At 58.1% G+C, this 114,219-nt stretch carries 104 protein-coding genes, 1 tRNA gene and 3 pseudogenes (1 of these 108 only partly in view); 67 read left to right on the forward strand and 41 right to left on the reverse strand.

What is annotated here, in order from left to right; genetic code table 11:
- The first annotated feature begins 289 nt into the window (after positions 1-289).
- Both AAGW23_RS10810 and AAGW23_RS10815 read left to right on the forward strand, forming a co-directional pair.
- Positions 290-1,480, forward strand: coding sequence for a protein-disulfide reductase DsbD family protein (locus AAGW23_RS10810; RefSeq protein ID WP_017246246.1), 1,191 nt, complete (start codon positions 290-292; stop codon positions 1,478-1,480).
- Between the two features lie 17 nt (positions 1,481-1,497).
- Entirely contained in the window at positions 1,498-2,082 is a 585-nt protein-coding gene (locus AAGW23_RS10815) for a protein-disulfide reductase DsbD domain-containing protein (RefSeq protein ID WP_017246245.1), read from the forward strand.
- Between the two features lie 157 nt (positions 2,083-2,239).
- On the opposite strand, the gene AAGW23_RS10820 is transcribed toward AAGW23_RS10815, so the two are convergent.
- The 7 genes from AAGW23_RS10820 to merR form a co-directional block, all read right to left on the reverse strand.
- Positions 2,240-3,487, reverse strand: coding sequence for a cytochrome P450 (locus AAGW23_RS10820; RefSeq protein ID WP_023083086.1), 1,248 nt, complete (start codon positions 3,485-3,487; stop codon positions 2,240-2,242).
- 21 nt (positions 3,488-3,508) lie between these two features.
- Positions 3,509-4,417 carry a sterol desaturase family protein gene (locus AAGW23_RS10825; RefSeq protein WP_023083085.1) on the reverse strand — a complete coding sequence of 303 codons (909 nt, stop codon included), beginning with the start codon at positions 4,415-4,417 and terminating at the stop codon, positions 3,509-3,511.
- A 68-nt stretch (positions 4,418-4,485) separates the two neighbouring features.
- On the reverse strand, positions 4,486-5,232 hold the full coding sequence (locus tag AAGW23_RS10830; protein WP_023083084.1) for a helix-turn-helix transcriptional regulator: 747 nt from the start codon (positions 5,230-5,232) through the stop codon (positions 4,486-4,488).
- The gene (lspA, locus tag AAGW23_RS10835; protein WP_023083083.1) at positions 5,229-5,738 is read right to left on the reverse strand and encodes a signal peptidase II; all 510 of its coding nucleotides are present in this window, start codon (positions 5,736-5,738) and stop codon (positions 5,229-5,231) included. The genes AAGW23_RS10830 and lspA overlap by 4 nt, the downstream gene beginning before the upstream one ends.
- Entirely contained in the window at positions 5,735-6,082 is a 348-nt protein-coding gene (locus tag AAGW23_RS10840) for a DUF3703 domain-containing protein (RefSeq protein ID WP_044727165.1), read from the reverse strand. Before AAGW23_RS10840 ends, lspA begins: the two co-directional genes overlap by 4 nt.
- Before the next feature lie 163 nt (positions 6,083-6,245).
- Positions 6,246-6,488, reverse strand: coding sequence for a hypothetical protein (locus tag AAGW23_RS10845; RefSeq protein ID WP_023083082.1), 243 nt, complete (start codon positions 6,486-6,488; stop codon positions 6,246-6,248).
- 93 nt (positions 6,489-6,581) lie between these two features.
- Positions 6,582-7,016: an Hg(II)-responsive transcriptional regulator gene (gene merR, locus AAGW23_RS10850; RefSeq protein ID WP_000429838.1), complete on the reverse strand. Its 435-nt coding sequence runs from the start codon at positions 7,014-7,016 to the stop codon at positions 6,582-6,584.
- Between the two features lie 71 nt (positions 7,017-7,087).
- Here merR and merT point away from each other — a divergent pair, with 71 nt between their 5' ends.
- The 6 genes from merT to merE are packed head-to-tail and all read left to right on the forward strand — an operon-like array spanning position 7,088 to position 10,235.
- A complete protein-coding gene (gene merT / locus AAGW23_RS10855) occupies positions 7,088-7,438 on the forward strand; it encodes a mercuric ion transporter MerT (protein WP_001294667.1) in 351 nt (116 codons plus the stop codon).
- Between the two features lie 15 nt (positions 7,439-7,453).
- Positions 7,454-7,729: a mercury resistance system periplasmic binding protein MerP gene (gene merP, locus AAGW23_RS10860; protein WP_000735441.1), complete on the forward strand. Its 276-nt coding sequence runs from the start codon at positions 7,454-7,456 to the stop codon at positions 7,727-7,729.
- A 2-nt stretch (positions 7,730-7,731) separates the two neighbouring features.
- On the forward strand, positions 7,732-7,977 hold the full coding sequence (gene merF / locus AAGW23_RS10865) for a mercury resistance system transport protein MerF (protein WP_023083081.1): 246 nt from the start codon (positions 7,732-7,734) through the stop codon (positions 7,975-7,977).
- A complete protein-coding gene (merA, locus tag AAGW23_RS10870; protein ID WP_000136268.1) occupies positions 7,974-9,620 on the forward strand; it encodes a mercury(II) reductase in 1,647 nt (548 codons plus the stop codon). Before merF ends, merA begins: the two co-directional genes overlap by 4 nt.
- Before the next feature lie 16 nt (positions 9,621-9,636).
- On the forward strand, positions 9,637-10,002 hold the full coding sequence (gene merD, locus AAGW23_RS10875) for a mercury resistance co-regulator MerD (RefSeq protein WP_003465059.1): 366 nt from the start codon (positions 9,637-9,639) through the stop codon (positions 10,000-10,002).
- Entirely contained in the window at positions 9,999-10,235 is a 237-nt protein-coding gene (gene merE / locus AAGW23_RS10880) for a broad-spectrum mercury transporter MerE (RefSeq protein WP_001087809.1), read from the forward strand. Before merD ends, merE begins: the two co-directional genes overlap by 4 nt.
- A 52-nt stretch (positions 10,236-10,287) precedes the next feature.
- Here merE and AAGW23_RS10885 read toward each other — a convergent pair.
- Positions 10,288-10,722: pseudogene (locus AAGW23_RS10885) on the reverse strand (recombinase family protein); the annotation flags it as partial.
- Between the two features lie 458 nt (positions 10,723-11,180).
- Between AAGW23_RS10885 and AAGW23_RS10890 the strand changes: the two are divergent.
- From AAGW23_RS10890 to AAGW23_RS10900, 3 genes are all read left to right on the forward strand, one after another.
- Positions 11,181-11,918: a HupE/UreJ family protein gene (locus AAGW23_RS10890; RefSeq protein WP_342406555.1), complete on the forward strand. Its 738-nt coding sequence runs from the start codon at positions 11,181-11,183 to the stop codon at positions 11,916-11,918.
- Positions 11,919-11,930: 12 nt separating this feature from the next.
- Positions 11,931-12,593, forward strand: a complete 663-nt coding sequence (locus AAGW23_RS10895) for a hypothetical protein (RefSeq protein ID WP_020309260.1) — start codon at positions 11,931-11,933, stop codon at positions 12,591-12,593.
- Between the two features lie 68 nt (positions 12,594-12,661).
- On the forward strand, positions 12,662-12,790 hold the full coding sequence (locus tag AAGW23_RS10900) for a hypothetical protein (RefSeq protein WP_255342263.1): 129 nt from the start codon (positions 12,662-12,664) through the stop codon (positions 12,788-12,790).
- A gap of 423 nt (positions 12,791-13,213) precedes the next feature.
- Here AAGW23_RS10900 and AAGW23_RS10905 read toward each other — a convergent pair whose 3' ends face one another.
- Positions 13,214-13,681 (reverse strand): VOC family protein, encoded by a 468-nt coding sequence (locus AAGW23_RS10905; protein ID WP_319800904.1) that lies wholly within the window; start codon positions 13,679-13,681, stop codon positions 13,214-13,216.
- Positions 13,682-14,191: 510 nt separating this feature from the next.
- Here AAGW23_RS10905 and phnC point away from each other — a divergent pair.
- Genes phnC through AAGW23_RS10930 form a run of 5 tightly spaced genes read left to right on the forward strand, consistent with a single transcriptional unit; the run spans position 14,192 to position 18,594 of the window.
- Positions 14,192-15,019: a phosphonate ABC transporter ATP-binding protein gene (gene phnC / locus AAGW23_RS10910; protein ID WP_003117867.1), complete on the forward strand. Its 828-nt coding sequence runs from the start codon at positions 14,192-14,194 to the stop codon at positions 15,017-15,019.
- On the forward strand, positions 15,016-15,879 hold the full coding sequence (phnD, locus tag AAGW23_RS10915) for a phosphate/phosphite/phosphonate ABC transporter substrate-binding protein (protein ID WP_023083079.1): 864 nt from the start codon (positions 15,016-15,018) through the stop codon (positions 15,877-15,879). Before phnC ends, phnD begins: the two co-directional genes overlap by 4 nt.
- Before the next feature lie 8 nt (positions 15,880-15,887).
- On the forward strand, positions 15,888-16,715 hold the full coding sequence (phnE, locus tag AAGW23_RS10920; RefSeq protein WP_003298907.1) for a phosphonate ABC transporter, permease protein PhnE: 828 nt from the start codon (positions 15,888-15,890) through the stop codon (positions 16,713-16,715).
- A gap of 8 nt (positions 16,716-16,723) precedes the next feature.
- Complete coding sequence (ptxD, locus tag AAGW23_RS10925; protein ID WP_003152798.1) at positions 16,724-17,734, forward strand: phosphonate dehydrogenase PtxD; 1,011 nt, start codon at positions 16,724-16,726, stop codon at positions 17,732-17,734.
- Positions 17,728-18,594, forward strand: a complete 867-nt coding sequence (locus AAGW23_RS10930) for a LysR family transcriptional regulator (protein WP_023083078.1) — start codon at positions 17,728-17,730, stop codon at positions 18,592-18,594. The genes ptxD and AAGW23_RS10930 overlap by 7 nt, the downstream gene beginning before the upstream one ends.
- Before the next feature lie 130 nt (positions 18,595-18,724).
- Here AAGW23_RS10930 and AAGW23_RS10935 read toward each other — a convergent pair whose 3' ends face one another.
- Together AAGW23_RS10935 and AAGW23_RS10940 are read right to left on the reverse strand one after the other, a co-directional pair.
- Entirely contained in the window at positions 18,725-19,627 is a 903-nt protein-coding gene (locus tag AAGW23_RS10935) for a proline iminopeptidase-family hydrolase (RefSeq protein WP_023082610.1), read from the reverse strand.
- Positions 19,628-19,738: 111 nt separating this feature from the next.
- Entirely contained in the window at positions 19,739-20,500 is a 762-nt protein-coding gene (locus tag AAGW23_RS10940; protein ID WP_023082609.1) for a DeoR/GlpR family DNA-binding transcription regulator, read from the reverse strand.
- A 222-nt stretch (positions 20,501-20,722) separates the two neighbouring features.
- Here AAGW23_RS10940 and AAGW23_RS10945 point away from each other — a divergent pair, with 222 nt between their 5' ends.
- A complete protein-coding gene (locus AAGW23_RS10945) occupies positions 20,723-21,721 on the forward strand; it encodes a phosphotransferase enzyme family protein (RefSeq protein ID WP_023082608.1) in 999 nt (332 codons plus the stop codon).
- On the forward strand, positions 21,718-23,052 hold the full coding sequence (locus AAGW23_RS10950; RefSeq protein ID WP_023082607.1) for an aspartate aminotransferase family protein: 1,335 nt from the start codon (positions 21,718-21,720) through the stop codon (positions 23,050-23,052). The genes AAGW23_RS10945 and AAGW23_RS10950 overlap by 4 nt, the downstream gene beginning before the upstream one ends.
- 123 nt (positions 23,053-23,175) lie before the next feature.
- Here AAGW23_RS10950 and fabG read toward each other — a convergent pair whose 3' ends face one another.
- A complete protein-coding gene (gene fabG / locus AAGW23_RS10955; RefSeq protein WP_023082606.1) occupies positions 23,176-23,940 on the reverse strand; it encodes a 3-oxoacyl-ACP reductase FabG in 765 nt (254 codons plus the stop codon).
- Positions 23,941-24,186: 246 nt separating this feature from the next.
- Here fabG and AAGW23_RS10960 point away from each other — a divergent pair, with 246 nt between their 5' ends.
- Genes AAGW23_RS10960 through AAGW23_RS10975 form a run of 4 tightly spaced genes read left to right on the forward strand, consistent with a single transcriptional unit; the run spans position 24,187 to position 28,132 of the window.
- Positions 24,187-25,338: an ABC transporter substrate-binding protein gene (locus AAGW23_RS10960; RefSeq protein WP_023082605.1), complete on the forward strand. Its 1,152-nt coding sequence runs from the start codon at positions 24,187-24,189 to the stop codon at positions 25,336-25,338.
- 25 nt (positions 25,339-25,363) lie between these two features.
- The gene (locus tag AAGW23_RS10965; protein ID WP_023082604.1) at positions 25,364-26,464 is read left to right on the forward strand and encodes an ABC transporter ATP-binding protein; all 1,101 of its coding nucleotides are present in this window, start codon (positions 25,364-25,366) and stop codon (positions 26,462-26,464) included.
- A gap of 2 nt (positions 26,465-26,466) precedes the next feature.
- Positions 26,467-27,333 (forward strand): ABC transporter permease, encoded by an 867-nt coding sequence (locus AAGW23_RS10970; RefSeq protein ID WP_023082603.1) that lies wholly within the window; start codon positions 26,467-26,469, stop codon positions 27,331-27,333.
- Between the two features lies 1 nt (position 27,334).
- Positions 27,335-28,132 (forward strand): ABC transporter permease, encoded by a 798-nt coding sequence (locus AAGW23_RS10975; protein ID WP_023082602.1) that lies wholly within the window; start codon positions 27,335-27,337, stop codon positions 28,130-28,132.
- Between the two features lie 196 nt (positions 28,133-28,328).
- Here AAGW23_RS10975 and AAGW23_RS10980 read toward each other — a convergent pair whose 3' ends face one another.
- Entirely contained in the window at positions 28,329-28,949 is a 621-nt protein-coding gene (locus AAGW23_RS10980; RefSeq protein WP_031668117.1) for a tyrosine-type recombinase/integrase, read from the reverse strand.
- A gap of 165 nt (positions 28,950-29,114) precedes the next feature.
- Between AAGW23_RS10980 and AAGW23_RS10985 the strand changes: the two genes are divergently transcribed.
- The 5 genes and pseudogenes from AAGW23_RS10985 to ttcA (AAGW23_RS11005) form a co-directional block, all read left to right on the forward strand.
- The gene (locus AAGW23_RS10985) at positions 29,115-30,011 is read left to right on the forward strand and encodes a hypothetical protein (RefSeq protein WP_023082601.1); all 897 of its coding nucleotides are present in this window, start codon (positions 29,115-29,117) and stop codon (positions 30,009-30,011) included.
- Between the two features lie 450 nt (positions 30,012-30,461).
- Complete coding sequence (locus AAGW23_RS10990; protein WP_023083077.1) at positions 30,462-32,099, forward strand: hypothetical protein; 1,638 nt, start codon at positions 30,462-30,464, stop codon at positions 32,097-32,099.
- A gap of 185 nt (positions 32,100-32,284) precedes the next feature.
- Positions 32,285-32,756, forward strand: a pseudogene (locus tag AAGW23_RS10995) (VOC family protein).
- 436 nt (positions 32,757-33,192) lie between these two features.
- Positions 33,193-34,080 carry a tRNA 2-thiocytidine(32) synthetase TtcA gene (ttcA, locus tag AAGW23_RS11000; protein ID WP_161611938.1) on the forward strand — a complete coding sequence of 296 codons (888 nt, stop codon included), beginning with the start codon at positions 33,193-33,195 and terminating at the stop codon, positions 34,078-34,080.
- A gap of 168 nt (positions 34,081-34,248) precedes the next feature.
- A pseudogene (gene ttcA, locus AAGW23_RS11005) lies at positions 34,249-34,950 on the forward strand (tRNA 2-thiocytidine(32) synthetase TtcA); the annotation flags it as partial.
- 222 nt (positions 34,951-35,172) lie between these two features.
- Here the strand turns inward: ttcA (AAGW23_RS11005) and AAGW23_RS11010 are convergent.
- Positions 35,173-36,522: a class II 3-deoxy-7-phosphoheptulonate synthase gene (locus AAGW23_RS11010; protein WP_342406556.1), complete on the reverse strand. Its 1,350-nt coding sequence runs from the start codon at positions 36,520-36,522 to the stop codon at positions 35,173-35,175.
- A 118-nt stretch (positions 36,523-36,640) separates the two neighbouring features.
- Between AAGW23_RS11010 and AAGW23_RS11015 the strand changes: the two genes are divergently transcribed.
- Together AAGW23_RS11015 and AAGW23_RS11020 are read left to right on the forward strand one after the other, a co-directional pair.
- Entirely contained in the window at positions 36,641-37,390 is a 750-nt protein-coding gene (locus tag AAGW23_RS11015) for a spermidine synthase (RefSeq protein ID WP_342406557.1), read from the forward strand.
- 455 nt (positions 37,391-37,845) lie between these two features.
- The gene (locus tag AAGW23_RS11020; RefSeq protein ID WP_342406558.1) at positions 37,846-39,507 is read left to right on the forward strand and encodes a DEAD/DEAH box helicase; all 1,662 of its coding nucleotides are present in this window, start codon (positions 37,846-37,848) and stop codon (positions 39,505-39,507) included.
- A gap of 365 nt (positions 39,508-39,872) precedes the next feature.
- Here AAGW23_RS11020 and AAGW23_RS11025 read toward each other — a convergent pair whose 3' ends face one another.
- On the reverse strand, positions 39,873-40,319 hold the full coding sequence (locus tag AAGW23_RS11025; RefSeq protein ID WP_342406559.1) for an REP-associated tyrosine transposase: 447 nt from the start codon (positions 40,317-40,319) through the stop codon (positions 39,873-39,875).
- Positions 40,320-40,959: 640 nt separating this feature from the next.
- Between AAGW23_RS11025 and ihfB the strand changes: the two genes are divergently transcribed.
- The 14 genes from ihfB (at position 40,960) to AAGW23_RS11095 (ending at position 58,881) form a co-directional block, all read left to right on the forward strand.
- Positions 40,960-41,244 carry an integration host factor subunit beta gene (ihfB, locus tag AAGW23_RS11030; protein WP_019340642.1) on the forward strand — a complete coding sequence of 95 codons (285 nt, stop codon included), beginning with the start codon at positions 40,960-40,962 and terminating at the stop codon, positions 41,242-41,244.
- Positions 41,245-41,402: 158 nt separating this feature from the next.
- Positions 41,403-42,659: a Wzz/FepE/Etk N-terminal domain-containing protein gene (locus AAGW23_RS11035; RefSeq protein ID WP_342406560.1), complete on the forward strand. Its 1,257-nt coding sequence runs from the start codon at positions 41,403-41,405 to the stop codon at positions 42,657-42,659.
- 458 nt (positions 42,660-43,117) lie between these two features.
- On the forward strand, positions 43,118-44,398 hold the full coding sequence (locus tag AAGW23_RS11040; protein WP_342406561.1) for a Wzz/FepE/Etk N-terminal domain-containing protein: 1,281 nt from the start codon (positions 43,118-43,120) through the stop codon (positions 44,396-44,398).
- A gap of 129 nt (positions 44,399-44,527) precedes the next feature.
- Positions 44,528-46,009 (forward strand): MBL fold metallo-hydrolase, encoded by a 1,482-nt coding sequence (locus AAGW23_RS11045; protein ID WP_342406562.1) that lies wholly within the window; start codon positions 44,528-44,530, stop codon positions 46,007-46,009.
- A gap of 71 nt (positions 46,010-46,080) precedes the next feature.
- Complete coding sequence (gene tviB / locus AAGW23_RS11050) at positions 46,081-47,358, forward strand: Vi polysaccharide biosynthesis UDP-N-acetylglucosamine C-6 dehydrogenase TviB (RefSeq protein WP_148924838.1); 1,278 nt, start codon at positions 46,081-46,083, stop codon at positions 47,356-47,358.
- A 93-nt stretch (positions 47,359-47,451) separates the two neighbouring features.
- Positions 47,452-48,477: an NAD-dependent epimerase/dehydratase family protein gene (locus AAGW23_RS11055; protein WP_148924839.1), complete on the forward strand. Its 1,026-nt coding sequence runs from the start codon at positions 47,452-47,454 to the stop codon at positions 48,475-48,477.
- Positions 48,474-49,676: a lipopolysaccharide biosynthesis protein gene (locus AAGW23_RS11060; RefSeq protein WP_148924840.1), complete on the forward strand. Its 1,203-nt coding sequence runs from the start codon at positions 48,474-48,476 to the stop codon at positions 49,674-49,676. Before AAGW23_RS11055 ends, AAGW23_RS11060 begins: the two co-directional genes overlap by 4 nt.
- Before the next feature lie 172 nt (positions 49,677-49,848).
- Positions 49,849-51,000: a hypothetical protein gene (locus AAGW23_RS11065; RefSeq protein ID WP_342406563.1), complete on the forward strand. Its 1,152-nt coding sequence runs from the start codon at positions 49,849-49,851 to the stop codon at positions 50,998-51,000.
- The gene (locus AAGW23_RS11070) at positions 50,987-52,087 is read left to right on the forward strand and encodes a glycosyltransferase (RefSeq protein ID WP_148924842.1); all 1,101 of its coding nucleotides are present in this window, start codon (positions 50,987-50,989) and stop codon (positions 52,085-52,087) included. The genes AAGW23_RS11065 and AAGW23_RS11070 overlap by 14 nt, the downstream gene beginning before the upstream one ends.
- Positions 52,087-54,000: an asparagine synthase (glutamine-hydrolyzing) gene (gene asnB, locus AAGW23_RS11075; RefSeq protein WP_148924843.1), complete on the forward strand. Its 1,914-nt coding sequence runs from the start codon at positions 52,087-52,089 to the stop codon at positions 53,998-54,000. Before AAGW23_RS11070 ends, asnB begins: the two co-directional genes overlap by 1 nt.
- A 98-nt stretch (positions 54,001-54,098) precedes the next feature.
- On the forward strand, positions 54,099-55,247 hold the full coding sequence (locus AAGW23_RS11080; protein WP_148924844.1) for a glycosyltransferase family 4 protein: 1,149 nt from the start codon (positions 54,099-54,101) through the stop codon (positions 55,245-55,247).
- Positions 55,237-56,193 carry a UDP-glucose 4-epimerase family protein gene (locus AAGW23_RS11085; protein ID WP_262366638.1) on the forward strand — a complete coding sequence of 319 codons (957 nt, stop codon included), beginning with the start codon at positions 55,237-55,239 and terminating at the stop codon, positions 56,191-56,193. Before AAGW23_RS11080 ends, AAGW23_RS11085 begins: the two co-directional genes overlap by 11 nt.
- An 18-nt stretch (positions 56,194-56,211) precedes the next feature.
- Positions 56,212-56,760, forward strand: coding sequence for a sugar transferase (locus AAGW23_RS11090; protein ID WP_148924845.1), 549 nt, complete (start codon positions 56,212-56,214; stop codon positions 56,758-56,760).
- Positions 56,761-56,868: 108 nt separating this feature from the next.
- Positions 56,869-58,881, forward strand: coding sequence for a polysaccharide biosynthesis protein (locus AAGW23_RS11095; RefSeq protein WP_423835295.1), 2,013 nt, complete (start codon positions 56,869-56,871; stop codon positions 58,879-58,881).
- A 216-nt stretch (positions 58,882-59,097) separates the two neighbouring features.
- On the opposite strand, the gene AAGW23_RS11100 is transcribed toward AAGW23_RS11095, so the two are convergent.
- From AAGW23_RS11100 to AAGW23_RS11110, 3 genes are all read right to left on the reverse strand, one after another.
- Positions 59,098-59,415, reverse strand: coding sequence for a nucleotidyltransferase domain-containing protein (locus AAGW23_RS11100; protein WP_148924846.1), 318 nt, complete (start codon positions 59,413-59,415; stop codon positions 59,098-59,100).
- Positions 59,412-59,834 (reverse strand): nucleotidyltransferase substrate binding protein, encoded by a 423-nt coding sequence (locus tag AAGW23_RS11105; RefSeq protein ID WP_148924847.1) that lies wholly within the window; start codon positions 59,832-59,834, stop codon positions 59,412-59,414. The genes AAGW23_RS11100 and AAGW23_RS11105 overlap by 4 nt, the downstream gene beginning before the upstream one ends.
- Before the next feature lie 426 nt (positions 59,835-60,260).
- On the reverse strand, positions 60,261-61,463 hold the full coding sequence (locus tag AAGW23_RS11110) for a CaiB/BaiF CoA-transferase family protein (RefSeq protein WP_342406564.1): 1,203 nt from the start codon (positions 61,461-61,463) through the stop codon (positions 60,261-60,263).
- Positions 61,464-61,800: 337 nt separating this feature from the next.
- Here AAGW23_RS11110 and acs point away from each other — a divergent pair, with 337 nt between their 5' ends.
- Entirely contained in the window at positions 61,801-63,759 is a 1,959-nt protein-coding gene (gene acs, locus AAGW23_RS11115; protein WP_342406565.1) for an acetate--CoA ligase, read from the forward strand.
- 48 nt (positions 63,760-63,807) lie between these two features.
- Here acs and AAGW23_RS11120 read toward each other — a convergent pair whose 3' ends face one another.
- From AAGW23_RS11120 to AAGW23_RS11130, 3 genes are all read right to left on the reverse strand, one after another.
- A complete protein-coding gene (locus AAGW23_RS11120) occupies positions 63,808-64,929 on the reverse strand; it encodes a mechanosensitive ion channel family protein (protein WP_148925029.1) in 1,122 nt (373 codons plus the stop codon).
- Positions 64,930-65,064: 135 nt separating this feature from the next.
- On the reverse strand, positions 65,065-65,433 hold the full coding sequence (locus tag AAGW23_RS11125) for a rhodanese-like domain-containing protein (RefSeq protein ID WP_262366639.1): 369 nt from the start codon (positions 65,431-65,433) through the stop codon (positions 65,065-65,067).
- A 702-nt stretch (positions 65,434-66,135) separates the two neighbouring features.
- Positions 66,136-66,225 (reverse strand) — tRNA-Ser (locus AAGW23_RS11130).
- Between the two features lie 225 nt (positions 66,226-66,450).
- Between AAGW23_RS11130 and AAGW23_RS11135 the strand changes: the two genes are divergently transcribed.
- The 5 genes from AAGW23_RS11135 (at position 66,451) to AAGW23_RS11155 (ending at position 71,281) form a co-directional block, all read left to right on the forward strand.
- Complete coding sequence (locus AAGW23_RS11135) at positions 66,451-67,755, forward strand: HD-GYP domain-containing protein (protein WP_319297823.1); 1,305 nt, start codon at positions 66,451-66,453, stop codon at positions 67,753-67,755.
- 131 nt (positions 67,756-67,886) lie between these two features.
- Positions 67,887-68,582 (forward strand): crotonase/enoyl-CoA hydratase family protein, encoded by a 696-nt coding sequence (locus tag AAGW23_RS11140; RefSeq protein ID WP_148924852.1) that lies wholly within the window; start codon positions 67,887-67,889, stop codon positions 68,580-68,582.
- A 118-nt stretch (positions 68,583-68,700) separates the two neighbouring features.
- Positions 68,701-69,921 carry an aspartate aminotransferase family protein gene (locus tag AAGW23_RS11145; RefSeq protein ID WP_342406566.1) on the forward strand — a complete coding sequence of 407 codons (1,221 nt, stop codon included), beginning with the start codon at positions 68,701-68,703 and terminating at the stop codon, positions 69,919-69,921.
- A gap of 75 nt (positions 69,922-69,996) precedes the next feature.
- Complete coding sequence (locus tag AAGW23_RS11150) at positions 69,997-70,284, forward strand: topoisomerase II (protein WP_319297818.1); 288 nt, start codon at positions 69,997-69,999, stop codon at positions 70,282-70,284.
- A 10-nt stretch (positions 70,285-70,294) separates the two neighbouring features.
- Positions 70,295-71,281 (forward strand): succinylglutamate desuccinylase, encoded by a 987-nt coding sequence (locus AAGW23_RS11155; RefSeq protein WP_342406739.1) that lies wholly within the window; start codon positions 70,295-70,297, stop codon positions 71,279-71,281.
- 572 nt (positions 71,282-71,853) lie between these two features.
- Here AAGW23_RS11155 and AAGW23_RS11160 read toward each other — a convergent pair.
- Positions 71,854-72,216, reverse strand: coding sequence for a YgaP-like transmembrane domain (locus tag AAGW23_RS11160; RefSeq protein WP_342406567.1), 363 nt, complete (start codon positions 72,214-72,216; stop codon positions 71,854-71,856).
- Positions 72,217-72,342: 126 nt separating this feature from the next.
- Positions 72,343-74,376 carry a S9 family peptidase gene (locus tag AAGW23_RS11165; RefSeq protein ID WP_342406568.1) on the reverse strand — a complete coding sequence of 678 codons (2,034 nt, stop codon included), beginning with the start codon at positions 74,374-74,376 and terminating at the stop codon, positions 72,343-72,345.
- A 455-nt stretch (positions 74,377-74,831) separates the two neighbouring features.
- Between AAGW23_RS11165 and fadB the strand changes: the two genes are divergently transcribed.
- The 5 genes from fadB to AAGW23_RS11190 all read left to right on the forward strand — a co-directional run bounded on the left by fadB (position 74,832) and on the right by AAGW23_RS11190 (position 82,137).
- Positions 74,832-76,979 (forward strand): fatty acid oxidation complex subunit alpha FadB, encoded by a 2,148-nt coding sequence (gene fadB, locus AAGW23_RS11170; protein ID WP_342406569.1) that lies wholly within the window; start codon positions 74,832-74,834, stop codon positions 76,977-76,979.
- A gap of 159 nt (positions 76,980-77,138) precedes the next feature.
- Entirely contained in the window at positions 77,139-78,314 is a 1,176-nt protein-coding gene (gene fadA, locus AAGW23_RS11175; RefSeq protein ID WP_159968574.1) for an acetyl-CoA C-acyltransferase FadA, read from the forward strand.
- 79 nt (positions 78,315-78,393) lie between these two features.
- Positions 78,394-78,621, forward strand: coding sequence for a DUF1653 domain-containing protein (locus AAGW23_RS11180; RefSeq protein WP_019340656.1), 228 nt, complete (start codon positions 78,394-78,396; stop codon positions 78,619-78,621).
- 309 nt (positions 78,622-78,930) lie between these two features.
- A complete protein-coding gene (gene topA / locus AAGW23_RS11185; protein WP_342406570.1) occupies positions 78,931-81,543 on the forward strand; it encodes a type I DNA topoisomerase in 2,613 nt (870 codons plus the stop codon).
- Positions 81,544-81,618: 75 nt separating this feature from the next.
- Entirely contained in the window at positions 81,619-82,137 is a 519-nt protein-coding gene (locus AAGW23_RS11190; RefSeq protein WP_319297813.1) for a DUF6586 family protein, read from the forward strand.
- Positions 82,138-82,173: 36 nt separating this feature from the next.
- On the opposite strand, the gene AAGW23_RS11195 is transcribed toward AAGW23_RS11190, so the two are convergent.
- Complete coding sequence (locus AAGW23_RS11195; RefSeq protein WP_319297812.1) at positions 82,174-83,013, reverse strand: DMT family transporter; 840 nt, start codon at positions 83,011-83,013, stop codon at positions 82,174-82,176.
- A gap of 178 nt (positions 83,014-83,191) precedes the next feature.
- Between AAGW23_RS11195 and AAGW23_RS11200 the strand changes: the two genes are divergently transcribed.
- Positions 83,192-83,428 carry a hypothetical protein gene (locus AAGW23_RS11200; protein ID WP_102835015.1) on the forward strand — a complete coding sequence of 79 codons (237 nt, stop codon included), beginning with the start codon at positions 83,192-83,194 and terminating at the stop codon, positions 83,426-83,428.
- 75 nt (positions 83,429-83,503) lie between these two features.
- On the opposite strand, the gene sulA is transcribed toward AAGW23_RS11200, so the two are convergent.
- On the reverse strand, positions 83,504-83,983 hold the full coding sequence (gene sulA / locus AAGW23_RS11205; RefSeq protein WP_342406571.1) for an SOS-induced cell division inhibitor SulA: 480 nt from the start codon (positions 83,981-83,983) through the stop codon (positions 83,504-83,506).
- A 10-nt stretch (positions 83,984-83,993) separates the two neighbouring features.
- Entirely contained in the window at positions 83,994-84,602 is a 609-nt protein-coding gene (gene lexA, locus AAGW23_RS11210; RefSeq protein WP_200637973.1) for a transcriptional repressor LexA, read from the reverse strand.
- A gap of 195 nt (positions 84,603-84,797) precedes the next feature.
- Here lexA and AAGW23_RS11215 point away from each other — a divergent pair, with 195 nt between their 5' ends.
- From AAGW23_RS11215 to AAGW23_RS11250, 8 genes are all read left to right on the forward strand, one after another.
- The gene (locus tag AAGW23_RS11215) at positions 84,798-85,505 is read left to right on the forward strand and encodes a TetR/AcrR family transcriptional regulator (protein WP_342406572.1); all 708 of its coding nucleotides are present in this window, start codon (positions 84,798-84,800) and stop codon (positions 85,503-85,505) included.
- A 38-nt stretch (positions 85,506-85,543) separates the two neighbouring features.
- Positions 85,544-86,068 carry a L,D-transpeptidase gene (locus tag AAGW23_RS11220; protein ID WP_342406573.1) on the forward strand — a complete coding sequence of 175 codons (525 nt, stop codon included), beginning with the start codon at positions 85,544-85,546 and terminating at the stop codon, positions 86,066-86,068.
- 17 nt (positions 86,069-86,085) lie between these two features.
- Positions 86,086-87,084, forward strand: a complete 999-nt coding sequence (gene nagZ, locus AAGW23_RS11225) for a beta-N-acetylhexosaminidase (protein ID WP_342406740.1) — start codon at positions 86,086-86,088, stop codon at positions 87,082-87,084.
- Between the two features lie 13 nt (positions 87,085-87,097).
- The gene (locus tag AAGW23_RS11230) at positions 87,098-87,835 is read left to right on the forward strand and encodes an S-methyl-5'-thioinosine phosphorylase (RefSeq protein ID WP_342406574.1); all 738 of its coding nucleotides are present in this window, start codon (positions 87,098-87,100) and stop codon (positions 87,833-87,835) included.
- 180 nt (positions 87,836-88,015) lie between these two features.
- Positions 88,016-88,513, forward strand: a complete 498-nt coding sequence (locus AAGW23_RS11235) for an LEA type 2 family protein (protein WP_045428403.1) — start codon at positions 88,016-88,018, stop codon at positions 88,511-88,513.
- A gap of 8 nt (positions 88,514-88,521) precedes the next feature.
- The gene (locus tag AAGW23_RS11240) at positions 88,522-88,719 is read left to right on the forward strand and encodes an SEC-C metal-binding domain-containing protein (protein ID WP_102834641.1); all 198 of its coding nucleotides are present in this window, start codon (positions 88,522-88,524) and stop codon (positions 88,717-88,719) included.
- 7 nt (positions 88,720-88,726) lie between these two features.
- Positions 88,727-89,191: a DUF2489 domain-containing protein gene (locus AAGW23_RS11245; RefSeq protein ID WP_342406575.1), complete on the forward strand. Its 465-nt coding sequence runs from the start codon at positions 88,727-88,729 to the stop codon at positions 89,189-89,191.
- 61 nt (positions 89,192-89,252) lie between these two features.
- Positions 89,253-91,790 (forward strand): penicillin acylase family protein, encoded by a 2,538-nt coding sequence (locus AAGW23_RS11250; protein WP_342406576.1) that lies wholly within the window; start codon positions 89,253-89,255, stop codon positions 91,788-91,790.
- Positions 91,791-91,826: 36 nt separating this feature from the next.
- Here the strand turns inward: AAGW23_RS11250 and AAGW23_RS11255 are convergent, their stop codons facing one another.
- Both AAGW23_RS11255 and tsaA read right to left on the reverse strand, forming a co-directional pair.
- Complete coding sequence (locus AAGW23_RS11255) at positions 91,827-92,426, reverse strand: DJ-1/PfpI family protein (RefSeq protein WP_342406577.1); 600 nt, start codon at positions 92,424-92,426, stop codon at positions 91,827-91,829.
- A gap of 93 nt (positions 92,427-92,519) precedes the next feature.
- Positions 92,520-93,218, reverse strand: coding sequence for a tRNA (N6-threonylcarbamoyladenosine(37)-N6)-methyltransferase TrmO (gene tsaA / locus AAGW23_RS11260; RefSeq protein WP_342406578.1), 699 nt, complete (start codon positions 93,216-93,218; stop codon positions 92,520-92,522).
- 408 nt (positions 93,219-93,626) lie between these two features.
- On the opposite strand from tsaA, the gene betT reads away from it, so the two are divergent.
- The 3 genes from betT to betA all read left to right on the forward strand — a co-directional run bounded on the left by betT (position 93,627) and on the right by betA (position 98,994).
- Positions 93,627-95,693, forward strand: coding sequence for a choline BCCT transporter BetT (gene betT / locus AAGW23_RS11265; protein ID WP_342406579.1), 2,067 nt, complete (start codon positions 93,627-93,629; stop codon positions 95,691-95,693).
- 96 nt (positions 95,694-95,789) lie between these two features.
- Positions 95,790-97,262: a betaine-aldehyde dehydrogenase gene (betB, locus tag AAGW23_RS11270; RefSeq protein ID WP_342406580.1), complete on the forward strand. Its 1,473-nt coding sequence runs from the start codon at positions 95,790-95,792 to the stop codon at positions 97,260-97,262.
- Between the two features lie 55 nt (positions 97,263-97,317).
- Positions 97,318-98,994, forward strand: coding sequence for a choline dehydrogenase (betA, locus tag AAGW23_RS11275; RefSeq protein WP_342406581.1), 1,677 nt, complete (start codon positions 97,318-97,320; stop codon positions 98,992-98,994).
- A 123-nt stretch (positions 98,995-99,117) separates the two neighbouring features.
- On the opposite strand, the gene AAGW23_RS11280 is transcribed toward betA, so the two are convergent.
- The 3 genes from AAGW23_RS11280 to AAGW23_RS11290 form a co-directional block, all read right to left on the reverse strand.
- Positions 99,118-100,092 (reverse strand): 2-oxoglutarate and iron-dependent oxygenase domain-containing protein, encoded by a 975-nt coding sequence (locus AAGW23_RS11280; protein WP_342406582.1) that lies wholly within the window; start codon positions 100,090-100,092, stop codon positions 99,118-99,120.
- A gap of 152 nt (positions 100,093-100,244) precedes the next feature.
- Positions 100,245-101,336 carry a BMP family ABC transporter substrate-binding protein gene (locus AAGW23_RS11285; RefSeq protein WP_342406583.1) on the reverse strand — a complete coding sequence of 364 codons (1,092 nt, stop codon included), beginning with the start codon at positions 101,334-101,336 and terminating at the stop codon, positions 100,245-100,247.
- A 258-nt stretch (positions 101,337-101,594) separates the two neighbouring features.
- Entirely contained in the window at positions 101,595-102,275 is a 681-nt protein-coding gene (locus tag AAGW23_RS11290) for an SDR family oxidoreductase (RefSeq protein ID WP_342406584.1), read from the reverse strand.
- A gap of 200 nt (positions 102,276-102,475) precedes the next feature.
- Here AAGW23_RS11290 and AAGW23_RS11295 point away from each other — a divergent pair, with 200 nt between their 5' ends.
- Positions 102,476-105,190, forward strand: coding sequence for a cation-transporting P-type ATPase (locus tag AAGW23_RS11295; RefSeq protein WP_342406585.1), 2,715 nt, complete (start codon positions 102,476-102,478; stop codon positions 105,188-105,190).
- Between the two features lie 78 nt (positions 105,191-105,268).
- Here AAGW23_RS11295 and AAGW23_RS11300 read toward each other — a convergent pair whose 3' ends face one another.
- The 10 genes from AAGW23_RS11300 to AAGW23_RS11345 form a co-directional block, all read right to left on the reverse strand.
- On the reverse strand, positions 105,269-106,195 hold the full coding sequence (locus tag AAGW23_RS11300) for an ABC transporter permease (RefSeq protein WP_342406586.1): 927 nt from the start codon (positions 106,193-106,195) through the stop codon (positions 105,269-105,271).
- 55 nt (positions 106,196-106,250) lie between these two features.
- Positions 106,251-107,357, reverse strand: coding sequence for an ABC transporter permease (locus AAGW23_RS11305; RefSeq protein WP_342406587.1), 1,107 nt, complete (start codon positions 107,355-107,357; stop codon positions 106,251-106,253).
- Between the two features lie 10 nt (positions 107,358-107,367).
- Positions 107,368-108,912: an ABC transporter ATP-binding protein gene (locus AAGW23_RS11310; RefSeq protein WP_342406588.1), complete on the reverse strand. Its 1,545-nt coding sequence runs from the start codon at positions 108,910-108,912 to the stop codon at positions 107,368-107,370.
- A gap of 302 nt (positions 108,913-109,214) precedes the next feature.
- The gene (locus AAGW23_RS11315) at positions 109,215-109,952 is read right to left on the reverse strand and encodes an SDR family oxidoreductase (protein WP_342406589.1); all 738 of its coding nucleotides are present in this window, start codon (positions 109,950-109,952) and stop codon (positions 109,215-109,217) included.
- A 126-nt stretch (positions 109,953-110,078) separates the two neighbouring features.
- On the reverse strand, positions 110,079-110,549 hold the full coding sequence (locus tag AAGW23_RS11320; RefSeq protein ID WP_342406590.1) for a nucleoside deaminase: 471 nt from the start codon (positions 110,547-110,549) through the stop codon (positions 110,079-110,081).
- 44 nt (positions 110,550-110,593) lie between these two features.
- Positions 110,594-111,367: an ABC transporter permease gene (locus AAGW23_RS11325; protein ID WP_342406591.1), complete on the reverse strand. Its 774-nt coding sequence runs from the start codon at positions 111,365-111,367 to the stop codon at positions 110,594-110,596.
- On the reverse strand, positions 111,357-112,157 hold the full coding sequence (locus AAGW23_RS11330) for an ABC transporter ATP-binding protein (RefSeq protein WP_342406592.1): 801 nt from the start codon (positions 112,155-112,157) through the stop codon (positions 111,357-111,359). Before AAGW23_RS11330 ends, AAGW23_RS11325 begins: the two co-directional genes overlap by 11 nt.
- Before the next feature lie 4 nt (positions 112,158-112,161).
- Positions 112,162-113,142 carry an ABC transporter substrate-binding protein gene (locus AAGW23_RS11335; RefSeq protein ID WP_342406593.1) on the reverse strand — a complete coding sequence of 327 codons (981 nt, stop codon included), beginning with the start codon at positions 113,140-113,142 and terminating at the stop codon, positions 112,162-112,164.
- Positions 113,143-113,182: 40 nt separating this feature from the next.
- Positions 113,183-113,944, reverse strand: a complete 762-nt coding sequence (locus AAGW23_RS11340) for an alpha/beta hydrolase (protein ID WP_342406594.1) — start codon at positions 113,942-113,944, stop codon at positions 113,183-113,185.
- Positions 113,937-114,219, reverse strand: partial view of an isopenicillin N synthase family dioxygenase gene (locus tag AAGW23_RS11345; protein WP_342406595.1) — the final stretch only. The gene runs 698 nt beyond the window's last position; only the last 283 of its 981 coding nucleotides appear in the window; the start codon falls outside the window, past its right edge; its stop codon occupies positions 113,937-113,939. The genes AAGW23_RS11340 and AAGW23_RS11345 overlap by 8 nt, the downstream gene beginning before the upstream one ends.

Consider the following 114,219-nt stretch of genomic DNA (forward strand, 5'->3'; position numbering starts at 1 on the left):
ATAAGGCCGGTAGGTTGAAAAAACCGGGTTGAAAAAGGGGGACGGTGAGAATTGGCTAATTGTTCAGCGTCTCCTTAATGTCATCTCAGCTCTTCGCGATGCCTGAAGCCGATGCGATAATCGTTACCGATAGCTGACGTTTGCCAATAACTCAAAGGACGGGGTCTATATGGAGAAGAGATATGAGCACTCAAAAAATCTGCTGTTTAAGTATGCAAGCAGCCAATGGCGGGGTCAGACCGGACGTTCCGGCCAGGAAGGGTGGGAAGGGGCTGGGAATAGCTGAGTGATGGATCAAATTCCCTCTTTACTCATCGCCGGCCAGCTCTTAATGGCGATAGTGGCAGGTTTGCTGCTCAACCTGACGCCCTGCGTTTTGCCTGCAATTCCCATTAAGGTCCGGACCATCTTACGAGAGGCGGGCAGCCAACGATCGCACCGCGTGCTGGCGGCATTGGCGTTCACCGCAGGAACGCTCGCGTTTTTCCTGACGTTGGGCGGACTGACCGCACTTCTGCAGTGGAGCTGGGGCACTTTGTTTCAGTCTGCGGTGTTCGTTGGTGTCCTTGTTGCCTTGATGGTCGGGTTTGCGGTGGTCACCTGGCTGGATTTGCCCATCCCGATCCCGGCGTTCGCCGCCTCGGTCCATGGCCGGCGCTACTTTGAAGCATTCGTATCTGGGTTATTGAGTGCGGTTTTGGCCGCACCCTGCGCCGGTCCTTTCCTTGGTGGAGTCCTAGCCTTTGCCGTTACCCAGCCGACGCCGGTAAGTATGGGGATATTCGGCAGTATCGGGCTGGGGTTGTCGCTGCCCTACGCAGCATTGATGCTCAAACCCGATTGGCTGAGCCGGTTGCCCAAGGCGGGGCCCTGGACCCTGGTCATTAGAGAAGTGCTCGCGTTGGTCTTGCTGGCCGCAGCCGTCTTTTTCAGCGCGAGCCTGGTGCCCAAAGCGGTTTATACCTGGCTATGGTGGTCTTGGCTGGCCCTGGTGCTGGCCTGGGGTGCCCGCCGTTTCGTCCAGGGTAATGGTACCGTGCGTGTGATCACCACAACGGCGGCAGGCCTTGCCCTTGCGATGACTGTGGAATTCGCATCCCCGCTGGGCAACAGCGAAGACGAACTCGTCTGGCAACCCTACTCCGCAAAACTACTGACGGAGACAAAAGCCCAGGGCACACCCTATTTGCTGGAGTTCACCGCCGACTGGTGCATCAACTGCAAGATACTTGAGCGCACGGTCTACCAGGAGGCCGCTGTGGCCGAAGCCGTGCGGCGCACCAAGATGGTGCCCATACAAGTTGACGTGACAGCGAGCAACCCAGAAAAAGATGCGCTATTAACTGCGACCGGCGGGCAGGCCTTACCCTTCGCAGTGGTTGTTGACCGTGACGACACCGTTATCGCCCGTTTCACGGGGCTTTTTGACACCGACAGCTTGGTCGAAGCTATCAATCGCACCGGAAACCCACAACCTTAGATACTGGAGACCCAATCATGGTGATTCGACAAAAAGGATTGCTAGCTGGAGTAGTGGTTTTTGCGATCGCGATCGCTGCGTTCATGTTGATCGACACCAACGGAAACAACCTCGACGCTGCCCAGACTGAACGTGCCGGTCTTGAAGTCCCGGTGCCGACCCGAGCAGGGTTGGCAAATTCCGCTGATAAGGTCCGCCTCACTGTTGCGGGAGGCGCCGCAGCAATGGCGGGAAAGACGGGTGATTTCGTTTTAACACTGAACATTCAACCGGGCTGGCATGTGAATGCAAATCCGGCCTCCATGGAATTCCTGATTCCCACCGTCGTCAGCTCTTCAGTCAACGGCCAGGCGCTTATAATCCCGACGCAGTACCCGCGCGGCCGGGTCAGTGACATTGTGCTGAGTGACACCGCCCTAGAGGTGTATGACGACGGTGCAAGTATTCGGCTGCGGCCCGACGAAAAACAGACCGCCGTGCTGGAAAAGGTAGGCAGGCTCGAAATGATTGTACGGGTGCAGGCCTGCAGTGACGAGGGCATTTGTCTGGCACCGACTGACCTGCCCGTTGCGCTGAATCTGGACGATACCAAGCGACAATAAGTCAGAACGGCCCTCGGAAATGACTCAATTGGGGAATGACTGTGAACAGCTTATTCTGAGTATTCCCCGATTGCCGTGGTTGCGCTGGGCAGCTCAACGCCATGCCCCACCGTTCATATCTTGAGATGGGCGAGACTCGCTTCGTTAAACACCAAACTTACATTGTGATTCGCGCATTCCGCATGACGAAGTGGCTTCGGGGCAGTGCCGGCAATCGGTCCCAGGTGATTGATAGATCCTGTTCGGGAACCTCATATTGGAGCGAGCGAGCCAGGAAGCGAACAGCAACGCTCATCAATGCGACGGCGACGCCTTCACCTGGACAGCGATGGTTAACATGCGGGTCGCCTGGTCCTTGTGGGATGAAGCAGTATGGCGACGGAGAGTTGGATCGAAAGCGCTCAGGCTTGAAACGATCTGCCTCCTCCCAGAGCTGGGAATCGTGATTGGTTCCGTATAAGTCCAGCAGGACTAAGGTGCCCCTGCCAAAGGCAAATCCTTCCCATAGAAAATCTTCTTTCACGCGAGCGCTGATCGCTGGGAAGAAGGGGTAGAAACGCCGCACTTCCTGCACAAAGCAACCTATATCTCTTTCATCTCCCGACTGCAGGTTTCTCAGACAGAACGGGTGCTTGTGCAGCGCTAGCGCTGCAAAGGTTATGAATACAGAGACGGCTACCGTCGGCCGCAGCAGATTTAGTAGTTCCACTGATGCGGTATGTAGATCCAACGGCTGTCCGTGCTGGTCCTTGTAATGGGCGATGCGTTCGAGAGGCGATTGCTCGGGTGTAGGGGGAGCGGCGCGAGTGGACTCGACGAGCTCTGCCGCCCATTGCTCCAATCGGCGACGTGCCTTCCGTGCCTGCCAGTGCTGCAGACCGATCGCGCCGGCGTGCTCATAGAGAGCTGCAAGATCTTGAGTCCATTGTTGAACATCTCTTTCAGCGATTGGAGCACCGGCCCAGTCGCATACGGTGCGGCATAGAATTTCGCGAGCAATCTCGTAGAGGACGATTGACTCACCGGGACGCCAAGTTCGCGCATACTCCCTCCAACGAACCTCGCTCAACTCTGCTAGTTCCTGCACGTTCGCGGGTGTGAGCACTCCCATGAAGAGGGCCTTTCGGTGACGATGCGCATCACCGTCCAAACCTTGGACACCGTCTTGTCCGAATAAGGTTTTTTGCAGTCGCTTGGGCGCAGCGTTCTGGCGAACGAATCGGTCAGGGTCGCAAATCAAGCGAGCAGCTTCGGCACCTGTTAGGCACAGAGTTTTCTGTAATATCAAGCGAGTTTGAAACACAGGCGATTGATGAAACTTACTGCGCGTGGAGATAAATCGGTAGGGATCTCGCAAAAAGGCCCAAGTACTGTCCAATCCGGTGTCACGCGGTATGTTTGGCATTGCTGACTCCACCCGTTCTAGCTACGTGTTGCGGATTTCATCCTGCTCTGAAGAATTGTGACCGGCCGGGTAAGCAGATGTTGGATGAACAGGATCAATAAATTGCCCGAAATAATTTCTGGGGTAGTCCTTTTCATGCAATCCAACCTCAGCCTCGCCCAGCTTCCCGGCGCTGTCGTAGAAGGTTCCAAACATCTGATCCCACACAGTTGAAAACTCACCGAAGTTGACCTGAGCGTCTTCGAAGTCGCGCTTATGGTGCCAACGATGGACCTCAGCAACCCCTAGCACATGCCGCAGCCAACCCACGCTGTAGTCCAGGTTCGAATGCTGAAAGGCCAGATGGACGGTTAGGATCCCAAACCACGTTGCGACTACGGCAGACGGAGCTCCAGATATGAGCAAAACCACCAGCCCCGGCCCGGCCATCAACGCCGCATGCAGAGGATGTCGACGTTCTCCGTTCATCCAGTAGAGCCGCTCAGCGCTGTGATGGATCATGTGAAAGCGCCACAGCCAATGCACCCGGTGGCTGATGCGGTGCATCACATACAGGCTCAAGTCGAGCACGGCGGCGACTAGTAGCAATTGCAGCCACAATGGGCTCTCGATCGGAAAGAGCCGAACCGAAGCCGGTACCGCATCGCCTAACTTAGCCAGAAATTCTGCAGTAAATTGAATGACAGACAGGTTCACCAGCATGTGCAGCAGATCCGTCAGGGTGTCCTGATGATCTTCCAGCCAGGCTCGCCGAAAAGGCTGGATGCGCTCCAAGCCAGCAATGAGTAGCAGCCCCGCCGCGGCGACTATGGGTGTGGTGGGCCAATACGGTATACCTGCATACAGCGCCCAAATCATGAAGGAGGCACAGCCGCCAAACACAAGTGGATAGCTCAGCCACCGTATGGCGAATCGCAAGGGAATAGACATCGCTCAGCTCCTGAGTAGGGAGCCATGACTGTATGTGGGAAGGTCCGCTTTCGGCTTGAACGAAAGAGCTACGACCCCTGAAGATCGACTTCAGCCAGGGCGGAGGAAGGATCGATGCCCAGCAGTGCCCGGAATGTCCGGGAGAAATGTGCCGAGTCAGAAAAGCCCGCCTCATGGGCCGCTTCAGTGAGTAGACCCCCTTTGGCTAGGTGCTGTAGGGCTTGTGTGAGACGTAACCATTTCGCATAGCTGCGCAGCGGCAAGCCTGTCTGTTCCACGAACCAATGGGAAAACCGTGTAGGGGATAAATGCACCAACGCGGCCATTTCTTCGCGCCTCATTTGGCCTCTATGCAGCGCTTCAATCACCTTTGTCAAGCGAGGATCTGGAATCGGTGGATCGGGTAGCCGCAGTGCCTGGCGCACCCCCGTCCTAACCTGGAGAGCGGTATGTCCTGTCTCGCGCAGCATATCGATAATCGCTACTACGTCCGCCGGGGCGATCACGACTACCCTTGCTTCTTCGGTACCCCGCATAGTTGGGGCTTCATCGGATAGTGCATCCAGATAGATCGACAGCACTCGACCAGCACTGATCCGGTGTTTCAGGCCCGCGGCGATGAAGATGGCAGCCCCTGTTTGAATGCCCAACGGGGTTTCAACCGATACAGGTGAATCGAGGCCCACTGAAATCTGATGCGCCTGATGGTGGTGCCACTCCTGGTGGCCGGCACGGCCATGAAAGATGCCGATGCCGGGCCCTATCCAGGCCTGGCCTGCCCAGCGTACGGTATCCGTTGAGAGCGAGCCTTTCATTCGTTGACTCGGCCGGCTTCCGCATTTGGGCTTAGCAAACTGCTCAGGATCAACATGGCGGCGCCACCGACGATAGCAATATCCGCCAGGTTAAACGCAGGCCAATGCCAGGACAGCCAGTAAAAATCCAGGTAGTCGATTACATGGCCTCGAAATGCGCGATCAATCAGATTCCCAACTGCCCCGCCCAAGATAAGGCTATAGCCTAGGGCTTCGCTTTTGGCTCTGCGTTTACGCAATATCAGAGCCAGCACGATCGAAACGACCAAAGCTATGACAATGAAGAAGTAACGCTGCCAACCACCCGCGTCAGCCAGGAAGCTGAACGCTGCACCGGTATTCCAGAAGTGAACCAGGTTGAAGAACGGGGTGAGAGGAATCACGGTGCCGACCGGGAGCGAACCCGTAATTGCGCTTTTCAACGCTAGGTCGGCCGAGGCAATGGCTAGCGATAGCATCCACCAGAACCCAGGAGCAACAAGAGGTGATCTAGGAGACGACCTCATTGCATTTCTCCTTGAAGAAGTCGCTGCAGCTCCGGTGAAATAGGCATCGGCGCAAAAGCACTGACCCTGGCGCGCCCGCTGTTTCCGAGCGGCACCCAGATCTTCGAGAACAGCAGGGCCGCCATGATTCGCGGTACTTGGCTGAGCACCTTTCGTAAGTCGCGCAACTGCCAGCCGGCCCTCAGCATCAGCCAATGGCTCTGAGCATGAAGAATAGGCATTCGCTGGCTCAATATGTGGGCTCGCTCCAGCCAGGAGAAAGCCTCGGTTGGCGCCTCTTCATTAAGTGCTTTCCTAGCCTGGAAGAAGGCCTCATCAATGGCAATGCTGAGAGCGGTATTCATCTGGATCTCACTTACGCAGTAGATGCCCGAGTGAACACCCTATAGCTGCTATAGGGTCAAGCGCTATGGGCGATTCAAGACGACGCAAAAATGACTTTATGCCGGATTACGAAAGAGGTTTGTGGGGTTTGGGGAGCAATGGAACCAAAAACCAACGTAAGCCCTACCACCTGCGCTCGGTGCCTTCTTCCCAGGCATCCGCCTCGATGAAGCAGTTGCGCATGTCGGCTTCCTGGCTGATCTCGGTCAGCAGGTCGTGCACGGTCTTGTCCAGCTCGTCGTCGCTTCGATACGAAATGGCCAACTCGTAGTGGCCCGACTCCAGCCGTTTCATGCCGTAGGGTTCCAGGCAGTAGCGCTCGATGTTCTCCTTGGCCCGTTTGTCACTTTCAGAAGGCGACAGCACGAAATATCAAAAGTCGACCGCACGGTCTTTTCTGACGTTGGAGTCGCCTCAGAAAACGGAAAATAAAGCACGCTAAGGCGTAGTTCCCTCGGGCTACACCGCGTCCGCACTGCGCGGTTCTTTCTTCCCTTGCAGTGACGCAATCAGCGGGCAGGAAACGTTCCCCTTCCGCGCATGGCAGGCGCACACCAAATCAGACAGCACGGCCTCCATGCGCGCCAGGTCAGCCATCCTCTCGCGCACGTCCTTGAGCTTGTGCTCGGCCAGGCTGCTGGCTTCCTCGCAATGGGTGCCATCCTCCAGCCGCAGCAGCTCGGCGATCTCATCCAGGCTGAAGCCCAACCGCTGGGCTGATTTCACGAAGCGCACCCGCGTTACATCCGTCTCGCCATAGCGGCGAATGCTGCCGTAAGGCTTGTCCGGTTCCGGGAGCAAGCCCTTGCGCTGATAGAACCGGATGGTCTCCACATTGACCCCGGCCGTCCTGGCGAAAACGCCAATGGTCAGGTTCTCCAAATTGTTTTCCATATCGCTTGACTCCGTACATAACTACGGAAGTAAGCTTAAGCTATCCAATTCAGATTCGAAAGGACAAACGTATGTCTGAACCTCAAAACGGGCGCGGCGCGCTCTTCACTGGCGGGCTGGCCGCCATCCTCGCCTCGGCTTGCTGCCTCGGGCCGCTGGTTCTGATCGCCTTGGGGTTCAGCGGCGCTTGGATCGGCAACTTGACGGTGTTGGAACCCTATCGCCCCATCTTTATCGGCGTGGCGCTGGTGGCGTTGTTCTTCGCCTGGCGGCGCATCTACCGGCCGTCAGCCGCCTGCAAACCGGGTGAGGTTTGCGCGATTCCCCAAGTGCGAGCTACTTACAAGCTCATTTTCTGGGGCGTGGCCGTGCTGGTTTTGGTCGCGCTCGGATTTCCCTACGTCGTGCCATTTTTCTATTGATCACAGGAGTTCACCATGAAAAAGCTGCTTTCCGCCCTTGCCCTCGCTGCCGTTGTTGCCCCCGTGTGGGCCGCCACCCAGACCGTTACGCTGTCCGTACCGGGCATGACCTGCTCGGCCTGTCCGATCACTGTCAAGAAGGCGATTTCCAAGGTCGATGGCGTCAGTAAAGTTGACGTGACCTTCGAGACGCGCGAAGCGGTGGTCACCTTCGATGATGCCAAGACCAGCGTGCAGAAACTGACCAAGGCTACCGAGGATGCGGGCTACCCATCATCAGTCAAGAACTGATCATGAAAGACCCGAAGACACTGCTGCGGGTCAGCATCATTGGCACAACCCTCGTGGCGCTGTGTTGCTTCACCCCTGTTCTGGTCATTTTGCTCGGTGTGGTCAGCTTGTCCGCGCTGACCGGCTATCTGGACTATGTGCTGCTGCCTGCGCTGGCGATTTTCATCGGCTTGACCATCTACGCCATCCAACGAAAACGCCAAGCCGATGCCTGCTGCACCCCGAAATTCAATGGAGTAAAAAAATGACCGAAATCACCGTGAATGGCATGACCTGCACATCCTGCGCCACCCATGTCAAAGATGCTTTGGAAAAGATTCCCGGCGTGAATGCCGCTGTGGTGTCCTATCCAGAAAGCCGCGCGCAAGTCATGGCAGACACCGCCGTGAGCCACAACCAACTGCTGGCCGCCATCGCCGCATTGGGTTATCAAGGCTCGATCCGGGTTGGTGATTTCAAAGATGAACCAAAAATCCGTGATGCACTTGAGGGCGCCGGTTTGCATATCGCCATCATTGGCAGCGGCGGGGCCGCGATGGCGGCGGCGCTGAAGGCCGTCGAGCAAGGCGCGACGGTCACGCTGATCGAACGCGGCACCATCGGCGGCACCTGCGTCAATATCGGCTGTGTGCCGTCCAAGATCATGATCCGCGCTGCCCATATTGCCCATCTGCGCCGGGAAAGTCCGTTCGACGGCGGTATTGCGGCAACTGTGCCTGCGATTGACCGCAGCAAACTGCTGGCCCAGCAGCAGGCCCGTGTCGATGAACTGCGGCACGCCAAATACGAAGGCATCCTGGACGGCAATCCAGCCATCACCGTTTTGCACGGTGAAGCGCGTTTCAAGGACGACCAGAGCCTGGTCGTCCGTTTGAACGAGGGTGGCGAGCGCGAGGTAACGTTCGACCGCTGCCTGGTCGCCACCGGTGCCAGTCCGGCCGTGCCGCCGATTCCGGGCCTGAAAGAGTCACCCTACTGGACTTCCACCGAAGCGCTTGTCAGCGACACCATTCCCGCACGCCTGGCCGTGATCGGTTCGTCGGTGGTGGCGTTGGAACTGGCGCAAGCCTTTGCCCGGCTCGGCAGCCAGGTCACGATCCTGGCACGCAGCACCTTGTTCTTCCGGGAAGACCCGGCCATCGGCGAGGCCGTGACAGCCGCTTTCCGCGCCGAGGGCATCGAGGTGCTGGAGCACACGCAAGCCAGCCAGGTCGCCCATGTGAACGGCGAATTCGTGCTGACCACCGGACACGGTGAATTGCGCGCTGACAAGTTGCTGGTTGCCACCGGTCGGGCACCGAATACGCGCAGCCTCGCGCTGGACGCGGCGGGGGTCACTGTCAATGCGCAAGGGGCCATCGTTATCGACCAAGGCATGCGCACGAGCAACCCGAACATCTACGCGGCCGGCGACTGCACCGACCAGCCGCAGTTCGTCTACGTGGCAGCGGCCGCCGGCACCCGTGCCGCGATCAACATGACCGGCGGCGACGCAGCCCTCAATCTGACCGCGATGCCGGCAGTGGTGTTCACCGACCCGCAAGTCGCCACCGTGGGCTACAGCGAGGCGGAAGCGCACCACGATGGCATCGAGACCGACAGTCGCACGCTGACACTCGACAACGTTCCGCGAGCGCTTGCCAACTTCGACACACGCGGCTTCATCAAGCTGGTCATCGAGGAAGGTAGCGGACGGCTCATCGGCGTGCAGGCGGTGGCCCCGGAAGCGGGCGAACTGATCCAGACGGCGGTGCTCGCCATCCGCAACCGCATGACGGTGCAGGAACTGGCCGACCAGTTGTTCCCCTACCTGACAATGGTCGAGGGGTTGAAGCTTGCGGCGCAGACCTTCAACAAGGACGTGAAGCAGCTTTCCTGCTGCGCTGGATAAAAAAAGGAGGTTTTCAATGAGCGCCTACACCGTGTCCCGGCTGGCCCTTGATGCCGGGGTGAGCGTGCATATCGTGCGCGACTACCTGCTGCGCGGATTGCTGCGTCCGGTGGCGTGCACCCCGGGCGGCTATGGCCTGTTCGATGATGCCGCCTTGCAACGGCTGTGCTTCGTGCGGGCGGCCTTCGAGGCGGGCATCGGCCTGGACGCGCTGGCGCGGCTGTGCCGGGCGCTGGATGCTGCGGACGGCGATGAAGCGGCCGCGCAGCTTGCCGTTCTGCGCCAGTTCGTCGAGCGTCGGCGCGAAGCGTTGGCCGATCTGGAGGTGCAGTTGGCCACCATGCCGACCGAGCCGGCACAGCACGCGGAGAGTCTGCCATGAACAGCCCCGAGCGCTTGCCGTCCGAGACGCACAAACCGATCACCGGCTACCTGTGGGGCGCGCTGGCCGTGCTCACCTGTCCCTGCCATTTGCCGATTCTCGCCATTGTGCTGGCCGGCACGACGGCCGGCGCGTTCATCGGAGAGTACTGGGGTATCGCAGCCCTCACGCTGACCGGTTTGTTCGTCCTGTCTGTGACACGACTGCTGCGGGCCTTCAAAGATCGATCATGAGCGCTTCCCATTGAGACAAACCACGCTGTCGCTACGTTGCCTCATGCCGGCATCAAATTCGGCTGAGTAGCTTCTCGCCATCTGGACGTAGCTCACCCTTGGGTGAAACATGCCGATACAGGGTCTGCCGCGTGACGCCAAGTTCCTGGCACAGGTCGCCGACCTTGGTCTCTGGCTGACCCATTGCCGCCATCGCCAGCCGCAGCTTGGCGGCGGTCATCTTGAACGGCCGGCCGCCTTTCCGCCCGCGCGCGCGGGCCGAGGCTAGGCCGGCAATCGTGCGCTCCGCGATCAACTCGCGCTCGAACTCGGCCAGGGCGGCGAAGATGCCAAAGACCAGCTTGCCGGCGGCGGTCGTGGTGTCGATGGCCGCGCCGTGCCCGGTTAATACCTTCAAGCCGATGCCGCGCCCAGTCAGGTCGTGCACGGTGTTGATGAGATGTCGCAGGTCGCGTCCGAGCCGATCCAGTTTCCACACGACCAGTGTAAACCGGCCGTTGTCGTCGGGCGGCCAGCCGAATCTGCAATCGAAGACACATCATGCTCAGTAAACCGGTCAGCGCTCAGTTAACGTTTGTCCTTGCCCTCGTCATGCTAATGGCATGGGCCGGGCATAGCGCCGCACTTGGCCCTGGGGTGAGCCAAGGTGGGTGGAACGGCGGGGACCATGCTCATGCTCATTCCCAAAGCACGGGTATTTCGGTCTGTGCCAGATGCGCGGATCACTACCACTCCACGCTTACCGCCGACCACGTGCACGAAACGCCATACCTGAGTACGCTTCTCACCGTCAGTACGCTGCCAGAGCGTCCGCAGCCGATAGAAGCCACGCGCTACGCCATCCCTCCCAGTCCGATCTTCCTGATCGAGCGGCCACCACGCCCAAGATTTGCGCTCTGACACCGGCCGCTATGCGGCCAATCCACTGTCACGTAGGACTCAACCATGCATTCGCTATCCATGTGCGGTATGGGCGCATTTTCCGCGCGCCCAAACCGCTCGCTAATACTGCTGCTCTTGTTCACCGCATTGCTATTTCTCGGCATGCCTGACGCGCTGGCCCACGCTGTTGCCGAGGGCGACAAGGGCTTTATCCAGGAAAGCTCCGGGGTGATGGTGCTGCCGTTCATTTATATGGGCGCCAAGCACATGTTCACCGGGTACGACCATCTGCTGTTTCTGTTCGGGGTGATCTTCTTTCTCTACCGCCTGAAGGACGTCGGGCTCTACGTCACCCTGTTCGCCGTGGGCCACACGGTGACGCTGCTGCTCGGTGTATTGGCGGAAATCACCATCAGTTCCTATGTGATCGACGCCATCATCGGTTTTTCGGTGGTGTACAAGGCGCTGGATAACCTGGGCGCCTTCCAGCGCTGGTTCGGCCACCAGCCGAACACCAAAGCGGCCACGTTGATTTTCGGTTTGCTGCATGGCTTCGGCCTGGCAACCAAAATCCAGGAGTACGAGATCTCCGCGGATGGCCTGGTCGCCAACCTAATCGCCTTCAACGCCGGAGTCGAAATTGGCCAGCTACTGGCGCTGAGCGCCATTTTGATCGTCATGGGCTACTGGCGACGAACCGCCAGCTTCTGGCGCCATGCCTACACCGCTAACGTCGCCATGATGAGCGCCGGTTTCCTCTTGATGGGTTACCAGCTCACCGGCCTGATCGTCTCTCAGTAAGGAATTCTCAGCATGTTCAATACCAAGCTTCCAACCCAGTGTGAATTGCCAACCAGCCGCCAGCTGCTGCGCTCCACTGTGATCGCCGTGGGTGTTGCCGCAGCGTTACTGGTCACCGTAGTGATGCCTTCTGAATATGCCATCGACCCCACGGGCGTCGGCCGTGTACTTGGCCTGACTCAGATGGGTGAAATGAAAGAAATTCTCGCCGAAGAAGCGGCTGCGGATGCAGCTGTCCCGCCAGCAGCGGCCCCGGTCGTACAAGCCCCCGCGTCTAGTCAGGTGGCGCCTCAGGAGCAAGTTGCGGCAGCAACTGTGGCTGAGCCGGTTGCAGAGCCGCAGCCCGCCCTGAAGTCCGATGAAGTGACTGTCACGCTGAAGCCGGGCGAGGCCAGTGAAATTAAGCTGGAGATGCTGGACAAGGCCACGGTCAGCTACGAGTGGGCAACCGATGGCGTTCCGGTCAATCACGACACCCATGGCGAGCCCTATAACGGCCCGAAGGGCTATTACCACAGCTACAGCAAGGCCAAGCAGGTCAAAGGTGATAAAGGCGAATTCACTGCCATTTTCGACGGCACCCACGGCTGGTTCTGGCGAAACCGTAGCAACCGTGACGTGACGATTACGCTCAAGACCAAGGGTGAGTACCTGAGCGTCAAACGCGTTATCTAAGAGAAATAGCCCCAGCGTCATGGGCGCCGGGGCTTTTACATCCCTGATCGATATTGAAGGAATACATCATGACGAATTCAATTACGCTGAGCCGCTCCCTGCTGCTGGTTTGTTTACTAGGTCTGCTGTCGGCATGTGGCGGCAGCGAGCCGGAGACGCAAGCTGAAGTCGAAAGTCACGGTCATTCTCACGACTAAGAGGCGGAAAGTTGTCTTGTTACGTGCAATGACTCGCTAATCGCTTGCACGTAACAATTGGTAAGTTTTAGGCGCCGGCCACATCATATCTAAGATCTGTTAAGTGGCTGCTTTTGGCCGAAAGCGGTCGTCTAGTACTGTAACTCCTCGTACTGGCCGGTAGCGTATCAAGTGGCATCGTTCAGCTAACGAAGCGTTCCGAGTCGACCCCGAACCAGAAACGGCATGAGATTTACCGGGGTGACGCCAGCCGGGGCATGCCAGCGAATATCGCCGAAGGGGTCAAAAGGAGCTAAGACGATTTGGTCACTAAGTGCAGGATATATCGGATTGCTATCTTGAGTAGCTAATACATGTTTGTTTGGTCGCTTGTTCATATAAATGATTCATCTATATAGAGGCGACCAAGACTTAGTGGTAACGCTAACCGCCACACTGGTTATCGTCGAAATAGACAAAGGCCAACTTGTTGCCGTCAGGATCACGAACATAGGCTGCGTAGAATCCCGTTCCGTACTCAGGTCTGGGGCCAGGAGAGCCTTCGTCAGTACCTCCGTTCTCAAGCGCGAGTTCAAAGAGTCGCCCTATTAGCGCTGGGCTCTCCGTGAGTAACGCCGTCATGGTTCCATTGCCGGGGCATGCTTCCTCTTGGTTATAAGGAAGACAAGCGTGAAAGGTGGGGGTCCGGTTGCCCGGAACTCCCCAAGCAACCGATCGCTCGTCCCTCCACGAAATTTCCAACCCCATTGCTGAGAATATAGGTTCGTAGAAACGCGCTGAACGGTTCAGATCGGTCGTTCCGACCATTGTATATGCAATCATCCTTCCCTCCCAATCTCGCTGAAAAAAGGAGTAATAACCGAAGTGTAAAAAGCGCTGGTCATATGACATTTAGCCGAAGGCGTTCTCTTCAAGGCATCGAAGCAGATACCGCGCATGATCAGTCTACTGAGGAAACATCATTCAAGACTAGCGCGGCGTTGCTAGAAGAATAAGCGGCTTGCGCTAGCATTAAGCTGGGCGCGACAACAGACATCTAGTTGGGCGGCACCTGAAGGTTTCGACCAGCCACATAACGGCCTGGGTCAATCGACGGGCAAGAGTAGAATGTCTCCTATAGTCCGCTAGTGTGCGCTCTCTTGCTTGGATGGCATTACGTTCTGGCCCAACGTTACTGTAGCGAATCCGCAGCAGTATCAATCAAAGCCTCCTGTATCCCGCGTGAAGAAAGACGCTACGTTGCGCCCGTTCTTCCACGGCTTCGCTTGCCGCCCCGCTACGGCAGATTCGAAGCATTCATCGAAATGTCATCATTTAGAAGCAGTGCGTTAACAAGGAATTTCTACCCTTTGCATCGCGAACCGCAATTGTGCGGCCAGCAATATTGCGAAAGGTGATCAAATGACGCCCCATCCGATACAGGACGCCGTGCTGCGGGTCGACCGGTTGAGCGTCGTCTACCCAGGCGGCGTGACAGCCCTACGCGATACCTCGATTGCATTTCGGCGTGGTGAGTTCACCGTGCTGCTTGGTCTCTCGGGCGCAGGCAAGTCGACCTTGCTCCGTAGCCTCAATCGACTCGTCACGCCCACTCGCGGCAGTGTCACCAGCGAGCTCGGTGAGCTCGGCAGCGGCTCGGCCTTGCGTCAGCATCGTCGGCGTACCGCCATGATCTTTCAGCACCACCAGCTAATCGAACGTCAAAGCGCACTGGCTAATGTGCTTACCGGTCGGCTGGCCTTTCACAACACGCTCCGCTCGCTGTTTCCTCTGCCGCGTGCCGATCAGGAGATTGCGCTCAGTTGCCTCGCTCGGGTCGGTCTGGCAGACAAGGCGCTAAGCCGGGTGGACAAACTGTCCGGTGGCCAGCAGCAGCGGGTAGGCATCGCGCGTGCGCTAGCGCAACAGCCCGCGATCATTCTTGCCGATGAGCCGGTAGCCAGTCTCGACCCGGCCACTTCGGTCCGTGTTCTCGGACTGCTGCGCGACATCTGCAAGGAAGACGGCATCACCGCCATCGTTTCGCTGCATCAACTCGAATATGCCCGCCGCTTCGCCGATCGCGTCGTCGGGCTGGCCGATTCTCAGATCGTTTTCGATGCCGCGCCCTCGGAACTCACCGATGCGCAGCTTGAGCGCATCTATGCAGGCCGCTCTACGACTCAGCCAGCAACTGCTCCGGCTGAAACCCCTGTCATGCTCGCACCTTCACTGGAGATGTCCCGATGAAACGCTTATCCGCTCTCTTATTGACCTGTTTGCTGTCCGCTGTTTCAAGTCTGTCCGCCGTAGCGGCCGATGCCGATCCGGATGTGCTAAAGGTTGCGCTGCTGCCGGACGAAAACGCCTCGGAGTTGATCAAGCGAAACCAGCCGCTGAAGGATTATCTGGAAGAGCATCTGGACAAGAAGGTGCAGCTGATCGTAACCACCGACTATTCCTCGATGATTGAGGCGATGCGCTTTGGCCGTATCGACCTGGCGTATTTCGGTCCGCTGTCCTACGTCATGGCCAAAAGCAAAAGCGACATCGAGCCCTTCGCTGCCATGGTCATCGACGGCAAGCCGACCTATCGCTCAGTGATTATCGCCAATGTGGCGTCAGGCGCGAATGAGTATGCCGACCTTAAGGGCAAGAAGATGGCCTATGGTGACCGGGCATCGACGTCCAGCCATCTGATTCCCAAAACCGTGCTTCTTGAGACGGCCGAGCTGACGGGTGGGCAGGACTACGAACAACATTTTGTGGGCACGCATGACGCCGTTGCCGTCAACGTGGCGAACGGAAACGCCGATGCGGGTGGGCTGTCGGAGGTAATTTTCAATCAAGTAGCCGAACGTGGCCTAATCGATCCGAGCAAGGTGAAAGTACTTGGTTACAGCGGCGAATATCCCCAATACCCCTGGGCGATGCGCTCGAACCTGAGCCCCGAGCTGAAAACCAAGGTGCGGGATGTATTCGTCGGTATCGACGATCCCGAAGTGCTGCGCAACTTCAAAGCCGAGGCCTTCGCGCCAATCACCGACGCCGACTACGATGTGATTCGCAACATGGGATCGCTGCTCGGCCTCGACTTCGCCACGATGTGAGCACCGATATGTCTACTCATCATGACGTGCAGGCGCTGCCTGCAGAGCAACGCGAGCACATCCTTCGAGGCTTCGGCCTCGGTTGGTGGCGCCAGCTGGGGCAGGTGGCAATTGTACTCGGAGTGGTGCTGTTGGCCTGCTGGTACGTGGGGCTGCTCGATGCCACCACGCTGCTGAACGGGCTGCCCTCCATCGCGACCCTGGCAGGCGAGGCCATGCCGCCAGACTTTTCGGGCTATCGAAGCTGGATTCGCCCGTTGATCGACACGCTGGCGATGAGCATCGCCGGCACGGCCATCGCAGTGGTGTTCTCGCTGGTGGTGGCCTTCGTTGCAGCGCGCAATACGGCGCCGCACCCCCTTGTGTTCGGTGTTGCCCGGGTGCTGCTCAATGCCCTGCGGTCGGTGCCGGAGCTGATCATGGGCATCATCTTCGTTGCAGCCGTAGGGTTCGGCGCCTTGCCGGGCGTGCTTGCCCTGGGTCTGCATTCGATCGGCATGGTCGGCAAGTTCTTCGCCGAGGCCATCGAGCACGTCGACGAAGCGCCGGTGGAAGCCGCTCGGGCGGCGGGGGCTACGCCGATGCAAGTGCTGCTGCACGCGGTTTTGCCACAGGTGACTCCACAGTTCGCCGACGTGGCGATCTACCGCTGGGAATACAACTTTCGCGCCTCCACCGTGATGGGCATGGTTGGCGCCGGCGGTATCGGCTTCGAACTCATGGGCTCGCTGCGCATCATGCAGTACCAGGAGGTTGCAGCAATCCTGCTGGTCATCCTGGCCATGGTCACGCTAGTAGACGCCTTCAGTGGCGTGCTGCGCAAACGTTTCAAATAGGACAAACCATGCTGCCGAAACTCGTTATAACTCACCGAGTACACGATGAGATCCTGCAACTGCTGGCGCCACATTGCGAGCTGATGACCAACCAGAGCGACAGCACGCTGACGCGCGAGGAAATTCTGCGCCGCTGCCGCGATGCTCAGGCGATGATGGCGTTCATGCCCGATCGGGTCGATGCAGAATTTCTCCAAGCCTGCCCCGAGCTGCGTGTGGTCGGCTGCGCGCTCAAGGGCTTCGACAATTTCGATGTGGACGCCTGTACTGCCCGCGGGGTCTGGTTGACCTTCGTGCCTGATCTGTTGACGGTCCCGACTGCCGAGCTGGCGATCGGACTGGCGGTGGGGCTGGGGCGGCATCTGCGCGCAGCAGATGCGTTCGTCCGCTCTGGCGAGTTCCAGGGCTGGCAACCACAGTTCTACGGCACGGGGCTGGATAACGCGACGGTCGGCATCCTTGGCATGGGCGCCATCGGACAGGCCATGGCTGAGCGCTTGCAGGGATGGGGCGCGACCCTGCAGTACCACGAGGCGAAGGCTCTGGATACACAAACCGAGCAACGGCTCGGCCTGCGCCAGGTGGCGTGCAGCGAACTCTTCGCCAGCTCGGACTTCATCCTGCTGGCGCTTCCCTTGAATGCCGATACTGAGCATCTGGTCAACGCCGAGCTGCTTGCCCTCGTACGGCCGGGCGCTCTGCTTGTAAACCCCTGTCGTGGTTCGGTAGTGGATGAAGCCGCCGTGCTCGCGGCGCTTGAGCGAGGCCAGCTCGGCGGGTATGCGGCGGATGTATTCGAAATGGAAGACTGGGCTCGCGCGGACCGGCCGCGGCTGATCGATCCTGCGCTGCTCGCGCATCCGAATACGCTCTTCACTCCGCACATAGGGTCGGCAGTGCGCGCGGTGCGCCTGGAGATTGAACGTTGTGCAGCGCAGAGCATCATCCAGGCGTTGGCAGGTGCGCGCCCAATCAACGCTGCGAACCGTCTGCCCCAGGCCGAGCCTGCCGCATGTTGAATCCGGTCTGGCTGAAGAGCCTGGTAGCGATCGTTCAAACAGGCAGTTTTCAGAGCGCGGCGAGGGCGTTGGGGCTGGCCCAGCCGACGGTGTCGCAGCACTTGCAGAAGCTTGAAGAGCAGGTCGGCGTAACGCTGGTGCAGCGCAGTCGTAGCGGCTGCCAGCCTACCACACGTGCGCTGGCCTTCATGCCGCATGCGACCGCCTTGCTCGACATGCACGCCCGGGCGCTAGAAGCCCTGCATGGAAATAGTGAGCGCGTCGGGGCCAGCTCCAACATCGGCACCTACCTTCTCCAGCCATTCGTGCGCAGCTATCTGACGACCGCAAATGAGAGGGGCGAGGTGGATCTGCGCATCGCCGCCAACCCGGATGTGGCCGACCAGCTACTGGCGGGCCAGCTCGACGCCGCGATCATGGAATGGTGGCTACCTCACCCCGACTTCGAACACCGCCTCTGGCGGGTCGAGCCGCTGGTACTTATCGTCAGCCCCGACCATCCGCTGGCTGAAGCAGGGTGCATAGAACGCGATCGTCTGGTGGACCTGCCGATGCTGGGAGGTGAACCGGGTAGCGGTACCGGACGGCTTCTGACCGAATACTTTGGCGAGCTGGGCGTGCCTCGCAGCGGTATGCAGCTAGGCAGCACCGAGGCAGTCAAACAAGCAGTCAGGGCGGGACTCGGCGTGTCGTTGGTGATGGCTTCCGCAGTACAAGACGAAGTTCGCAGTGGCGCGCTGGTAGCTCTTCCCATCCCGGGGCTTGAAAAGCGTCTCCAACTGATCTGGCGCAAACCGCCCGGAAATCTGCACCCGCCGGGATTTGTGCGGCACTTATTGGCCGATTGTTGCCTGTCGTGACCGGCAGCTCCGGGTCGATTTCAGCCTGTTACGACTGGCCGCTTGTGGCGAATTCCTTGGAGCGGCCGGGCGGGGCCTCGTTGAACTGGCGGCTCAGCAGCGCCTTCAGTCTTCGCCTTAAGGCTAGTGCTCAACTAAAATGACGCCTCAGAAATGAGAGCAAGGCTGGAAAATAAGCCGCCGGCTCTTCATAAAATGGCATATGACTGCTATTGGGGAATACATGCACTTCCGCATGGGGCGCGGCCAGTTTCATGCGCAGGGCGCAGGCGGGGGTGAGTTCGTCGTGCTGGCCGGTAGTGATGAGGATAGGCATGCGGAACTCGCCCATTTCCTTTAGTCGGTTCCAGTCGCGCAGGTTGCCGATGTAAAGGAACTCGTTCGGTCCCTGCATGGTTTGGTAGGGGCCCATGTTCCAGTCGTCCAGCGAACGCTTCACCGGGGCCGGCCATTCCTCGAGGCGGCACACGTGACGGTAGTTCAGCAGGGTGACCGCGGCTTGGTACTCGGGGTGATCGGTGGTCCCCTTCGCTTCGTGGCGCTGCATCATCGCCACGGTTTCGCTGCCAAGTGCCGCGCGCAGCCGGCCGAGCTCTTGGGACAGGTGCGGAATGTCCGCAACGGTGTTCTCCAGAATCAGCGTCTTCACCGCCTGCGGGTAATGGATGCTGTATTCGATGGAGAGCCAGCCACCCCATGAATGCCCGAGCAGGTGCACCCGGCCGAGGCCGAGGGCCTTGCGTACGGTTTCCACTTCCTCTACGTAGCGGGCTATGGTCCACAGCGCTGGGTCTTCCGGGCGGTCCGCCTTGCCGGTGCCGAGCTGATCGAAGGCGACGATGCGCAGGCCTCGGTCCTTCAGCCAGGCGTGGGCGTCGCGCAGGTAGTCGCAGGGCAGGCCAGGCCCGCCGTTGAGGCACAGCAGGACCTCGTCGCCACTGCCGTAGCTGTAGGCCGCCACCTCGTGGCCATCCACCTGAACCCGCTGTACCAAGTCAGGTTGCAGTTCTGGTATCTCGAATTTTTCCAGCATGGTCGTCTCCGTACGGAGGCCGCGACTCATCGGGCACTTCCCCGGGCGGGGGCTCGAGCGGCCTGCGAAGGGAGCAAAGCAAGTTTCGCGCCCGCTTCCACGCCCTGGCGGCTACTCGCGTCGCACAATGACTTTGTGCTGGCTCAGGGCGCTGGCGAGCTTGCCGGTCGGCTGCTCGTCGGTGACCAGGTGATCCACCTGCTGCCAGCTGGCATAACGAGCCGGGAAGGTCGCGTCGAACTTCGAATGATCGGCCACCACCAGCGTGCTACCCGAGCGCTGCAGCATGGTGCTGTAGACCACCCCGCAGTCGATCAGCGCGTCGGTCGGACCTTCGGCGGACAGGCCGCTGGCGCCGAGGACGGCGAAATCGGCAGTCAGGCCGTTGAGAAAGGCCACCGTGTGGGCGCCGACCATGGCGCCTTCGGTTGCGTGATAGTCCCCCGGCACAACGATGACCCGAATGGTCGGGTTGATCGACAGTACCGTGGCAACCCCGAAGGAATGGGTGATCACGGTGATGTCCTTCATCGCCGTCGCGATGCGGCGAGCCACATGCAAGGTGGTTGAACCGGAGCCGATCATCAGAATGCGCGCGTCCTTCATCAGCTCCACCGCCACCCGGGCGATCCGTTCGCGCTCGGGGCCGAACAGTCGGTGACGTTCAGTGACCGAGGGCTCACTGGTGATGGCCCGCACCGCGCCGCCATAGGTACGGTTCAGGTGGCCGCTACGGGTTAGCTCGTCGAGGTCTCGGCGTATGGTTTCACTGGATACGCCATGCAGCCTAGCCAGGTCGGCGATGCGCAGGCTGGGGGTGTTGTTGAGCTCGGCGAGAATCTCAGCCTGGCGGGCGGTCTTGGCTCTGGACATTACGCGCTTGGTTCCTTGTCGACATCGGCCGGGATGTGGTGAATGCCACAAAATGGTGAAGCGGACATGGTAATGCAGTCTTTTGGCGCAGACCACGCTAACTCCTAAAAGGCTGGATTAATTGAAGGTAGTGCGACATTTTAATGTGGTAAACACTAAAATAAATTTGTGGTTATCTCTGCAAAATGTTGTACTTCTCGCATCACTCCAAGAGGGGCGACAATGCTTTATCAATCGGATTTTCTCGAAAGACTGGAGGCCGGGCTGCGCGTCCTGCTTCCTGAATGGGAGATGGCGCCGGACGCTGCGCTGAAGCTTCTGACCATTTCCGAGAATGCCACCTACCTTGCCGAGGATGTGGCCGGTCGGCGACTGGTACTGCGGGTGCAGCGCCCGGAGTACCACAGTCTCGCCGAAATCGAATCGGAATTGGCTTGGATCCGGGCGCTGCGGGAATCGGGGCTGGTCAGCACATCGGCGCCGGTAGCCACGGTTGATGGACGGGCCCTGAGCTGTTTCGTCGATGGCCAGACCCTTCGTCATGTAACGGCCTTCGAGTGGGTGCCGGGCAGTGAGCCGGAGCCAGGCTCGCAGCTGATCAGCTGGTACCGGGTCCTCGGCCAGACCAATGCGCGCCTGCACCAGCACAGCCTGTGCTGGCCTCAGCCCCAAGGCTTTACGCGCAAGGTCTGGAACTTCGACACCATCATTGGCGAACAGGCGTACTGGGGCGATTGGCGCAATGCGTTGGGACTGACCGCGGAAGGGCGCGAGGTACTCGAGCGCACCCAGGCGCTGTTGCGCGGGCAGACTGAAGCTTACGGCATGGCGCCGGAGCGGTTTGGGCTGGTGCACTGCGACATGCGCCTGGCCAACCTGCTGGTGGATGGTGAGCGGCTCACGGTGATCGATTTCGACGACTGTGGCTTTAGCTGGTTTGTTTACGACTTTGCCGCCTGCCTCAGCTTTCTCGAGGAAGACCCGCGGGTGGGCGAGTTTCTCGCTGCCTGGCTCGAAGGCTATCGCAGCGTGGCGCCGCTCTCCGAGGAGGACGAGCGAGCCATTCCGATGTTTCTCATGTTGCGCCGCATGCAGCTGACCGCCTGGGTCGCCAGCCATGCGGAAACGCCTACCGCGCAGTCCATGGGCGAGGACTACACCCGGGGCACGGTGGCCCTGGCTCAACGCTATCTTGACACCCACAGCGGGGACATCCCATGACCGAACCCAAACAAATCCTTGCCCTAAACCGCTTCGACGCTGGCCGCGCCAGCGCGCTGGGCGGCCGGCTGGGTACGCTGGTTGAGAAGCGCCGGCGCTGTTTTGGCGCCTCCTCGGTGCTGTTCTACGAGCAGCCTTTGGAGATCGCCCGAGCCGAGGGGGTGTTCATGTACGACACCGCGGGCAGGCCCTATCTGGATGTTTACAACAATGTCCCGGTGCTCGGGCATTGCCATCCGGCGGTGGTGGAGGCCATCAGCGAGCAGGCCGCCCGGCTGAATACCAACACGCGCTATCTCTACGAGAACCTGACGGACTACGCCGAAACCCTGCTCGGTACCTTTCCCCCGTCGCTATCGAACCTGCTGCTGACCTGCACCGGCAGCGAGGCCAACGACATCGCCATGCGCATCGCCCGCTCTGCGACAGGCGGCAGCGGTTTCGTGGTGACCGAGACGGCCTACCACGGCAACACTAGCGCGGTGATGGAAATTTCCCCCTCGTCTTACCGCAAGGGGCGCGAGCTGCCGCCACATATCCGCACTATTCCGGCACCAGACAGCTTCCGCCTGGCGCCGGGGGAGAAAGTTGGCGAGGTATTCGCTTCGCATCTGGAGCAGGCCATTGCCGACCTCCAGCGCAATGACATCCGCTTTGCCGGATTGGTGGTCGACACCATCTTTTCCAGCGATGGCGTGTTTGCCGATCCACCGGGCTTTCTGGTCAAGGCGGTGGAGGCGGTGCATCGCGCCGGCGGGCTGTTCATCGCCGACGAGGTGCAGCCGGGCTTCGGCCGGACCGGCCAGGGGCACTGGTGCTTCCAGCGCCACGGCGTCGATCCGGATGTGGTGACCCTCGGCAAGCCCATGGGAAACGGCTTTCCCATGGGCGGCGTGGTGACCCGGCCGGAGCTGCTCGACGGCTTTTGCGCCGAGACAGGCTACTTCAACACGTTCGCCGGCAACCCGGTGGCGGCGGCGGCCGGCCAGGCGGTGCTGGACACCCTGGAACGGGAGGGGCTTATCGCCAATGCCGACAGGGTCGGCCGCTACTTGCGCGACGGCCTGAAGCAGATGGGGCTGAGCGATGCGCGGATTGGCGACGTGCGTGGGGCCGGGCTGTTCATCGGCCTGGAGTTCGTCAGCAAAAACGCCACGCCGGATGCCGCCCTGGCGGGGTTCGTCATCAATGCGATGAAGGAGCGGGGCGTGTTGATCGGTGCCGCCGGCGCCTATGGCAACGTACTGAAGATCCGCCCGGCGCTATGCTTCAGCGAGGCCAATGCCGATCAGTTCCTGACCACCCTGCAGGAGGTGCTGCGCCAGGGGTGACCCGGGCCAGCGGGCTCCTGGGGGACGGTCTTGGCCGTGAACCGGAATCCGGCTCCGACTGTGGAGTCCAGGGCATGAAAAAGGCGGACCGGGTCCGCCGTTTTCAGTTTCAACTGCCTCGTTTCACCCCAGCGCCTCGGAGGATTCCGGCAGGACTTGGCCGCCGTCGACGACAATGGTCTGCCCGGTGATAAATCCGGCCTCGCGGCTGGCGAAAAAGAGCACGGCGTTGGCGATGTCCTCGACCTTGCCCAGCCGGCCGGAGGGGATCGAGGCGGCCATTTTTGCAGCGTATTCCTCGCCCATGCCTTCCAGCCCCTCGGTGGCGATGTTGCCCGGCATCACCGCGTTGACGGTGATGCCGGCGCGGGCCAGTTCGATCGCCGCGGTGCGCATGAAGCCCAGCTGGCCGGCCTTGCTGGCGCCGTAGTGGGACCAGCCTGGGAAGCCGGTGATCGGTCCGGTGATCGAGGAGGTGAGGATGATCCTGCCGAAGCCCTGCTTTTCCATCACCGGTGTGACCGCGCGGGTGCAGAGAAAGGCGCTGCGCAGGTTGGTGTGGATCACATGGTCGAAATCCTCTACCGTCATCTCGGCAATGCGGGCCGAGGGGAAGATCCCGGCGTTGGCGGCCAGCACGTCCACCGATCCGTAGCGCTCGACGGCCGTATCGACCATCGCCTGGCAGTCGGCCTGCTGGCTGACGTCAGCGGCGAAGCCCGAGGCCTGCGGGCCAATTTCCTCGGCCACCTTGCGGGCGTCGCCCAGCGAGCGTGACACCACCAGCACATTCAGCCCGGCCTCGCCGAAGCGACGGGCGATGCCGCGGCCGATGCCCCGGCTAGCGCCCGTGACGATTACCGTCTTTTTTTGTAGTGATTCAAACATTTCTATCTCCTGTTAAGGACGGCCTGCAACGCCTCCTGTGGTCCAATTTGCAATATGCGGACCAGGCATTCACCTTCTAAAAATGGGTTATACAGCCGAGGTTAGCCCAGCGGGAGGGCGCTGAGCCTCCCATTTTGGGGCGCCTCGCATCATGTTGGTGCTTGCCAAAAAAAATGTTGAACTCGCCTCGTATCTGGTTTTTACTCGCCCTCGTTTCTTTCACTTCAAGACAGGCGAGGACGAATCATGAAGGGCGTATCGAGAAGGGAACTGTTGAAGCTGATGGGGATGGGCGCCGGTGCGGCAGCCCTCGGTGGCGGCTCGTTGCTGATGAGCTCCAGCGCCTTTGCTGCGCGGGAGAAGGAGCTGAACATCCTTTGCTGGGAGGGTTACAACTCGGCACAGGTGCTCGATCCGTTCCGCCGTTCGACCGGTGCCAATGTGCGCGCCGAGTCCCTGACCAACGACCCGACCATGATCAACCGGCTGCGCGCCGGCGAGACCAACGTCTGGGACCTGATCAACGTGAACAACCCCTGGGCGCGCAAGGTGATGTTGCCCGAGGGCCTGATCAAGCCGCTGCCGCGGGCCGAGTTCGAGCCCTATTTCGAGGACATGCTGCCCCAGTTCAAGCCGCCGTATCAGTGGGCGATGAGCGCCGACGGCAACGAGCTGCTGGGTATGGCACAGCGTTTCGGTCCGTTCAACTACGTGGTCAATACCGACCGGATCAGCCGCGCGACGGCCGAGGACACCGGCTGGGACCTGTTCAACGATAAGGCCCTGAGCGGCAAGTACGGCATCCAGGAGTCGGATGACTGGAACGTCTTCGACATATTCCTGGTGGCCGGGATCAACCCCTTCATCGAGCACACGCCGGCGCAGATGGCGAAGTTCCAGGAAACCGCCAATGCGGTATTCAAGGGCGCGAAGATGATCGGCGACGCTTCCAGCCTCAATCAGGCAATGATCTCCGGCGAAATCGACTTGTACATGACCGGCGGCACCTACAGCTGCTCGCCGGCGCGGGCCGACGGCTTCCCGGAAATCCGCGGCATCACCCCTCTGCGCGGTCCGGTGGATGGCAAGGGGGGCGTGTCCTGGGTGGAGATCACCTCGCTGGTGAACAACCCCAACCTCTCTCCGCTGGCCAACGACTTCCTCAAGTACGTGCAGGAGCCGGAGATCGCCCATCGCGTGGCTTTCGCCGAGGGCACCTTCAACCCGGTCAGCCAGATGGGCAATCCAGAGTGCTTCAAGCTGTTCACCAAGGACGAGCTCGCCGCTATCCAGTGGGACAGCCTGGGGGAGGAAATGGAGCGCTGCGTGGCCTACGACATCGTGCCGGAGTTCGACCAGGCTCTGGAAATGATCTCCGCGGCAAAGCGGATGCGTTGATATGGTTCGGTCAGGGCAGGCATCAATGAACAGCTCGACAATCGACAACGTCGCGAAACAGCCACTACCGGTGCTGCAACTGGTGGATGTGCAGAAGAAGTTCGGTGATTTCACGGCGGTGAAGAACATCTCGCTGGATGTACTGGAAGGTGAGTTCCTGACGATCGTCGGGCCGTCCGGTTCCGGCAAGACCACGATGCTGCGTATGCTGGCGGGCATGGAGGCCCCCAGCAGCGGCAACATCACCCTGCGCGGGGAGGCGATCAACAACCTGCCCGCTCAGCGCCGGCCTACTTGTCTGGTGTTCCAGTCCCTTGCGCTGTTTCCCCACAAGACGGTGGGGGAAAACATCGAGTTTCCATTGAAGGTGAAGAAGGTGCCGAAGGCTGAGCGCAGGGCCCGGGCGCTGGGACTGCTGCGGATGCTGCGGCTGCCGGAGAACTACTACGACAAGAACGTCATGAAGTGCTCCGGCGGCGAGCGTCAGCGGGTGGCGCTGGCCCGCGCCTTCGCCTACGACCCGGACGTACTGCTGTTCGATGAGCCGCTCTCGGCGCTGGACTACAAGCTGAAGAAGGTGCTGGAGAAGGAGCTGAAGGATCTGCACCGGGAAAGCGGTAAGACCTTCATCTACATCACCCACTCGCTGGAAGAGGCGATGGTGATGTCCGATCGCATCGCCGTGATGCGATCGGGGCAGATCATTCAGGTAGGGTCGCCGGAGGAGATCTACGCGCACCCGGCCGACGAGTTCGTCGCCGAATTCTTTGGCGAGGTCAACAAATTCCCGGTCAGCCTGGTAGCCGGGCGGGGCTGGTACAGCGCCGGCCTCGACCGTCCGCTCCGCCTCGACCTGCCGGCCGAGCTGCAGGGCGCGACGGCCGCCACCGTGGTGGTGCGCCCGGAATACATGCAGTTCGCCGGTTCGGAGGACGAATTCGACAACGTCATCCGCGGCACGGTGTTCAACGAGTACTCGCTCGGCTCGCGCATGCAATACCAGATCCGCTGCGGCGACCGCAGCGTGCTGCTGGAAAATCCGCGCACCTTTACCCGCGACCGGGCCCGTGACGAGCAGGTGCTCATCGGCTGGAACGCGGCGAACGCCATCATTGCAGGAGCCTGACCATGGATGCTGTTTCGGGGCGCGGCCTATCCACCGGCGCCCGCTACGCCAGTCCGCTGGTGATCTTTCTGCTGCTGGGCTTTCTCGCCCCGCTGGTGACAGTGGTGGCCTTCGCCTTCGCCGAGCCGAAAAGCTTCGAGGTGTTCCGCACCTTCACCTTGGATAACTTCGCCGCCGTGCTGAATCCGTCCAACACGGTGTGGCGCTCGTTCGTCTGGTCGCTGGTGCTGGCCGCGCTCTGCGTGGCGATGCTAGCGGTCATCGCCTATCCCATCGCCTACGGGCTCAACCGGGTGTTTGGCCGCTTCGCCCCGCTGATCAGCGTGCTGTTCGTGTTCCCTCTGTTCGTCTCGGAGAACGTGCGGCTCTACGGCTGGGTGCAGTTCTTCATTAAGAACGGCGTGCTCGACGGCGTGCTTAAGGCGTTCGATCTGGGCCGCGCGCCCGATGTGCTCTACAGCCCGGGACTGACTTTGTTCGGCATGGTCTATGTGTACCTGCCCTTCATGCTGTTCCCCATCACCCTAGGGCTGGCCATGGTGCCGCGGGATCTGGTGGATGCGGCGAAGGATTTGGGCGCCGGCCGGCTGATGGTCTGGCGCGAGGTCGAGCTGCCGCTGGCGATGCCGGGCATCCTCATCGGTATGTTGCTGACCTTCGTGCTCGCCGTGGGCGCGGTGGCAGAGGCAAGGATTCTCGGCGGGCAGTCGGTGATCACTGTGGTTCACGACATCGAGGTGGCCTTCACCTACGCGCAGAACTGGCCGCTAGGCGCCGCGCTGGCGGTACTGCTGGTGCTGATTATCGGCAGTCTGACGCTCTTCGTGCTGACGCGCCTGGACCTTGATCGAGTGTTAGGGAAACGTTGAGATGAGAAATCAGGCACAAATCCGTTCCGACTTTCTGGTGTGCTGCTGGACGGGCTTCGTACTCGTGGCCATCTACTTGCCGATCATCTGCAGTGCGCTGGCCGGGCTGTCGATGAGTCGCTACTTCCTGTTCCCGGTACGGGAATACTCGCTGAGCTGGTGGCAGCGCACGGTCGATTCGTTTGAGGTGCAGATCCTCGTGCACAACTCGCTGAAGATCGCCCTGCTAGTGACGCTGATTTCGGTAGTGCTGGCCTTCTTCGGCGCGCTGGCCTTCGCCCGCTACGACTGGAAGGGCCGCAAGCTGTACCAGAAGCTGCTGCTGCTGCCGATCTTCTTTCCGCAGACTGTGCTGGGCCTGGCCCTGCTGCTGTGGATGAACGCGCTGGGCCTCAGTCCGAGCTGGAAGACCGCGGTGATCGCCCATCTAGTGTGGATCGTGCCGGTGGTGACCTTGGTCATCGCCATCCAGGTCTACAACTATGACCCGAGCCTGGAGGAGGCTGCCAGCGATCTGGGCGCCGGCAAGCTGTTCATATTCCGCGAAATCACCCTGCCGCTGCTGTGGCCGGGGATCTGGTCGGGGGCACTGTTCGCCTTCCTGCTGTCCTGGGGTAACTTCCCGCTGTCGCTGTACACCTCCGGGGCCGACTCGACCGTGCCCAAGTGGTTGTACTCGAAGATGGTCGCCGGTTATACCCCGATGGTGCCTGCGCTAGGCACTATGAGCACCCTGGCTGCGGCGGCGCTATTGCTGCTGGGCGGGGTAATCATCACGACGCTTCGCCGACGAAAGTAGAGATCGCCTTTGGCTTTATCGGCGCAAATGGGCTGCGGAAGCATTGGTGCAGTCTTGAACCTACCTCAAACTTGGCGCGCCGGCTTCACCGGGGCGCAGGCGCAGTATTCTGACTGATTCGGCACGTTTATCGGCGCATCATTGGCCGGTCTTGGCCGGTTAGCGACGGCCTGACTTCGACCGTCGCAATATATGGTCAGACTTCGGTCTGCTCCGCCATTTCCAGAGCGTCATCGACCTCAATCCCAAGATATCGAACGGTGCTCTCCAGCTTCGTATGGCCGAGCAGAAGTTGAACCGCCCGTAGGTTCTTCGTCCTGCGATAGATCAGCGATGCCTTCGTACGTCTCATTGTGTGAGTGCCATACATGGCTGGATCAAGGCCAATGGCTTTTACCCAGCCTTTGACGATACGAGCATATTGACGAGTGGATAGATGATCTGAGGTATGCAGCCTGCTCGGGAAAAGGCAGTCCTGGCTACGGAGTTGTGCTTGGTGTATCCAGGCTGCGAGAGCAGACCGTGTTTGCTCAGTAATCTCGAACTGCACTGGTCGCTTCGTTTTCTGCTGCATAACCATTGCTCGTGATGACACATGCTCGCCATGAGCAACGTCGCACACACGGAGCTTGGTTAAGTCGCAGGCTCGAAGCTTGCTGTCGATGGCCAGATCGAACAGAGCCAGATCCCGGGTTCGTTCTGCAATTTGAAGCCTTACTCGGATGGCCCAGATATCTCTCTGTCGGAGCGGGGTTTTCTGCCCGACCAATTTTCCTTTGTTCCAGGGCTGACGGCTGCAGGTAGCAATGATGTCCATGGCAAGTCCTCCACGTGTGGAAGGACAAGCATGGCTAGCCAGAGCAGTGGCCGCTAACCGGCCAAAGGCAGCCACAAGTTGACTACTTCGCAAGGCAAGGGCGTATGCTCATGTAGCCCCCGCCGCTACGAGGCCAAAGAATGTCCACACAACTAGGGGCGATTCATGGATCCGACGAAATTTACCCTCAGACGCAGCGCGTTCTCGCCCGGAAACGCCATTTTCATCATCGACTGTTTAAGCGAGCGGGATCTGCAAACCGGTCTCTCTCGACTGAGAGAACTGCACGATTTGCTTCTCGCGCGCGATCCTGAGCGATTTGAATACAACAAGAATTTCGCCCATCGATTCGAGGCGGGCTCTGCAACCAAATTTGCAGAATGCTTCGAGGAAATCACAGGCGCGTGTGAGCTTGGCATTCGACCAATCATATTCATTGATGCTCACGGCCACTCCGAGAAGGGTCTTGGAACGCCGTCCGGGGAGTTTATTGGCTGGGATGAGTTGTTGGACAGCTTGGATAGCGTCACTCAGCGGACAGGGGGTGAGCTGACAGTTATTGTCGCTGCCTGCCATTCGATGAAAGCCGTAGAAAATCTGAGCCTTCAGAAGCGCCTTCCTTTTGCCTTTTACTATGGATATTCATCAGAGGTAAAAGCCGGAGTAGTAGATAAAGAAACGGAGGTGATTTACGAGAGTCTCTTTAATGATGGGGGGCGAGCCGTGCTAAATGCGACGAGCCTCCAGCTTAAGTCTTTCTCTGAATACGACCACGTTACGGATGTGCTGGCAGTCACATTGCTTAGCGCCAAGGCCCCCGGCGTTTTAGCCAAAATGCTTCCACAGTTGTCGCGCGCCAAGCTGCGAGCGTCTGCTGATGAGACAGTCGTAAAAAAAGGGATTCCTTTGTCTGGGTCACGCGTGAAGGTGAACCATATGCTCAGTTCAGGACAGCTAGCCATCAAGATGGTCGAGCAATTGATGCACGATACCCCGCGTCGAGAAAGGGTTATCCAAGACATCCAGGCATACATACAGGGTGCTCCAACGCCTGCTCTCTGAGGATGCTTCGGCGAATGGAGATTCCGAATAGTGCCGGAATATTTTTGGCGCTATCGCGAAGCTGCTTCTGTAATGCCTTCTCGGACTCCAGAAGCCACGCTTCAGCTCCCTGTACAGTGTTGAGCTGCCTCCATAGTGTGACCGCTTCTGGCCGGTAGTTACCGTTGTGAAACACGGCTTTCGGCCAGTAGCAGCCGCTCAATTGTGTCTATAGAACCTTTAGCGATTCAGTTACCAAACCAAAACTTTCAGGCAAGGCCTGCAGAGATTGTCTTGGGGCTAAGAAAACAACATATACCTCAGACCAAACTTGACTTTCTGTTTATCTCACTCCACCCACCTTGGCAAATCATGAGATAATATCGCTCTTCCACCCTATAAAATCGATAAAAAACCCTGATGCGACGGGTTGCTTTTTCTATTTTCAAATTTTGATAGCCGGGCTTGTAAATGAAAATCCTCGAACCACAGATCGACAAGCTGTTTGATGACAACCCAATTCTTCGACAACCTTTTCTCCATGTTTACAATCATTTCTGCCAGGTTGCCACCTTCCAATTCATTCAAGAAAAGCAAGCACCTCATAGCTTCGCAATTCCGTATACATTTGTATTTGAGCGCATGAACGACTTTAGTCCTCAAAGCCCTGAATCATGCGATGATTTTTTGCGCAAGCTAAACCCTGATGACTTTAAAAATTTATTCGCTTGCGCAAACCTCAATATAGTCATCCCATTTATTCGTAGCAAAATATATAGATTCACTCGCGAAAGCAGCGAAAAGTCAACGATCGACTACGCTGATGAAATTACACTCAAACATGAAATCAATGACATCATTGTAACGCATTTATCTCTACCAGTTATTTCAAACCAAGCTCACGATTCTAGACCTTGGCTCAAGAGCGTTGTTAATCGGCTAAAAACCAACAAGCCCGTAAATCCCACATTTTATTTTGATTACATTTCCGAGCAGTACAAAGCATCTGAAAATGCATTCATTGAAGCAGATATTATTCCACCTGATTTCTATACGCAGATTGGATTTTCTTCTGCCGATGCCTTTAAAAAAATCAGGAATGCTTTTATCTGCATAGGGCAAATCTATAATGACATCACGTTCATAGTTTACAAATACCTGGAAGTCAATGAACTTAAAGACTCAGGGGATGGAGATCATCATTTACAAGGCCTTGGCATGGCCAGGCTGGGTGCCGCCGAGCTGAAATTTCTAGTTCAAAAGCTCACCGGGGTGGCTGAGTCAGACTACGATAAATTTTCTGAGTTTTTCTTCTGCGGCGAGGGAAAAAATGGCAGCCTAAGCTTAAAATTCATGCCGCCATTCTGGAGCATTTCGGATGACGTATACTTCTGCCCGGCCTTAGTTCCAACCCTACTGGGCACGAGAAATCTTTTGATCTCCATACTAATAGATGATGATAAAAATACTAAATACAACTATGACGGATTGATATCTCACTTTTTCGAACCTGAACTCTTGAGAAGGGCTCAAAGGCATTTCGAAAGCAATGGCTTTTATACTTATTTAGAATGTGACTTTACTGGGGGCGAGATTGATTTATTGGTTTTTTGCAATAAATCCAATACCGTGATGACCGTCCAGGCAAAAGCCACTTTATACCCTGAGTCAGCTCGCATGGTGCGACGTTTGGACGATAGAATTCGGGAAGCAGTTGAGCAGACCAAACGATTTGATAAACTCGAACCCAAAGAGAAAACTAGTTTATTCAAAAAATCTTTTCCCAGCTTGGATGATTCGGCGCAAATCAATCATATTCGCGCAGTTTTAACAAATTCCAGTTTCGGAAGCACTTTTAGCTGGCAATTACTAGAAAGCAACAAAATAACCCCAATAAACTGCAATCTTCTTAAAAACGTATTGCCTTGCTGCAATGTTTTAACTGAACTACCAGAACAAATTGAAGCATTTATTGCAAAGATAAAATCCGAGATTGAGATCACTGAGGAACAAAAAGTTTTCAGCCTCCCTGGCCATACGATTTATCAACGACACGTTGAAACACATCGCATGAAGAACCTTTACGACGCCAAGTATTGGGGCGAGTGAATAGCCCCCAGTTTCATAGATGCTTTCGAGCCTCAGCGAAACCGGCCCAGCCTTGGCGTGACCAGCAGTTTCTGGCCGGTTTCGGCCTGTCGCCACCGGCAGCTATGGATTAAATCCGGCCCGTCGTGACTGGCAACAGCCGAACCATCGTGGACCACTGAGACCTAGATGAGTGGAAGCTTCGAATCGTCACCGCAATCAGCTACTGCCGTTTTGTTGTAATCAAAGGGGAGACTTCTTCTTTCTATGCAGAGACTTTTCTGACTGAGTGGTGGTGGCCGTCCGCCACGCTCCGGGCGACTATCCAGCCGGCAAACAGGGCGATGTGTTCGCGGTCGAGTTCAGGGTAGCGCGCATGTCCTGCCTTGGCCTGAGCGACGGTCCGGTGTTCCAGTACAAAGAGCCTTTTCGTTCCAGGTCGCGACCGATGATCAGGCTGAGACGGACCACTTGTGAACACGATCATTAACAATGGGGCCAGGTGAGCGCGTATGGCTGGTACAGGGACGAGTGGGTGTTTCGTGGTAGATCTCCCTGCATATTCTGACGGCTGCAATACCCAGCCCTGATCGAGCGGCAACAACGCGTTCGTTCGAGGCCATTGATGGCATGACGAAGATCGACTTTGCCGCGATCGAGGCTGCGCTGAAGGCTTGATCTTCAACGTCTGAATCCAGCCCCAATGACTGAGCCTGCCTGACACCACATGCGATTCTGAGGCTGCTGCGGCCCCTCCGCGTGACTCGCAGAGTTCCGTGCTGTGATCCACCTCTGCTGCGACTCGGTCAAGCTAAATGCAATCGTTGGTCAGGAGCTTCTATAAAACGCAGGCATAATCTTGTTATGATATAGCTGGCGTCAAACTCGGCAGATGATACGGCCTTATAGATTTACTTAAGAGTGTATGTCGTATATTAAATACGTGGCCTAAATGCTGTGCTGTGCTTTGCTTCGGATTGTTCCTGTGTCCGATTTTGGTAGTGTCTAACTATCTCAATCCTTCGCAAGTGGTGCGGGATGTTGCAAGGTGGGCGATATTTTTATAGTAAATTGGGTTTGTAAATATTTTAATTGGAAGCTAGTGTTTATGATGATGGGCGAACAAGCATCTCAGATTAATAAAGCTGCGGAACTTCGTCGTAAAAAGCTGCGCGGCAATGTGGGCAAGGCTGTTGTAGATTATGCAATGATCGAAGATGGCGACAAAATTATGGCCTGCGTAAGTGGTGGCAAAGATTCATTCGTTATGCTTGACGCTTTGCTGCACTTGCAGAGAGTTGCGCAAATAAAATTCAGTGTTGTGGCGGTTAATCTTGATCAGAAGCAACCTGGCTTTCCGGAGCATATCTTGCCTGAGTTTTTCGAGGCTAAAGGGATTGATTACTATATAATTGACAAGGATACTTATTCCGTTGTCAAGAGTAAGATCCCGGAGGGTAAGACTACTTGTTCTCTTTGCTCTAGACTCAGAAGGGGCACGCTTTATAGTTTTGCTGAGGAAATTGGGGCTACTAAATTGGCACTCGGTCATCATATGGATGACATGGTTGAAACTTTGTTTCTGAACATGTTCTTCCAGGCGCAAATGAAAGGGATGCCTCCTAAGCTTCTTAGCGATGACAAGAGAAATATAGTTATCCGGCCGCTCGCCTACTGTCGCGAGAAAGATATAGCAAAGGTCGCTGCCGATAGCGCATATCCAATCATTCCGTGCAATCTCTGCGGCTCGCAAGAGAATTTGCAGAGGAAAAAAATCAAGTCGATGATTGCGGAGTGGGATTCGGTAAATCCTGGCTGCGTAGAAAACATCTTTCACAGCTTACAAAACGTAAGTCCATCCCAGTTAGCTGATCGTAGTCTCTTCAATTTTATAGATCTATCCATTGATAGGTCGGATGCCCGACCGCCCTACGAATTCGAAGCAGCCGAGGTTTCATCATCCAGCGTTGAAGGCCGGATTGATGTCGTTCGGATTTTGTAAAGGTTCAAGGTGATTTTTCGGGGGGGGGAGAGGGTGTTTAGAGGCCAAGAAGACGCAAAATTTACTTTTTCGCATTTTTCTGTAAAGCCAGCTTTCTATTTAATTCATTTAAAATCAACAAGTTGCGATTATTCTGATGCTGTCCAGTTATGTTTTCTTAAGCTATAAGGAAAAGACAGCTACACCATGCTCGACGTGCTGCTGTACCTGCAAAAGGTCGCGCCGATCAAGTTCGAGATCGTGGCCGTCAACATGGACCAGAAGCAGCCCGGCTTCCCCGAGCACGTGCTGCCCGAATACCTGAGGTCCATCGGCGTGGAGTACCACATCGTCGAGAAAGACACCTATTCGGTGGTCAAGGAGAAGATTCCGGAGGGCAAGACCACCTGCTCGCTGTGTTCGCGCCTGCGTCGCGGCACGCTCTATACCTTTGCTGACGAGATCGGTGCGACCAAGATGGCGCTCGGTCACCACCGTGACGACATCCTCGAGACGTTCTTCCTCAACATGTTCTATGGCGGCACGCTAAAGGCCATGCCGCCCAAGCTGCTTTCCGATGATGGCCGCAACGTGGTGATTCGCCCTTTGGCCTATTGCAGCGAGGCGGATATCGAAGCCTATTCGCAGATGAAAGGGTTCCCCATCATCCCGTGCAACCTGTGCGGCTCGCAGGAAAACCTGCAGCGTCAAGTGGTCAAGGAGATGCTGCAGGAGTGGGAGCGCAAGTCCCCGGGCCGAGTCGAGATCATGTTCCGCGCCTTGCAGAACGTGGTGCCCTCGCAACTGGCCGATCGTAACCTGTTCGATTTCACCAGCCTGCGCATCGATAACGAAGCCACGCCACGTTTCCTCGACGTGATGAGCTTGTAACGGCAGCGGCGTGCTTCAAGCCATAAGTCGCAAGCGAACGCTTGTAGGGTGGGCTTGGCGGCGCTCCGTTGCAGCCCACCACAGCAGTTGTAACTTGGTCGCAGTCGGGTGGCGCTCCGCTCCAGTCCCGTAAGCCTGCCTCCAGTGACTGGCGCGGTCCTTTGACGTGAGGTTTGCGCCCGGCTCGCCAACCGAGCAGGGCGCACCCCATCGCAGGTGATATCAGCTAGGTCGGACCTGCTTCAGCGTCTCAGCGATCATGAACGCCATTTCCAACGACTGATCGGCGTTCAGCCGGGGGTCGCAGTGGGTGTGGTAGCGGTCGGAGAGCCCGTCCTCGGTAATCGGGCGTGAGCCGCCGATGCACTCGGTGACGTTCTGCCCAGTCATTTCAATATGAATCCCGCCGGGGTAGCTGCCTTCAGCGCGGTGCACGTCGAAGAACTGTCTCACCTCGGCCAGCACCCGTGCAAAGTCCCGGGTCTTGTAACCGCTGGAGGCCTTCATGGTGTTGCCATGCATTGGGTCGGAGCTCCACAGGACCTGGCGACCTTCTTGCTGCACAGTCTGAATCAGGCGAGGCAAGCCTTCCTGAACCTTGTCTGCACCCATCCGCACGATGAGGTTCAGGCGGCCGGGATCGTTCTCAGGATTGAGGATATCGATCAGGCGGATCAGTTCTTCGCTGGCCATGCTTGGCCCCACCTTCACCCCGATCGGGTTGCCCACGCCGCGGAGGAACTCCACATGTGCACCGTCCAGCTGCCGCGTGCGGTCGCCAATCCAGAGCATGTGCGCAGAGCAGTCATACCAACCGCCGCTGAGGCTGTCCTGGCGTACGAAGGCCTGCTCGTAATTCAACAGCAGCGCCTCGTGGGCGGTGAAGAAGCTGGTTTCGCGCAGCTGCGGCGCGTTGTCCATTCCGCAGGCACGCATGAACCTCAGCGCCTGATCGATCCGTGCGCCCAGGCGGTGATACTTCTCGGCCATCTGGGAGTTGGCGATGAAATCAAGATTCCACTGATGCACCTGGTGCAGGTCGGCGAAACCACCCTGGGCGAAAGCGCGCAGCAGGTTCAGGCTGGAGGTGGATTGGTGATACGCCTGCAGCAGCCGCTCCGGGTCCGGCACGCGGCTTTTCTCATCAAAGCCGATACCGTTGACGATGTCGCCGCGGTATGCCGGCAGGGTCACGCCGTCGATGGTCTCGTAGCCGGAAGAGCGCGGTTTGGCGAACTGCCCGGCCATGCGGCCGACTTTCACTACAGGACATCCGGCGGCGAAGGTCATCACGATCGCCATCTGCAACAGCACTTTAAAGGTGTCGCGAATTTTCGGTGCGGAGAACTCGGCGAAGCTTTCCGCACAATCACCGCCTTGCAGCAGAAACGCGCGGCCTTGCGTCACCTCGGCGAATTGCCGGCGCAGCTCACGTGCCTCGCCGGCGAACACCAGCGGGGGCAGGCTCGCCAGCGTGCCCTCGACACGCTTCAGATGATCGGCATCGGGGTACTCGGGCTGCTGCTGGATGGGTTTGGTTCTCCAGCTGGTGGGACTCCAGGCGTGGCTCATGGAAATTGATTCCGTCCGCAAAAAAGTGCCCGGATTTTACCTGATGCGACAGCTCCGCGCTGATAGCCCTTGCCAATCGGGCTGGTAAGATGCGCCGACCGGTTTGGGAGTGAGCGCAGTGGACAAGCAGGAAGTGTTGCTGGCCGAAGTGCATGACGCGTTCGGCCTGATCCGCGTGCTGGAAGTAGGGGAGTACCGATTTCTCGAGTTCGGCGCGGCGGTCGAGCAAAGCTGCGTGTTTACTCAAGATCCTAGCTGGCTGGAGTACGACTACACGCGGGCCATGTTGATGGGCGGCTTGCTGCACGCTGCTCCGGAAACCGCGCTGTTCCTCGGGCTAGGCGCCGGTACGCTGACCCAGGCATGCCTCGAATTCCTGCCGCTGGAAGACGTCGAAGCCATCGAGCTGCGCCCGGACGTGCCTGAACTGGCGATGCGTTATATGGGCCTCCAGAACGATTCGCGGCTTTACATCCGCATTGGCGATGCGGTGGAGCTGCTCGACTCGGCCGAAACCGCGGACCTGATATTCGTCGACCTTTATACAGACGTCGGCCCGGCCGCCGCGCACCTGGCGTGGCGTTTTCTCCAGAGCTGCCAGCAGAAGCTGAGCCCGGATGGCTGGCTGATCATCAACCAGTGGGGTACCGACGAGGACAAGCCGCTGGGTGCGGCGTTGCTTCGTGGCTTGTTTCATCGCCACTATTGGGAATGCCCGGTGAAAGAGGGCAATGTCATCCTGTTCGTGCCCGCCGATCTGGAACAAACGCTCGACGAGTCCGGCCTGCGCGAGCGAGCGGCAGCGCTGGCCCCGCGGCTGGGCTACACGCTGGATTCATTGATCAACGCTCTACGACCGGCGAGCTGAGCGCGTGATGAGCTGCTGACCAACGTTATTGACGTCTGTTCGAGCAAACCATGTTCAGCACTGTCTCTGGCGGGAGCTAGCTGAGCTCACCAAGACCGGCGCAAGCGCTTCGTCAGCAGCCGAACGCTCTGGTTAGAGCACTCCAGGCTCATTCGCTAGTGCCGGTCCTGCCGGAGATCTGCTTCCGGAACCTAACTCCAAAGACAAATTACACGCACAGCTTCACATAATTCCGGTATAGTACGCGCCGGCTGAAACCCAGCCTGCGTTCAGGTACTGCAACACACGAAGCGCTGCTTCGGCTGCTTTCCGCTTCTCGCGGCTGTCCTAGACGATTCATCATTCATTACGTTTTCGCAAACCCCGCCGACCAGGCTGCCAGGGTGACCTTCGGGTTTTGCATGGCATGCGCAGCTTCGGAACATGGGTCTTTGCGGAGCATCAGGAAAAGACCCATGACCCAGGAAATCGGCGGCTTTGCCGCACTCGGTATTCATCCCTCCGTACTCGCTGCTGTCATTGCAGTAGGTTACGAAGAGCCTTCGGCCATTCAGAGCCAGGCGATCCCGGTAATTCTCGGCGGCCACGACATGATCGGCCAGGCCCAGACCGGTACCGGTAAAACCGCAGCCTTCGCGCTGCCTATCCTCTCCAAGATCGATCCGGCCAAGCGTGAGCCACAAGCGCTGATTCTCGCGCCGACTCGTGAATTGGCCCTGCAGGTTGCCACTGCGTTCGAAACGTACTCCAAGCAGATGCCAGGTGTTGGCGTCGTCGCCGTATACGGTGGCGCCCCGATGGGGCCGCAGCTCAAGGCCATTCGCCAGGGCGCGCAGATCATCGTCGCCACCCCAGGTCGTCTGGTCGACCACCTGAGCCGTAACGGCACGCTGCTGTCGACTATTCAGTATCTGGTGCTCGACGAAGCTGACGAGATGCTCAAGCTGGGCTTCATGGACGACCTCGAAGTCATCTTCGAAGCCATGCCGGAAAGCCGCCAGACCGTGCTGTTCTCCGCAACGCTGCCGCATTCGATTCGCGCCATTGCCGAGAAGCACTTGCGCGAGCCGCAGCACATCAAGGTCGCAACCAAGACTCAGACCGTTGCGCGCATCGAGCAGGCGCACCTGATGGTCCACGCCGACCAGAAGATCCCGGCTGTCCTGCGCCTCCTGGAAGTCGAAGACTTCGACGCGCTGATCGCCTTCGTGCGTACCAAACAAGCGACTCTTGATTTGGCCGCCGCGCTGGAAGCCAAGGGTTACAAGGCTGCCGCGCTGAACGGTGACATCGCCCAGAACCAGCGCGAGCGCGTGATCGAATCGCTCAAGGATGGCCGTCTGGACATCGTTGTTGCGACCGACGTCGCTGCCCGTGGCCTCGACGTGTCGCGCATCACTCACGTGTTCAACGTCGACATGCCATACGATCCGGAGTCCTACGTTCACCGTATCGGTCGTACCGGCCGTGCCGGTCGTGAAGGTCGTGCCTTGCTGCTGGTCACTCCGCGTGAGCGTCGCATGCTGCAGGTCATCGAGCGCGTCACCAACCAGAAGGTTGCCGAAGCCCGCCTGCCGAATGCTCAGCAAGTGCTGGATGCGCGCATCAAGAAGCTCACCAACAGCTTGGCACCGCTGGTAGCTGATGCCGAAGCCAGCCACGGCGAACTGCTCGACAAGCTGGTTGCCGATATCGGTTGCAGCCCGCGCGCCCTGGCCGCAGCTCTGTTGCGCAAGGCAACCAATGGTCAGGCGCTTACCCTGGCTGAAGTCGAAAAAGAGCAGCCGCTTGTTCCGACCAGCAGCCCGCGCGAGCGTTCGGATCGCCCCGAGCGTAGCGGTGACCGCGAGCGTCGTGCGCCGATCCCATTGGCCGAAGGCCGTGCCCGCTGCCGCACCGCGCTGGGTGCCCGCGACGGCATCGCCGCGCGCAACCTGCTCGGCGCCATCCTCAACGAAGGTGGCCTGGCCCGCGAAGACATCGGCCGCATCCAGGTGCGCGACAGCTTCAGCCTAGTAGAGCTGCCGGAAGAAGGCCTCGAGCGCCTGCTCGGCAAGCTCAAGGACACCCGTGTCGGCGGTAAGCAACTCAAGCTGCGTCGCTATCGCGAAGATTGATCGTTCTTGGTTGACCAAAAGGGTGGGCTTGATAGCCCACCCTTTTTCGTTTCTGCCGCGTAATTCTTCTAGCGGAAGGCGCGCCCGCGGCGAATGCAGGCCACAGAACTGCCAGCTTTCATAAACTGCGCCCCGAGGTCGGCCCCGCAAAGCCAAAGCAAGCCAAAGCCAAGGTCAAATCCCGCACCGCCCTGCTTTTGTGGGAGGCGCGCCCCGCGGCGAATGCAGGTCGCAGACCTGCCAGCTAGCAGAAACTTCGCCCCGAGGTCGGGCCTCCTACAAATCTAAGCCGCCACCGCTTCAACAGTTGCGGGAGCCGCGCCCCGGGGCGAATGGTGGCGCTTACCCAGCATTTGATGCTGTTGTCACAACCAGACCGCATCCCAGTGCGGATAATCGCCGATCCGCTCCACCAGCCCTGCCCGTAGCGGATTAGCGACTACATATCTTGCCGTAGCCAGAATGTCCTCCTCTTTACGCAATGCACGATCATGAAACCCGTCTTGCCAAACGCGGCCGCCGATCCGCTTCGCTGAAATCGATTTCACCCGCCCTACAAGTTGCGACAAAGATCCGTTTCGTAACTCCAACAGCCAATGAAGGTGATCCGGCATCACCACAAACGCCAACATCCTATGTGAGCCCCGTGCCTCATCGGACCGAATTACGCGTATCAACTCACGAGCAGCAAAGAGATCTTGAAAGACCGGCCGACGATGTTTAGTTACCGTGGTGATCAAATAAATTTGCCCCTCGCCAGACCAGCGTCCCGCACGTAATCGGTTTGACGAAAAACGAGCATCCTTGCCCATAAAGTTCCTCCTGTTTGACTCAGCAGCATAAAGCCAAAAGCTTCGCCTCGAGGTCGGGCCTCCCAAAAAGCCAAGCATCGACCCCGCTTAACAATTGTGGGAGGCGCGCCCCGCGGCGAATTCAGGTCGCAGGCCTGCCAGCTTCTAAAGCTTCGCCCCGAGGTCGGGCCTCCCACCAAACCCCAGTGCAACCGCGCCGCTCTAGTGGGAGGCGCGCCCCGCGGCGAATACAGGCCGCAGACCTGCCAGCGACTAAAAGCCTCGCCTCGAGGTCGCGCCTCCCAAAAAGCCAAGCATCGACCCCGCTTAACAATTGTGGGAGGGGCGCCCCGCGGCGAATACAGGCCGCAGGCCTGCCAGTTTTCAAAAAGCATCGCCCCGACGTCGGGCCTCCCACCAAACCCCAGCACAACCGCGCCGCTCTAGTGGGAGGCGCGCCCCGCGGCGAATGCAAGCCCCAGGCCTACCAAGCGTCACAGCCTCGCACTCTAAGTCAGGGATTCCCGCACCAAACCCCAGCCGCTTTCGACCACTCCCTCCAAAACCTGACCCAAACGTTCGGGCTGTTCAAACTCTGAACAACATGCTACAAACGAACGCAACCTAAATGATCTAGCCGCTTGAAAACGAAGGGAAAACCATGACCAAGTCGGAGTTGATCGAACGCATCGTCACCCAGCAAGGCCTGCTTTCGTCCAAGGATGTGGAGCTGGCCATCAAAACCATGCTCGAGCAGATGGCGCAGGCGCTAGCCACCGGTGACCGCATCGAAATTCGCGGCTTCGGCAGTTTTTCCCTCCACTACCGCGCGCCCCGCGTCGGTCGTAACCCCAAGACCGGCCAATCCGTCCCGCTCGATGGCAAATTCGTCCCGCATTTCAAGCCAGGCAAGGAGCTGCGGGATAGGGTCAATGAAGACGAGTAATCCGCCATCTGAGCTCGGCCTTCGTCTTGGCGGCAGGGTGAGATCAAAAGCTGTTAAAACTCGTCAACTCGCGTGAACTTGTGGCCTGCTATATGGACTAATTCCGGCTCGCTTTCTTTGCAGTGAAGCGCATCCATAACAAGGAATTGGTGAAGGCCGTGCAGCAATCCACCTCTACACCCGAAGAAATAGATCTAGTCGAGCTGTTTCGTGCGCTTTGGCGGCAGAAAATGCTCATCATCAGTGTGACGCTGGTCGTCACGCTTATTGCCGCAGCCTATGCCTTCCTTGCGACGCCGTATTACGAAACCAAAACCTATTTGCGGCCCGTCCCGGGCAGCAGCCTCGATCAGCTGAACGAAACCGGTATCTATAAGCTGAGCCCCGAAGAAGCGCTCGGTCGGGTGGCGAGTGGGCTGTCCTCTTATGACAACCGGTTAGAGTTCTTCCTGGGTAACCAAGAGCTTTTTCAGAACATCCCCAAGCGAGGGGATTCACTCGAGCAAACGTTCGCGGAGTTCAATGAACAAGCATTTGAAATGCTTTTCCCGGACCCAAAGCGCACCGATAACCGCAGTGCATTCGTCGGCCTCAAGCTCACCTACCCTAAAGGAATGGAAGGCGCCACGATCGTTAATGATTTCGTTGCCTATGTACTGGAGCTCGAGCGTCGCGAAATTGCGGATGACCTTGATAGCCTGATTGGCAACCGGCTGGCCAGTCTGGAAACGAACATCGAGGCACAGCGTGCGAGCTACAACGCGTCCAAGGAAGCGAAGATCGCGACGCTGCTCGAAGAAAGCGCACTTAAACGTGCGCAGCTAAAGGATGAACTCGCAGCGTTGCGTGAAGAGTTGAAAACGCGCCGAACCAACCGAATTCAAGAGTTGAGCGAGGCCATTTCCATCGCCGAGTCGCTGGGGATTCGCACGCCCACCACTCCATCGGCTATGGCCGAGGCGCCTCGCGGTGGGGCGCAGGTGATTCGGACTGAAGTGACCAATCAGGAAATGCCGTTGTATTTCATGGGTACCGAAGCTTTGATGGCCGAAAGGGACGCATTGGCCAATCGCAAATCCGATGACTTTATCGAGCCTCGCATTTCCGAAATCCAGTCGGAACTGGCGATGCTGGAAAACAACCGAGAAGTGGAAATCCTGAAAGAGCGTGAGAGCGAAGATCTCTACCTCACCAACTTGGCAGAGCTGCGAGAAGAAGCTGCTCGTTTGAAGGCTATCAAGCTCGATACCGAGCGACTGCGCCTGGTACGACTGGACCAACCGGCGCTGCAGCCCAACAATGCAGTCAAGCCCAAGAAGGCGATGATCCTCGCTCTTGGGTTGGTACTGGGAGCAATGCTCGGCGTGTTTATCGCGCTGATTCGCAGTCTGGTAAATCGCGGCCCCAGTACCTAGCCTGCATATTAATAAGGCATTGCCGATACGGGGGCACCTGCTCACGTAGCGTGCGCCCCGCGGCCCATCGGCCTGATTGAGCATGCCAAACCAAACGCTCCGCCCGGAGCGGTCCTCTCTCCAACCCCCCGTCAAACCAGCTTCGCTTCTCTTCAGTAGGCGCGCCGTCCTAGCGAATCGTCCCTTACAGTCAGCTGCCAAGTCTTTCGAAGCGCGCCTCCGTCTACCGGCAGCCACCCATCACAAAAATCGCGCCCTCATCAGCCAGATTGAGCAAATGAAACCGTCAGTCGGGTGTGGCATCTCGCAGCACGTCTAGTGCGCTCGCTGCGCTTGTTTTTTGTGAGCTAGGTGGCAAAATGACGGCCCGCAAATACCGGCGGAACTTTTTGTTATTTTTGTAGTATCGATCCCAGTGCTGCATTCCGCTGTGCTGCAAATACGAGATGGATTTCGAAGTGAACGCTATAGCCTCTCCCGAAGCTCTCACCCCGGTGAGCTCTAATGAGATTGATCTGTTACAACTGTTCAGCGCGCTATGGAAGCAAAAAGCGCTGATAGTGGCGGTCACTCTTTTAGCCGGCGCTATCGGCATTGCCTACGCTTTGCTCGCAACGCCTTATTACACCGTTCAAAGTGTGCTGCGTCCTGCTGCGATCAAAGATCTCGACGAGCTCAATCACCTAGGCATCTATAAGTTGTCCCCCAAGCAAGCGTTGGCGCAGGTGGGAACAGCGCTAGATTCCTACGAGAATCGCTTGAGCTTCTTCCGTGACAATCAACAGCTCTTCGCCGGGCTTGCCCAGCCTGGGCGTAGCCTCGAGCAAACCTTTGACGCCTTTAATGACGAAGCCTTCAAGCTCGTGCAGCCCGACCCCAAAAAGGCAGAAGGCACAACCCCTTTCGTTGGTATCCAGCTGACCTATCCGGAAGGCATCAACGGTGTTCAAGTTGTAAATGGGTTTGTTCAGTACTCGCTCGATAGCGTACGCAAGCAGATTGCGGCCGACCTCGAAACCCTGATCGGCAATCGCCTGAGCCAGCTGGAAAAGAACATGGCCGCCGCCCGGGCCAACTACGAGGCGAGCAAAGAGATCAAGATTGCAAAACTCAAGGAGGCTGACGAGCTTAATCGCGCCCAGTTGAACGATGAGCTTTCCGCGCTGCGTCAGCAATTGAAGACTCGCCGTAACAACCGCATTTACCAGCTCAACGAAGCGATCCGTATCGCTACGTCGCTCGGCATTACCAAGCCCACCACGCCCTCATCGCTTGGCGCCGCCGAGATCACCAGTCAGGGCAGCGTGATCCGCACAGAGGTGAACAACCAGCAGATCCCGCTGTACTTCATGGGCAGTGATGCGTTGGAGGCAGAGCGCAAGGCGCTGCTTGCTCGTCGCTCTGACGATTTCACCGAGCCGCGCATCGCGCAGATTGCCCGGGAGCTTAAGCTGCTGGAGAACAACCGTCAGATCGAAACGCTGAACAGCCGTGATAACGAAGATCTTTTCCTGAAAGACCTCGCCGCCTGGCGCGAAGAGGCCGCACGCCTACGTGCCCTGCAGTTTGATACCGAGTCGCTCAAGCTGGTCTCCATCGACCAGGGCGCCGTTGAGCCGAGCAAACCGATCAAGCCGAAGAAAGCCCTCATCGTTGCACTCGCGCTGGTGCTTGGCGGCATGCTCGGGTTGTTCATCGCCCTGGTGCGGAACCTCCGTCGCCCCGTTCCTGTTATCTGACCATCCATCCGTCGGCTTGCGGCTGGCAACTCAGCCACTCCCAAACTCGGTAGAATCCCCGTTTATTTTTCAGCGGGCTCGTGGCTAGTCTGTCACGGGCGTCTTGGTGACGTTGTTAAAGGAATAACTATGCGCTATCCACACATAGACCATCACGGCGCCAAGGACGGCGTTACTGGCTCCTGCCATAAGCTGCGCATGAATGCCAGCACTAGCCTGCTGATCGACTGTGGCCTGTTCCAGGGCAGCGACGCTTCGATTCCTGATGACCCTGGCGCGGATCGCCTCTCCATAGAGTTTCCGCTGGACACTATAAAAGCGCTGGTGGCCACCCACGTGCATATCGACCACATCGGGCGCATCCCCTACCTGCTGGCGGCAGGCTTCGATGGCCCCATCTTATGTAGCGAGCCTTCCGCCAAACTCCTGCCGATCGTGCTGGAAGATGCCTTCAAGTTAGGCTTCAGCCGTGACCGGGCAAAGATCGAAAAATACATCCAACTCGTAGAGCAGCGGATCATCGCGCTGCCGTATAAACAGTGGTTCACCCTCACGGATACTGACGAGCTGCTGGCCCGCATACGGCTGCAGCGTGCCGGGCATATTCTCGGGTCTGCCTACGTGGAGATCGATCTGGCTTACCCGCAAACAGGGGAGAGCAAGCGCGTCGTTTTTTCTGGCGATCTCGGCGCGCCGCACGCACCGTTTCTGATGCCCCCCGAATCACCCGAACGCGCCGACATCCTGGTGTTAGAAAGCACCTACGGCGACTGCCTCCACGAAGACCGCAGCAACCGCCGCCATCGGCTCGAAGCCGTCATCGAGCAAGCCCTCGAAGACCATGGCACCGTCATCATTCCCGCCTTCAGCATCGGCCGCACCCAGGAATTGCTCTACGAACTCGAAGAGATCATCGACGCCAAGCTGAACAGTGCGTCTGCTCTTGTAGGAGCGAGCTCGCTCGCGAAAAAAGCCGCAGCGCCAAACGCTGACGAACCCAACTGGCCCGAACTCCCCATCATCCTCGACTCGCCCCTGGCCAGCCGCTTCACCGAAGCCTACCGAAGCCTAAAAGCCTTCTGGAACGAAGAAGCCCGTGAGCGCATCCAATCCGGACGCCGCCCGTTGGCCTTCGAACAGCTCATTACAATAGACAGCCACGGTGATCATCAGCGCATCGTTAAACATCTGGCCCAGACTGCACGCCCAGCCATCGTCATTGCCGGTGGTGGCATGTGTAGCGGCGGTCGCATCCTCAATTACCTAAAGGCCATGCTGGGGGATAAGCGGCACAACGTATTGTTCGTTGGTTACCAAGCCCAAGGGACCCCCGGACATGCCATCCAGACCTACGGGCCGAAGGGCGGCTATGTAGACCTGGATGGCGAACGCATCGACATTCGCGCTGGCATTACCAGCATCGGCGGCTATTCGGCACATGCGGACCAGAAAGGATTGGTGGCGTTTGTGACCGGGATGCAGCAGTGGCCGACAGAGATAAGGGTGGTGCATGGGGAGGACAAGGCGAGGCGGGCATTAGCCGGTCAGTTGCGAGAACATATGAGTACGAAGAATAGGCAGTACACGTCATTACCTGACGTATATTTATAACGGAGCGGTAGCGGACGAGCCAACGGCCATACCGCTCAGTTCAAATTTCAATCGTTTAGATGGATGTAATGATGGTCAGCTTGCAAGAAATTAAACTCGCTGTTATTGGCTTGGGCTATGTTGGGCTGCCTTTAGCTGTCGAATTTGGAAAGCACCGTGCTGTGGTAGGCTTCGATATTAACCACCCGCGCATAGAAGCTTTACAGGCAGGCCATGACGCTACTCTTGAAGTAAGCGATGAAGAGCTTAAGCAAGCTGAGAAACTAAGCTACACAGCAAAACTCGACGATCTACGAGATTGCAACGTATTCATTGTCACTGTACCGACGCCTATAGATGAACATAAGCAGCCGGATCTCACACCATTGGTCAAAGCTTCTGAGACTATTGGAAAGGTATTGAAGAAGGGCGATATCGTCATATATGAGTCCACCGTATACCCTGGAGCTACGGAAGAAGACTGCGTCCCTGTCTTAGAAAAGGTGTCCGGCCTGAAGTTCAACGTAGACTTCTTCGCTGGCTATAGCCCGGAGCGCATCAATCCAGGGGATAAAGAACATCGCGTTACGACAATACAGAAGGTTACGTCGGGCTCTAATCCGGAAGTAGCCGATCTGGTTGATGAACTATACAACCAGATAATTACGGCCGGGACCCACAAGGCTACTAGTATCAAAGTTGCTGAGGCCGCTAAGGTCATTGAAAATACCCAGCGCGATTTAAATATTGCGCTAATCAATGAGCTTGCGATTATATTCAATAGGATGGGCATCGATACCGAGGCGGTGCTACAGGCCGCTGGCACCAAATGGAACTTCCTGCCATTTCGCCCCGGGTTGGTCGGCGGCCACTGCATTGGAGTAGATCCTTATTACTTGACTCATAAAGCCCAAAGCATTGGATATCATCCAGAGATCATTCTTGCTGGTCGCCGCCTTAACGACGGTATGGGCGCATACGTTGTGTCGCAATTGGTCAAAGCAATGCTCAAACGTCGAATCCATGTCGATGGTGCTCGGGTTCTGGTTTTAGGCCTAGCGTTTAAAGAGAACTGCCCAGATCTACGAAACACACGGGTGGTAGATATCATTAGCGAACTAGGTGAATATAATATCGAGGTAGACGTATACGACCCTTGGGTCAGTGTTACTGAAGCTCAGCATGAATACGAAATCACTCCAATAGACGAACCAGCTAGTTGTACATATGACGGTATCGTGCTCGCTGTAGCACATAATGAGTTCCGTGAGTTAGGTGTGGGCAATATACGGCGATACGGCAAAGCTGAGCACGTTTTATACGACCTTAAATATCTGCTGAGAGCCGAAGAATCTGACCTGCGTTTATAAGCAGACCGAGTAATCAATCCGATTCATGACCTGCCAGGGATGGACACTTCAGGTTGGTGTCCTTCCAACTATTCCTTAAAAAAGTGAACGCCCATGACACGCTATGAATCGCTACTGCAAGAACTGCCGATAAAACCCAAGACTTGGCTGATTACTGGTGTGGCTGGTTTTATCGGGTCTAATCTGCTGGAATCGCTGCTTCGGCTAGATCAGTACGTAATTGGCCTAGATAATTTCGCTACTGGACATCAGCGTAATTTAGATGAAGTTAAAACGTCGGTATGTGCCGAGCAGTGGGCGCGCTTCAAATTCAAAGAAGGTGATATCCGGAACTTAGAGGACTGTCATAATGCATGCGTAGGTGTTGACTACCTTCTGCATCAGGCCGCTCTCGGTTCGGTGCCTCGCTCAATTAACGATCCAATACTAACCAACAGTACCAATATTGATGGTTTCTTAAACATATTGGTTGCTGCTCGTGATGCGCAGGTGAAAAGCTTCACCTATGCTGCTAGTAGCTCAACGTATGGCGATCATCCCGACCTTCCTAAAGTTGAAGATCGTATAGGCAAGCCATTATCCCCGTATGCAGTAACAAAATACGTAAATGAGCTATATGCCGACGTGTTCGATCGCACCTACGGCTTCGCTACGATCGGACTGCGCTATTTCAACGTGTTTGGTAAGCGGCAAGATCCCGACGGTGCATATGCTGCAGTGATCCCTAAGTGGGCTGCCGCCATTATCAAAAATGAAAGAATAACGATAAACGGCGATGGTAATACCAGTCGAGACTTTTGTTTTATCGAAAATGTTATACAGGCTAACATTCTAGCCGCAACAGCGGGGCGGGATGCAAGAAACCAAGTCTATAATATTGCGGTTGGTGATAGAACTTCGCTTAACGAGCTTTATGAAACCCTTCGTGACACGCTATCTTTCATGGGTGTTGACTTCGGACAAAGTCCTCATTATGGAGGGTTTCGAAACGGAGATGTTATGCATTCACAGGCAGATATTAGCAAGGCGAGGGAACTGCTTGGATACACACCGACGCACAACATTAATGATGGCTTGAAGGTAGCCACTGAATGGTACGTTAGTCGGCTAGGCGTATGATAAAAAGAATTATCGAAATATTTATATCTAGAGGTCTGGCTGCTGCTGGGACAGTCTTGTTGACCATGGCTGTTCCGATTTTTTATAACGTCGATGAGGCTGCTACATTTTTTACTGGCTTTGCTTTGCTATATATTCTTTCGATAGTCGCCAGATGCGGTTTCGATATATATATATTAAGAGAATCTGCGGTGCAATTCGGCGAAACTAAAAAAACCATAGAGGTTTCGCATATATCGTTACTTTTTATAACTATCATAATCTCGATCCTGATAGCCGTATTTTGGTTTTTTTTGCGATTTTATTTCCTTTCTCTTGACCATTATGCATGGGTGATGTGGACTTTGCCCGCATTCTCGGGACTTGGGCTAATATCGTTCTATCTTAGAGGAAGCGGGAATGAAATATGGGCTGCATTGACTGAGCCTGGCTCGTTGTCTTTGCTAACCGTTATTGTATTGTTTTACATAAAGCTAACGGGAAATGAGAATCCTGATCTTACATACTCTTTTACTGTCATAGCATGGGGAGTATTTTTCTTTAACTTAACTATATTTTGTTTAAAATACAAAATTATTAATTCATGCCGTCCTAATGTAAAGCGAGACTTTCTCGCTTCATACATATATTTCATAAACCAGCTCGCCAGTTACGTTTCTCAATGGTTTCCAGTGTTTTTGTTTAACTATTTTGATAAAGACCTTGTTGTATATTTTTCGGTCGCAAACAGACTGGCTACGATTGTTACATTTGTTGGGGCAACAATTGACTCTTTCTCGGCACCGAGATTCTCAGCTTACTGGAAAGCAAGCGATCTCACTGGAATAATTATATTCAAATCAAAAATGAGAAGGCTCGCTTCTATCGTATCCGTCGCTGCCTTTTTACTCGTACTTGCTGCTTCGCTTGGTTACGGCTTGTTAAGCGAGTTTGATCAGATTTTCTTCGTTTTAGTAATTACATTGTTGTTAGGCTATTCTATGTCTATAGGGATGGGCCCCAACGGCTATCTGCTGATAATGACAAACTATAGTTACTATGCGACAAAGGTTACGGTAGTTGGATGCTTAATGATAATTATAGCAGCAGCATTCTTTTCCTACTTTGGGCAGGGGCTGGCGGTTGTGGGTGCGGTCTCATTGGTTACCGTTTTTAGGTCATACTTTTTTAAACGCAAGGTGGATCAGGTAATAAAATAAAATACGATTTTATTTTTTAGTAAGAGAAAAGAATTTGTCTACTTTAATATACATTGCATGTGTGTTGGTATATTTTTTATTTTGCTTTTCAATTAAAGGAAAGTTTGGAGGTGTCACTTTTCTTTATATATGTATATCGGTGTATTTCCTTCCCGTTTTAACTGGCAGTGTGGTGGACTGGAATCTGGTTTTTGCCCGGAGCGGTTATGCCGTCCCAACAGCCGCTGATATGGCCCCTGTATCATGGTATCTGTCGTTTTTGTATATTTACATCACGGGATTAGCCATATTCTTTGAGTTTGTTTTGGGACGTAAATCGGCGTTTAATAGCAGCTATTCGGCAATGGAGGAAAAAGATAAGTATTTATTTTTTGTATTCTTTGCACTATATTTTATTGTGTTTCTATTCTTGTATTTTCACGGAAGCCTTTATAAACATGCGGCGGCGGAAGCCGACCAGGGAGCAGCGCTAGCTCTTCTTACCGCATTCTCTATTGCTACAATTGCATTTGGAATTTTTTCTTCACAAAAATTACTTATCGCATTAGCTGTCTTGGTGGCACTAAGCACTTTGATGACGGGAACTAGGACGCCGCTAGCATTTATGATGTTCTTTTTGGTTCTCAAGTATGTATATAAGCACGGTATCTCTGTTAATGAATTGACTAAACATAAGAAGTTAATTTTGTTAGGGCTGATTGGTGTTTTTGTGATTTACATTAGTAAGTATATCTATTCACATCTAAACATATATGGCATAGAAGGGTTGGGTATTTTATATACTGGAATGACAAGTGGTGAGTATTGCTATACCTGCGGATTTGAACCGGCATGGCAAATGTCTTTGTTTGATCTGGCGCGGAATAATATATATAAGTTGAGCGACATTGATTATCACCAAATGCTGTTGAGCTGGTTGGCAGTTTTGCCGATTCCTTTGTTTGTTTTTGATGGTGGTAGCGATTATGTTTCCGAGTATCTAAGAAGCGCAATATTCCCCAATGCTGCCTATTCTCTGGCTGGCAATGTGTTGATTGAGGCTTTGATATTGTTCGGAGATGTCGGCCCATTTTTGTTCATATTTTCGTGGTTTATGATTGTGTTTTTATTAGATCTGTCGATCATGCATAGCTTGAAAATTGAAAGTAAATTGCTTTTTGTGCTGTGTGTGGTGTTATTAATATATGTCGCATTTTTCTGGAATCGATATATGCTCGGCAGTGCATTGGGGCACATAAGAAATTTCTTTTATATGTATGTGTCGATCTGTTTTTTTTATGCTCTTGTAAAACATGTGAGTCGGGGCGTAAATGGAAAGCAATAACTTTTATATTATAATAAATAGCCTTTCAAAAGGCGGGGCCGAGAGAATAGCCTCTGACATCGGGTTTTATTTGGAGGGCAGAGGCTTTTGCCCTGTTTATCTCTTGCTTGATGATTCGAGTATAGAATACCCGATTGCAAGTACTGGTAAAGTGAAGCATTTACCTTTTGCAAGATTTTGCCGGGGCCCTTTATTTTTGTTTACCTTGGTTGTGCAAGCCCTGTATGTGAGGTTTAAGTATAGGGGAGAGCGTTATTTTATAAGTTTTCTGCATCGTGGAAATTTGATCAACGGGCTTTCAGCAATAGCTACGTCCAGAAAAGTAGTTGTATCTGAAAGGTCTATTTTTTCAAAATCATATCATGGTGGAAAGAAAGTGCTCATGAAACTGCTTTTGGATTTTCTTTTTAAACGGACAGATTGTTGTATAGCTGTATCTTCACTTGTCAAAAGCGAGATGCAGCATGTTTTCGGTATTCCTAGTCATTTAATAAAAGTTATAAATAACCCGGTTGATGTTGCTGTTTTTAAACCTATATCGCGCCACGCGCCAATAAGGGGTAAGAGGTTCTGTTATGTTGGACGGATGGTCCGTAGTAAGCGGCTTGACTTGGTGTTGTCGTTGTTTGAAACCTTGATGGCTTACTATCCGGGTTCGTCTTTGACTATAGCCGGAGGTGGTCCCGATTTAGAAAGAGTTAAAAAGTCGGTGTCATCAAAAAACTTAACTGGCAATGTCATATTTTTAGGTCAGATAGATGATGTTGCTGGATTAATGTCGTCCAGCGACTATCTGATCTTTATGTCAGAATACGAGTCATTCGGGAATGTGGCCCTCGAAGCATTATCCTGTGCATTGCCAGTTATTTATGCGGAGAATCTTGTAACGTTTCCAGAGATCTTCGGAGAAACAACACAACTGTCTTTCCCCGTTGATATAGACTTTTCTGAAGGTCGTATTCATGATTTGGTGGATTATATCAACAGCTTCGATGAAGGATCCTACCTAATCGAGCGAGAGAGTCGCTTGCCTATCTTTGCTAGAGACACCGCTTACGCTAACTACTTGGAGCAAGTGCTTAAATAATGTGTGGAATAGCCGGATTCAAGACCAGTTCAAACGTGAATTACGTTGAAGTACTAAACGGTATGACAAACGCGATGAAAACTCGCGGGCCTGATGACAGTGGTTTATGGTTTGATGAAAACAGTAAAACTGGCTTATGTCATGCAAGACTATCCATACTAGACCTAACCTCTACAGGGCATCAGCCGATGACCTCTAAGAGTGGTCGATTAATCATGGTGTTCAATGGCGAAATCTATAACTATAAACAACTAAAAGCAGAGTTGGGTGGTGTTGAGATTTCATGGCGAGGGACCTCTGATTCCGAAGTCCTACTAGAAGCGATAGAGCGTTGGGGGATGGTGGAGGCCTTACAAAAGGCTACAGGAATGTTCGCTTTAGCTGTAATGGATCGTAAATTAAATAAGATTTACTTAGCTAGAGATCGGTTTGGCGAGAAGCCTTTATATTATGGGCTTATGCAAGGCTCTTTCATATTTGCTTCTGACTTAAAGGCTTTGAAAATATATCCTGGAGTTGATTTCTCAATAGATAGGGTAAGCCTTGCACGTTACTTGCAATACGGGAACGTGCCGGCACCTTATTCTATCTATAAGAATGTGTTTAAGGTGGAGCCCGGTTCTGTCTTATGTGTCGATGCGGTTAGTCTCGCTGTAGATACACAACATTATTGGTCTACACAAGATTGCTTCTCTAGTTCCACGCCTAGGAATACTTCTGCAGATCAGTACGTTGATAAACTGGAGTCCGTACTTTCTGAGTCCGTTGGGTCTCAGATGATTTCGGATGTTTCTTTGGGTGCGTTTCTTTCTGGCGGTATTGATTCAACGACTGTTGTTGCTTTGATGCAGAAACACTCAACGACCAAGGTGAAAACGTTCTCTATAGGATTTGATGATCCGCAGTATAACGAGGCTGAACATGCTCGATTAGTTGCTAAACATTTAGGAACTGATCATCACGATTTATATGTTTCTGGACGAATGGCTTTAGATGTTGTTCCTTTGTTGCCCGCTATTTATGACGAGCCATTTTCTGACGCTTCGCAAATTCCAACTTATTTGGTTTCAAGCTTAGCAAAAAAGCACGTCACTGTAGCGCTGACTGGCGATGGCGGTGACGAGCTTTTTGGAGGCTACAAAAGGTATTTGCTGGCGAAGGATATGTGGGCCAAGATTTCTCGTTTACCATTGCCTGTTCGGGAAACAATTTCAAGGGCGCTGAAGTCGCTACCATTCTCAGTTCTGGATAAAACGATCACTCCCTTAGGTCGCACATTCAAGCAGCCTCTGCTGGCAGATAAATTACTTAAGCTAGGCACCGTGCTAGGAGCATCTAATCGACAAGATTTTTATAGGGATGCTTTTTTATCTTACAATTCCACACCGGCTAACTGGGTAATAGGATGTGATGCGTCTGCGGACTTTAGTTTAGAAAGTGGTTTTTCTGGTAGCTTCCTAACGGAAATGATGCTATTGGATTTAATGATTTATCTACCAAATGATAACCTTGTGAAGGTTGATCGCGCATCTATGGCTGTTTCACTTGAAACTAGAGCCCCTTTTCTAGATAAGAGTGTTGTTCAGTATGCTGCTCAAATTCCTGAGGAAATTAAGGTCAGATCCGGGGTTGGCAAGTGGCCGCTACGCCAAGTTCTGTATCGATATGTCCCTCAAGAGCTAATCGAAAAGCCGAAGGTAGGGTTTGCCGTTCCCTTAGCATCTTGGTTACGAGGTCCGCTGAGAGATTGGGCTGAAAATTACATAAACGAAAACCGCTTGCTTGATGAGGGGTACTTCAATGCTAAGATTGTTCAGGAAAGGTGGCGCGAACATTTATCCGGTAGACGAAATTGGCAATACCAATTGTGGTCGGTATTGATGTTTCAATGTTGGCTGGAGTCGGTGGGTTAGTCTTTGTTTATCCTTTCTGTTGATTTTCTAGCTATCAGCTTGCATTCGTCAGAATGCTATTGGGGTAGTGCGTATTTGTTGAGTAGGTTTGTCGAGTAATGGCCGCAATCAAGATTTTGTTTGTCGTAAATGCTCCGGAATATTTTATATCGCATCGGTTTGCTATAGCTGAACAAGCAAAGTCTAGTGGTTGCGAGATTCATGTTGCGTCGCGGGTTGACGGGCCTGCTGATGTAAAAGCTGTTAGCATCATAAAAAGCAGCGGTTTTTTATATCATGATCTCCCAATTAAGCGTGGCGGACAAAACCCGCTTTCTGAAGCTAACGCAATTTTCCGTATGTTTTGTCTTATGCAAAAGCTGAAACCCGATGTGGCTCATTTAATAACGATAAAGTCGGTGTTGTATGGCGGTCTAGCGGCTCGATGGGCAGGGGTGCCCTCGGTCTTGGCTGCCGTTGCAGGGTTGGGCACCGTGTTTATAGCTCAGTCGCCAATTGCAAAAGTACGCCGCTTGATAGTCTCTTCGATGCTTCGCTATGCGCTACAATCTCGAAATTTGGTGGTCGTTTTTCAGAATCCAGACGATCGAGATACGTTGCTTGAAATGCGATTGTTGAATTTGCATCAAAGTCGAATAATTCGTGGCTCTGGAGTTAAACTGGATGAGTATCCGTACACATCCGAGCCCAGCGGTACTCCAGTTGTCGTTATGGCCGCTCGCTTGCTGAAAGACAAGGGTGTTGTAGAGTTTATTGAGGCAGCTCGCATCCTTCGAGAACGTGGCATAGACGTTGATATGCGTATTGTTGGTGCACCAGATTTTAGCAATCCGACGAGTATCTCTAAGGCTGAATTTAATCGTTGGTCTAGCGAAAACCAGGTACGTATGTTAGGCCATCGGAACGATGTGGCTAATCAGTACAGCGCTGCTCATATCGTTTGTTTGCCTTCCTATCGAGAAGGATTGCCAAAGGCCCTGGTAGAGGCCGCTGCCTGCGGCCGTGCAGTTGTGACAACGGATGTCCCAGGTTGCCGAGATGCAATTACGCCAGGGGTGACTGGCTTGCTAGTTCCTGCGCGGGACGCGGCGGCCTTAGCAGGAGCCATACAAGAATTGATCGATAACCCAAGGCAAAGGCAGCAAATGGGTTTGGCGGGTCGAGAGTTAGCTGAGCGTGCTTTTACAATTGAAAAGATAGTGGATCAGCATATGACTATCTATAAGGAATTGTTGAGTGGAAGTTGATCGCTGCAGAGTCCTTGTGACGGGGGGGACAGGATTTATAGGCCGTAAGCTCTCGCTGGAGTTAGCGCGTAAAGATCGCTTTGTGACGATATCAAGCGTCAGACGGCCGTTGGCGCACGGCAGTGATGGGCAGTGCTGCGTGTATGTCGGTGACTTGAATGCGGTAACGGATTGGTCGGCTGCTCTTAATAGTGTTCAGGTATTAATCCACACTGCGGCCCGTGCTCATGTTTTGGCTGGTGCATCATCGAACACGCTGGATGAATATCGTCGCATCAATGTTGAAGGCACTTTGAATCTAGCAAAGCAGGCTGCTATGGCTGGAGTAAAGCGCTTCGTGTTTTTCAGTTCGATTGGTGTCAATGGTAATAACAATACACGCCCCTATACCTATTGCGACCTGGCTAACCCGGCTGAGCCCTATGCCCTGTCTAAATGGGAAGCAGAGCAGGGGCTCTGGCAGATTCAGCAAGAGACAGGGATGGAGGTCGTGATCATCCGTCCCCCATTGGTCTACGGTCCTCATGCGCCGGGCAATTTCGGCAGCCTGGTTCGTTGGATTGAAAAAGGTGTTCCTCTTCCTTTGGGCGCCATCCACAACAAGCGGTCCTTGGTAGGGATCGACAACCTGATAGATTTAATTATCCGCTGTATCGATCATCCCGCCGCAGCCAATCAAGTGTTCCTCGCAAGCGATGGAGAAGATCTTTCCACCACCGAGCTGTTGCGTAACGTTGGCGAAGCGATGGGCAAGCCCGCACGGCTGATCCCAGTACCGGCTGGCATGCTTCAGTTTGGCGCGACGTTGCTGGGCAAAAAAGCGATGGCCCAACGCCTGCTGGGTTCGTTGCAGGTCGATATCAGCAAAACCTGCGAGCTGCTGGACTGGAAACCACCTTATACGGTGCAAGAAGGGCTCAGGCGTTGCTTCGAGCGTTCCAATTGATCTATGGCTGGAGAACCCGTGATTCGACTTTTTGACTTTGTATTTTCGCTGGTGGGCTTGGTGGTTGGCTTCCCGGTATTGCTCGTGCTGACGCTGATCGGCTTGTTCGATACGGGCTCGCCGATATTTCGGCAAGTGCGTGTCGGCCGCCATCAGAAGCCGTTCACGCTGGTCAAATTCCGCACCATGAAGGTAGATACGGCATCGGTCGCCACCCATTTGGCCAGCAGCGCTTCGATTACCCGCTTCGGTCTTTTTTTGCGCAAGACCAAGCTGGACGAATTGCCACAACTCTGGAACGTGCTGAAGGGCGATATGAGCCTGGTAGGGCCACGGCCTGGGCTGTTCAATCAGGAGGAATTGACTGAAGAGCGTGCCAGGCGTGGTGTGTTCGACGTACGCCCTGGGATTACGGGGCTGTCACAAGTGAGCGAAATCGACATGTCCACGCCGGCACTGCTGGCCGAGACGGATCAGAAGATGATCAAGAGCCTGACCCTGGCTGATTACTTCAAGTACATCGTTATGACCGTGGCAGGCAAGGGCGCGGGTGATCGGGTTAGGTGAGGCTGGCCAACTTCAGGCTGTCAGCTTTTAGGTCGGCAGCCCTGCGGGCTGCATTCGCCGCGGGTCGCGCCTCCCACAGAGGGCAGAGTCCGGTAATTTGAGGTGGTTATGTTGAGGTTGGCTGAAAAGCTTCGTGCGAAACTGGTGCGGTTGCCCAGGCGCTACAAGCGCTTGATTCAAGTATCGACAGATGTGGTGTTGGTCTGGGCTGCGCTTTGGCTGGCATTCTTTATACGCCTCGGCAATTTTACCTTTGTCGACCCGCTTGGTGGTCACGCCTGGCTCTTTGGTATTGCACCGCTTATCGCAATTCCGTTCTTCATCCGATTCGGCATGTACCGCGCCGTAATGCGCTATTTCGGTAATGACGCCCTGATGGCGATTGCTAAGGCTGTGACACTCTCGGCGTTGCTGCTTTCCCTGGCGGTGTACTGGCGCACCGATGCGCCCAAGGTCATCCCGCGCTCTATGGTGTTCAACTATTGGTGGCTGAGCCTGTTCCTGATCGGCGGGTTGCGCCTGGTGATGCGCCAGTACTTCATGGGGGATTGGTTTACCCCGGATTCGCTCATCAAGTTCAAGGTGCGCAATGCAGGGTTGCCGAGGGTGGCTGTCTACGGAGCGGGTGCGGCGGGGAATCAATTGGTAGCGGCGTTGCGCTTGGGGCGGGGCATGCACCCGGTTGCGTTTATCGACGATGATCCAAACCTCTACAACCGCAGCATTGCCGGGTTACGGGTGTATTCACCCAAGCATATCCAGCAGATGATTGATGAAACAGGTTGTAATGAGATCTTGATGGCCATTCCTTCGGCTTCGCGTGCGCGTCGACGTGAGGTGTTGGAGATGCTCGAGTACTATCCACTGCATGTACGCAGTGTGCCAGGTTTCATGGACCTGGCCAGCGGACGGGTCAAGGTCGAGGATATCCAGGAGGTGGACATCGCCGACTTGCTCGGGCGCGATGCCGTGCCGCCGCAGCAAGCGCTGTTCGAGAGGTGCATTCTCGGCAAGGTAGTAATGGTCACCGGCGCGGGCGGCTCGATTGGCTCGGAACTGTGCCGGCAGATCCTCTTGAACAAGCCCAAGGGGTTGCTGCTGTTCGAGCACAGCGAGTTCAATCTCTACAGCATTCATATCGAACTGGAGCGGATGATCGAGCGGGCCTCTTTGCCTGTAAAGCTGATTCCGATCCTGGGATCCATCCGCAATCCTGACCGTCTGTTGGATGTGATGCGTACCTGGCAGGTAGAAACGATTTACCACGCGGCGGCCTACAAGCATGTACCGATGGTGGAGCACAACGTCGCCGAAGGCGTGTTGAACAACGTGCTGGGCACTATGAACACGGCCCAGGCGGCGGTGCAGGCGGGTGTGGCGAACTTCGTGCTGATCTCCACCGATAAGGCGGTGCGGCCCACCAACGTGATGGGCAGTACCAAGCGGGTGGCCGAGATGATCTTGCAGGCGCTGAGCCGCGAGACGGCGCCCGTGCTGTTCAATGCGGACGGGGCAGTGCATCACGTCAACAAGACCCGATTCACCATGGTGCGTTTCGGCAATGTGTTGGGCTCTTCGGGGTCGGTGATCCCTCGGTTCTATCAGCAGATTCGCAGCGGTGGGCCGGTGACGGTGACCCATCCGAAGATCACCCGTTATTTCATGACCATTCCCGAGGCGGCGCAGCTGGTCATCCAGGCGGGCTCCATGGGGCAGGGCGGCGATGTGTTCGTATTGGACATGGGTCAGCCAGTACGCATCGCCGAATTGGCCGAAAAGTTGATCCACTTGTCGGGCTTGAGTGTGCGCTCGGAAAAATCCCCGCACGGGGACATCGCCGTGGAGTTCACCGGGTTGCGCCCGGGCGAGAAGCTCTATGAAGAGCTGTTGATTGGCGACAATGTCAGCCCCACCGAGCACCCAATGATCATGCGGGCCGATGAGGAGTACTTCACTTGGGATGTGCTACGCGGCGTGCTGAGCAGGTTGCTCAAAGCCGTTGAGCAGGATAATTACCCGGAGGTGCGGGTCTTGCTGCGTGAAGTGGTGAGCGGCTATGTGCCTGAGGGTGAGATTGTTGATTTGATTTATCAGCAGCGTAGGGTTGGGCCGACGGAGTAGACGTGGTTTGGGCAGGCTGCGCCTGCATTCGCCGCGGGGCGCGCCTCCCACAAAAAAGCGGTGCGGAGTGAGCTTTTGATCGAGTGGGAGGGCCGCCCTCGGCGCGAAGCTTTTGGTTTCGCGGGCGAGGCGTGCGTGCAATCGTCCCAGGCAGGCCGCGAACCTATTAGTGCTTCGGATACTAGCTTCAGGTGATGCAGCAGTTAGGTCGATGGGTTAAACCGTTGCCTTATAGAAAAGCTTCCCGACTCGGCCGATGGGTTCGATCAGCTGCGGATTGTCGATCTGGTCCTGCAGCGACAAATCAATTTTGTATGGCAGGAGCAGGTCATCCAACGCCAGCTCGATATCGAGTAAGTCTTGGTGAGAGAGTTCGTTGCCCTTCAGGGTCAGATCGATATCCGAACCGGGACGGTAGTTTCCTTTAGCGCGGGACCCGTAGAGGATCGCTTCGCTGATTCTTGGGAAGCGTCGAAGCGTTTGTTGGACCGAATTAACATCATCTCGGGAGAGCCCAGTGTTCTCCAGCATCATGCGGGTTGCTCGGCTCGGCTGTGCATGGTTTGCTCAAGCTCCTTGAGCAGCAGGTGGTGCTTCAATCGGATATTGCTCAAGATTGCTTCGGCGGTTTCCTCGTTGTATGTATGCGAGGTGCGGTTGCGGTCGGTGAGCATTTGCATCCAGGCGTGACCGTCGCTGATTAGATCCTTGCTGAATGCCTCACGAATGGTGTCGCGAGAGCCTACAATCCCATCGATACCTTGCCAGACGAGGAAATCTTTCAGCGTATTCCAGCCAAGCTCATAGCAATATTCGAAGCCTTGAATAACGCCCTGCTTTTCCAGTTTCGATAGCTCCCGTTGCTGCATGAGCTCCATTGCTTCATTGAGCTGTAGCAGAGCCCTACTGTAGTTATGCAGGCGTTGTTGCCAGCGCACATCAATGTTGTTCATTCGTAGGCTCCAAGTTTCGTTTGTGCCTATGCTACAACGTCATTACCGACAAGGCCTAAAGGGTGCGTCTGTAATTCGGGAAATAGCCGCTGCGAGGTGCTCGCGCCGGCTAAAAACCCGGAGAGAGCGGATGATTTGATCGTTTTTTAGCCGAATCGCCGTTTTTGAAATCGGCAAGGGCTGAAGTCAGTCAGAAATACATGACTACTTCAGACCATCCAAAGAGAGGGCCATCCACTTCGGTTGCGCAATAACAGAAAGCAGGTGGTGGACTGAAGCCCACCCTACGACTTGCCCGCAGACCGGTGGGGTGGATGAAGCCCCACCCATCCACCGCTACCAGGGCTGGTGGTTGGTGCGTTGGCCATCGCATTGTTGAGGCTGTCACGGTGGATGAGAAAAGCGTCATCCACGTTACGGGACGGGTTAGATGATGCCTCGTACGCGCAGCCCTCGAATCTGTTCATCACTCAGGCCAAGTCCAGCCAGGACGTCATCGGTGTGTTCGCCTAGTTGCGGGCCGCCGGTGCCGATGCGGCCGGGTGTGCGCCTGAGTTTGGGGAGCACGCCGGGGACTTTCAGCGGGCCGGCGAAGGTCTCGACCTGTTCGATCATATGTCGCGCGAGGTAATGCGGGTCCTGGACAATGTCGGCGGCAGTGTAAGGATAGCCGGCTGGGACGCGTGCCGCTTTCAACGCCTCGATCACTTCGTCGCGACTGTGCTTAATCGTCCATTCGCCGATGGCCGCGTCGATGAGTTCGGCCTGCTGAGCGCGGCCGTCGTTGTGGGCGAAGCGTGGGTCGTCGGCGAGGTCCTGGCGGTCGATCAGGTTCATCAGACGCTTGTAGATGCTGTCGCCGTTACCGGCGATCAGGACATAGGCGCCATCGTTGCACAGGTATGAGTTGGACGGCGTGATACCGGGCAGGGCGCTGCCGGCGGGCTCGCGGATGTAGTCAAAGGCGTCGTATTCGGGCACCAGGCTTTCCATCATGCCGAATACCGATTCGTAGAGCGCCACATCGATTTCCTGGCCTTTGCCGCTGCGGTTGCGCTCCTGCAAGGCGAGCAACACGCCGATCACGCCATACAGCGATGAAAGCGAGTCACCGATACTCACGCCCACCCGTACCGGCGGTTGGCCCGGATAGCCGGACAGGTGTCGCAAGCCACCCATAGCCTCGCCAATCACGCCGAAGCCCGGCAGGTCACGGTAGGGCCCGGTCTGGCCGTAGCCTGAGATGCGCAGCATGATCAGGCGCGGGTTGAGCTTCGACAGTTCGTCCCAGCCCAGCCCCCACTCTTCGAGCGTGCCGGGGCGAAAGTTCTCCACCACCACATCGGCTTCGGCGACTAGCTGACGAACAATTTGCTGGCCTTCGGCGGCTTTCAGATCCAGCGTCAGGGACTGCTTGTTGCGCGATTGAACGTGCCACCAGAGTGACGTCCCGTCCTTGAGTTTGCGCCATTTGCGCAGCGGGTCGCCAACACCCGGCGGCTCGATTTTAATCACCTCGGCGCCGAACTCGCCGAGCATCTTACTGGCGAAGGGGCCTGCAATCAGCTGGCCCATTTCAATGACCTTGAGGCCATGCAGGGGCAAGCTGTTCTCACTCTGTTCGTGCATATCAACACCTATGCCAGGCCGATTCATCTTCGAAGGATGACCGCGCATCATCCTGCAGGCAATGAGCGAATCGCTGGGGCTGGATGGTTGTGACGTTACGTTGGCTGGGTTTGAGCGCACAGACATCCAGCCGAGAGGAGCGGCTGCGTGCGCTTCGACTGAAGCGTCTATGCTCTATCACAGCAGTGCGTTTCTGCAGGTTCAAAGCTTGCAGCGGCGCGGTAGCCCCACATGGATAAATGTGACGTCTGCCAGGCGCTTGGTGTGATTCGTAGGGTTCGCCTGTGAGACAGGGTTATTCGAGACGATAACAAGACCGACGAATGAGGTGTTCGCCATGAGTGCTGCGTCCCTGTATCCGGTAAGTCCAGAGGCGGCGGCCCAGTCGCTGACCGATGAAGCCACTTACAAAGCCATGTATCAACAGTCGGTGGTCAATCCTGACGGCTTCTGGCGCGAGCAGGCCGAGCGCATCGATTGGATCAAGCCGTTTACGCGAGTCAAACAGACGTCCTTCGATGACCATCATGTCGACATCAAGTGGTTTGCCGATGGCACGCTGAACGTATCGGCCAACTGCCTGGACCGGCATCTCGACACCCGCGGTGATGAGATTGCGATCATCTGGGAAGGCGACGACCCGGCAGACCATCGCGAAATCACCTACCGCGAGCTTCATCACGAAGTCAGCAAGTTTGCCAACGCGCTACGTGGGCAGGATGTGCATCGGGGCGACGTGGTCACGATCTACATGCCGATGGTTCCCGAGGTGGCCGTGGCGATGCTGGCGTGCGCGCGCATCGGCGCCATTCATTCGGTGGTGTTCGGTGGGTTCTCGCCGGAGGCCTTGGCTGGGCGGATCATTGATGGCAACTCCAAAGTGGTGATCACGGCGGATGAAGGGCTCCGTGGTGGGAAAAAGGTGCCGCTGAAGGGCAATGTGGATGAGGCGCTGACCAACCCGCAAACGCGCTGCGTGCAGAAGATCATCGTGGTGCGGCGCACTGGCGGCGACATCCGCTGGCACCCGCACCGCGACATCTGGTACGAGGACCTGATGCGCGTGGCTGGGGATGTATGCGCGCCCAAGGAGATGGGGGCGGAAGAACCGCTGTTCATCCTTTATACCTCCGGCTCTACCGGCAAGCCGAAGGGCGTGCTGCATACCTCCGGCGGTTATCTGCTATATGCGGCACTGACCCACGAGCGGGTGTTTGACTACCGGCCCGGCGAGGTCTACTGGTGTACCGCCGACGTCGGTTGGATCACCGGGCACAGCTATATTATTTACGGCCCGCTGGCCAATGGCGCTACCACCCTGATCTATGAGGGCGTGCCCAACTATCCGGGCGTCACGCGAATCGCCAGGATCATCGACAAGCATCAGGTGAATATCCTCTACACCGCACCGACTGCGATTCGTTCGATGATGGCCGAAGGGCCCGCGGCGATGGAGGGCGCCGATGGTTCGAGTCTGCGTTTGCTCGGCACCGTGGGCGAACCGATCAACCCGGAGGCCTGGCACTGGTATTACGAGACGGTCGGCAAATCGCGTTGCCCGGTCGTCGACACCTGGTGGCAAACCGAGACGGGCGGCATCCTGATTAGCCCCTTGCCTGGCGCTACTGCGCTGAAACCCGGGTCGGCGACGCGGCCTTTTTTCGGCGTGGTGCCCGGGTTGGTGGACAATCTCGGCAACCTTCTCGAAGGGGCTACCGAAGGCAATCTGGTTATCCTCGATTCCTGGCCAGGGCAAATGCGCAGCATTTATCGAGATCACGATCGCTTCGTTGATACCTATTTCAAGACCTTCCGCGGCATGTATTTCACCGGCGATGGTGCTCGGCGTGACGAGGACGGTTACTACTGGATCACCGGGCGAGTCGATGATGTGTTGAACGTATCCGGGCATCGCATGGGTACCGCGGAAATCGAAAGTGCGATGGTCGCGCACCGCAAAGTGGCCGAAGCGGCGGTGGTTGGCGTACCGCACCCGCTGAAGGGGCAGGGGATTTACGTGTACGTGACGTTGGTGGCGGGCGAGGAGCCCTCCGATCAGTTGCGCCAGGAGTTGCAGCAGTGGGTACGCAAGGAAATCGGGCCAATTGCTGTGCCCGATGTCATCCAGTGGGCGCCGGGCTTACCCAAGACGCGCTCAGGCAAGATCATGCGTCGCATCTTGCGCAAGATCGCCACTGACGAACACGATGCGTTGGGTGATATCTCGACCCTGGCTGATCCAGGCGTGGTGCCGCAGTTGATTGAAACGCACAACCAGATGCGCGCTATGAGTTGATCGGCAGTGACTCCCGGCCATCGGGCCGGGGGGCACCCGGACCTAAGCTCACCCGTTGGTCATCGCGTTTTGCGTCTCATGGTTGGCTGCTGGTTTGTCTTTCGGCACACCTGCTACGGTCAGCTCGGGAAACTTTCCGCCGACGAACTCGACACTGCGGGTCGGGAAGGCGAACTGCAGGCCCATCTCGCGGATGCCGTCGAGCAGCTGCAGGTTGATCTCTTGCTGGGCGTCCATGTAGGCGTTGTAGTCCGGGACCTGCATGATGTACACGACTTCGAAAGTCAGCTGGCTATCATCGAAGGCCAGGAAATGCGCTCGGTCGAAATTGGCGTTATCCACGCCATCAACGATCCGTTTCACCAGCGCCGAGACTTCGCGCACCTTGTCTGACGGTGTGTTGTAGGTAATTCCAAACTTGAACACGATACGGCGCGTATTCATACGCTTGTAGTTGTGCAGGATTTGCTTGAGTAGATCTGCGTTGGCGCACACCACCTGCTCGCCGCTCAGGCTGCGAATGCGGGTGGTCTTCAGGCCGATATGTTCGATATTGCCCGCCACCTCACCAAACACGACGAAATCGCCGATCTCGAACGGCTTATCGATCCCGATCGAAAGCGAAGCGAAGATATCGCTGAGCAAGGTCTGTACCGCCAGGGCGATGGCAATACCACCCACGCCCAGACTGGCCACCATGGCCGTGATGTCTACACCGAGATTGGCGAGGATCGACAGCAGCATCATTGTCCAGACAACCATGCGTACCATGATCCCGATGATTGTTGTGGTGACCGGATTACGCGTCTTGCCGTCGTGAGTCAGGCTCTCCATCCAGAGGCGGACGGCGGTGTCCATCCACAGTGCTATCTGGAACGCCAGCGCGATAAACCAGCCGTGCGACATCGCCGCTTCCCATCGCTCCGGCAGTTGAACGGCCTTCAGCGCGATCAGCAGTGACAGGGCGATCAGCAACAGGTGGCTGGTGCGGCTCAGCATCTCCGCGGCGATGCCAACGAAGCCGCTCCTGGAGCCCTTCGCCAGCTTGCGAAGACGGTTGGTGATGATCCGCAGGACGGTCTGCAGGATGAGATAGCTGGCAATCGTGATGCCAGCAATTATGGCGATGTTGATCCAAAGCTCTTCGTCCAACATCACATCCCAATTTATCAAGTCATTTCCTCCCGACATGCGCGACCAAGCGCTTAAGCAGTGGCTCCTGTTTCAGTAGCCGCTGCAGCGCATTAGTTCCCACTATAAAGAGGTCGGTGACGCGAGGAAGGCAGGTGGTGAGGGTGTAGGCTATCAGCGAAGCGGTGCGAGTTCTTTCAGCTCCTGGTAACCGCCAGCGTTAAAAACCTGGGTATAACCCAGCTCCTGGAGCAGATTCTGCGCGGCTGAGGCTCGGCGGCCGCTACGGCAGTAGAGCACCACGGAAGCATCCTTATCAGGGGCAACAGCCGCGATGCGCTCCGCAAGATCTTCCGTCTCGATACGTGTAGCACCAGACAGGGCGCCTTCGGCGAACTCCTGCTCGGTGCGCACGTCGATCAGGACACTGTTAGGGCGCTGCAGCGCGTCCAGCGCGGCTGATTGATTGACTTGAGCGCCATTGGCGGCAGCGGTCGCAACCGTTGCAATGATCAACAAAAACAGGCGGGACAGGACTTTCATCGGTGGCCTCATTCTGGCGGAGTCAACTGATCAGTCGCGTGAGGTTCGGCAAGATCAGAATCACCGCGGTGGCGAACAGAATCATCGTAGCCTGTCTGACCTTTTTGTGTTTGAACATGATGGCGGCCTTTTGATTATTTTGGTTGTTCTGGCGGATCAGCTGGGCTGTTCCAGACCGATCTCGACCTTGGAGGTTTTTTATTCAAGCTTCGGCGTAAGGAAAGCAATATGTGGGCCACGCAAATGTAAGGGGCGATGCACCGAGGCCTGCTCTACCAAATGTCGCTCCGCTTGTAGGCGTGCTGGCGATCTGATTTTGTCGCCGGGTAAGCCTTCCGCTAGAGCGCTTTGGTTTCGAACCGGGGTGCGGCTGGTCTTATCTTCAGAGGAGGCCCTAAGAGATGTGTTTGCTAGGGATGGAGCTTTTGCTTCATGGCTTGTCACTAGCCGCTTGGCATTTCTGAGTGCCGCATTGCCGGATCCAATGGCCTGATGGATCGTTTGGAAACGTCTAAATTTTCGCTGGCGGCAATTCGGGTGGAATCGAAACAACAAGGTAGCGGGGCGATGCAGCGCTGCCCTAATGCCTGAATGCTTGGCGGTGCATCGCCTTAGCGTACGAGCGCAACGAGCCACACCCTTTTGGGATTGCATACTGCAGAAACGACAAAGCCCCGATGGACGGGGCTTTGTCGTTTGATCTGGCGGTGAGGGTGGGATTCGAACCCACGATACGATTTCTCGTATACACACTTTCCAGGCGTGCTCCTTCAACCGCTCGGACACCTCACCGGGTCTCGAAACACGCGTTGTCCTTCGAGGCGCGCTAATGTAGCCGAAGAGCCTGCGGATGGCAAAAAGTTTTTTAGTTTTTTCATGCGCTTAAGGTGCTGTTGGGAGTCCGGATAGGCGAGCGTGGCAATGAACCTATCGTTGCTCTAGGGTTCGAAGCTCAAAGAATTGCTGTGCCTGTGCGCAATCAAGCGTAGTGAATATTGAGAGCCAGGAAAGGCTTTGATGAAGTTATTCAAAACAAAGCGTAAACGGCCCGAGGTGGTGGAAATTGCCACCAAACGTCGTCTGCACGTCAGCCATCTAGAGCTTGGGATGTATATCTGCGAGTTGGATCGACCGTGGCGGCAGACAGACTTTCTCTTTCAAGGCTTCCCCCTGCTTAAGCTTGAGCATATTCAAGCGGTGCGCGAGCGCTGCGATTATGTGTTCGTAGACGACACTCGCCGTGTGCCGGTCGATCAGGGGCAGATGATCGTACCTTCGGCGACGCCCCTGCGCGTGACACGCAAGATGACGCGCATCCCGCTCTCCCTTGAGGTGCAGGAGGCGCGAGAAGCCTATCTGAGCAGCACCCTGGTACTGGATCAGGTGCTACTGGATGTTCAGCAGGGCCGGGCGATCGATACCAAGGCCTGTCAGGCTTTGGTAAAGCGAAATCTCGAAAGCATGCTTCGTAATGAAAGCGCCATGCTGTGGTTGACGCGCCTGAAATCTCAGGATCTTTACACGAGCCTGCACTGCCTTTCTGTCTCCATCCTGGCAATGGGATTTGGGACGCACCTTGGGTTAGCCGACGATAAGATCGAGCTATTGGGTATTGCCGGGCTGTTGCATGACGTGGGCAAGATGAAGATCGATCCGGCGATCCTGAATAAGCCTGGCAAGCTGACCGAAGAGGAGTTCAAGCACATCAAGCTGCACCCAACGTTTGGTTTTCAGGCCCTGTGCTCTCAGGAAGACATTCCTGCTGCTGCGATTCAGGCGGCGCACGGCCATCATGAGCGGCTGGATGGAAAGGGGTATCCGCAAGGGCTCGATCATTACCAAATCCCGTTCACGACCCGGGTAATCACCATCGTTGACGCCTTCGATGCGATTACCAGCCATCGCGCTTATGACAATGCGCGTCCGATCCAGGCGGCCTATGACGTGTTGCGCAGCAGTGCCGGCCAGCAGTTCGACGAAGCATTGGTACATGAATTCATTCGCTGGCTCGGCGTGTTCCCAGTCGGTACGTTGGTGGAACTGCACACTGGCGAGGTGGGGTTGGTGCTGGAGAAGCACGCCCACTTGCACCTCAGACCCAAGGTGGTCGTGTTACGCGGCGCTAACAAGATGCCTTGTGAGCCGCGTTATCTGGACTTGTCCCAGCTGACAGTCGACGCAGATGGAACGCCCTACAGGATCAGTAGCGGGATTCCGGATGGGTCCTATGGCCTGTTCATTGCCGATCCGCAGTTGCAGACCATTCTGCATCCCGAACTGCTTGCAGTCCTCGAGCTCGAGCCGGAGACGGTCGAAGGTTAGGCCTCTTCTCTTTTCCTTCCGACGCCAGCCGGGCACCGGTCGCAAACCATGACTTGTCGGTCAGTCACGATGCTTTACCTCTCGGGTTCTGCTGGGTAACGTCTGTGGACTTTTAACAAGGAATATTCGTCATGAGTGATCTGGTTTCCTACGAAATCGAAGACGGCATCGCCACGCTGACGCTGAATAACGGCAAGGTCAATGCGCTGTCTCCGGCGATGTTCGACGCGCTCAACGCGGCTTTCGACCGCGCCGAGCAGGACCGCGCCGTGGTGATCCTTACTGGCCAGCCGGGCATCCTGTCTGGTGGCTATGATCTCAAGGTCATGACCTCGGGGCCGGAGAACGCCATTGCGCTGGTGACCAAGGGCTCGAAGTTCACGCTGCGAATGCTCGCTCATCCGTTCCCAATCGTTGCGGCCTGTCCGGGCCATGCGATTGCCAAAGGCGCCTTCCTGCTGCTCTCGTCTGATTACCGCATCGGTGTCGACGGCGCGTTCAATATCGGTCTCAATGAAGTGCAGATCGGCATGACCATGCACCATTCGGGTATCGAACTGGCTCGGGACCGTTTGACCAAGCCTGCTTTTCAGCGATCGGTAATCAATGGTGAGATCTTCAATCCACACGCTGCAGTCGAGGCGGGATTCCTCGATAAGACAGTCCCGGCCAGTGAGCTGATGGATGCCGCCAAAGCGGCGGCGGCCCAGTTGAAGAAGATCAACATGACTGCGCACAAGAACACCAAGCTCAAGGCACGCAAGGCCTTGCTCGAAACCTTGGAGCGGGCCATTGAGCTCGACCAGCAGCATTCGATCCTGTCCTGAAGAGAATTTTCGCCGGTCCGCCCATTGCTGGCGGGCCTGCGTTTAAACTGCGCATGCAACGCCCCGCCATGGCGGGGCGTTTTATTTCCTATTCGTGTCGCCTCCCAGGAGAGTCCTGATGTCCGCCCCGCACACCCCGGTAGAACGCGCTGATTTCGACCAGGTCATTGTTCCCACTTTCGCCCCCGCCGCTTTTATTCCCGTGCGCGGCCAGGGCTCACGAGTCTGGGATCAGAGCGGACGAGAACTGATCGACTTTACCGGTGGGATTGCTGTCAACGTGCTCGGCCATGCCCACCCGGCGCTGGTGGCGGCGCTGACCGAACAGGCTGGCAAGCTCTGGCACATCTCCAACATTTTCACCAATGAGCCGGCGTTGCGTCTGGCTAAAAAGCTCACCGCGGCAACCTTTGCCGACCGGGCGTTTTTCGCCAACTCCGGCGCCGAGGCCAACGAGGCGGCGTTCAAGCTGGCGCGCCGCTACGCGCATAACAACCACGGGCCGGAGAAATGCGAGATCATCTCCGCCGTTAACAGCTTCCACGGCCGGACGTTGTTTACCGTGACGGTGGGCGGCCAGCCGAAGTATTCCGATGGATTCGGGCCCAAGATTCAGGGCATCAGCCACGTCCCGTATAACGATCTCGATGCGCTCGCCGCGACGATCTCGGACAAGACCTGTGCCGTGGTGTTAGAGCCGATCCAGGGGGAAAGTGGCGTTCTGCCCGCTGATCAGGCGTATCTGGAAGGGGCTCGCAAGCTGTGTGACCAGCACAACGCGCTGTTGATCTTCGATGAGGTCCAGACCGGTATGGGCCGTACCGGCGAGTTGTACGCCTACATGAACTATGGCGTCACACCGGACATCCTGACCAATGCCAAGAGCCTTGGCGGCGGCTTTCCGATTGGTTTGATGCTGACCACCGATGAGATCGCTGCGCATTTCAGCGTGGGTACTCATGGCACCACTTACGGCGGCAACCCGCTGGCGTGCGCCGTGGCCGAGGCGGTGGTCGATATCGTCAACACGCCGGAAGTGCTGAACGGCGTAAAGGAACGGCACGAGCGCTTCAAGCGGGGCCTGCTGGAGATCGGGCAGCGTCATGGCCTGTTCAGCGAGGTCCGCGGCATGGGCATGTTGATCGGCTGTGTACTTGAGGACGCCTGGAAAGGTCGCGCGCGCGAGATCTTCGACGCGGCTGAGCACGAAGCGCTGATGATTCTGCAGGCCGGCCCCGATGTGATCCGCCTGGCTCCGAGCTTGATCATCGAAGAGGCCGATATCGCCGAAGGGCTTGCCCGTCTTGAGCGTGCTGCGGCAAAGCTGAGCCAGCCCTGAGGCGAGGCATAGCGTCTTTAAAACTAGCAGGGCAGTCATCTGCCCTGCCTCTTTTCCCCTACCGAGATTCTAACGATGAGCGACAGCCTGCAATTGATCCTTGAAGACGTAGATGGCACCCAGTTGGAGACGTCTTGCACCCGTTTTGCTGTGATGTGGCAGGGGCGGGAGGTCTGGATTCAGCAAGTCGGCAACAACCAGCTGATGATCGGTGTCGATGTAGAAGACGGTGACACTGAATACGCCAACCTGCTGCTACGTCCATTGGCGACCAACCTGGTTAGCCTTGAGCTTGAAATGGAGCCGGTTGAAGCCGGCGAGGATGATCACGTTCATGGTCCGGACTGTAACCACGACCACTGACTGCTCCGAAATGCCGACGCTGGGTCGGCTGTTGGAACTGACGATTGCCGGTCAGGTGCCGGCTGAAGGCGAGCAGTTCACCGCCGATGGTGCTCGGCTGCGATGGTTGGGCGAGGGAGCCTTGGAGGTCACGCCTGCGAACGGCCTGGATTCGGGACTTGATCTGGTGCTGTCGGCGGGCGTGCATGGCTGTGAAGTCATTCCGATTGAACTGCTGGACCGCTTGATCCAGGCGGTCGCCTGTAACGAGATTCGCCCGCGTGCGCGGCTGTTGTTGTTGTTCTGCAATCCGCCGGCGATGCGTCAGGGCGTACGTCGGGTCCGCGAGGATCTGAATCGGCTGTTTTGTGGCAAGCACAAGGGTGGCCTGAGCGACGAGACTCGCCGCGCCGCGCAAATTGAAGCCTGGGTCGCGCAGTTCTTTCGCGAGCCGGGCCGTCGCCGTTGGCATTACGACCTGCATTCTGCGATGTGTGCCTCGAAGTTGCCGCAATTCGCCGTCTCTCCCTGGATGCCGGATCGTGAAGTCTCCCCTGACAGTCTGCTGCGCCTTCGGCAGGCGGCGGTCGATGCGTTGCTAGTTCAGGAGAAGCCCTCCGCCACCTTTAGCGCGTACACCGCGACATACCATGGTGCCGAGGCGTTCACCCTGGAAATGGCAGAGGCGGCCGAAGGCGCATGGCCTGACTGTCTCGACACGTTTCTTCAGGCCGCGCGTCACTGGATCCAGGCGGACGCCCCTGAGCGGGTCCAGCCACGGCGACCACTCAAGACGTTCCGGTTAGCGCGAGAAGTTATCAAGCACAGCGAGAAATTCGTCTTGCGCTTGCCTGCCGATATCGAAAACTTCACCGAGTTGCCACTGGGTACGCTACTGGCAGAAGACGAAGGTGGCGTTCGTTGGGTGGTCGAAGAGCGTGACGCGCGCATCTTGTTTCCCCTGGCTGATGTCGCAATCGGAGAGCGCGCCGGACTGATCGTGGTGCCTTTTGGCTGAGCCTGGCTAAGATTTTTGATTTTTGATTTTATGGATTTGGGCTCTGTGTGGGAGGCGCGCCCCGGGGCGAAGCTTTAGCTTTGGGGCGGTCAGCGTTTCCGCATTCGCCGCGAGGCGCGCCTCCCACAGCAGCGGCTCGGCATTGGCATTGCTCTGACGTCGTGGAGGGGCGCCTTTTACAGAAGCAGCCAGGCACTGGCGTTGTTTTGGGAGGCCCGCCCCGGGGCGGCGCTTTAGCTTTGGGGGCGGTTAGAGTTTCCGCATTCGCCGCGAGGCGCGCCTCCCACAGAGGCGGCTCGTCATTGGCATTGCTCTGACGTCGAGGAGGTGCGCCTCTTACAGAAGCAGCCAGGTGTTGGCGTTGTTGTGGGAGGCCCGCCCCGGGGCGAAGCTTTAGCTTTGGGGCGTTCAGAGTTTCCGCATTCGCCGCGAGGCGCGCCTCCCACAGACGGCTCGGCATTGGCATTGCTCTGACGTCGTGGAGGTGCGCTTCTTACAGAAGCAGCCAGGCGCTTGCGTTGTTGTGGGAGGCCTGCCCCGGGGCGAAGCTTTAGCCTTTAGGGCCCCCTAGGTCAGACGCCGGCTGGCGGGTTGTTGAGCGAGTCGTTACCGGTCACGGTGGCCGTTCCGGTGGCCGCCTGAGCATTGGCTTTCAAGCGCACGTCATCGGCCTCACTGCGTTCGAGCGGCATGTTTCGCGAGTTTCCCTCGGCCATTCTGGCCTGTTCGTTCACGTCGTCGAGCATGCGCTTGGCTTCGCACTGGCCGGAGATGCCTCGTGCCAGGGCCATTCCGCCGACTGCCAGCTGTAGAACTCCGCCTACGCCGCCACGCCCAAGTCCTTTACCGAGGAAGTACAGGCCGCCGATGATCGATGCTGCGCGCTCCCAGCCGTGCACGTTCTGTGAGGCGTGGTTTGAGGATGTCCTGAACATGGGTAATCACTCCGAATTGATGGTGTGATAAGTGACCCCGTCGCTCTGGCACTGTTCCCACCGTGGGTCGGCAAACCTGGGGCCCACAGGCAATGGGGCCGGCGGCACGCTTGGGGCCTCGATTTTCTAGCGAGGCGCCATGTTGAATACCTTGAGGACGAAGGCGTATTCCAGCGCGACGTCCTTCAGCGCCTGATAGCGCCCGCTCATGCCTCCATGCCCAGCGCCAAACTCTGTTTTCAGCAGCAGCAGGTTGTCGTCGGTCTTGTGCGCGCGAAGCTTGGCGACCCACTTGGCCGCTTCCCAATATTGAACGCGGCTGTCGTTATACCCGGCTACCGCGAGAACGGCCGGGTAGGGCTGGCTGCGCACGTTCTCGTAGGGCGCATAGGCCTTGATGCGGGCATGCACGTCGGGCTGATTCGGGTCGCCCCACTCGTCGTACTCGGTCACCGTTAGCGGCAGGTCGGCGTTAAGCATGGTGTTCAACACGTCGACGAAGGGCACCTCGGCGATGGCTGCACCGAACAGGTCCGGCCGCAGATTGACTACAGCGCCAATCAGCAGGCCCCCGGCGCTCCCGCCGCTGACGGCGAGTCGAGCCGGTTCGGTATAACCATCTGCAACGAGCTTTTCGGCGCAGGCAATGAAATCGCTGAATGTGTTTGGCTTATGTTCCAGTTTGCCCCCCCGATACCAGGCCTCGCCAAGATCGCCGCCGCCGCGTACATGGGCAATGGCGAAGACGAATCCGCGATCGAGCAGCGATAGCCGGGCATGGGAAAACCAGGGGTCCAGGCTGTGGCCGTAAGCACCGTAGCCATAGAGATACAGAGGGGCTGGCTTACCGAAATGCTCACGGCGGCCAACCAGGCTGATAGGCACCTGAGTGCCATCGGCCGCAGTGGCCCAGATGCGTCGGCTCTCGTAGGCATCGGCATCGAACGGACCCTCGACCGGCGTCTCCTTGAGCACCTGCTGCTGGCCGTCGGCCAGGCTCAGTTGACGGATCTGAGCCGGGCGGTTCAGCGCCTCGTAGCGCAGCCGGATAACCGGGCTGTCGAATTCGAGCGTGTTGTGTACGTGGAGGCTGTAGGCGGCATCCGGCAGTTGCACACGGTAGGGCGCGGCAGCCGACGGTCGAACTTCGATGATGGGAAGCCCGGCCTCGCGCAGACTCAGCGTGACCGCGTCGGCGTTCAGGCTGACGTCTTCCAGCATCACCGAGTCGCTGTGGCCGATCAGCTCTTGCCAGTGCTCGCGTTGCGGGGTGCGCTCCGGTGCCTGATACAGGGCGAAATTGATACCGGCCTGGTTGCTGCGGATCAGCCAGCTCCATTGCCCATCCAACAGGCCATGGTCAGGGTAGTACTCGTGATCGTCCTGGCGTGGTGCCAGGCAAACCCAGTTTCCTTCGGGTTCATCCGCTGAGAGCGCCCAGGCTTCGCTGGTGGTCTTGCTGTTTGAGAGGATGACCAGCTGGCGCTCTGAGCTGGCTCGGTAACAATGCACGAAATAACGCCCGTCTGGGTCGTGATAGACCTCGGTGCGCTCGCTGTCGCCCAGCCGGTGACGGTAGATCTTGTGGGGGCGGTGGGTGTCGTCGAGTTCGCCGAAGAACAGGGTTTGGTTATCGTTGGCCCAGGTCATGCTTCCATCGCAATCTTCGAAGGGGAGCGCGGTCACCTCGCCTGTTTGCAGGTCCTTGACGAACAGCTGGTAGATCTCGTCGCCTTGCGTGTCGAGGCTGTAAGCCAGTTTGCTGTGGTCCTGGCTGACGCTGAACGCGCCCAGCGACAGGAAGCCTCCTGCTGCCAGCTCGTTGGGGTCGAGCAAGAGTTGCTCGCTCGCTTCATCCACGGCGAATGAGCCGTCCGCCGGGCGCGCGCAGCGGTAGTGGCGCGGATATTCATCGCCAGCCGTGGTGCGCTGGTAGTAGAGCCAGGGTCCCCAGGGGGAGGGCAGCGAAAGGTCGGTCTCACGGATACGGCCTTTGATCTCGAGAAACAACGATTCACGCAGTTGTTCTTGGTCAGCCAGCTGTTCTACCAGATAGGCATTTTCCGCTTTCAGGTAATCGAGCACCTCGGGTGCGTCGCGGTTCTCCAGCCACTTGTATGAATCCTGGCCTGTATCGACGCGGGCAATGGGGGCAGACATGCGTAACTCCTGGAGCGCGGCTGCGCACTGGCGCAGCTGAACGGGATTTTGGGTGCAGGCGGTGAGTGTACAAGCAAGCCAGGCTGGTTGTGACGCTGGGCGCAAGAAGTGGTCCATCACTGATGGCGGGTGGGATCAGCTGCATGAATGCCCGCCCATGCGAGGAAAGATAATTCTGCTCGTCGCGGGTTTGGCTGGCCTTGGCTAGGCTTGATGGTCTTGAAGCGGATGAAGTGCTCTTGCGGTTTGGCCAGTCGATTGACATTCGGATGCTTTTCAAAGAAGGTGTGCTCACCCAAATCAAACGGGCGTATGAATCGAGCGTTTGCCACGCAAATGCCGTCAGCCCGGTTTATCGTGTCGGTGGGTGTCGTTTCACTGTGTAGCAGTGACGGTCTTCGGGCCGATGACGTGCGACACGTAACGTTCAGCTTCCATACCGTGGAGATCAGTTGATGATTTACGAAGGTAAAGCCATCACGGTTAAGGCTCTTGAGAGCGGCATCGTCGAATTGAATTTCGACCTCAAGGGTGAGTCCGTCAACAAGTTCAATCGCCTCACCCTCAACGACCTGCGCCAGGCAGTCGACGCCATCAAGGCGGACGCTTCGGTCAAGGGCGTAATCGTTACCAGCGGCAAGGATGTTTTCATTGTCGGTGCGGACATCACCGAGTTCGTCGACAACTTCAAGATGTCCGATGAGGAGCTGGTCGCCGGTAACCTCGAAGCGAACAAGATCTTCAGCGATTTCGAAGACCTCGGTGTCCCGACCGTCGCGGCCATCAATGGCATCGCGTTGGGCGGTGGTTTCGAGATGTGCATGGCCGCTGACTACCGCGTCATGTCCACTGTTGCCAAGGTCGGCCTGCCAGAAGTGAAGCTGGGCATCTACCCAGGTTTCGGCGGTACCGTTCGACTGCCGCGTCTGATTGGCGTGGACAACGCTGTCGAGTGGATTGCATCCGGTAAGGAAAACCGTGCTGAAGATGCGCTCAAGGTGCGCGCCGTAGATGCCGTAGTTGCCCCTGAGCAGCTGCAGGCTGCCGCACTGGATCTGGTCAAGCGTGCCATCTCCGGAGAGCTGGACTACAAGGCCAAGCGTCAACCAAAGCTGGACAAGCTCAAGCTGAACGCTATCGAGCAGATGATGGCGTTCGAAACCTCCAAGGGTTTTGTGGCTGGTCAGGCTGGCCCAAACTATCCGGCGCCGGTCGAAGCGATCAAGACCATTCAGAAAGCCGCCAATTTCGGCCGCGACAAAGCGATCGAAGTTGAGGCCGCTGGCTTCGTCAAACTGGCCAAGACCTCTGTTGCCCAGAGCCTGGTCGGCTTGTTCCTGAGCGATCAGGAGCTGAAGAAGAAGGCCAAGGCATATGACAAGCAGGCCCGTGACGTGAAACTGGCGGCCGTGCTCGGCGCCGGCATCATGGGTGGCGGTATCGCCTATCAGTCGGCTGTCAAAGGCACGCCGATCCTGATGAAGGATATCCGCGAAGAAGGCATCCAGATGGGCTTGAACGAGGCTTCCAAGCTGCTCGGCAAGCGTGTCGAGAAAGGTCGCCTGACGCCAGCGAAGATGGCTGAAGCACTCAACGCCATTCGCCCAACCATGTCCTACGGCGACTTCGGTCACGTCGACATCGTGGTTGAAGCCGTTGTCGAAAACCCGAAGATCAAGCAGTCGGTGCTGGCCGAAGTGGAAGGTCTGGTGCGTGACGATGCCATCATCGCTTCGAACACCTCGACCATTTCCATCAGCCTGCTGGCCCAGGCGCTCAAGCGTCCGGAAAACTTCTGCGGCATGCACTTCTTCAACCCGGTGCACATGATGCCACTGGTGGAAGTCATCCGTGGTGAGAAGACCAGCGAAACCGCAATCGCCACCACCGTTGCCTACGCCAAGAAAATGGGCAAGAGCCCGGTCGTGGTCAACGATTGCCCGGGCTTCCTGGTCAACCGCGTGCTGTTCCCGTACTTCGGCGGCTTTGCCCGCGCCATCGCTCATGGTGTGGACTTCGTCCGCGCTGACAAGGTGATGGAAAAGTTCGGCTGGCCGATGGGCCCGGCGTATCTGATGGACGTCGTCGGCATGGACACCGGCCACCACGGCCGTGACGTGATGGCTGAAGGCTTCCCGGATCGCATGAAGGACGACACTCGTACGGCCGTCGATGTGATGTATGACGCCAACCGTCTTGGCCAGAAGAATGGCAAGGGCTTCTATGCTTACGAGATGGACAAGAAGGGCAAGCCGAAGAAAGTGGTCGACCCGCAGTCCTACGAGCTGCTCAAGCCGGTGGTCAGCGAGACGCGTGAGCTCTCCGACGAAGACATCATCAACTACATGATGATTCCGCTGTGCCTTGAGACTGTCCGCTGCCTGGAAGACAACATCGTCGAAACCGCTGCCGAGGCCGATATGGGCTTGATCTACGGTATCGGCTTCCCGCCTTTCCGTGGTGGTGCACTGCGCTACATCGACTCGATCGGTGTTGCCGAGTTCGTGGCACTGGCCGACAAGTACGCCGACCTGGGCCCGCTGTATCACCCGACTGCGAAGCTGCGTGAGATGGCCGCTAACGGCCAGAGCTTCTACGGCTAAAAGGGCTTTGAAAGCGTAGCGAGCGAAGACAAGGCGAGGCGAAGTTGGTCGAAAAAGCGGAGTTTACGAGTAGTAAATGAGCATTTTGAGGCTGACTTCAACGACGCCCGGCCTAGCGCAGTAGCTTTCAAGGCGCTTTTCTAATGAGGAATAGAGAGAATGAGCCTTAATCCGAGAGACGTCGTCATTGTCGACTTCGGCCGTACCCCGATGGGTCGTTCCAAGGGCGGCATGCACCGCAATACCCGCGCCGAGACCATGTCCGCGCAGCTGATCGATGGCTTGTTGGCACGCAACTCCAAAGTCGACCCGGCAGAAGTCGAGGACGTGATCTGGGGCTGCGTCAACCAGACCCTGGAGCAGGGCTGGAACATCGCCCGTATGGCTTCGTTGCTGACCCGTATCCCGCATACCAGCGCCGCGCAGACTGTCAGCCGCTTGTGCGGTTCGTCCATGAGCGCTTTGCACACCGCCGCTCAGGCGATCATGACCGGTAACGGTGATGTTTTCGTCGTGGGTGGTGTCGAGCACATGGGCCACGTCGGCATGATGCATGGCGTCGACCCGAACCCGCAGCTGTCGCTGCACGCTGCCAAGGCGTCCGGCATGATGGGGCTGACTGCCGAAATGCTGGGCAAGATGCATGGCATAACCCGCGAGCAGCAGGACGCCTTTGGTGAGCGTTCGCATCGTCTGGCGCACAAAGCGACCGTCGAAGGCCTGTTCAAGGATGAAATCATCCCGATGGAAGGCTACGACGAGAACGGTTTCCTCAAGGTCTTCGACTACGACGAAACCATTCGTCCGGAAACCACTCTGGAAAGCCTGGCGGCGCTGAAGCCGGCTTTCAACCCGAAGGGCGGCACCGTGACTGCAGGTACCTCATCGCAGATCACTGACGGTGCTTCCTGCATGATCGTCATGTCGGCACAGCGTGCTCAGGATCTGGGTATTCAGCCGATGGCGGTGATTCGCTCGATGGCGCTGGCCGGCGTGGATCCGGCAATCATGGGTTACGGTCCGGTGCCGGCGACTCAGAAAGCGCTCAAGCGTGCTGGTCTGACGATGGACGACATCGACTTCGTCGAGCTCAACGAAGCCTTCGCGGCTCAGGCATTGCCAGTTCTGAAGGACCTCAAGCTGCTCGACAAGATGGAGCAGAAGGTCAACCTTCATGGTGGCGCCATTGCCTTGGGTCACCCGTTCGGTTGCTCAGGTGCGCGTATTTCCGGCACTCTGTTGAACGTGATGAAGCAGAACAGCGGTACGCTGGGCGTGTCCACAATGTGCATCGGCCTCGGTCAGGGCATCACCACGGTGTTCGAACGCGTCTAAGCTATTTGGCGGCACGGAAACCGGGGCCTTGTGCCCCGGTTTTCATTTTTGATGAGTGTTTTTTTCAGAGGCAGTCGAGATGCAAGTCACGCCAGGCCGTTACCGCCATTACAAAGGCCCCGAGTATCGCGTATACGCAGTGGCTCGGCATTCCGAAACGGAAGAGTCAGTGGTCTTCTATCAGGCGCTATACGGCGATTTCGGGCTATGGGTTCGTCCGCTCTCGATGTTTACCGAAACGGTAGAGGTCGACGGCGAAACGCTTCCCCGTTTTGCCCTTATCGAAGCCGAGCCCACTCGTTTTTAGGCACTGTCTGCACGAGCTGGCTTAACCCCTGCGCTTGACCTCAGCTCTATCGCCACTATATATAGCGGTGCTTTCAGACCGGGTGAAGATCATTCTCCCTCGGTTTAGGACGATAAGACCCAGCCGGGCAGCCAGGCTGCCAATGGATTTAGGCCATGGGTGCGGACGTTTTCCGGAGCAAATGATTGCTCTCGCAGGCTGGTTACGCTGCTTCGCTTCTAGGCTGGCAAGCCGGGTGACGTTTCGACGTCGGGCTGCTGCCGGTTCAATAATCTCAGTTCACCTCTCGATTCAGGAACTCTCCTCTCCATGGGTAAATCGCTGGTCATCGTGGAATCACCGGCCAAGGCCAAGACAATCAACAAGTATTTGGGCAACCAATACGTGGTGAAGTCGAGTATCGGCCACATCCGCGACCTTCCCACCAGCGGCTCTGCCAACAAGGAGCCGGTCAAGCGCGGCAAGGCTGCAGCGGCCGAAGCTCCAGCGCTTTCGCCGAAGGAGAAGGCCAAGCGTCAGCTGTTTACCCGCATGGGCATCGATCCCGAGCACGGCTGGAAGGCGAAGTACGAAATCTTGCCCGGCAAAGAGAAGGTGATCGATGAGCTTCGTCGCCTGGCCAAGGAAGCCGATACCATCTATCTCGCGACCGACTTGGATAGAGAGGGGGAGGCCATCGCCTGGCATCTGCGCGAATCCATAGGTGGCGATGATGGCCGCTACAAGCGTGTGGTGTTCAACGAGATCACCAAGAAGGCGATTCAAGAGGCGTTCTCCAAGCCGGGCGACCTCGATATCAATCGTGTCAATGCACAGCAAGCGCGACGGTTCCTCGACCGAGTCGTGGGTTACATGGTTTCACCGCTGCTCTGGTCCAAGATCGCCCGAGGGCTTTCCGCTGGCCGTGTTCAATCAGTTGCCGTGAAGCTGGTGGTGGAGCGTGAGCGCGAGATCCGGGCATTCGTTCCTGAAGAATATTGGGAAGTACACGCGGACCTCGGTACGAGCGGCAGTGCCAAGGTTCGCTTCGAAGTCTCTCGCGAGAACGGCGAAGCCTTCAAACCCCTCAACGAAGCGCATGCCATGGCGGCGCTCGAGCAGCTCAAGGATTCCAGTTACAGCGTCACCAAGCGTGAGGATAAGCCGACCAGCAGCAAGCCGTCGGCGCCGTTCATCACCTCGACGTTGCAGCAGGCGGCGAGCAACCGATTAGGGTTCGGCGTTAAGAAAACTATGATGATGGCGCAGCGTCTCTACGAGGCTGGCTACATCACTTACATGCGTACCGACTCGACCAATCTGTCGGCAGATGCGCTGACGATGGTTCGTGGGTTCATTGAAGACGAGTTTGGCGGCAAGTATCTGCCTGAAAAGCCCAACTTCTACTCCAGCAAGGAAGGCGCCCAGGAGGCTCACGAGGCGATTCGCCCGTCGGACGTCAATCTGCGCCCGGCGCAGCTGACGGGAATGGAACGAGACGCCGAGCGTCTCTATGACCTTATCTGGCGTCAATTCGTGGCGTGCCAGATGCCGCCTGCACAGTATCTGTCGACGAGCGTGACGGTCACTGCCGGCAATTTCGAGCTGCGCGCTAAGGGCCGCATTCTCAAATTTGACGGTTACACCAAGGTCCTGCCGCAGCAAAGCAAAAGTGGCGAAGACGACGTATTGCCGGAGATGAACAAGGGCGACGGGATGAAGCTGATCAAGCTTGATCCGAGCCAGCACTTCACCAAGCCGCCGGCGCGCTATTCGGAAGCGAGCCTGGTCAAGGAGATGGAAAAGCGGGGCATCGGTCGTCCATCGACCTATGCGTCGATCATCTCGACGATCCAAGATCGTGGCTACGTCTCGCTGCACAACCGCCGGTTCTATTCCGAGAAGATGGGCGACATCGTTACCGAGCGCCTGTCAGAAAGCTTCAACAATTTGATGGATTACGGTTTTACCGCCGGCATGGAAGAGAACCTCGACGATGTCGCACAGGGTGAGCGCGAGTGGAAACATGTACTCGACGAGTTCTACGGTGATTTCAAGAAAAAGCTCGAGGTGGCCGAGGCCAGCGAGAACGGCATGCGTGCCAATCAGCCGACCCTGACCGACATTCCGTGCAAGGTTTGCGGTCGGCCGATGATGATCCGCACCGCGTCCACCGGCGTCTTCCTAGGTTGCTCCGGCTACAGCCTGCCACCAAAAGAGCGTTGCAAGTCCACGGTCAACCTCATCCCTGGCGATGAGATTGCCGCTGATGACGAAGGTGAGTCCGAATCCCGAGTGCTGTTGGGCAAACATCGTTGCCCGATTTGCAGCACGGCGATGGATGCCTATCTGCTCGACGAAACCCATAAGCTGCATATCTGTGGCAACAACCCCGACTGCACCGGTTACGAAATCGAAGAGGGTCAGTACCGCATCAAGGGCTATGAGGGACCGAGCCTGGAATGCGACAAGTGCGGCAGTGAAATGCAGCTCAAGACGGGCCGCTTCGGCAAGTTCTTCGGCTGCACCAATGCCGACTGCAAGAACACGCGTAAATTGCTCAGAAGCGGTGAGGCGGCTCCACCGAAGATGGATGCCGTGAAGATGCCTGAGCTCAAATGTGAAAAGGTCGACGACACCTATGTGTTGCGTGACGGCGCCTCCGGTTTGTTCCTGGCCGCCAGCCAGTTCCCGAAGAACCGTGAGACCCGTGCACCCCTGGTGCTGGAGCTGATCCCCCACAAGGATGAGATCGACCCTAAGTATCACTTTCTGCTGAGTGCGCCTCAGAAGGATTCGGAGGGGCGCGCGGCGGTGATCCGCTTCAGCCGCAAGACCAAGGAGCAATACGTTCAAACCGAGGTCAATGGAAAGCCGACCGGCTGGAAGGCATTCTTTGATGGCGGCAAGTGGAAGGTAGAAGACAAGAGCACCGGCAAGTAACTGGTAGCCGCGAGTCGAAGCCTGTTTCTCGCAGGCTTCGACTCATTGCGTTTCAACTCTCGGGAGACCGTCGCCATGGCCCATGAGCTGTACACCCGCACCAATCAGAAAATCTACTTCGCCGGACTGGCCCTCGAAAACTGGCGGCGGGCTGAAGAGAAAGGCGCGATGAATGCGCCAGGTCTGATTCAGGCCGAGCGCGAGGCTAGCCTTTTTCATCTGTACGGCGCGTTGTTGGGCTTGTGTCATGAGATCGCCGGCTACTATCGCCTGCCCGAAGCCAATGCGCCGCGTCCGGAGCTGATGCTGGTGCCCTCAGTGCAAGGCGCTTCATCAAGCCCGGAGCTCGCTGAGCTGATCGAGCTGGCCGAGTATTCCGAAACCTGGTTATCACAGCTGCTTAAAGCTTACTCGGTACTCTTCGAGCCGCCTCGTACGCCAACCAAAGCCAAGACCGATCCCACCATGCCGTTGATCGAGGCAGTCAGTGTCGATGAACAGGTGCCGGCGTTGGCGCGGGAAGACCTGGAGGTTTGGCGGCAAAGCTTGAAAGAGCTGGCCTTACGCTTTCGCGAGTCACTGACCGAGTGGTAAGCGAATAAGCATGCAACGGCAGGGGCTGCCGTTGCATCAGGTGCGCTGCTTGAACCTTAGGACTAGAGCAATGCCGCCTAGAATCGCAAAGCCGGCGACCAGCAACTTGCCGGTCAAGGGCTCCCCTAGCAACAGGCTTCCCGCCAAGGCTGTAAGAAGTGGCACGCTCAGCTGTACGGTGGCCGCCTGGATGGCCGCCAGGCCCGGGAGCGCTACGTACCAGATGGCGTAGCCGATGCCGGAGGTCAAGCCGCCAGACAGCAGCGCATAGATCACTCCTGTGCTGTCCCATTCCAGGCTGTTCAGCGCCAGCAGGCATAACAGGATGGCAATTGGCAGGGTCCGAACGAAGTTACCCGTAGTAGCAGCCAGCGCATCAGGCGTACCTTTGCCTAATATCGAATAGGCGCCCCACGCGGCGCCCGCCAGCACCATCAGCAGAGAAGCCGATAGCGGCGGTGTACTCGTGCCGGGCAGCAGAAGTGCTACTAGGCCAGCGCCTGCCAAAAACATTCCGGCACTCTGCCCCCAATGCAATCGCTCACCGTGAAGCATCCCCCAGGCGATCATGCTCAACTGCACAGCCCCGAACAGCAGCAGCGCGCCGGCACCCGCGTCAAGGTTGAGGTAGGCATAGGAAAAGGAGGCTGCATAGGCGAAGAGTGCCAAGGCGCCTCGCCAGCTACCGGAGGTCGAAGAAGCTCGTCTTCTCAGGAACAGCAAAAGCCACAACACCACTGCTCCGGCAAATAAACGCAGTGCAGTAAAGCTGGCCGGATCGATCTGGCTGTCGCGAAGTGCCGCGCGACAAAGCAGTGAGTTGCCAGCGAATGCAAGCATGGCCAGGGCCGTCAATAGCAAGGTTTTGATGGTCATCCAGCGGTCCGGTCCACGGTAGACCGCCATCCTACTGGGCGGCCGCGTTGCTGCGCATCTGCTTTTTGCCTGGACGAGAGAGCCTGAAGATTCAGCATTGTGTCTCGGCAGCGAAAGCCAAAGGCTGCCGGCCGGACGGTCGGCTGTTACAATGCGCCGTTTGAACGGGAGCATGATCATGCCAACGTCTTTTCTGGAAATCGTCGAGCTACCCGACGGCAGCATTGTGCTGCGTCGCGCCGAGGACGAAGGCGTACTGGTCACGCTGGATTTTTCTGACGATGCCAAGGCGTTCCTGCAGGGTCAGCACGTCGAAATCGCCAAGGCAATGTTCAACATTGGCGTGCAAATGGCGGGGCGGGTGTCAGAAGGTGATTTCGAGCGGGAGGAAGAGGGCTCGCGGGTATTGCATTGAGAGGTGGAATGCCTGGACAGCTTTATGGCTGCGGGCGGGCTTCGGCACATCCTTATGCCGAATGGCTGGGACGTATCAGCTGCCCAGACGAATGTTCAAACTTTGCGCATTACCCTGAGCGGCCGCCACCCGAAGTTTCAGTCGGGACGCCTTGTCGAGGCGTGGGAACCAGGTAATCACCGTGTGGCTGCAGCCTGACACCAATGCCTTACACGCCAGCTCAAGCGCAGTCTGACTTTCACGGGCTTGCAGCAACAGGATACGGTCACGATTCAGGCCGGTTTCTCGCAGCCAATTCTGTGAAAGCGATACCGGTGGAGCAATCAGTGTGAGCCAGCGCGTATCAGCCGCCTCACTGAGCTCGCGCAGCATTGGAGCCAGCAACTGGCGGCAGTGATCCCCGCTACCGGTAAGGGTCATTTCGCTAAGGCAGTCATCCGCGGGCTGCGGGGCGCGCGCTACCTCGCCGAACGGTGTCAGGCGATGCGCGATCAGCCCTTCGAACAAGGAAAGCTGCGGTGGTTTGGCTGCGGTGGGTTGGGGATGGTACTGCATGAACCTCTCCTTAGCGGCGTATTACGCCGACGCTCAAACCTTCGATAACAAGCTCTTGCTGCTCGAGATCAACTTCAATAGGCGCAAACTCGGGGTTTTCAGCGAGCAGCCAGACCTTGCTGCCTTCGCGCTTAAAACGCTTAACGGTTACTTCGTCCTCGATTCTGGCCACGACAATCTGTCCGTTACGCGCTTCACGCGTGGTATGGACCGCCAGCAGATCACCATCGAAGATGCCGACATCCTTCATGCTCATACCGTGTACACGCAGCAGGTAATCAGCCTTCGGCTGGAAAAACGAAGGATTGATCTGGCAAGATTCTTCGACATGCTGCTGTGCGAGAATTGGCGCCCCGGCGGCCACCCGGCCGATTACGGGCAGTCCGTTTTCTTCGGTAGCCGGTTCGAACCCTGGAATACGTATCCCGCGGGAGGCGCCGGGCGTCATCTCAATGGCTCCTTTGCGAGCCAGGGCCTTGAGGTGCTCCTCTGCGGCATTGGGTGACTTGAAACCCAGCTCTTGAGCGATCTCGGCACGCGTCGGCGGATAGCCGTTGTCCTCAAGGCAGCGCTTGATGAAAGCGAGAATTTCCGACTGGCGTGGGGTCAACTTGATCATCAAAGGTCTCTGTTCTTTTATACAGTGACTGGGATTATATACAGTGTTGGATGCTTGGCAATCGTTGTTTGAAGTAGCCGCAGGCTATCTCAGCACGTGCTTTGAACCGGCCGCCGGAGTTATTTGGCGCTATGTCGGTTGACTTGGGGTAGGTTGAAACGTAAGTTTCAAACAGATGTTTGTCAGGGGAGAGGCATGGCGCAGTCCGAAACAGTCGAGCGTATTCTGGATGCGGCGGAGCAGCTATTCGCTGAGAAGGGGTTCGCCGAGACCTCGCTGCGTCTGATCACCAGCAAAGCCGGCGTCAATCTGGCCGCTGTGAATTATCACTTTGGCTCTAAAAAAGCCCTTATTCAGGCGGTTTTCTCGCGTTTTCTGGGTCCGTTCTGCTTGAGCCTCGAGCGTGAGCTCGACAGGCGTGAGGCGCAGTCCGACAGAAAAGAAAGTCTCGAGGAGCTGCTTGAGATCCTAGTTGAACAGGCACTGGCAGTTACGCCACGCAGTGGCGACGACCTGTCCATATTCATGCGCCTGCTGGGGCTCTCGTTCAGTCAAAGCCAGGGCCATCTTCGTCGTTACCTGGAGGACATGTACGGCAAAGTGTTCCGCCGTTATATGCATCGAGTACACGAAGCCGCTCCGTCGATCCCACCCATTGAATTGTTCTGGCGTGTGCACTTCATGCTTGGTGCTGCGGCATTCAGCATGTCCGGCATCAAGGCTCTACGGGCCATTGCCGAGAACGACTTTGGCGCCAGGACGTCAATCGAGCAGGTCATGCGCATGATGGTGCCATTCCTCGCGGCCGGCATGCGGGCCGATTCCGGCGTGGCTGATGCCGGACTGGCTCAGGCACATCCTATTGCCCGGCGTAACGCGCTGGCGATGCCCGCCAAGGGCTAAGGTGCATCCTCCCAGGGCGATCAGCTAAGCTACCGCCCATGACTGACCTCGATTTTCTTCACGTCTCGATCGCTGACCAAATGCTTTACGGTTTTACCGGCTCCCGCCTGCGGCTCCGGTTGCCAGTGTCGACTGCACTTAATGGCGTAGGCGAGCGTAATGGCTCTGGTTGTACGCCGCGAGGCCGTCACCGGGTGCGCGCGCGTATTGGGGAGGGTCTGCCTTTGGGGGCCGTGTTGCGTGGACGACGCTGGACCGGTGAGATATGGAATGCCGACATACATGACCAGTTTCCTGGTCGTGACTGGATTCTGACTCGAATTCTCTGGCTTAGCGGCTGCGAGCCTGGCTACAACCGGATGGGCTCGGTGGATACCTTCCGTCGCTATATATATATGCATGGCACGCCTGACTCTGAGCCTATGGGCATACCGCGCTCGCATGGCTGTATCAGAATGCGCAATGCCGACCTGCTCGATCTGTTTCCCCGTGTGCCCGCTGGCTGTGCCGTACAAATCGGCGAAGCGGCATGTCCGGAATGGTCGAGCGCAACGATCAATTAAGGAATCGCATGACTAACATGCAAGGCTCTTTGATGCTGGATGTCGCTGGCACCTGGCTAACTGCCGAGGATCGCCAGTTGTTACGCCAGCCGGAAGTCGGTGGGCTGATTCTATTTGCCCGCAACATCGAAAGTCCGCGTCAGGTCGAGGCCCTTTGCCGCGCCATTCGAGCGGTGCGGCCTGACCTCTTGCTCGCAGTCGATCAGGAGGGCGGGCGTGTCCAGCGGCTGCGGCGTGATTTCGTCCGGCTGCCGGCGATGCGAGAGTTTGCCTCACATGCCAATGCCGTTGAATTGGCAGAAGCCTGCGGCTGGATCATGGCGACCGAGGTGCTCGCCGTTGGACTCGATTTCAGTTTCGCGCCTGTGCTGGACCTTGATTATCAGCGCAGCGCGGTGGTGGGCTCGCGTGCTTTCGAGGGAGATCCGCTACGCGCCAGTGAGCTTGCAGAGGCTTTCATTAACGGCATGCACAGTGCCGGAATGGCCGCCACTGGTAAGCACTTTCCCGGTCATGGCTGGGCCGAAGCAGATTCTCATGTGGCCATACCGGTCGACGAGCGTGGACTGGCCGAGCTTCGCGGTCAGGATCTTGTTCCGTTCTACAGGTTGGCGGACAAGCTCGATGCCGTGATGCCAGCCCATGTGATCTATCCGCAGGTCGACGACAGACCCGCTGGGTTTTCTCGGCGCTGGTTACAGGATGTCCTGCGCGGTGAGTTGGGTTATCGCGGGGTGATCTTCAGTGATGACCTGTCGATGGCCGGGGCGCATGTGGCCGGTGATCCCGCGAGCCGGATCGAAGCAGCGCTGTCAGCGGGTTGCGACATGGGACTGGTATGCAACGATCGAGGCGCCGCGGAGTTGGCGCTGTCGGCGCTGCAGCGGCTTGGAGTGCGGCCATCCGCGGCCTTAGGCAAGATGCGCAGCCGTGCGGCCGACTCGTCGGAGTATAAACAGGACCCACGCTGGCAGGCCGCCATTGCTGCGCTCAGAGCCGCTGAGCTGATTGCTTGACCAAGGAACATAGATGACTGTCCATGCCATTATTGGCGGCACCGGGCTTACAGAGCTGCCGGGGCTGACCCTGCGTGAAGCGGTACCCGCAGAGACGCCGTACGGTCCGCCGTCAGCCGATATTCTGCGTGGCGACTATGCCGGTCAAGACGTGCTGTTTCTCGCCCGGCACGGGCACCCTCATCGGGTTCCACCACATCAGGTGAACTACCGCGCCAATCTGTGGGCTCTGAAACGCGCGGGCGCAGAGTCCATCATCGCAGTGAACGCTGTTGGTGGCATTCATCCAGCCATGGGTGCCGGCCATCTCTGTGTGCCTCACCAGCTCATCGATTACACCTATGGCCGTGAGCACACATTCTTCGAGGGCGACATCGAGCATGTCACCCATGTCGATTTCAGTTATCCCTATGACGAACGCTTGCGTCAGCGCCTGATAGGCGGTCTGGCAGCTGAGAGTTATATATTCAGCAGCCATGGCGTGTATGGCTGCACTCAAGGGCCGCGGCTGGAAACGGTCGCCGAAATCTCCAGGATGGAGCGCGATGGTTGCGATATCGTCGGGATGACCGGTATGCCGGAAGCAGTATTGGCGCGTGAGCTGGAGCTCCCATATGCCTGTCTGGCTCTGGTGGTTAATCCTGCTGCTGGAAAGGCCAGCGGGATAATCACCATGGCCGATATCGAGGCCGCCCTGGCTGAAGGGATCGTCAAGGTGCGTACGGTACTGGCTCGCGCGCTGGTGGGTTGAGTACAGGGATGGCGTGCTGCCTTGGCGAGCGAGTGGCGCGTTGGCTGAAATGGAGCGAGGTGCTGGCGGCCCCCCGAAAGAACGGTAGTAAAGACGTAGCGTATCGCTGCTAATTTCGTCAAACACCCATTGCGGGCGATCCGCTGCTTGCTACACTTGGCCGTCCTTTGGAGTACCGGAATGCTTTGCCACGCACCCATAAGAAGAATATCCAGAACGGTGATGTTGTTGAGTCTGCTGGCCGGCCTTGCAGGCTGTTCGACCTGGTTCAGCAGTGATTTCCGGGATCCTCGTGTTCAACTCAAAAATGTTGAAATCATCAAGGCCAGGCTGCTCGAGCAGGAGTTCATGCTGCGCTTTCGCATCGACAATCCCAACGAGCAAAGCCTTCCCGTTCGCGGCCTGGTCTATACAGTGCACCTCAACGACATCGAGCTGGCGAGCGGTGAGTCCAGTGGCTGGACAACCGTGCCTGGAAACGGCTTCGAGTATTACGAGGTCCCGATCCATACCAATCTCTGGCGGCACATGAAATACATTGTTCGTTTGCTGGAAAAGCCGGACCGTCCCATTGCCTATCGTCTGGATGGTGAGTTGAAAACGGGCCTGATGCTCGGGCGGCGCGTGCACATCTCCACCAATGGCGAGATAATCCCTGGCAACTTTATCCCGGAGTAGCAGTACCGATGAACCACGAAACCCATGTGCACGGTCCCGATTGCAACCACGATCACGACCACGCACACCACGATCATGGTCATGTCCACGGCCCGCATTGCAACCACAGCCACGATCCGGTGCGCAATCCGCTGAAGGATGTTGGTCGGAACGATCCTTGCCCATGTGGTAGCGAAAAGAAGTTCAAGAAGTGCCACGGAGCCTGATCCGCGCATGACACCCATCACCACACTGTTGCTCATAGCTGGCCTGCTGCTGATCGCGGCCCTGGCGGGATACGCTCTGCATCTATGGCGCAAGGTGTGGCGTAGGGAGCAGCAACTGGCGGACATGCAGGCGCAGCAGCATGCAGCGCTGGCGGCGGATCTGCGTGTACTTGCCGGCAGCTTGCTCGACGAGCAGGTCCCGTTGATTGAGGGCGCGATCCGGATCAAGGTACTGCTGGACAATTACGACTCCACATTAGGCCAGGATCCTCGCTGCCAAGTATTCCAGGTGCTCTTCGCGGAGACCTCGCAGGTGCCGACGCATGACGCCTGGAGAGCGCTGGATCGCTCCGAGCGTCGCCATCATGAAGCCCGGTTCAGCGCGCTCGAATTGCAGCACAAGGCCGAGGCGCGCCGCTCCGCCCGCTGGTTGCTAGACGAAGCACTGCCGAAGAATCACCAAGCCGCCTGAGCGCGACGGCTGATCACATCCTTTTCATATTTTGTACTGCCCTGCCTGCAAGGAGCTGTTGATGCCACTGCGTCTGCCGTTTTCTCTGGTTCGCCTGTCCTTGGGCGCCGCACTTGTAGGTGTGGCCCTCAGCGGCTGCCAGGCCTATCTGGACAGTCGCTATAGCGACAGCTTGCCGCCTGCCAGCGGCGTCCAGGCGATTACCGGTTTGGACAAGAGTGTGAGCATCCGTCGCAATACGCTGGGAATGCCGTTGATCGAAACGGCGAACTTTCACGACGCGCTGTTCGGGTTGGGTTATGTACATGCCACCGACCGCCTGAGTCAGATGGTCAGCATGCGGCTTATGGCCGAAGGGCGCTTGGCTGAAATGGCCGGCCCCGGCGTGCTTGAAGTGGACCGTTTCATGCGTGCCGTGAATCTTCGGCAGAGCGCTGCGGCGCTGTTTCGGGATAGCTCGCCTCGGATGAAGCGCTTCTTCGAGGTGTACGCCAGGGGCGTTAACGCCTACCTGTTCCGCCATCGCGACAAGTTGCCGATGGATCTGGCCGCTACAGGCTATACGCCCGAATACTGGAAGGCTGAAGATTCGGCGCTGGTGTTCTGCCTGTTGAACTTCGGGCTGGCGGTCAATCTTCAGGAAGAAATCGCATCGCTGGTCATGGCGCAGAAAGTAGGTGCCGATAAGGTCGCCTGGCTGCTGCCCACCTATCCGGGTGAGCCTTTGCCTTTTGAGGAGGCCGAGAAGCTCAAAGGGTTGAAGTTGAGCGGCGATATTGCTGGGCTTGCAGCACTTGATAGCGCTGCTGCCCAGGTGGCCTCGCTCAACATGCTGGGCGTTGCCGCTTCGAATAACTGGGCGGTTTCCGGCAGCAACACGCGCAGCGGCAAACCGATCCTGGCCAACGACACGCACCTGCCACTGTCAATGCCGTCGTACTGGAACTTCGTACAGATTCGCTCGCCGAAATTTCAGGCTGCGGGTGTGACGATTGCCGGCGTGCCGGCGGTGGTCGCTGGCTTCAACGGGAAGCTGGGTTGGGGCATGACCATGGTCATGGGCGATACCCAGGATCTGTTTCTCGAGCAGGTGCGTCGCGAAGGCGGCCGCTTGCTCTATCTGGCCGATGGCAAGTGGGTGCCGGCTCGCGAGCGCAATGAAACCTTTTTTATCAAGGGCGCACGCCCAGTCCGCGAAACAATTTACGAAACACGCAATGGGCCGCTGCTCAACAGTGCTCTGGGCGAGCGCAAGCATCCCTTGCAACCACTGCAGTTGAGCAGCGGCTACGGGCTCGCACTGAAGACCAACCAGTTCGAAGCGGATAAAACGCTGGACGCATTCTTCGACCTGACCCGTGCCCAATCGGTTGATCAGGCGTTCGAGGCCACTCGTGACATCCGTGCTGTGGCGCTGAACATCGTGTTTGCCGACCAGCAAAGTACCGGCTGGCAGGTCACCGGGCGCTACCCCAACCGTCGAGAGGGGCTCGGCCTGGTTCCGTCGCCCGGTTGGGAAGGGCGATATGACTGGGATGGTTACGCCGATCCCATGCTTCACCCCTATGATCAGGATCCGGTACAAGGCTGGCTGGGGACCGCCAACCACCGCACCGTGCCCAAGGGTTACGGCATGCAGCTTTCCAATTCCTGGTACTACCCGGAGCGCGCTGAGCGTATGGCCGAGCTGCTTGCTCAAGGCAAGCAGGACACTCGCAGCGTGATCGCGATGCAATACGACCAGAGCACGACTTTTGCTGCCAAGCTGCAGACGATGTTGCAGGCGCCTGGAATGTCAGAGCCGCTGAAGGCCGCCATTGACGCGCTTGCCGAGCCTGATAGGCGCAGGGCGCGTGAGGCGCTTTCGACCATTCTGCGCTTCGATGGCAAACTCGCCGCTGGCTCTGCGGACGCGGCGTTGTATGAAGCGTTTCTGATGGAGGCGGCGCGTCAAATCTTTCTCGACGAGCTCGGGCCAGAGAGCAGTGCCGCATGGAAGGCACTGGTCGAGGCTGCCAATGCCTCCTATTCGGCGCAGGCGGATCATCTGCTAGCCCGCGATGACAGTCCTTTCTGGGACAACATCGGCACCCCGGGTAAGGAAGACAAGCCTGCAATTCTGGCGCGCTCGCTTGCCGCTTCGGTCGTTCGCATGGAAGCTGCCCTAGGTACTGACCGAAATGCCTGGCAATGGGGGCGGCTGCATACCTACACCTGGGAGACCGGCACTACGCAACTGGCGCCCTACATGTCGACCAGCCAGCGCGCCGGCATCAACGCCATCAGCTCTTATCTGGATCGGGGCCCGGTGGCGGCTGGTGGTGATCACAGCACGTTGAACGTGTCGGCCTACCGCTGGGGCGATAATTTTGATACCTGGCTGATTCCGGCAATGCGGATCATTGTCGACTTCGGTCGTGACGAGCCCATGATCGGCCTCAACAGTACGGGTCAATCCGGTAACCCGGCCAGCCCCCACTACGCAGACGGCATCGAGGCCTGGTTGAAGGGCGGCTATATGAGCTTCCCGTTCAAATCCGAGAATCTGGAGAAGGTCTACGGCACCCAGCGGCTGCTGCTCACGCCGTCGCCTAAGTAATGTAAAGGCCCGTGGACGATGTGGCGTCGCTGCGGGTCAGCTGTTTCTACGCCAATCGAAATCCATCTGCCGGGCGGTGGCTTCGGCCAGCTCTCGGCCAGCGATTCGCTCGACCAGATGCAGGCTCATGTCGATGCCGGCAGAGATGCCGGCCGAGGTCACGTAGCGGCCGGTATCAACCCAGCGGCAGCCTTCGACCACTTTGAGCAGCGGGAACATCGTTTTCAGCTCACCGATGTCTTCCCAGTGCGTGGTCACCTTGTGCGCGTACAGCACGTTGGCTTTCGCCAGCAGGAAGGCGCCGGAGCACACCGACGCGGTGAGTCCGGCCTGCGCGGCGGCTTTCTCGATCCACCGCACCACCTCGGGGTTCTCCAGCTCGCTCGTAACCACGCCGCCCGGAATGATCAGCAGATCGATGGGCGGATGGTTGGCAAAGTTGTAGTTGGGTTGCACCACCAGCCCAGCCCTGGCGCGAACCAGGCCCTTGCGTGCAGCGATGGTCGAGGTCGAGAAAGGCGGTGGCTGACCGTCGCGCAACGCCAATCGCGTCGCGGTGCTGAACACCTCGTAGGGCCCGGTAAAGTCGAGCACCTCGACGTCGGGATAAATGTAGATACCGACGAATGTGGGCATGACGGTCACCTGTCGTGTGCGCCGGGCTGGAGAGGCAACTGCTGGAGCCGCTACGCAGGGCGTTTCTGAGCGGTTTTGCGCGTTCAGCTCAGCCTAGCTGGCTGCTCGTGTCACTTCCAATACAGTTATGCTCGACTGATCGGGGTAATGCCAGCGAACTTCAACGTCCCAGAGGCGGGTACCGTAACGGCGTTCCGGAGCCGGGGTCTGGTAGGCCGGCCTCGGGTCTTGCGCCAGGCATTGCTCGATCAGGGCTTGCAGAGGTTCGCCCAGCCTTGCCGCTTCGCCCTGCGCTTGCTGCAGGCTGGATTCGGTCCAGTGCACGGCGATAAGGTGGGGCGCGTCCTCGGCCAGGCCGTTACGGGCATCGCTGACCACGTCTGCGTAGGGGACATAAGGTTTTATGTCCAGTACGGGCGTTCCATCGAGCAGATCGATCCCGGATAGATGAAGGCGTCCTGGCTCGATTCGGTCGAGCTTTACCACCGACTGCCCGATGCCGTTGGGCCGGTGTGTCGCACGTGTTGCGAAAACGCCAACCATCCGATTGCCGCCCAGGCGTGGCGGGCGCACCCGTAGCCGGGGCTCGGCCTCCAACGCCTGATGAAAAAGAAACAGTAGCCAGACATGGCTCACCTGTTCCAGCCCCCCCAGCGCGTGGGGCTGGTCGAAGGGTGCGACCAGCTCTAGCACGCCGCGAGCGGCCGGTGCCAGCTGCGGCTGGCGCGGAATCGTGAATTTCTCTTTGAAACAGGAGTGCACGAAGCCGATTGGGGAAACGGAGTAGGACATGCTGACCATCCAGGCGCGGAGCCTGCCATCTTACTCGTTGCGGTAACGGCTCGCGCCATGCACCCGGACTTCAACATCGATCTAATCCGCGCTAGCCCCCGCAGATGCGTTGTTTAGGAGTCGAACTTCCCTCGCGCGGAGGCGGCCGACACATGCAGCGTTCGGAAAATTCGTGTAGGATGCGCGCCCTTTTTCGAACATAGGCTAGGTTTGTTTTACGGCTCTACGCTTTACCCCTTCAAGCGCCGTGCTCGCCAGAGCTGTACGGCGGTTTTTGGCACGTCGCCCCTGACGTCGCCCGCATAAGGCAGCAGCAGTGCAGCCGCTTTGGCAGTCGCGAAACGTGGCAGCCGCATTCGTCGCTTCGCGATGTCCTAAAAGCCAGAACAAGTTCCGGAGATAGAACTGATGAACGAGGCTGAGCTCTCACCCAATCACACCGACTCGACACGGGATCGCATCAACCCGGTCGTCTTCTACAGTTCGGCGGTTGCCATCGTACTGTTTGCGATCTGGACGATGTTCTTCACGGAGCCTTCCCTGGCGGTCATCAATACCGTCCTGGGATGGATCTCGAACACCTTTGGCTGGTTCTACTTCCTGGCCGTGCTGGTGTACTTGCTGTTCGTAATCGTCATTGCGACCTCGCGTTACGGCAAGATCAGGCTCGGGCCTGACCATTCGAAACCGGAATTCAATGTCGTGACCTGGGCGGCGATGTTGTTCTCCGCCGGTATCGGCATCGACTTGCTGTTCTTCTGTATCGCTGAGCCCATCACCCAATATCTGGAGCCGCCGGTAGGCGTAGGCGGCACCGCGCAGGCGGCCCGGCACGCCATGGAGCTGACCTTCCTGCACTGGGGGCTGTCTGGCTGGGGCGTCTACACCCTGGTGGGCATGTCGCTGGCCTATTTCAGCTTTCGCCAAGGGCTTCCGCTTTCGATCCGCTCGTCGCTGTACCCCATCTTTGGCAAAGGCATTTACGGGGCCATCGGGCACACCGTCGACACAGCCGCGGTGCTTGGCACCGTGTTCGGTATCGCCACAAGTCTGGGCATTGGCATCATTCAGCTCAATTTCGGCCTCAACTACATTTTCGGTGTGCCTGAAAGCACACTGACCCAATCGGTGCTGGTCGTGTTGATCGTGGTGTTCTCCGCGATATCGGCAGCGACCGGGGTGGAGCGAGGCATCCGTCGGCTCTCCGAATTCAACATGCTCCTCGCAGTGCTGCTGCTGCTGTTCGTGTTGTTCGCAGGCAAGACTACCTTCCTGCTGAACGCGCTGGTGATGAACATTGGCGACTACTTTTCCAATTTCATCAGCCTGTCGTTCGACACCTACGCCTACGACCAGCCGACCGACTGGCTGAACGCCTGGACGGTATTCTTCTGGGCCTGGTGGATCGCGTGGGGGCCGTTCGTAGGGCTGTTCCTGGCGCGCATCTCGCGAGGCCGCACCATCCGTGAATTCGTGATTGGTACGTTGCTGCTGCCGCTGGCCTTCATGATGGCGTGGATGTCGATCATGGGTAACAGCGCCATCGACCTGGTCATGAACGGAGCCGTCGAGTTCGGCGCGCAGGCTGTCAGCAATCCTGGCTCCTCGATCTACCTGTTTCTGCAGAGCTTGCCCTCGGCTGGCCTGACGACCTCGGTCGCCACCGTTCTCGCGATTGTGTTCTTTGTGACCTCAGGCGACTCGGGCTCGTTGGTGCTATCCAACTTCACCTCGATTCTCAGGGACGCAAACAGCGATGCGCCGGTCTGGATGCGCATACTCTGGGCCGCGATTATCGGCGTGCTGACTCTGGCGCTGCTGATTGCCGGCGGGCTGAGCGCACTGCAAGGGACCGTGGTGATCATGGGGCTACCGTTCTCCATTGTGCTTCTGTTCATGATGGTCGGCCTGTTCAAAGCGCTGCACGTTGAAGGCGTGATGGCGGACAGTTATCAGAAGAGCCTCTCCGGCCAGCTGTCCGGCCGCGCGACGCTTGAGCATGCCCACATGAACTGGAGTCAGCGGCTCTCGCGGGCGATGAGTTTCCCGAGCCAGTCGCAAATTCGCCGCTACCTCAAGGAGACATGTCGTCCGGCCATGGAAGAAATCCAGAAGGCGCTGGGCGAAAAGGGCGTGCCGGTGGAGATCATCGAAGGCGAGACCGGCAACGAGCACCTGATCCTCAACGTGAATCTGGGCAGCGAAATGGACTTCACCTATCAGATCTGGCCCGTTCGCAGCTCCATGCCCTCTTTTGCGGTGCGCACCTCCAGCAGCAGTGCGCACTATTACCGGCTTGAAGTGCACCTGCGGCAGGGCAGCCTGGGTTATGACCTGATGGGCTATTCGAAGCGTCAGCTGATCGAAGACATCCTTGATCACTATGAACACCATATGCAGTTCCTGCATCTGCAGCGCGAGAAGGGCAGCCTGGCGGACGGCTCGTCCGAGCCCGGTACCGCAAGCGCCACGTGACTGCGACCACGACGGACCTACAGGTTCGTCGTGGTACCTGAAACGTGGCAATGGCCTATCCGGTCATTGCCACCTGGACATTCGAAGAGGTAAATCATGGCCCGTTATCCACGGCAACAACTCTATATCGATGGCGCTTACGTCGAGGCCAGCGGTGGAGACGTCTTCGAGAGCGTCAACCCGGCCAACGGCGAGGTTCTCGCCGAAGTGGCACAGGCATCGAGTGCTGACCTGGAACGAGCGGTTGTCAGCGCAGAGAAAGGCCAGAAGATCTGGGCCGCACTGACCGGCATGGAGCGCTCTCGGGTGCTGCGCAAGGCGGTCGACCTTCTGCGTGAGCGCAACGATGAGCTGGCGTTGCTGGAAACCCTCGACACCGGCAAGCCACTGATGGAGACCCGCAGCGTCGATATCGTCACAGGCGCCGATGTGCTCGAGTACTACGCAGGCCTGGCGCCGGCCATCGAGGGCGAACAGATCCCGCTGCGCGACACCAGCTTCGTCTATACCCGCCGTGAGCCGCTGGGTGTGGTAGCAGGCATCGGCGCCTGGAACTACCCGATCCAGATCGCCCTGTGGAAGGCCGCTCCGGCACTGGCCGCGGGCAACGCGATGATCTTCAAACCGAGCGAAGTCACCTCGCTGAGCGCGTTGAAGCTCGCCGAAATCTTCACCGAAGCTGGCTTGCCAGCGGGTGTGTTCAATGTACTGACCGGCACGGGTGCGGAGATCGGTGCGTTGATCACTGAGCATCCGCGTATCGCCAAGGTGTCCTTTACCGGCGGCGTTGCAACGGGCAAGAAAGTCATGGCCAGTGCGGCCAGCTCATCGCTCAAGGATGTCACCATGGAACTGGGCGGCAAGTCGCCGTTGATCGTCTGTGACGATGCCGATCTGGATCGCGCCGCCGATATTGCCGTCATGGCCAATTTCTTCAGCTCCGGTCAGGTCTGCACCAACGGCACCCGCGTTTTCGTGCCGCGCGCGCTGTTGAGCGAGTTCGAAGCGAAGCTGCTCGAGCGGGTCAAGCGCATCCGCATGGGCGACCCGCAGGACGAGCAAACCACGTTCGGCCCCATGGTCAGCTTTGCCCACATGCAAAACGTGCTCGGCTATATAGCCAAGGGCAAATCGCAAGGTGCGCGCCTGCTCTGTGGTGGTGAACGCGCCACCAACGGCGATTTCGGCCGTGGCGCCTACATCGAGCCGACCATCTTCAGTGACTGCACCGACGACATGATCATCGCGCGCGAAGAGATTTTCGGTCCGGTGCTGAGCCTGCTGGCCTACGACGATGAAGACGAGGCCGTGCGGCGCGCCAACGACAGCGACTACGGTCTGGCTGCGGGTGTGGTCACGCGCGATCTGGCACGCGCCCACCGCATCATCCATCAGATGGAAGCCGGGATCTGCTGGATCAACACCTGGGGCGAGTCAGCCGCGCAGATGCCCGTCGGCGGTTACAAGCAGTCCGGGATCGGCCGCGAAAACGGTATCTCCTCTCTGGCGCATTACACGCGGTTGAAGTCGGTACAGGTTGAACTGGGCGACTTCGCGTCGGTTTTCTAAGCGAGCAGGCCGAGGCGAGCGCAGGACAGCGCTCGCCAACGCGACAGGAGGACTCATGGAATACGACTACATCATCATTGGTGCCGGCTCTGCCGGGAATACCCTGGCTGCACGGCTGACCGAGGACGAGGGTATCAGCGTCCTGCTGCTGGAGGCGGGCGGGCCCGACTACCGCCTCGACTTCCGCACTCAGATGCCGGCTGCACTCGCTTATCCGCTGCAAGGCACGCGCTACAACTGGGCCTACAAGACCGATCCTGAGCCCCACATGAACAATCGCCGCATGGACTGTGGGCGCGGCAAGGGATTGGGCGGGTCATCGCTGATCAACGGCATGTGCTACATCCGTGGCAATGCCCTGGATTACGACAACTGGGCGACCATGCCGGGTCTGGAAGACTGGTCCTATCTGAACTGCCTGCCGTACTTCCGCAAGGCTGAAACCCGCGACATCGGCGCCAACGATTATCACGGCGGCGACGGCCCGGTCAGCGTCACAACGCCCAAGCCCGGCAACAACGTCCTGTTCCAGGCGATGGTCGAGGCGGGCGTGCAGGCTGGCTATCCGAAGACCGAGGACCTCAACGGTTACCAGCAGGAAGGCTTCGGTCCCATGGATCGCACTGTCACGCCCAATGGCCGTCGCGCCAGCACGGCGCGTGGTTACCTTGACCAAGCCAAGGACCGCCCGAACCTGACCATCGTCACCCATGCCGTCACCGACCGTGTGCTCTTCGAGAACAAGCGCGCTGTAGGTGTGAAGTACCTGCCTGGCCGCGAACAAGCCACCGTCGCTCAGGCTCGTCGTGAAGTGTTGCTGTGCGGCGGGGCCATTGCTTCACCTCAAGTGCTGCAGCGATCCGGCGTTGGTCCGGCGTCGTTGCTCAAGGGGCTCGGTATCGAGGTGGTTCACGACTTGCCTGGCGTCGGCCAGAATCTGCAGGATCACCTGGAAATGTACCTGCAGTACGAGTGCAAGCAGCCGGTTTCGCTGTATCCCGCCCTCAAATGGTGGAACCAGCCGGCCATTGGCGCCGAGTGGCTTTTTCTCGGCTCTGGCATCGGTGCCAGCAACCAGTTCGAAGCCGGAGGCTTCATTCGCAGTCGCGAGGCGTTCGAGTGGCCGAACATCCAGTTCCACTTCTTGCCGGTGGCGGTCAGCTACAACGGCAGTAATGCCCACGACGGCCATAGCTTTCAGGCCCATGTGGGTTCGATGCGCTCACCGAGTCGCGGACGGATCCAGATTCGTTCGACCGATCCCCATGTCGATCCAAGCATCCTCTTCAACTACATGGCTCATGATCAGGACTGGCAGGAGTTTCGCGACGGCATCCGGCTGACGCGCGAGATCATCAACCAGCCGGCGCTCGACCCCTTCCGTGGCAAGGAACTCAGCCCGGGTGCGGAGGCCCAGAGTGATGCGGATCTGGACGCTTTCGTCCGCGAGCATGCCGAGACCGCCTATCACCCGTCCTGTTCCTGCAAGATGGGCACGGACGAGATGGCGGTGGTCGACGGTCAGGGTCGTGTCCACGGCGTGGAAGGCCTGCGCGTGGTGGATGCGTCAATCATGCCGCAGATCATCACCGGCAACCTCAACGCCACCACCATCATGATCGCCGAGAAGATCGCCGACCGGATTCGTGGACGTGACCCGTTGCCGCGCAGCACGGCCGCCTATTACGTGGCCAATGGGGCGCCGGTTCGCAAAGCGCCTTTGCGGGGCTGAGCATCGTCGGTGTCGATACGGGCTGGCGGGCCCGTGGTGTGCCCGCCAGTTTCGTTTCTAAGCTATCAAGCGGCGATGCTGAACGGGATGCTCGCGTCTCTATGTCCATCGGCGCCGAGGTGTTTAGCCCGCTGCGGCTGAGCTTTCACGCCGATAGGCATAGGTCTCGGCAAAACGTGAAAGCATGTAATCGCTGCAGGTCGTGTTCGGATACTTCGGCGGATTGTCCTGACTCTGGCAACCGGGCAAGCAACTGATAATAGTGTCAGGGTTCGGCTCGGCGAAGAACGGCATGGAGTAGCGATCAACGCCCAGTGGGCTGATCACCCGATGCGGAGTGGACTTGTACCGGTCGTTGCTCCAGCGCGCCATCATGTCGCCGATGTTGACCACGAAGGTGCCTTCGATTGGCGGCGCATCGATCCATTCTCCGCGTACGTTCTGCACCTGCAGGCCGCCAGCCTGATCCTGGTAGAGCAGGGTGATACAGCCGTAGTCGGTATGGGCACCGGCCCCTTGTTGCTCCGGTGCCGTTGCGGTCTGGCGTGGGGGATAGTGAATCATGCGGAACACGCTGATCGGCTCGACAAAGCGCTCATCGAAAAAGCCCGACTCGACGCCAAGCGCATTAGCCACGGCCCGCAGGAGGGTGCAAGCCAGCGCATGCATGTCTCGATAGTGCTGCTCGAACAGCGCTTCCCAGCCTTCCAGGTCGGGATGGCGATTCGGGCCGCGTAGCGGCTTGCCTGCCAGGGCCTCCGGATGATCGCCCGGCATGTGGAAACCCATGTCGAAGGTCTCTTTAAGATCGCTGGGCTTGCCGGGATCGAGTTGCTCGGTCGCAATCGCTCCGTAGCCGCGGTGGTGTCCGCTTTTGGTGATGTCGATCTGCAGCTTCTGCTCGACCGGCAAACCGAAGAACTGTTCGGCTGCATCTTTCAACTGGCCGATCCGCTCGGCGCTGATCGGGTGATTGCGGATATAGAAAAAGCCCCAGTCACGGCAGGCCGTGTCGATCTGTCGGGCGACCTCGTGCCAGCCGTCTTCGTCCGCGGCATAGAGCGGCGCAATGTCGATAATGGGGAGTGGTGTGTGCATGGGTGACTCCAGGAATGATCGCTGCGGTCTTCTCGTACCTGCAGCCGTGTAGGGCTCAGCCCTATGCCAGCGGTTCTCCAGGAGGAGGGACGGCATGGCAAATTCCAGGTGCCGCGCCTGGAATGGCGCGGCTGGCGCGGTGGCCGATGATGTTACTTCGGCAGCTCAGCGCTGATACCGTTTACGTAATAATCCATCGATGCCAGGTCACCGTTAGTGGCGGTGGCGCCTTCAGCGATGCGCACAGTGCCGGACTGATCCTTGATCGGGCCGGTGAAGGGATGGAACGCCCCGCTGCGGATGCTGGCGATGATCTGTTCTGCTTCGGTTTTTACCTCAGCTGGCACCAGGTCGCTGATCGGCAGGCTGATGGTTTCTTCTGCCAGCCCGCCCCAGAAGTCCTGTGGCTTCCAGCTACCGTCGATGACCGCTTTCGCCGATTTACTGTAATGCGGACCCCAATCGTTGACGATAGACGTCAGCACTGCCTTCGGGCCGAAGTGGGCCATGTCCGAGGCGTAACCGACCGAATAGACACCTCGGCGCTCGGCGGCCTGGATTGGGGCCGGGCTGTCAGTATGCTGGAAGACCACATCCACACCCTGGTCGATCAGCGCGTTGGCGGCGTCGGCTTCCTTGCCCGGATCGAACCAGGAGTTCACCCACACCACCTTGATTTCGGTGCCGGGGTTGTACTTGTCCAGCGCCAGCTGGATAGCGTTGATGTCGCGGATCACTTCAGGAATCGGGAAGGAGGCGATATAGCCGACCTTCTTGCTCTTGGTCATCTTTGCCGCGAGGAAGCCGCCAACGTAACGGCCTTCATAAGAGCGTGACAGGTAAGTGCCGAGGTTCTTGGCCTGTTTGTAACCAGTGGCGTGCTCGAAGGTCACTTTCGGGAATTGTTTGGCGACCTTGAGTGTCGGGTTCATGTAGCCGAAGGAGGTGGTGAAGATCAGGTCATAGCCACCCTTGGCCATGTTGCGGATCACCCGCTCGGCGTCGGCTCCCTCGGCCACGTTTTCCACGAAGGTGGTCTCGACCTGCTCGCCAAGCTCCTTTTCCAGATGCTGGCGGCCCATCTCGTGCTGGTAGGTCCAGCCATGGTCGCCGATCGGGCCGACGTACACGAAACCGACCTTCAGCGGATCGGCCGCGATCGCTGCCCCGGCGGCCAATGCGGTGGTAAAGCCGATGGCGGCGGCGAGGCCGCGCAGCAAGGTGTTCCGTGATTTCTTATGCATAGAGATGACGCTCCTGTGTGTGCTGACGAGAGCCGTAGCGGCTGCCACTCCAATTGCAAAAAGCTGACCAGATGGACAGATCGGCGAAACGGCGGGCGCTAGAGGAGAGTGCGCAGCAGGCGGCGGGTCAGGCAGGAGCGCAAGTGGTGCGTCGGTGGAGTGCGGTGCCCCAGGTCAGTGCGCTGGGGCAGGGCTCAAGCGACGCCGAGCCCGCGGCCAGGCGTGCCGGTGCAGGGGGCAGCGTCGTGTCTGCCCGCCTCACCAGGGCAGCGGATCTCCCTGATAGTCCAGATACCGATGGCCGCCACTGCCCAGCGCCTTGGTGACCTGCTCGACCATGCCGCGTGCACTGGTCTCTACGTCCAGTGGCGCCTGCTCGCCGCCCATGTCGGTCTTTACCCAACCGGGGTGCATCGAGAGCACAGTCAGCCCGGTCTCGCCCAACTCCGCCACGAAAGTGCGGGTCATGTGATTGAGCGCGGCCTTGCTCGCACCGTAGAGCGACATACCCATGCCTGGGCCGGTTTCGACGCTGCCCAGGATCGAGCTCATGAACACCACGACGCCTTGTTTGTCATCCACCAGTGACAGCAGATGTTCGGCCAGGCGCAGCGGGGCGACGGCATTGGTGAAGAACAGCTGACCGACTTCCGCTTCGCTCGCTTGGGTGGCCGGCTTGTTTTGCGGACCGGCGACGCCGGCGTTGACGAACAGAGCGTCCAGCTGTGTGCCCGCCAGCCGCCTGGCTAATGCCTCGACGCTTGCGGCATCGGTCATGTCCAGCGTTTCCACACGCACCCGAGGAATCTGGCTGAGCGCGTCGGCCTGTTGCGAGTTGCGAACCGTGGCAATCACCTGCCAGCCCTCGTTGGAAAATTGCTTGGCCAGTCCAAGGCCCAGACCCCGGGAGGCGCCAATCACGAGTACAGTTTTTTGCATGAGAGATCCTTGAGGTGGAAGGGAGGCAAGCATAGCGCGGCGCAACGACATCGGCGCGTGCGGGACGGTTGCGACACTCGACCGCGGCCTCTGTGTTGCAACGCGTGTCCCCGCGATAGCTATGTTGATCTTTATTCGGCTCTCATGAGACCACTGCATTGCCGCATTCGGCACCGCGAATCAACCCCAAGGGGGATCCAATGCCCGAACAGCAAATCCAATCGCGCCGCTGGCATGCCTGCGAGGCTGACGAGACGTTGCGTGAGCTTGAGTCTTCGGCTGCCGGGCTCAGCCGCCAAAGCGTAGAGGAACGGCTCGCTCGACACGGAGCGAACCGTCTCGAAGAAGCCAAACCTGCAAGTGTGCTGCAACGGCTGCTGCGCCATCTGAACAACGTGCTGCTCTATGTATTGATTGCGGCCGCAGTGGTGACCGGTTTGATGGGGCACTGGGTCGATACCTTCGTGATCCTGGTTGTAGTCGTGCTCAACGTCGCCATCGGTTTCGTGCAGGAAGGCAAGGCGGAAAAGGCGCTTCAGGCGATCCGTCACCTGCTGGCACCACATGCGGTGGTGCTGCGCGAGGGGCGTCAACAGGACGTCGATGCCGCCGAGCTGGTCCCCGGCGATGTAGTACTGCTGGCCTCGGGCGACAGCCTGCCGGCAGACGTGCGGTTGCTGCAGGCCCGTAACCTGCGCATCGACGAAGCGGCGCTCACCGGCGAGTCCGTTCCGGTGGACAAACAGGTCGAGGCGGTGGCTGATGACGCCTCCATTGGTGATCGTCTCTGCATGGGGTACGCCGGCACGCTGGTGACCCAAGGGCAGGCCCGCGCGGTGGTTGTCGCCACCGGCGCGGCGACAGAGATCGGTCGCATCGGTCGCATGCTGGAGTCCGTCGAGCAGGGCACTACGCCGCTGCTGCGCAAGATGGAGGAATTCGGCCGCATCCAAACACTGGTGATTCTCGCCACCAGCGCGCTGCTGTTCCTGTTCGGGACGCTGGTACGTGGCATGGGCACCGGTGAAATGTTCATTGCGGCGGTGGGGCTCGCAGTGGCAGCCATACCGGAAGGGCTGCCGGCAATCATGACCATCACCCTCGCCATCGGCGTACAACGGATGGCGACACGCAGTGCGGTAATCCGCAGACTACCCGCCGTGGAAACCCTGGGTTCGGTGACGGTGATCTGCTCCGACAAGACCGGCACGCTCACGCGTAACGAGATGACGGTGCAGGAGGTGATCTGCGCCGGCCAGTCGCTGGAAGTCGAAGGTGCCGGTTATGCGCCTCAAGGTGCGCTTTCGGTTGACGGCGCGGCAATCGAACCCGCCGCATTGCTGGCGCGTTCTCCGGCGCTCAGTGCGCTGATGCACGCGGCTGCCTTGTGCAACGACGCCAGTCTGCACGAGAACGAGCAGCAGTGGACCCTGGCCGGTGACCCCACCGAGGGTGCTTTGCTCACGCTGGCGATGAAGGCAGGACTGTCGCCGACCAATCTGCACGTCGATCGGCCAAGGCTGGATGTGATCCCCTTCGAGTCCGAGCATCGCTTCATGGCGACGCTGCACGCGACGGACGATGGGAGCGAGGTGCTGGTCAAGGGGGCTCCTGAACGCATTCTGGCCATGTGTGCCAACCAGATGATGGTCGATGGCGAGGAGCGGCCCCTGGAACTGGAGCTGTGGCACGAGAAAGTCGAGGCGCAGGCGCAAGCCGGTCGCCGCGTTCTGGCGCTCGCTCGGCGCCGACTGCCCGGCAACAAGGACATGCTCGAACATGCCGATGTCGCCAGCGCGCTCACCCTGCTGGGGCTGGTTGCCATTATCGACCCGCCCCGCGAGGAGGCGATACGCGCCGTCGCGCAGTGCCGCGCTGCCGGCATCCGGGTGGTGATGATTACCGGTGACCACGGCGTGACGGCCAGCGCCATCGCAAGGCAGCTCGGTATGGGTGACCGGATCCAGGCGATCACCGGGCCGCAGCTGGAGCACATGGATGAAGCCACTATGCGCCGCGCGGTGGCCGAGGCCCGCGTGTTCGCGCGCGCCAGCCCGGAACACAAGCTGAGACTTGTGCGTGCACTACAGGCCAACGGCGACGTGGTCGCGATGACCGGCGATGGCGTCAACGATGCGCCAGCGCTGAAGCAGGCGGATGTCGGTGTGGCCATGGGCATGAAGGGCACCGAGGCGGCCAAGCAAGCCGGTGCGATCGTGCTGGCGGACGACAACTTCGCTTCGATTGCGCATGCCGTGGAGGAAGGCCGAACGGTTTACGACAACCTGCGTAAGACCGTAACGTTCCTGCTGCCGATCAACGGCGGCGAGTCGCTGTCGCTGCTGCTGGCGGTGCTGCTCGGTATCGCGCTTCCGATTACGCCGGTACAGGTCCTGTGGGTCAACATGGTCAGCTCGGTGGCACTGGCGATGGTGCTGGCGTTCGAGCCGACCGAGGCGGACGTGATGCAGCGTCCGCCGCGACGTCCGGACGAACCGATGCTGTCGCGGTTCGTCATCTGGCGAATCTTCTTCGTGTCCGCACTATTCCTGGCGGGTATCTTCGGCATGTACCAATGGATGCTTTCCCAGGGCGCAACGGTCGAGGCGGCGCGTACCGTGGCGGTCAATACCCTGGTCTGCATGGAAGTCTTCTATCTGTTCAGCGTGCGTTACCTGAAGGCGCCTTCGTTCACTCGGGAAGGCGTGAAAGGTACGCCGCGGGTGCTGGTTGCGGTATTTGGCGTGTTCGCCCTGCAACTGCTGTTCACTTACGCGCCCTTCATGCAGTCGCTGTTCGAGTCCGAGGCGTTATCGCTGTTCACGGGGCTGGTGGTGGTGCTGGCCGGGCTCGCGGTTCTGGTCATCCTGGAGATTGAAAAGGCTTTACTGCGGCGCCTGGGCCTCGGTCTGTAAGAGCTGCGGGTCGATCGAGTGAGATGGCAAGGGCGTGCGGATGGAAGCAGGGCCTGTAGGCCCCGCTTTCAAGGGCGGTCAATGACCCGCTTTCCAGGGTTGTCCCAGCGATACCGGCGCGTACAGACGGGTGCGGATGGCGTCACGCGACAGCAGCACCAGCACGATGATGGTCGCCACATAAGGCAGCATCGCCAACAGGTTGCCAGGTATCGACAAACCGATCCCCTGCGCGACCAGATGCAGGATGCTGGCAAGGCCGAACAGATAAGCGCCGAGCAGCACGCGACCCACCCGCCAGCTGGCAAAGACCACCAGCGCCAGGGCGATCCAGCCACGGCCTGCGGTCATGTTTTCCGCCCACATCGGTGTGTAGGCGAGCGACAGATAGCCGCCCGCCAGCCCAGCCATGGCACCGCCGAATAGCACGGCCAGCGCACGTACCCGCAGCACCGGCAGGCCCATGGCGCTGGCGGCATCGGGGTTCTCGCCAACCGCCTGGATGATCAGCCCGATGCGGCTTTTCAACAGCACCCAGGCGACCAGCGCGAACAGCGCAAATGACAGATAGACCAGCAAGTCCTGGGCAAACAGCATGCGCCCGATCAACGGGATGTCGCTGAGCAGTGGAATGGCGATCGGCTCGAAACCGGCCAGTGGTTTACCGACCCAACCGGCACCAATGAATGATGACAAGCCGACGCCGAAGATAGTCAGCGCCAGTCCGGTGGCCACCTGATTGGCATTGAAGCCCAGCGCCACCAGTGCGAACAGCTGCGAGAGCAGCATGCCGCCCAGGCAAGCAAACACCACGCCGAGCCAGAGATTGCCGGTGGCGAAAGCGGTGATGAACCCTGCCACTGCGCCGAACAGCATCATGCCTTCCTGACCGAGATTGAGGACGCCGGACTTTTCACAGACCAGTTCGCCGAGCGCCACCAGCAGCAGCGGCGTGCCGGTCCGGATCATGGCGTAGAAGATATTGGTGAGTAGATCGATATCCATCAAATCAAGCCTCGGGCTGCAAGCGGCAAATCATCGGAAGAGGGGGGCGGGAGGATCATGCGGTAGGCTCCGCCTTGAGTAATGTGGGTTGCGCCTTGCGGCTCCAGCCCTTGAGCCGCGGGCGATAGAGAATCAGCACATCGCACGCCAGCAGAAAAAACAGCACCATGCCCTGAAACAGCTGAGTGATCGATTGGGGCAGGTTGGCGGCCATCTGGGCGTTCTCTCCGCCGAGATAAAGCAGCGCCATCAACAGGCTGGCAAAGACGATCCCGATGGGATTGAGTCGACCGAGAAAGGCCACGGTGATCGCCGCGTAGCCGTAGCCTGGTGATACCTGTGGCACCAGTTGGCCAATTGGGCCGACGACTTCCGATACACCGGCCAGACCGGCCAGGCCGCCACTGATCAGTAGCGCGATCCAGATCAGCCGCTTCTCGCGGAAGCCGACGAAGCCGGCAGCGCGCTTGTCGAGTCCCAGCACCTTGATCTGAAAACCCAGAAAGCTCTTCTGCAACAGCACCCACACCACCACCAGTGCCAGCAATGCGAAGTAGAAGCCGCCGTGCACGCGCAGGTCCTCGAACAGCTGCGGCAGCCGCGTGGCGTCGCCGAACATGGCCGACTCGGGAAAGTTGAAACCCTCCGGATCTTTGAGCGGGCCGTGCACGGCGAATAGCAGCAAATTCAGCGCGATGTAGTTGAGCATGATGCTGGTGAGGATCTCGTTGGCGTTGAATTGCGTGCGCAGCCAGGCACAGAGTCCCGCCCAAGCGGCACCGCCGAGGGTCCCTACGAGCAGGCTGAGCACCAGCGCCCAGCGCGAATCCCATTCGATGACATGCACGGCCACCGCGCTGCCTGCCAACGCACCAATCAGCAGCTGGCCTTCCGCGCCGATGTTCCAGATCCGCGCGTTGTAAACCACGGCCAGGCCCAGGGCACAGAGCAGGATCGGCAGCGCCTTGACCAACAGTTCGGAAACGCCGTACAGGTCGCTGGCCGGGTCGATCAGCAGCACACGCAAGGTTTCCAGCGGCGGATGACCGAGTGACGCAAACAACAGAGCGCCGCTGATCAAAGTCAGCAGCGCAGCCAGCAAGGGCGAAAGCCAGAGCATCGGGCGCGATTCGTACCCGCGGGGTTCGAGGGATAACAACATGATGGAATTCTCAGGCGGCTGTGGTCGTGGGGTGGTCGAACTGTCCCGCCATCCAGCGACCGACGTCCGTGGCGCTGGTGGCAGCGGTAGGCTGCAGCGGTGACAAGCGGCCGTGGCTCAGCGCGCCGATGCGGTCGCTGATCTGGAACAGCTCTTCGAGGTCTTCCGAGATCACCAGAATGGCGGCGCCCGCATCGCGCAGCTCAATCAACGCACGGTGAATCGCTGCGGCGGCGCCGACATCCACGCCCCAGGTCGGATGCGCAGCGATCAGCAGTTTTGGTTGCTGGAGGATTTCGCGACCGAGGATGAATTTCTGCAGATTGCCGCCCGAGAGGCTGCGCGCTGGGGTGTGGGTGCCCGGTGTCTTCACCGCAAACGTCTCGATGATGCGCCGGGCGAACGCCTCGACTCGGCTGTGCCGAATCAATCCGCTCTGCACCATTCCGTCCTGTTGAAAAGCGGTCAGCAACCCGTTGTCAGCCAGGCTCATCTCCGGCACCGCCCCATGGCCGAGGCGCTCGGCTGGGACAAAGGTCATCCCCTGGCGACGACGGGCGTCCGGCGCCAGGTGCGCTACAGGGGAATCGAGAAAGCGGATGTGCGCGCCTTGGTTTCGCGCCAGACGCTGTTCCCCGCTGAGCAGTGCGAGCAACTCGTCCTGGCCGTTGCCGGCGACACCGGCGATACCGACGATTTCTCCTGCACGGACCTCAAGCATGATCTGTTCAAGTGACACGCCGAACGGATCGGCGTTGTGCCAGGACAGCGACGCGACCTGTAAAAAAGGCGCACCGCCCGTGGCTTTCGGATACTCCGCTTCAAGCCCCTCGGCGTCGCCGACCATCAGCCGTGCGAGGTCCAGATCGCTGCATTCGGCGGGTATGCAGTCACCGGACACACGCCCGCCGCGCAGCACTGTCGCGGCCTCGCATAGCGCTCGCACTTCGTTCAGTTTGTGGCTGATGAACAGAACGCTGCAGCCTTCCGCCGCCAGCCGGCGCAACACGGCAAACAGGTCGTCGGCTTCCTGTGGCGTGAGTACGGAGGTCGGTTCGTCGAGAATCAGCAGTTTGATGTCCTGCATCAGGCAGCGAACGATCTCCACCCGCTGTCGCTCGCCGATGGAGAGGCTATGAACCAGGCGATGAGGTTCCAGCGGCATGCCATAACGCTGGGATACATCACGGATCTTCGATTCCAGCTGTTTGGGCGTGCCGGCGGCGGCACCGAGTGCCAGCGCCACGTTCTCGGCGACGCTCAGGGTTTCGAACAGCGAGAAGTGCTGAAAGACCATGCCGATGCCCCGCTCGCGGGCCTGCGCCGGGTCGCGCATGACGACCGGCTGGCCTTCCCAGCGGATCTCCCCGGCATCGGGTTGCGTGACGCCGTAGATGATCTTCATCAGTGTGCTTTTGCCGGCCCCGTTCTCGCCGAGCAGCGCGTGTATTTCACCGGCATTGATGGTGAGATCGATGCGGTCATTGGCCAGGCAGCCTGGATATTGCTTGGTGATGCCGTTCAGCTGCAGGCGCGGTTGGGAGGTATCGGGCATGGGAACATCCACTGGAAGTCATGACCGAGTGAATAGCAAAAAGCTGGCCAGGCAGTCAGGATTCCGCAGCGAAGCGAACAACAGGGCGGCTGACTGTCGGCACACGACAATAGCGGGCCTTATCCGTGCTTCGAATTGGTGCCAAGAAGGGTATTGCAGCCTCTGGGTGCACCGGGGTGGGGCGGGCGATGAAGGCGCTTATTAAAATCCAGGCTTAGACCGGCTTGCATTGGGAAACGTCGAGGTCCGCGAGCCGAGCAGCCCGATGCGGGCTGCCGGTAAGTAGAACCATGATGGTGTCGCTAGTAGGGGCTAGCAGTTGGGCGGACCACCAGTTCGCTTACATCCACATCGGCTGGTTGCTCGACGGCATAGGCTATGGCGCGTGCGATGGCTTCGGCTGGAATGGCAATGCGACGGAAATCGTTCATGGCCGCCCGTGCACCCTCATCGGAAATGCTCTGGGCCAGTTCCGATTCGGTGACACCGGGTGAAACCAAAGTGACGCGAATGTCCCCGCGGACCTCCTGACGCAACCCTTCGGAAATGGCACGAACCGCGTACTTGGTCGCGCAGTAGACCGCTGCAGTGGGGCTGACTGCGTACGCGCCGATGGATGCGATGTTGATGAACTGGCCTGAGCGCTGACGCTGCATCAGCGGTAGCGCGGCGGCAATGCCATGCAGCACGCCGCGGATATTCACGTCGATCATTCGGTCCCACTCATCGACTTTCAGGGCATCAAGGCGTGATAGCGGCATCACCCCGGCATTGTTGATGATCACGTCGACACGGCCAAAGCGCTGTTCGGCGAAATCGACGAAGGCCTGGGTGTCCTCGCGGCTGGTGACATCCAGCGCACGAAAGGCTGCGCTGCCACCTGCTTCGGTGATGGTGGCGGCAAGCTGTTCGAGCCGCTCCAGGCGGCGTGCGCCCAGTACGACCGTGGCGCCTTTGGCGGCCAGTAGACGCGCCGTGGCTTCGCCGATGCCACTGCTGGCGCCAGTGATGAGTACGATTTTTCCGTTGTTGTTCGACATGTGCAGCACCTCCGCTCGGTCATTCGAATCCACGCCTATGCGCCGTGATTGAATGCTAGGCAGAGGGCCGCACCTGGCGTTATGTCGATCCTGCCGAGGGCTTGCCTGATCCTGGCGCTGCGCAGCTCACCAGATACCGTCGTGCAAGGCTGCCGCTTCGTCTTCGAGCAATGGGCCAATCACTTCGACCTTGCGCTGGCCGGCTTCGAAGACCACGCGACAGGGCAGATCCAGCGTGGGATTTTCCGGATGGTTGCCGGTGATGGTCTTCAGGCGGCGCTCGGACAGGCCGTACACCACGCGCCCCAAGCCCACCCAGTACGCGGCACCGGCGCACATCGCGCAGGGTTCGGCAGAGGTGTACATGGTGCAGCGCGAGAGGAATTCCGGCGTATAGCGGGTCGAAGCGCGGGTCATCAGTACACGCTCGGCGTGGCCGGTCATGTCATGGTCCGGCATGTAGGCGTTGCCCTGTTCGAGCAGGGTCTCGCCATCCGGGCCGACCAGAATGGCGCCGAAGGGGTGCGTACCCTCGGCCAGCGCGCGGCGCGCCACGTCGAAGCTTTTACGCAGCAAGGCAGTGTCGTCTAAGGGCATGGCGAGATGTCCATTGAGAGGTTAGATCTGATGGCAGGCAAGGGTCAGCTTTCGCCTTTTGGCAGGCTCCAGGTGAAGAGCAGGCGTTGTGCGAGGCCGACGAGCTGAAACAGCACCAGGCTGATGATGACCAGCATCATCAAGGCCGCGAAGGCCTGGGGGACCTGGAACATCGAGGTCGAGAAATTGATGAAGTAGCCCAGGCCCTTGTCCGCCGCGACGAACTCGGCCACCACCGCGCCGATCACCGCCAGGGTGATGGAGATGCGCAGTGCCGAGAACAGGTGAGGAATCGCGTAGGGCAGGCGGATGTTGCGAAACTCCCGTGTCCGCGAGGCGCCCAGCGAGCGCGACAGTTCGATCAGTTCAGGCGGGGTCGCCAGCAGGCCGGTCACCGTCGACACCACGATGGGGAAAAAGGCGATCAGAAACGTGATGAACACGCGCGGCAAATCGCCGGCGCCCATAACCACAACGATGATCGGCGCCACGGCGACGATGGGCGTCGACTGCACGATGACCAGCAGTGGATAGAGCGTGCGCGACAGCAGCCTGGACGATGCCAGCGCGATAGCCAGCGGAATCCCGATCAGAATCGACAGCCCGTAGCCGAGCAGGGTGACCCGCAGCGTCGCGAAGATATGCTCGGCCCAGATCGTAGGGTCGAGTTTCCAGGTGGCGGCAAGAATGGCGCTCGGGGAGGGCAGGACGAATGCCGGCAGGCTCAACAGGCGGCAGGCTGCCTCCCAGAGCAACAACAGGCCGAGCAGGGCCAGTCCAGGGGCGAAACGCTCGCCCAATACACGTTTAGAGACCATGACGGCTGAAGACCTTACGACGGATATGGTTGGCGAGCTCGTTGAAACGGGGCTCCGTGAGCGTGTCCAGCGACCGTGGTCGGGGTATATCGACATCGATGATCTCGGTCACCCGGCCTGGGCACGCCGACATCACCAGAATGCGGTCGGCCAGCAGCAGTGCTTCAGGGATTGAGTGGGTGATGAAGAGCACCGTCTTCGGGCGCTGGGTCCAGATGTTCAGCAGCTCCAGGCTGAGTTCGTCGCGGGTCAGGGCGTCGAGCGCCGAGAAGGGCTCGTCCATCAGCAGGATCTCCGGATCGTGCAACAGCGCGCGGGCGATGCCTGCGCGCTGTTGCATGCCGCCGGACAGCTCATCCGGTCGCTTGCCGCCGAATTCCTGAAGCCCCACCAGCTGGAGCAGCTCTTCACCACGCTCGCGCTCCTGCTGGGTGACTCGGCCGTATTTGTGCTTCATCGGAAAGGTCAGGTTGTCGCGGATCGTCAACCACGGCAGCAGGGTCGGCTTCTGAAACACGATGCCGACCTCGTCGCGCGGTCCGTCCAGGGTCTTGCCGTAAATGCTGACCTGACCGCTGGTGGGCCGAATCAGACCAGCAAGAATGCGCAGCAGCGTGGACTTGCCGCAGCCTGACGGGCCGATCACAGCGATGAACTCATGGCGTTCGATGGAGAAACTGGTGTCGTCGAGGGCCACCACTTCGCTGCCGTCCGACGACGTGAATACCTGCCGGACCTGCTCGAAGGTGATGCTCGGCCGGGCAGCCGAGCGGGTTTCGGTCTGGTTCATGGAGTTACTCGACGAAGCCGTTGGCAATGACCTGTATCGGGTCGAGGCTGTCGCTTGACAGGTTCTGTGCGCGGGCGACCCATTGCCAGGTGGTTTCCAGGCGCTCGGCGTGGAATTGAGCGGTGCCTTCGGCTTCGCTGATCTCGTTTTGCATCAGGGGGACTGACGCGGTGAATTGCTCGACGGCCTGCTGCTCATCGACTTCAGGAACGATTTTCTTCAGCGCTGCCGCCGCCGCAGCGGGGTCGGCAATGGCCATGTCCTGGGCCTGGCGGTAGGCCTTGATGAATTTCTTCGCGACCTCGGGGTGGTCGTTCAAAAAGCGTTCGGACGCGATCAGCGACAGGCCATAACCCTCGAAGCCGTACTCCGACCACGGAATAACCTTGAGTTGCTTGCCAGCTTCCTGCATCGAGCGGGCGAAACCGGGCGCTACAGTCACCCAGTTAATGGTCGCATCGACCTTGCCGGTGGCCAGCATCGGCGCCAGCGCGCCCGGGTCGAGCTTGAGCAGCTCTACGCCGTCGCGCTCGATGCCGTTGGCTTCGAGCACAAGCGGAAACACCACATTGGAGGCGGAGAAGGTCGGGGTCGCGACGGTTTTGCCGGCGATGTCCTTGAACACTTCGATGCCTGAGCCTTCTGCGGTGAAGAAGGCGTCTGGCTGTTTGTTGTAGATCGGTGCCACGGCGACCACCGGCACAGGTCCCTGTGCCCTGGCCTGCAGGACCGAGGCCAGGCCGGCACTGCCGAAGTCAGCGCTGGCAGTCGCCAGTTTGGTGACCACGTCGCTACCGCCACGAGCGCTGGCGATTTCGACATCGATGCCTTGTTCGGCAAACAGCCCCTTGTCGACGCCCAGATAGATTACGGCTTTGTCGCCGGCGGGCAGCCAGTCGTTCAGCCAGCGCACGGTATCGGCTGCCAGCGCGGCTTGCGAGAACAGGACCAGCAACGAACTGGCGATCAGGGTTTTCTTGAACATGGGGCGTCGCTCCTTGATAGGCGTCACGAGAGGGTGTCGATCAGAAAACGGGGTCGGGATGGCGTGAGAAAAACGGCAGCAGGCTGTTGAGCAACCGGTCCGGGGCAGCCAGTTGTGGCGCGTGCCCGCAGTCAAGCGTGACCCGCTCGGCGCCCGGTACAAGCTCCTGCATCCAGCGTTGAACGGCAGGCACCACGGAGCGGTCCGTGCTGCATTCGATGTACAGGCGTGGCACCCGGCCAAAGCGTTCGGCAGTCCAGCGCGCGACAACGGCACGCCCGCCGTCGGGCTGTATTCCCAATCGCTGCGCGGCGGCCAGCGCTTGCGGCAGCTGCACATCATGGAAAAACAGTGCACAGGCGATTTCGGCGGGGACTCGGGTGCCGAGGCCGTCGGCGCTGCGCTCTAGAAAAGGGCCTACGCCGGATACTTCCGGCGCCGTGCTGACCAGCTCTCCGCAGGCTTCCGCAAATGACAGGCCGCTGGGCAACATCATGCCGGCAACATAGGACAGGCCCGCCAGGCGCTCGGCCCGCCGTTCGGCCACGGCCGTCGCGGTCATTCCGCCACCGGAATGTGCCACCACCTGTACGGGGCCCTCCAGTTGGTCTATCAGTGCACACACATGCGACGCGTATAGGTCCAGGCTCACCGCCGCAGCTGGTGTGTCATCGCTGCCGTTACCGGGCAGGTCCACGGCATGGGGCGTGAAGCCGGCAGACCGCAGCCCGTCGAGCAATCCGTCCCAGACCCAGCTGCCGGCCCAGGCGCCGTGAATCAGTACGACATGGCGTTCAGGCATACGTCCTCCGATACATCTCGCGGTAGTGTTCTTCGACCGTGACGCTTGGGTAGCGCGGCGCCTCTGCGGGCGCGAGACAGGTCGGTATGCAGCTGACGAGATGATCGGGGTTGCCGCCGTAGAAGAACGGCACGCTGTAACGCTCGCGACCGGACAGATTGACCACGCGGTGCAGGGTCGAGCGGTAACGGTCGTTGGTCCAGCGGGCGATCATGTCGCCGAGGTTGACTACATAGCTGCCCTCTAGTGGCGGAGCGTCCATCCAGTCCTGAGTG

The sequence above is a fragment of the Stutzerimonas chloritidismutans genome (assembly GCF_038562055.1).
In the GTDB taxonomy this organism is placed as follows: Bacteria; Pseudomonadota; Gammaproteobacteria; order Pseudomonadales; family Pseudomonadaceae; genus Stutzerimonas; species Stutzerimonas chloritidismutans_A.

Bases quoted from the DNA above. Each gene is read 5' to 3' on its own strand.
- AAGW23_RS11340 (WP_342406594.1), bottom strand. From the start codon at position 113,944: ATGCCTGAACGCCATGTCGTACTGATTCACGGCGCCTGGGCCGGCAGC.
- AAGW23_RS11010 (WP_342406556.1), bottom strand. From the start codon at position 36,522: ATGAGCCACGCCTGGAGTCCCACCAGCTGGAGAACCAAACCCATCCAG.
- merR (WP_000429838.1), bottom strand. From the start codon at position 7,016: ATGGAAAACAATTTGGAGAACCTGACCATTGGCGTTTTCGCCAGGACG.
- AAGW23_RS10895 (WP_020309260.1), top strand. From the start codon at position 11,931: ATGTTCAATACCAAGCTTCCAACCCAGTGTGAATTGCCAACCAGCCGC.
- AAGW23_RS11300 (WP_342406586.1), bottom strand. From the start codon at position 106,195: ATGGATATCGATCTACTCACCAATATCTTCTACGCCATGATCCGGACC.
- AAGW23_RS11195 (WP_319297812.1), bottom strand. From the start codon at position 83,013: ATGACCATCAAAACCTTGCTATTGACGGCCCTGGCCATGCTTGCATTC.
- AAGW23_RS10945 (WP_023082608.1), top strand. From the start codon at position 20,723: ATGCTTTATCAATCGGATTTTCTCGAAAGACTGGAGGCCGGGCTGCGC.
- AAGW23_RS10825 (WP_023083085.1), bottom strand. From the start codon at position 4,417: ATGTCTATTCCCTTGCGATTCGCCATACGGTGGCTGAGCTATCCACTT.
- AAGW23_RS10940 (WP_023082609.1), bottom strand. From the start codon at position 20,500: ATGTCCAGAGCCAAGACCGCCCGCCAGGCTGAGATTCTCGCCGAGCTC.
- AAGW23_RS11155 (WP_342406739.1), top strand. From the start codon at position 70,295: ATGCCGACGCTGGGTCGGCTGTTGGAACTGACGATTGCCGGTCAGGTG.
- AAGW23_RS10840 (WP_044727165.1), bottom strand. From the start codon at position 6,082: ATGAATACCGCTCTCAGCATTGCCATTGATGAGGCCTTCTTCCAGGCT.
- AAGW23_RS11180 (WP_019340656.1), top strand. From the start codon at position 78,394: ATGCAAGTCACGCCAGGCCGTTACCGCCATTACAAAGGCCCCGAGTAT.
- AAGW23_RS11125 (WP_262366639.1), bottom strand. From the start codon at position 65,433: ATGAAAGTCCTGTCCCGCCTGTTTTTGTTGATCATTGCAACGGTTGCG.
- AAGW23_RS10930 (WP_023083078.1), top strand. From the start codon at position 17,728: ATGTTGAATCCGGTCTGGCTGAAGAGCCTGGTAGCGATCGTTCAAACA.
- AAGW23_RS10990 (WP_023083077.1), top strand. From the start codon at position 30,462: ATGAAAATCCTCGAACCACAGATCGACAAGCTGTTTGATGACAACCCA.
- AAGW23_RS11290 (WP_342406584.1), bottom strand. From the start codon at position 102,275: ATGCAAAAAACTGTACTCGTGATTGGCGCCTCCCGGGGTCTGGGCCTT.
- betA (WP_342406581.1), top strand. From the start codon at position 97,318: ATGGAATACGACTACATCATCATTGGTGCCGGCTCTGCCGGGAATACC.
- AAGW23_RS11105 (WP_148924847.1), bottom strand. From the start codon at position 59,834: ATGAACAACATTGATGTGCGCTGGCAACAACGCCTGCATAACTACAGT.
- AAGW23_RS11145 (WP_342406566.1), top strand. From the start codon at position 68,701: ATGTCCGCCCCGCACACCCCGGTAGAACGCGCTGATTTCGACCAGGTC.
- AAGW23_RS11140 (WP_148924852.1), top strand. From the start codon at position 67,887: ATGAGTGATCTGGTTTCCTACGAAATCGAAGACGGCATCGCCACGCTG.
- fabG (WP_023082606.1), bottom strand. From the start codon at position 23,940: ATGTTTGAATCACTACAAAAAAAGACGGTAATCGTCACGGGCGCTAGC.
- nagZ (WP_342406740.1), top strand. From the start codon at position 86,086: ATGCAAGGCTCTTTGATGCTGGATGTCGCTGGCACCTGGCTAACTGCC.
- merE (WP_001087809.1), top strand. From the start codon at position 9,999: ATGAACAGCCCCGAGCGCTTGCCGTCCGAGACGCACAAACCGATCACC.
- AAGW23_RS11060 (WP_148924840.1), top strand. From the start codon at position 48,474: ATGATAAAAAGAATTATCGAAATATTTATATCTAGAGGTCTGGCTGCT.
- AAGW23_RS11310 (WP_342406588.1), bottom strand. From the start codon at position 108,912: ATGCCCGATACCTCCCAACCGCGCCTGCAGCTGAACGGCATCACCAAG.
- AAGW23_RS11110 (WP_342406564.1), bottom strand. From the start codon at position 61,463: ATGCACGAACAGAGTGAGAACAGCTTGCCCCTGCATGGCCTCAAGGTC.
- AAGW23_RS11325 (WP_342406591.1), bottom strand. From the start codon at position 111,367: ATGGTCTCTAAACGTGTATTGGGCGAGCGTTTCGCCCCTGGACTGGCC.
- AAGW23_RS11230 (WP_342406574.1), top strand. From the start codon at position 87,098: ATGACTGTCCATGCCATTATTGGCGGCACCGGGCTTACAGAGCTGCCG.
- AAGW23_RS11165 (WP_342406568.1), bottom strand. From the start codon at position 74,376: ATGTCTGCCCCCATTGCCCGCGTCGATACAGGCCAGGATTCATACAAG.
- AAGW23_RS11250 (WP_342406576.1), top strand. From the start codon at position 89,253: ATGCCACTGCGTCTGCCGTTTTCTCTGGTTCGCCTGTCCTTGGGCGCC.
- merP (WP_000735441.1), top strand. From the start codon at position 7,454: ATGAAAAAGCTGCTTTCCGCCCTTGCCCTCGCTGCCGTTGTTGCCCCC.
- AAGW23_RS10960 (WP_023082605.1), top strand. From the start codon at position 24,187: ATGAAGGGCGTATCGAGAAGGGAACTGTTGAAGCTGATGGGGATGGGC.
- AAGW23_RS11305 (WP_342406587.1), bottom strand. From the start codon at position 107,357: ATGTTGTTATCCCTCGAACCCCGCGGGTACGAATCGCGCCCGATGCTC.
- ttcA (WP_161611938.1), top strand. From the start codon at position 33,193: ATGGGCGAACAAGCATCTCAGATTAATAAAGCTGCGGAACTTCGTCGT.
- AAGW23_RS10900 (WP_255342263.1), top strand. From the start codon at position 12,662: ATGACGAATTCAATTACGCTGAGCCGCTCCCTGCTGCTGGTTTGTTTA.
- tsaA (WP_342406578.1), bottom strand. From the start codon at position 93,218: ATGTCCTACTCCGTTTCCCCAATCGGCTTCGTGCACTCCTGTTTCAAA.
- AAGW23_RS11160 (WP_342406567.1), bottom strand. From the start codon at position 72,216: ATGTTCAGGACATCCTCAAACCACGCCTCACAGAACGTGCACGGCTGG.
- AAGW23_RS10975 (WP_023082602.1), top strand. From the start codon at position 27,335: ATGAGAAATCAGGCACAAATCCGTTCCGACTTTCTGGTGTGCTGCTGG.
- AAGW23_RS11150 (WP_319297818.1), top strand. From the start codon at position 69,997: ATGAGCGACAGCCTGCAATTGATCCTTGAAGACGTAGATGGCACCCAG.
- AAGW23_RS11025 (WP_342406559.1), bottom strand. From the start codon at position 40,319: ATGGGCAAGGATGCTCGTTTTTCGTCAAACCGATTACGTGCGGGACGC.
- AAGW23_RS11080 (WP_148924844.1), top strand. From the start codon at position 54,099: ATGGCCGCAATCAAGATTTTGTTTGTCGTAAATGCTCCGGAATATTTT.
- AAGW23_RS10950 (WP_023082607.1), top strand. From the start codon at position 21,718: ATGACCGAACCCAAACAAATCCTTGCCCTAAACCGCTTCGACGCTGGC.
- AAGW23_RS10890 (WP_342406555.1), top strand. From the start codon at position 11,181: ATGCATTCGCTATCCATGTGCGGTATGGGCGCATTTTCCGCGCGCCCA.
- AAGW23_RS10820 (WP_023083086.1), bottom strand. From the start codon at position 3,487: ATGCCAAACATACCGCGTGACACCGGATTGGACAGTACTTGGGCCTTT.
- AAGW23_RS11335 (WP_342406593.1), bottom strand. From the start codon at position 113,142: ATGTTCAAGAAAACCCTGATCGCCAGTTCGTTGCTGGTCCTGTTCTCG.
- sulA (WP_342406571.1), bottom strand. From the start codon at position 83,983: ATGCAGTACCATCCCCAACCCACCGCAGCCAAACCACCGCAGCTTTCC.
- AAGW23_RS11100 (WP_148924846.1), bottom strand. From the start codon at position 59,415: ATGATGCTGGAGAACACTGGGCTCTCCCGAGATGATGTTAATTCGGTC.
- AAGW23_RS11045 (WP_342406562.1), top strand. From the start codon at position 44,528: ATGCGCTATCCACACATAGACCATCACGGCGCCAAGGACGGCGTTACT.
- AAGW23_RS11240 (WP_102834641.1), top strand. From the start codon at position 88,522: ATGAACCACGAAACCCATGTGCACGGTCCCGATTGCAACCACGATCAC.
- lexA (WP_200637973.1), bottom strand. From the start codon at position 84,602: ATGATCAAGTTGACCCCACGCCAGTCGGAAATTCTCGCTTTCATCAAG.
- AAGW23_RS11190 (WP_319297813.1), top strand. From the start codon at position 81,619: ATGGCCCATGAGCTGTACACCCGCACCAATCAGAAAATCTACTTCGCC.
- AAGW23_RS10985 (WP_023082601.1), top strand. From the start codon at position 29,115: ATGGATCCGACGAAATTTACCCTCAGACGCAGCGCGTTCTCGCCCGGA.
- AAGW23_RS10810 (WP_017246246.1), top strand. From the start codon at position 290: ATGGATCAAATTCCCTCTTTACTCATCGCCGGCCAGCTCTTAATGGCG.
- ihfB (WP_019340642.1), top strand. From the start codon at position 40,960: ATGACCAAGTCGGAGTTGATCGAACGCATCGTCACCCAGCAAGGCCTG.
- AAGW23_RS11220 (WP_342406573.1), top strand. From the start codon at position 85,544: ATGACTGACCTCGATTTTCTTCACGTCTCGATCGCTGACCAAATGCTT.
- tviB (WP_148924838.1), top strand. From the start codon at position 46,081: ATGGTCAGCTTGCAAGAAATTAAACTCGCTGTTATTGGCTTGGGCTAT.
- ptxD (WP_003152798.1), top strand. From the start codon at position 16,724: ATGCTGCCGAAACTCGTTATAACTCACCGAGTACACGATGAGATCCTG.
- AAGW23_RS10980 (WP_031668117.1), bottom strand. From the start codon at position 28,949: ATGGACATCATTGCTACCTGCAGCCGTCAGCCCTGGAACAAAGGAAAA.
- AAGW23_RS11320 (WP_342406590.1), bottom strand. From the start codon at position 110,549: ATGCCCTTAGACGACACTGCCTTGCTGCGTAAAAGCTTCGACGTGGCG.
- AAGW23_RS11020 (WP_342406558.1), top strand. From the start codon at position 37,846: ATGACCCAGGAAATCGGCGGCTTTGCCGCACTCGGTATTCATCCCTCC.
- AAGW23_RS10815 (WP_017246245.1), top strand. From the start codon at position 1,498: ATGGTGATTCGACAAAAAGGATTGCTAGCTGGAGTAGTGGTTTTTGCG.
- asnB (WP_148924843.1), top strand. From the start codon at position 52,087: ATGTGTGGAATAGCCGGATTCAAGACCAGTTCAAACGTGAATTACGTT.
- AAGW23_RS10970 (WP_023082603.1), top strand. From the start codon at position 26,467: ATGGATGCTGTTTCGGGGCGCGGCCTATCCACCGGCGCCCGCTACGCC.
- phnC (WP_003117867.1), top strand. From the start codon at position 14,192: ATGACGCCCCATCCGATACAGGACGCCGTGCTGCGGGTCGACCGGTTG.
- lspA (WP_023083083.1), bottom strand. From the start codon at position 5,738: ATGAGGTCGTCTCCTAGATCACCTCTTGTTGCTCCTGGGTTCTGGTGG.
- fadA (WP_159968574.1), top strand. From the start codon at position 77,139: ATGAGCCTTAATCCGAGAGACGTCGTCATTGTCGACTTCGGCCGTACC.
- betT (WP_342406579.1), top strand. From the start codon at position 93,627: ATGAACGAGGCTGAGCTCTCACCCAATCACACCGACTCGACACGGGAT.
- AAGW23_RS11255 (WP_342406577.1), bottom strand. From the start codon at position 92,426: ATGCCCACATTCGTCGGTATCTACATTTATCCCGACGTCGAGGTGCTC.
- AAGW23_RS11315 (WP_342406589.1), bottom strand. From the start codon at position 109,952: ATGTCGAACAACAACGGAAAAATCGTACTCATCACTGGCGCCAGCAGT.
- merD (WP_003465059.1), top strand. From the start codon at position 9,637: ATGAGCGCCTACACCGTGTCCCGGCTGGCCCTTGATGCCGGGGTGAGC.
- topA (WP_342406570.1), top strand. From the start codon at position 78,931: ATGGGTAAATCGCTGGTCATCGTGGAATCACCGGCCAAGGCCAAGACA.
- AAGW23_RS11200 (WP_102835015.1), top strand. From the start codon at position 83,192: ATGCCAACGTCTTTTCTGGAAATCGTCGAGCTACCCGACGGCAGCATT.
- fadB (WP_342406569.1), top strand. From the start codon at position 74,832: ATGATTTACGAAGGTAAAGCCATCACGGTTAAGGCTCTTGAGAGCGGC.
- phnE (WP_003298907.1), top strand. From the start codon at position 15,888: ATGTCTACTCATCATGACGTGCAGGCGCTGCCTGCAGAGCAACGCGAG.
- AAGW23_RS10965 (WP_023082604.1), top strand. From the start codon at position 25,364: ATGAACAGCTCGACAATCGACAACGTCGCGAAACAGCCACTACCGGTG.
- AAGW23_RS10905 (WP_319800904.1), bottom strand. From the start codon at position 13,681: ATGTCATATGACCAGCGCTTTTTACACTTCGGTTATTACTCCTTTTTT.
- AAGW23_RS11235 (WP_045428403.1), top strand. From the start codon at position 88,016: ATGCTTTGCCACGCACCCATAAGAAGAATATCCAGAACGGTGATGTTG.
- AAGW23_RS11285 (WP_342406583.1), bottom strand. From the start codon at position 101,336: ATGCATAAGAAATCACGGAACACCTTGCTGCGCGGCCTCGCCGCCGCC.
- AAGW23_RS11280 (WP_342406582.1), bottom strand. From the start codon at position 100,092: ATGCACACACCACTCCCCATTATCGACATTGCGCCGCTCTATGCCGCG.
- acs (WP_342406565.1), top strand. From the start codon at position 61,801: ATGAGTGCTGCGTCCCTGTATCCGGTAAGTCCAGAGGCGGCGGCCCAG.
- phnD (WP_023083079.1), top strand. From the start codon at position 15,016: ATGAAACGCTTATCCGCTCTCTTATTGACCTGTTTGCTGTCCGCTGTT.
- AAGW23_RS10830 (WP_023083084.1), bottom strand. From the start codon at position 5,232: ATGAAAGGCTCGCTCTCAACGGATACCGTACGCTGGGCAGGCCAGGCC.
- AAGW23_RS11095 (WP_423835295.1), top strand. From the start codon at position 56,869: ATGTTGAGGTTGGCTGAAAAGCTTCGTGCGAAACTGGTGCGGTTGCCC.
- merF (WP_023083081.1), top strand. From the start codon at position 7,732: ATGAAAGACCCGAAGACACTGCTGCGGGTCAGCATCATTGGCACAACC.
- AAGW23_RS11245 (WP_342406575.1), top strand. From the start codon at position 88,727: ATGACACCCATCACCACACTGTTGCTCATAGCTGGCCTGCTGCTGATC.
- AAGW23_RS11070 (WP_148924842.1), top strand. From the start codon at position 50,987: ATGGAAAGCAATAACTTTTATATTATAATAAATAGCCTTTCAAAAGGC.
- merA (WP_000136268.1), top strand. From the start codon at position 7,974: ATGACCGAAATCACCGTGAATGGCATGACCTGCACATCCTGCGCCACC.
- merT (WP_001294667.1), top strand. From the start codon at position 7,088: ATGTCTGAACCTCAAAACGGGCGCGGCGCGCTCTTCACTGGCGGGCTG.
- AAGW23_RS11135 (WP_319297823.1), top strand. From the start codon at position 66,451: ATGAAGTTATTCAAAACAAAGCGTAAACGGCCCGAGGTGGTGGAAATT.
- AAGW23_RS11215 (WP_342406572.1), top strand. From the start codon at position 84,798: ATGGCGCAGTCCGAAACAGTCGAGCGTATTCTGGATGCGGCGGAGCAG.
- betB (WP_342406580.1), top strand. From the start codon at position 95,790: ATGGCCCGTTATCCACGGCAACAACTCTATATCGATGGCGCTTACGTC.
- AAGW23_RS11295 (WP_342406585.1), top strand. From the start codon at position 102,476: ATGCCCGAACAGCAAATCCAATCGCGCCGCTGGCATGCCTGCGAGGCT.
- AAGW23_RS10935 (WP_023082610.1), bottom strand. From the start codon at position 19,627: ATGCTGGAAAAATTCGAGATACCAGAACTGCAACCTGACTTGGTACAG.
- AAGW23_RS11330 (WP_342406592.1), bottom strand. From the start codon at position 112,157: ATGAACCAGACCGAAACCCGCTCGGCTGCCCGGCCGAGCATCACCTTC.
- AAGW23_RS11055 (WP_148924839.1), top strand. From the start codon at position 47,452: ATGACACGCTATGAATCGCTACTGCAAGAACTGCCGATAAAACCCAAG.